General features: G+C 67.6%; 111 protein-coding genes, 1 tRNA gene and 1 riboswitch (2 of these 113 cut by a window edge). Of the genes, 53 read left to right on the forward strand and 59 right to left on the reverse strand.

Annotation, left to right across the window (positions count from 1 at the left end; genetic code table 11):
- The 6 genes from dapD to G369_RS0104800 form a co-directional block, all read left to right on the forward strand.
- On the forward strand, nt 1–353 hold the 3' portion of the coding sequence (dapD, locus tag G369_RS0104775) for a 2,3,4,5-tetrahydropyridine-2,6-dicarboxylate N-succinyltransferase (RefSeq protein ID WP_019652841.1). It extends 481 nt beyond the left edge of the window; only the last 353 of its 834 coding nucleotides appear in the window; its start codon lies off the left edge, out of view; the stop codon is at nt 351–353.
- A gap of 165 nt (nt 354–518) precedes the next feature.
- Nucleotides 519–1,667 (forward strand): PilT/PilU family type 4a pilus ATPase, encoded by a 1,149-nt coding sequence (locus G369_RS0104780; protein WP_019652842.1) that lies wholly within the window; start codon nt 519–521, stop codon nt 1,665–1,667.
- Between the two features lie 122 nt (nt 1,668–1,789).
- Complete coding sequence (gene dapE / locus G369_RS0104785; protein WP_019652843.1) at nt 1,790–2,971, forward strand: succinyl-diaminopimelate desuccinylase; 1,182 nt, start codon at nt 1,790–1,792, stop codon at nt 2,969–2,971.
- Complete coding sequence (prmB, locus tag G369_RS0104790; RefSeq protein WP_019652844.1) at nt 2,968–3,849, forward strand: 50S ribosomal protein L3 N(5)-glutamine methyltransferase; 882 nt, start codon at nt 2,968–2,970, stop codon at nt 3,847–3,849. Before dapE ends, prmB begins: the two co-directional genes overlap by 4 nt.
- A gap of 160 nt (nt 3,850–4,009) precedes the next feature.
- Complete coding sequence (locus G369_RS0104795) at nt 4,010–5,989, forward strand: ABC-F family ATP-binding cassette domain-containing protein (protein ID WP_019652845.1); 1,980 nt, start codon at nt 4,010–4,012, stop codon at nt 5,987–5,989.
- A gap of 40 nt (nt 5,990–6,029) precedes the next feature.
- On the forward strand, nt 6,030–6,533 hold the full coding sequence (locus tag G369_RS0104800) for a hypothetical protein (RefSeq protein ID WP_019652846.1): 504 nt from the start codon (nt 6,030–6,032) through the stop codon (nt 6,531–6,533).
- On the opposite strand, the gene G369_RS0104805 is transcribed toward G369_RS0104800, so the two are convergent.
- Together G369_RS0104805 and G369_RS0104810 are read right to left on the reverse strand one after the other, a co-directional pair.
- On the reverse strand, nt 6,484–6,717 hold the full coding sequence (locus G369_RS0104805; RefSeq protein WP_019652847.1) for a hypothetical protein: 234 nt from the start codon (nt 6,715–6,717) through the stop codon (nt 6,484–6,486). The two genes, G369_RS0104800 and G369_RS0104805, sit on opposite strands and share 50 nt — an antisense overlap.
- Before the next feature lie 7 nt (nt 6,718–6,724).
- A complete protein-coding gene (locus G369_RS0104810; protein WP_019652848.1) occupies nt 6,725–6,958 on the reverse strand; it encodes a helix-turn-helix domain-containing protein in 234 nt (77 codons plus the stop codon).
- 69 nt (nt 6,959–7,027) lie between these two features.
- Between G369_RS0104810 and G369_RS0104815 the strand changes: the two genes are divergently transcribed.
- From G369_RS0104815 to G369_RS0104830, 4 genes are all read left to right on the forward strand, one after another.
- Entirely contained in the window at nt 7,028–7,744 is a 717-nt protein-coding gene (locus G369_RS0104815; RefSeq protein ID WP_019652849.1) for a helix-turn-helix domain-containing protein, read from the forward strand.
- Between the two features lie 568 nt (nt 7,745–8,312).
- Nucleotides 8,313–9,824 carry an efflux transporter outer membrane subunit gene (locus tag G369_RS35435; RefSeq protein WP_019652850.1) on the forward strand — a complete coding sequence of 504 codons (1,512 nt, stop codon included), beginning with the start codon at nt 8,313–8,315 and terminating at the stop codon, nt 9,822–9,824.
- Between the two features lie 40 nt (nt 9,825–9,864).
- The gene (locus G369_RS0104825; RefSeq protein WP_038113798.1) at nt 9,865–11,037 is read left to right on the forward strand and encodes an efflux RND transporter periplasmic adaptor subunit; all 1,173 of its coding nucleotides are present in this window, start codon (nt 9,865–9,867) and stop codon (nt 11,035–11,037) included.
- 10 nt (nt 11,038–11,047) lie between these two features.
- Nucleotides 11,048–14,140, forward strand: a complete 3,093-nt coding sequence (locus G369_RS0104830) for an efflux RND transporter permease subunit (protein WP_019652852.1) — start codon at nt 11,048–11,050, stop codon at nt 14,138–14,140.
- 63 nt (nt 14,141–14,203) lie between these two features.
- Here G369_RS0104830 and G369_RS0104835 read toward each other — a convergent pair whose 3' ends face one another.
- Complete coding sequence (locus tag G369_RS0104835; protein ID WP_020722955.1) at nt 14,204–14,446, reverse strand: hypothetical protein; 243 nt, start codon at nt 14,444–14,446, stop codon at nt 14,204–14,206.
- Nucleotides 14,447–14,694: 248 nt separating this feature from the next.
- On the opposite strand from G369_RS0104835, the gene G369_RS0104840 reads away from it, so the two are divergent.
- A complete protein-coding gene (locus tag G369_RS0104840; protein ID WP_019652854.1) occupies nt 14,695–15,192 on the forward strand; it encodes a pyridoxamine 5'-phosphate oxidase family protein in 498 nt (165 codons plus the stop codon).
- A gap of 109 nt (nt 15,193–15,301) precedes the next feature.
- Here G369_RS0104840 and G369_RS0104845 read toward each other — a convergent pair.
- From G369_RS0104845 to tolB, 5 genes are all read right to left on the reverse strand, one after another.
- Nucleotides 15,302–15,377: transfer RNA gene (locus tag G369_RS0104845), tRNA-Lys, on the reverse strand.
- A 49-nt stretch (nt 15,378–15,426) separates the two neighbouring features.
- Nucleotides 15,427–16,278, reverse strand: coding sequence for a tRNA threonylcarbamoyladenosine dehydratase (locus G369_RS0104850; protein WP_019652855.1), 852 nt, complete (start codon nt 16,276–16,278; stop codon nt 15,427–15,429).
- Between the two features lie 19 nt (nt 16,279–16,297).
- Complete coding sequence (gene ybgF / locus G369_RS0104855; protein WP_019652856.1) at nt 16,298–17,047, reverse strand: tol-pal system protein YbgF; 750 nt, start codon at nt 17,045–17,047, stop codon at nt 16,298–16,300.
- Nucleotides 17,047–17,562, reverse strand: coding sequence for a peptidoglycan-associated lipoprotein Pal (gene pal, locus G369_RS0104860; protein WP_019652857.1), 516 nt, complete (start codon nt 17,560–17,562; stop codon nt 17,047–17,049). The genes ybgF and pal overlap by 1 nt, the downstream gene beginning before the upstream one ends.
- A gap of 28 nt (nt 17,563–17,590) precedes the next feature.
- Nucleotides 17,591–18,907 carry a Tol-Pal system beta propeller repeat protein TolB gene (gene tolB, locus G369_RS0104865; protein WP_080647796.1) on the reverse strand — a complete coding sequence of 439 codons (1,317 nt, stop codon included), beginning with the start codon at nt 18,905–18,907 and terminating at the stop codon, nt 17,591–17,593.
- Between the two features lie 165 nt (nt 18,908–19,072).
- On the opposite strand from tolB, the gene msbA reads away from it, so the two are divergent.
- Nucleotides 19,073–20,857 (forward strand): lipid A export permease/ATP-binding protein MsbA, encoded by a 1,785-nt coding sequence (msbA, locus tag G369_RS0104870; RefSeq protein ID WP_019652859.1) that lies wholly within the window; start codon nt 19,073–19,075, stop codon nt 20,855–20,857.
- 15 nt (nt 20,858–20,872) lie between these two features.
- Here msbA and rng read toward each other — a convergent pair whose 3' ends face one another.
- The 9 genes from rng to G369_RS0104915 all read right to left on the reverse strand — a co-directional run bounded on the left by rng (nt 20,873) and on the right by G369_RS0104915 (nt 28,659).
- Nucleotides 20,873–22,402: a ribonuclease G gene (gene rng, locus G369_RS0104875; RefSeq protein WP_019652860.1), complete on the reverse strand. Its 1,530-nt coding sequence runs from the start codon at nt 22,400–22,402 to the stop codon at nt 20,873–20,875.
- Nucleotides 22,403–22,538: 136 nt separating this feature from the next.
- On the reverse strand, nt 22,539–23,141 hold the full coding sequence (locus G369_RS0104880) for a Maf family protein (protein WP_019652861.1): 603 nt from the start codon (nt 23,139–23,141) through the stop codon (nt 22,539–22,541).
- Nucleotides 23,142–23,144: 3 nt separating this feature from the next.
- A complete protein-coding gene (locus G369_RS35440; protein ID WP_019652862.1) occupies nt 23,145–23,849 on the reverse strand; it encodes a phytanoyl-CoA dioxygenase family protein in 705 nt (234 codons plus the stop codon).
- Entirely contained in the window at nt 23,846–24,313 is a 468-nt protein-coding gene (gene rlmH / locus G369_RS0104890; protein WP_019652863.1) for a 23S rRNA (pseudouridine(1915)-N(3))-methyltransferase RlmH, read from the reverse strand. The genes G369_RS35440 and rlmH overlap by 4 nt, the downstream gene beginning before the upstream one ends.
- The gene (gene rsfS / locus G369_RS0104895; protein ID WP_019652864.1) at nt 24,310–24,966 is read right to left on the reverse strand and encodes a ribosome silencing factor; all 657 of its coding nucleotides are present in this window, start codon (nt 24,964–24,966) and stop codon (nt 24,310–24,312) included. Before rsfS ends, rlmH begins: the two co-directional genes overlap by 4 nt.
- Nucleotides 24,966–25,583, reverse strand: coding sequence for a nicotinate (nicotinamide) nucleotide adenylyltransferase (gene nadD / locus G369_RS0104900; RefSeq protein WP_019652865.1), 618 nt, complete (start codon nt 25,581–25,583; stop codon nt 24,966–24,968). The genes rsfS and nadD overlap by 1 nt, the downstream gene beginning before the upstream one ends.
- 79 nt (nt 25,584–25,662) lie before the next feature.
- The gene (gene hemF / locus G369_RS0104905; RefSeq protein WP_019652866.1) at nt 25,663–26,580 is read right to left on the reverse strand and encodes an oxygen-dependent coproporphyrinogen oxidase; all 918 of its coding nucleotides are present in this window, start codon (nt 26,578–26,580) and stop codon (nt 25,663–25,665) included.
- Nucleotides 26,580–27,878, reverse strand: coding sequence for a phosphoribosylamine--glycine ligase (gene purD / locus G369_RS0104910; protein ID WP_019652867.1), 1,299 nt, complete (start codon nt 27,876–27,878; stop codon nt 26,580–26,582). Before purD ends, hemF begins: the two co-directional genes overlap by 1 nt.
- A 55-nt stretch (nt 27,879–27,933) precedes the next feature.
- Nucleotides 27,934–28,659: a YebC/PmpR family DNA-binding transcriptional regulator gene (locus G369_RS0104915; RefSeq protein WP_019652868.1), complete on the reverse strand. Its 726-nt coding sequence runs from the start codon at nt 28,657–28,659 to the stop codon at nt 27,934–27,936.
- A 225-nt stretch (nt 28,660–28,884) separates the two neighbouring features.
- On the opposite strand from G369_RS0104915, the gene G369_RS0104920 reads away from it, so the two are divergent.
- The 3 genes from G369_RS0104920 to G369_RS0104930 are packed head-to-tail and all read left to right on the forward strand — an operon-like array spanning nt 28,885 to nt 31,451.
- Nucleotides 28,885–29,871, forward strand: coding sequence for a chorismate transformation FkbO/Hyg5 family protein (locus G369_RS0104920; RefSeq protein ID WP_208604384.1), 987 nt, complete (start codon nt 28,885–28,887; stop codon nt 29,869–29,871).
- A 39-nt stretch (nt 29,872–29,910) separates the two neighbouring features.
- Nucleotides 29,911–30,708 (forward strand): lysophospholipid acyltransferase family protein, encoded by a 798-nt coding sequence (locus G369_RS0104925; protein ID WP_019652870.1) that lies wholly within the window; start codon nt 29,911–29,913, stop codon nt 30,706–30,708.
- A complete protein-coding gene (locus G369_RS0104930) occupies nt 30,675–31,451 on the forward strand; it encodes a glycosyltransferase family 2 protein (protein ID WP_019652871.1) in 777 nt (258 codons plus the stop codon). Before G369_RS0104925 ends, G369_RS0104930 begins: the two co-directional genes overlap by 34 nt.
- Nucleotides 31,452–31,497: 46 nt before the next feature.
- Here G369_RS0104930 and G369_RS0104935 read toward each other — a convergent pair whose 3' ends face one another.
- From G369_RS0104935 to macA, 3 genes are read right to left on the reverse strand one after another with little or no spacing between them, the layout of a single operon-like run.
- Nucleotides 31,498–32,892, reverse strand: coding sequence for an efflux transporter outer membrane subunit (locus tag G369_RS0104935; protein ID WP_019652872.1), 1,395 nt, complete (start codon nt 32,890–32,892; stop codon nt 31,498–31,500).
- The gene (gene macB / locus G369_RS0104940; RefSeq protein ID WP_019652873.1) at nt 32,885–34,873 is read right to left on the reverse strand and encodes a macrolide ABC transporter ATP-binding protein/permease MacB; all 1,989 of its coding nucleotides are present in this window, start codon (nt 34,871–34,873) and stop codon (nt 32,885–32,887) included. The genes G369_RS0104935 and macB overlap by 8 nt, the downstream gene beginning before the upstream one ends.
- The gene (gene macA / locus G369_RS0104945; protein ID WP_019652874.1) at nt 34,870–36,042 is read right to left on the reverse strand and encodes a macrolide transporter subunit MacA; all 1,173 of its coding nucleotides are present in this window, start codon (nt 36,040–36,042) and stop codon (nt 34,870–34,872) included. The genes macB and macA overlap by 4 nt, the downstream gene beginning before the upstream one ends.
- Before the next feature lie 364 nt (nt 36,043–36,406).
- Between macA and G369_RS0104950 the strand changes: the two genes are divergently transcribed.
- Nucleotides 36,407–36,757, forward strand: a complete 351-nt coding sequence (locus tag G369_RS0104950; protein ID WP_019652875.1) for a hypothetical protein — start codon at nt 36,407–36,409, stop codon at nt 36,755–36,757.
- Between the two features lie 61 nt (nt 36,758–36,818).
- Here G369_RS0104950 and G369_RS0104955 read toward each other — a convergent pair whose 3' ends face one another.
- The 8 genes from G369_RS0104955 to G369_RS0104990 all read right to left on the reverse strand — a co-directional run bounded on the left by G369_RS0104955 (nt 36,819) and on the right by G369_RS0104990 (nt 43,653).
- On the reverse strand, nt 36,819–37,322 hold the full coding sequence (locus G369_RS0104955; protein ID WP_019652876.1) for a disulfide bond formation protein B: 504 nt from the start codon (nt 37,320–37,322) through the stop codon (nt 36,819–36,821).
- The gene (locus tag G369_RS0104960) at nt 37,319–38,416 is read right to left on the reverse strand and encodes a sulfate/molybdate ABC transporter ATP-binding protein (RefSeq protein WP_019652877.1); all 1,098 of its coding nucleotides are present in this window, start codon (nt 38,414–38,416) and stop codon (nt 37,319–37,321) included. The genes G369_RS0104955 and G369_RS0104960 overlap by 4 nt, the downstream gene beginning before the upstream one ends.
- 20 nt (nt 38,417–38,436) lie before the next feature.
- On the reverse strand, nt 38,437–39,339 hold the full coding sequence (cysW, locus tag G369_RS0104965; protein ID WP_019652878.1) for a sulfate ABC transporter permease subunit CysW: 903 nt from the start codon (nt 39,337–39,339) through the stop codon (nt 38,437–38,439).
- Between the two features lies 1 nt (nt 39,340).
- Nucleotides 39,341–40,228, reverse strand: a complete 888-nt coding sequence (cysT, locus tag G369_RS0104970) for a sulfate ABC transporter permease subunit CysT (protein WP_019652879.1) — start codon at nt 40,226–40,228, stop codon at nt 39,341–39,343.
- 136 nt (nt 40,229–40,364) lie between these two features.
- Entirely contained in the window at nt 40,365–41,381 is a 1,017-nt protein-coding gene (locus G369_RS0104975) for a sulfate ABC transporter substrate-binding protein (RefSeq protein WP_019652880.1), read from the reverse strand.
- Nucleotides 41,378–41,953: an RBBP9/YdeN family alpha/beta hydrolase gene (locus G369_RS0104980; protein WP_019652881.1), complete on the reverse strand. Its 576-nt coding sequence runs from the start codon at nt 41,951–41,953 to the stop codon at nt 41,378–41,380. Before G369_RS0104980 ends, G369_RS0104975 begins: the two co-directional genes overlap by 4 nt.
- 25 nt (nt 41,954–41,978) lie before the next feature.
- A complete protein-coding gene (locus G369_RS0104985; protein ID WP_019652882.1) occupies nt 41,979–42,620 on the reverse strand; it encodes a peroxiredoxin in 642 nt (213 codons plus the stop codon).
- A 118-nt stretch (nt 42,621–42,738) separates the two neighbouring features.
- The gene (locus G369_RS0104990) at nt 42,739–43,653 is read right to left on the reverse strand and encodes a LysR family transcriptional regulator (protein ID WP_026346206.1); all 915 of its coding nucleotides are present in this window, start codon (nt 43,651–43,653) and stop codon (nt 42,739–42,741) included.
- Between the two features lie 135 nt (nt 43,654–43,788).
- Between G369_RS0104990 and G369_RS0104995 the strand changes: the two genes are divergently transcribed.
- Entirely contained in the window at nt 43,789–44,436 is a 648-nt protein-coding gene (locus G369_RS0104995; RefSeq protein ID WP_019652884.1) for an FMN-dependent NADH-azoreductase, read from the forward strand.
- A 76-nt stretch (nt 44,437–44,512) separates the two neighbouring features.
- Here G369_RS0104995 and G369_RS0105000 read toward each other — a convergent pair whose 3' ends face one another.
- Entirely contained in the window at nt 44,513–45,067 is a 555-nt protein-coding gene (locus G369_RS0105000; protein WP_019652885.1) for an NADPH-dependent FMN reductase, read from the reverse strand.
- Between the two features lie 167 nt (nt 45,068–45,234).
- Between G369_RS0105000 and solA the strand changes: the two genes are divergently transcribed.
- The 3 genes from solA to G369_RS0105015 all read left to right on the forward strand — a co-directional run bounded on the left by solA (nt 45,235) and on the right by G369_RS0105015 (nt 48,152).
- A complete protein-coding gene (solA, locus tag G369_RS0105005) occupies nt 45,235–46,452 on the forward strand; it encodes an N-methyl-L-tryptophan oxidase (protein ID WP_019652886.1) in 1,218 nt (405 codons plus the stop codon).
- A 70-nt stretch (nt 46,453–46,522) separates the two neighbouring features.
- Complete coding sequence (gene panE, locus G369_RS0105010) at nt 46,523–47,467, forward strand: 2-dehydropantoate 2-reductase (RefSeq protein WP_019652887.1); 945 nt, start codon at nt 46,523–46,525, stop codon at nt 47,465–47,467.
- 7 nt (nt 47,468–47,474) lie between these two features.
- Nucleotides 47,475–48,152, forward strand: coding sequence for an Asp/Glu/hydantoin racemase (locus tag G369_RS0105015; RefSeq protein ID WP_019652888.1), 678 nt, complete (start codon nt 47,475–47,477; stop codon nt 48,150–48,152).
- On the opposite strand, the gene G369_RS0105020 is transcribed toward G369_RS0105015, so the two are convergent.
- On the reverse strand, nt 48,139–49,497 hold the full coding sequence (locus G369_RS0105020) for an NAD(P)/FAD-dependent oxidoreductase (RefSeq protein WP_019652889.1): 1,359 nt from the start codon (nt 49,495–49,497) through the stop codon (nt 48,139–48,141). The genes G369_RS0105015 and G369_RS0105020 overlap by 14 nt on opposite strands.
- A gap of 105 nt (nt 49,498–49,602) precedes the next feature.
- Between G369_RS0105020 and G369_RS0105025 the strand changes: the two genes are divergently transcribed.
- A complete protein-coding gene (locus G369_RS0105025; RefSeq protein WP_019652890.1) occupies nt 49,603–50,613 on the forward strand; it encodes an alpha/beta hydrolase family protein in 1,011 nt (336 codons plus the stop codon).
- A 7-nt stretch (nt 50,614–50,620) separates the two neighbouring features.
- Here G369_RS0105025 and G369_RS0105030 read toward each other — a convergent pair whose 3' ends face one another.
- The 19 genes from G369_RS0105030 to G369_RS0105120 form a co-directional block, all read right to left on the reverse strand.
- Nucleotides 50,621–52,519 carry a family 2A encapsulin nanocompartment cargo protein cysteine desulfurase gene (locus G369_RS0105030; protein ID WP_244164289.1) on the reverse strand — a complete coding sequence of 633 codons (1,899 nt, stop codon included), beginning with the start codon at nt 52,517–52,519 and terminating at the stop codon, nt 50,621–50,623.
- Between the two features lie 66 nt (nt 52,520–52,585).
- Nucleotides 52,586–53,518, reverse strand: a complete 933-nt coding sequence (locus G369_RS0105035) for a family 2A encapsulin nanocompartment shell protein (protein WP_019652892.1) — start codon at nt 53,516–53,518, stop codon at nt 52,586–52,588.
- Between the two features lie 64 nt (nt 53,519–53,582).
- The gene (locus G369_RS0105040; RefSeq protein ID WP_019652893.1) at nt 53,583–53,852 is read right to left on the reverse strand and encodes a helix-turn-helix domain-containing protein; all 270 of its coding nucleotides are present in this window, start codon (nt 53,850–53,852) and stop codon (nt 53,583–53,585) included.
- Nucleotides 53,849–54,763, reverse strand: coding sequence for a serine O-acetyltransferase EpsC (epsC, locus tag G369_RS0105045; RefSeq protein ID WP_019652894.1), 915 nt, complete (start codon nt 54,761–54,763; stop codon nt 53,849–53,851). The genes G369_RS0105040 and epsC overlap by 4 nt, the downstream gene beginning before the upstream one ends.
- A gap of 40 nt (nt 54,764–54,803) precedes the next feature.
- Nucleotides 54,804–55,289 carry a rhodanese-like domain-containing protein gene (locus G369_RS0105050; protein WP_019652895.1) on the reverse strand — a complete coding sequence of 162 codons (486 nt, stop codon included), beginning with the start codon at nt 55,287–55,289 and terminating at the stop codon, nt 54,804–54,806.
- 159 nt (nt 55,290–55,448) lie between these two features.
- Nucleotides 55,449–56,405 carry a TauD/TfdA dioxygenase family protein gene (locus tag G369_RS0105055; RefSeq protein WP_019652896.1) on the reverse strand — a complete coding sequence of 319 codons (957 nt, stop codon included), beginning with the start codon at nt 56,403–56,405 and terminating at the stop codon, nt 55,449–55,451.
- Between the two features lie 169 nt (nt 56,406–56,574).
- A complete protein-coding gene (locus G369_RS0105060) occupies nt 56,575–57,138 on the reverse strand; it encodes a hypothetical protein (RefSeq protein WP_019652897.1) in 564 nt (187 codons plus the stop codon).
- Nucleotides 57,135–57,800 carry a peptidoglycan recognition protein family protein gene (locus G369_RS0105065; RefSeq protein WP_019652898.1) on the reverse strand — a complete coding sequence of 222 codons (666 nt, stop codon included), beginning with the start codon at nt 57,798–57,800 and terminating at the stop codon, nt 57,135–57,137. Before G369_RS0105065 ends, G369_RS0105060 begins: the two co-directional genes overlap by 4 nt.
- Nucleotides 57,801–58,059: 259 nt before the next feature.
- Nucleotides 58,060–58,275: a TOBE domain-containing protein gene (locus G369_RS0105070; RefSeq protein WP_007829250.1), complete on the reverse strand. Its 216-nt coding sequence runs from the start codon at nt 58,273–58,275 to the stop codon at nt 58,060–58,062.
- 60 nt (nt 58,276–58,335) lie between these two features.
- The gene (locus tag G369_RS0105075; RefSeq protein ID WP_019652899.1) at nt 58,336–58,932 is read right to left on the reverse strand and encodes a malonic semialdehyde reductase; all 597 of its coding nucleotides are present in this window, start codon (nt 58,930–58,932) and stop codon (nt 58,336–58,338) included.
- 22 nt (nt 58,933–58,954) lie between these two features.
- Nucleotides 58,955–60,244, reverse strand: coding sequence for an O-acetylhomoserine aminocarboxypropyltransferase/cysteine synthase family protein (locus G369_RS0105080; RefSeq protein WP_019652900.1), 1,290 nt, complete (start codon nt 60,242–60,244; stop codon nt 58,955–58,957).
- 145 nt (nt 60,245–60,389) lie between these two features.
- Nucleotides 60,390–61,232: an ATP-binding cassette domain-containing protein gene (locus G369_RS0105085; protein ID WP_019652901.1), complete on the reverse strand. Its 843-nt coding sequence runs from the start codon at nt 61,230–61,232 to the stop codon at nt 60,390–60,392.
- A gap of 7 nt (nt 61,233–61,239) precedes the next feature.
- Nucleotides 61,240–62,211, reverse strand: a complete 972-nt coding sequence (locus G369_RS0105090; protein ID WP_019652902.1) for an aliphatic sulfonate ABC transporter substrate-binding protein — start codon at nt 62,209–62,211, stop codon at nt 61,240–61,242.
- Between the two features lie 10 nt (nt 62,212–62,221).
- The gene (ssuC, locus tag G369_RS0105095; RefSeq protein WP_019652903.1) at nt 62,222–63,070 is read right to left on the reverse strand and encodes an aliphatic sulfonate ABC transporter permease SsuC; all 849 of its coding nucleotides are present in this window, start codon (nt 63,068–63,070) and stop codon (nt 62,222–62,224) included.
- A gap of 9 nt (nt 63,071–63,079) precedes the next feature.
- Nucleotides 63,080–64,249, reverse strand: coding sequence for an FMNH2-dependent alkanesulfonate monooxygenase (gene ssuD / locus G369_RS0105100; RefSeq protein WP_026346207.1), 1,170 nt, complete (start codon nt 64,247–64,249; stop codon nt 63,080–63,082).
- Nucleotides 64,249–65,211, reverse strand: a complete 963-nt coding sequence (locus G369_RS0105105; RefSeq protein ID WP_019652905.1) for a sulfonate ABC transporter substrate-binding protein — start codon at nt 65,209–65,211, stop codon at nt 64,249–64,251. The genes ssuD and G369_RS0105105 overlap by 1 nt, the downstream gene beginning before the upstream one ends.
- Nucleotides 65,212–65,244: 33 nt before the next feature.
- Nucleotides 65,245–66,270 (reverse strand): sulfonate ABC transporter substrate-binding protein, encoded by a 1,026-nt coding sequence (locus G369_RS0105110; RefSeq protein WP_080647797.1) that lies wholly within the window; start codon nt 66,268–66,270, stop codon nt 65,245–65,247.
- A 172-nt stretch (nt 66,271–66,442) separates the two neighbouring features.
- Complete coding sequence (gene ssuE, locus G369_RS0105115; RefSeq protein WP_019652906.1) at nt 66,443–67,027, reverse strand: NADPH-dependent FMN reductase; 585 nt, start codon at nt 67,025–67,027, stop codon at nt 66,443–66,445.
- Between the two features lie 135 nt (nt 67,028–67,162).
- A complete protein-coding gene (locus G369_RS0105120) occupies nt 67,163–68,212 on the reverse strand; it encodes a sulfate ABC transporter substrate-binding protein (RefSeq protein ID WP_019652907.1) in 1,050 nt (349 codons plus the stop codon).
- Between the two features lie 174 nt (nt 68,213–68,386).
- On the opposite strand from G369_RS0105120, the gene G369_RS0105125 reads away from it, so the two are divergent.
- The gene (locus G369_RS0105125) at nt 68,387–68,662 is read left to right on the forward strand and encodes an oxidative damage protection protein (protein ID WP_019652908.1); all 276 of its coding nucleotides are present in this window, start codon (nt 68,387–68,389) and stop codon (nt 68,660–68,662) included.
- A gap of 14 nt (nt 68,663–68,676) precedes the next feature.
- Nucleotides 68,677–70,608 carry a bifunctional tRNA (5-methylaminomethyl-2-thiouridine)(34)-methyltransferase MnmC2/FAD-dependent 5-carboxymethylaminomethyl-2-thiouridine(34) oxidoreductase MnmC1 gene (mnmC, locus tag G369_RS0105130; RefSeq protein WP_019652909.1) on the forward strand — a complete coding sequence of 644 codons (1,932 nt, stop codon included), beginning with the start codon at nt 68,677–68,679 and terminating at the stop codon, nt 70,606–70,608.
- Nucleotides 70,609–70,616: 8 nt separating this feature from the next.
- Here mnmC and G369_RS0105135 read toward each other — a convergent pair whose 3' ends face one another.
- Nucleotides 70,617–70,952: an antibiotic biosynthesis monooxygenase family protein gene (locus tag G369_RS0105135; protein WP_019652910.1), complete on the reverse strand. Its 336-nt coding sequence runs from the start codon at nt 70,950–70,952 to the stop codon at nt 70,617–70,619.
- A gap of 123 nt (nt 70,953–71,075) precedes the next feature.
- Here G369_RS0105135 and G369_RS0105140 point away from each other — a divergent pair, with 123 nt between their 5' ends.
- Together G369_RS0105140 and G369_RS0105145 are read left to right on the forward strand one after the other, a co-directional pair.
- Nucleotides 71,076–71,984: a transglutaminase family protein gene (locus tag G369_RS0105140; protein WP_019652911.1), complete on the forward strand. Its 909-nt coding sequence runs from the start codon at nt 71,076–71,078 to the stop codon at nt 71,982–71,984.
- A 190-nt stretch (nt 71,985–72,174) separates the two neighbouring features.
- Nucleotides 72,175–73,716 carry an alpha/beta hydrolase family protein gene (locus G369_RS0105145; protein WP_019652912.1) on the forward strand — a complete coding sequence of 514 codons (1,542 nt, stop codon included), beginning with the start codon at nt 72,175–72,177 and terminating at the stop codon, nt 73,714–73,716.
- Between the two features lie 39 nt (nt 73,717–73,755).
- Here G369_RS0105145 and G369_RS0105150 read toward each other — a convergent pair whose 3' ends face one another.
- The 3 genes from G369_RS0105150 to G369_RS0105160 all read right to left on the reverse strand — a co-directional run bounded on the left by G369_RS0105150 (nt 73,756) and on the right by G369_RS0105160 (nt 77,013).
- Nucleotides 73,756–74,709, reverse strand: coding sequence for a crotonase/enoyl-CoA hydratase family protein (locus G369_RS0105150; RefSeq protein ID WP_019652913.1), 954 nt, complete (start codon nt 74,707–74,709; stop codon nt 73,756–73,758).
- A gap of 85 nt (nt 74,710–74,794) precedes the next feature.
- Nucleotides 74,795–76,291, reverse strand: a complete 1,497-nt coding sequence (locus G369_RS0105155; RefSeq protein ID WP_019652914.1) for a sensor histidine kinase — start codon at nt 76,289–76,291, stop codon at nt 74,795–74,797.
- Nucleotides 76,288–77,013: a response regulator transcription factor gene (locus tag G369_RS0105160; RefSeq protein WP_019652915.1), complete on the reverse strand. Its 726-nt coding sequence runs from the start codon at nt 77,011–77,013 to the stop codon at nt 76,288–76,290. Before G369_RS0105160 ends, G369_RS0105155 begins: the two co-directional genes overlap by 4 nt.
- Nucleotides 77,014–77,112: 99 nt before the next feature.
- Here G369_RS0105160 and G369_RS0105165 point away from each other — a divergent pair, with 99 nt between their 5' ends.
- The 4 genes from G369_RS0105165 to msrA all read left to right on the forward strand — a co-directional run bounded on the left by G369_RS0105165 (nt 77,113) and on the right by msrA (nt 79,710).
- Nucleotides 77,113–77,754 carry a cytochrome b/b6 domain-containing protein gene (locus tag G369_RS0105165; protein WP_019652916.1) on the forward strand — a complete coding sequence of 214 codons (642 nt, stop codon included), beginning with the start codon at nt 77,113–77,115 and terminating at the stop codon, nt 77,752–77,754.
- On the forward strand, nt 77,754–78,545 hold the full coding sequence (locus tag G369_RS0105170; RefSeq protein WP_019652917.1) for a molybdopterin-dependent oxidoreductase: 792 nt from the start codon (nt 77,754–77,756) through the stop codon (nt 78,543–78,545). The genes G369_RS0105165 and G369_RS0105170 overlap by 1 nt, the downstream gene beginning before the upstream one ends.
- 104 nt (nt 78,546–78,649) lie before the next feature.
- Entirely contained in the window at nt 78,650–78,901 is a 252-nt protein-coding gene (locus G369_RS0105175; RefSeq protein WP_019652918.1) for a pentapeptide MXKDX repeat protein, read from the forward strand.
- Between the two features lie 107 nt (nt 78,902–79,008).
- Nucleotides 79,009–79,710: a peptide-methionine (S)-S-oxide reductase MsrA gene (gene msrA / locus G369_RS0105180; RefSeq protein WP_019652919.1), complete on the forward strand. Its 702-nt coding sequence runs from the start codon at nt 79,009–79,011 to the stop codon at nt 79,708–79,710.
- Between the two features lie 12 nt (nt 79,711–79,722).
- On the opposite strand, the gene G369_RS0105185 is transcribed toward msrA, so the two are convergent.
- Nucleotides 79,723–80,730, reverse strand: coding sequence for a class I fructose-bisphosphate aldolase (locus tag G369_RS0105185; RefSeq protein ID WP_026346210.1), 1,008 nt, complete (start codon nt 80,728–80,730; stop codon nt 79,723–79,725).
- A 170-nt stretch (nt 80,731–80,900) separates the two neighbouring features.
- Here G369_RS0105185 and G369_RS37025 point away from each other — a divergent pair, with 170 nt between their 5' ends.
- Both G369_RS37025 and G369_RS0105195 read left to right on the forward strand, forming a co-directional pair.
- Complete coding sequence (locus G369_RS37025) at nt 80,901–81,455, forward strand: DUF2844 domain-containing protein (RefSeq protein ID WP_019652921.1); 555 nt, start codon at nt 80,901–80,903, stop codon at nt 81,453–81,455.
- Nucleotides 81,456–81,528: 73 nt separating this feature from the next.
- On the forward strand, nt 81,529–82,860 hold the full coding sequence (locus G369_RS0105195) for a DUF3443 family protein (protein ID WP_026346211.1): 1,332 nt from the start codon (nt 81,529–81,531) through the stop codon (nt 82,858–82,860).
- Between the two features lie 13 nt (nt 82,861–82,873).
- On the opposite strand, the gene G369_RS0105200 is transcribed toward G369_RS0105195, so the two are convergent.
- Nucleotides 82,874–84,046, reverse strand: a complete 1,173-nt coding sequence (locus G369_RS0105200; protein WP_020722958.1) for an NAD(P)/FAD-dependent oxidoreductase — start codon at nt 84,044–84,046, stop codon at nt 82,874–82,876.
- Between the two features lie 57 nt (nt 84,047–84,103).
- On the opposite strand from G369_RS0105200, the gene G369_RS0105205 reads away from it, so the two are divergent.
- Nucleotides 84,104–85,015: a LysR substrate-binding domain-containing protein gene (locus G369_RS0105205; RefSeq protein WP_019652924.1), complete on the forward strand. Its 912-nt coding sequence runs from the start codon at nt 84,104–84,106 to the stop codon at nt 85,013–85,015.
- Here G369_RS0105205 and G369_RS0105210 read toward each other — a convergent pair.
- Nucleotides 85,012–86,040 carry an aldo/keto reductase gene (locus G369_RS0105210; RefSeq protein WP_019652925.1) on the reverse strand — a complete coding sequence of 343 codons (1,029 nt, stop codon included), beginning with the start codon at nt 86,038–86,040 and terminating at the stop codon, nt 85,012–85,014. The genes G369_RS0105205 and G369_RS0105210 overlap by 4 nt on opposite strands.
- Nucleotides 86,041–86,309: 269 nt before the next feature.
- On the opposite strand from G369_RS0105210, the gene G369_RS0105215 reads away from it, so the two are divergent.
- From G369_RS0105215 to G369_RS0105270, 12 genes are all read left to right on the forward strand, one after another.
- Nucleotides 86,310–86,975 carry a peptidoglycan recognition protein family protein gene (locus G369_RS0105215; RefSeq protein WP_019652926.1) on the forward strand — a complete coding sequence of 222 codons (666 nt, stop codon included), beginning with the start codon at nt 86,310–86,312 and terminating at the stop codon, nt 86,973–86,975.
- Nucleotides 86,972–87,523, forward strand: a complete 552-nt coding sequence (locus tag G369_RS0105220; protein WP_019652927.1) for a hypothetical protein — start codon at nt 86,972–86,974, stop codon at nt 87,521–87,523. The genes G369_RS0105215 and G369_RS0105220 overlap by 4 nt, the downstream gene beginning before the upstream one ends.
- Before the next feature lie 88 nt (nt 87,524–87,611).
- Entirely contained in the window at nt 87,612–88,064 is a 453-nt protein-coding gene (locus tag G369_RS0105225) for a GNAT family N-acetyltransferase (RefSeq protein WP_019652928.1), read from the forward strand.
- Nucleotides 88,061–88,513, forward strand: a complete 453-nt coding sequence (locus tag G369_RS0105230; protein ID WP_019652929.1) for a GNAT family N-acetyltransferase — start codon at nt 88,061–88,063, stop codon at nt 88,511–88,513. Before G369_RS0105225 ends, G369_RS0105230 begins: the two co-directional genes overlap by 4 nt.
- A gap of 272 nt (nt 88,514–88,785) precedes the next feature.
- Nucleotides 88,786–89,775 carry a MurR/RpiR family transcriptional regulator gene (locus G369_RS0105235; RefSeq protein ID WP_019652930.1) on the forward strand — a complete coding sequence of 330 codons (990 nt, stop codon included), beginning with the start codon at nt 88,786–88,788 and terminating at the stop codon, nt 89,773–89,775.
- The gene (locus G369_RS0105240) at nt 89,772–90,737 is read left to right on the forward strand and encodes an isoaspartyl peptidase/L-asparaginase family protein (protein WP_019652931.1); all 966 of its coding nucleotides are present in this window, start codon (nt 89,772–89,774) and stop codon (nt 90,735–90,737) included. Before G369_RS0105235 ends, G369_RS0105240 begins: the two co-directional genes overlap by 4 nt.
- Nucleotides 90,738–90,766: 29 nt before the next feature.
- Nucleotides 90,767–92,644: a dipeptide ABC transporter ATP-binding protein gene (locus tag G369_RS0105245; protein WP_019652932.1), complete on the forward strand. Its 1,878-nt coding sequence runs from the start codon at nt 90,767–90,769 to the stop codon at nt 92,642–92,644.
- 84 nt (nt 92,645–92,728) lie between these two features.
- On the forward strand, nt 92,729–94,285 hold the full coding sequence (gene gsiB / locus G369_RS0105250) for a glutathione ABC transporter substrate-binding protein GsiB (RefSeq protein WP_019652933.1): 1,557 nt from the start codon (nt 92,729–92,731) through the stop codon (nt 94,283–94,285).
- A gap of 125 nt (nt 94,286–94,410) precedes the next feature.
- On the forward strand, nt 94,411–95,331 hold the full coding sequence (gsiC, locus tag G369_RS0105255; RefSeq protein WP_019652934.1) for a glutathione ABC transporter permease GsiC: 921 nt from the start codon (nt 94,411–94,413) through the stop codon (nt 95,329–95,331).
- 121 nt (nt 95,332–95,452) lie between these two features.
- Entirely contained in the window at nt 95,453–96,373 is a 921-nt protein-coding gene (gsiD, locus tag G369_RS0105260) for a glutathione ABC transporter permease GsiD (RefSeq protein ID WP_019652935.1), read from the forward strand.
- A gap of 17 nt (nt 96,374–96,390) precedes the next feature.
- The gene (locus tag G369_RS0105265) at nt 96,391–97,518 is read left to right on the forward strand and encodes a DmpA family aminopeptidase (RefSeq protein WP_019652936.1); all 1,128 of its coding nucleotides are present in this window, start codon (nt 96,391–96,393) and stop codon (nt 97,516–97,518) included.
- Between the two features lie 14 nt (nt 97,519–97,532).
- Nucleotides 97,533–98,351 (forward strand): M55 family metallopeptidase, encoded by an 819-nt coding sequence (locus G369_RS0105270; protein ID WP_019652937.1) that lies wholly within the window; start codon nt 97,533–97,535, stop codon nt 98,349–98,351.
- On the opposite strand, the gene G369_RS35450 is transcribed toward G369_RS0105270, so the two are convergent.
- On the reverse strand, nt 98,348–98,905 hold the full coding sequence (locus G369_RS35450) for a DUF3237 domain-containing protein (RefSeq protein ID WP_019652938.1): 558 nt from the start codon (nt 98,903–98,905) through the stop codon (nt 98,348–98,350). The genes G369_RS0105270 and G369_RS35450 overlap by 4 nt on opposite strands.
- A 303-nt stretch (nt 98,906–99,208) precedes the next feature.
- Between G369_RS35450 and G369_RS0105280 the strand changes: the two genes are divergently transcribed.
- The 7 genes from G369_RS0105280 (at nt 99,209) to G369_RS0105310 (ending at nt 105,901) form a co-directional block, all read left to right on the forward strand.
- Nucleotides 99,209–101,014 carry a nitrite/sulfite reductase gene (locus G369_RS0105280; protein WP_019652939.1) on the forward strand — a complete coding sequence of 602 codons (1,806 nt, stop codon included), beginning with the start codon at nt 99,209–99,211 and terminating at the stop codon, nt 101,012–101,014.
- Nucleotides 101,011–101,415, forward strand: coding sequence for a DUF934 domain-containing protein (locus G369_RS0105285; protein ID WP_019652940.1), 405 nt, complete (start codon nt 101,011–101,013; stop codon nt 101,413–101,415). The genes G369_RS0105280 and G369_RS0105285 overlap by 4 nt, the downstream gene beginning before the upstream one ends.
- A gap of 10 nt (nt 101,416–101,425) precedes the next feature.
- Entirely contained in the window at nt 101,426–102,046 is a 621-nt protein-coding gene (locus G369_RS0105290) for a phosphoadenosine phosphosulfate reductase domain-containing protein (RefSeq protein WP_019652941.1), read from the forward strand.
- Nucleotides 102,047–102,092: 46 nt separating this feature from the next.
- Nucleotides 102,093–103,034 (forward strand): sulfate adenylyltransferase subunit CysD, encoded by a 942-nt coding sequence (gene cysD, locus G369_RS0105295; protein WP_019652942.1) that lies wholly within the window; start codon nt 102,093–102,095, stop codon nt 103,032–103,034.
- Between the two features lie 115 nt (nt 103,035–103,149).
- Nucleotides 103,150–104,490 (forward strand): sulfate adenylyltransferase subunit 1, encoded by a 1,341-nt coding sequence (locus tag G369_RS0105300; RefSeq protein WP_019652943.1) that lies wholly within the window; start codon nt 103,150–103,152, stop codon nt 104,488–104,490.
- Between the two features lie 44 nt (nt 104,491–104,534).
- Complete coding sequence (gene fdxA / locus G369_RS0105305; RefSeq protein WP_019652944.1) at nt 104,535–104,864, forward strand: ferredoxin FdxA; 330 nt, start codon at nt 104,535–104,537, stop codon at nt 104,862–104,864.
- Nucleotides 104,822–105,901 carry an NAD(P)/FAD-dependent oxidoreductase gene (locus G369_RS0105310; protein ID WP_019652945.1) on the forward strand — a complete coding sequence of 360 codons (1,080 nt, stop codon included), beginning with the start codon at nt 104,822–104,824 and terminating at the stop codon, nt 105,899–105,901. The genes fdxA and G369_RS0105310 overlap by 43 nt, the downstream gene beginning before the upstream one ends.
- Here G369_RS0105310 and G369_RS0105315 read toward each other — a convergent pair whose 3' ends face one another.
- Nucleotides 105,902–107,209 carry an aspartate aminotransferase family protein gene (locus G369_RS0105315; protein WP_019652946.1) on the reverse strand — a complete coding sequence of 436 codons (1,308 nt, stop codon included), beginning with the start codon at nt 107,207–107,209 and terminating at the stop codon, nt 105,902–105,904.
- Nucleotides 107,210–107,321: 112 nt separating this feature from the next.
- On the opposite strand from G369_RS0105315, the gene G369_RS0105320 reads away from it, so the two are divergent.
- Nucleotides 107,322–108,065 (forward strand): TetR/AcrR family transcriptional regulator, encoded by a 744-nt coding sequence (locus tag G369_RS0105320; protein WP_038114078.1) that lies wholly within the window; start codon nt 107,322–107,324, stop codon nt 108,063–108,065.
- Here the strand turns inward: G369_RS0105320 and G369_RS0105325 are convergent.
- Complete coding sequence (locus G369_RS0105325; RefSeq protein ID WP_019652948.1) at nt 108,052–109,944, reverse strand: adenylate/guanylate cyclase domain-containing protein; 1,893 nt, start codon at nt 109,942–109,944, stop codon at nt 108,052–108,054. The two genes, G369_RS0105320 and G369_RS0105325, sit on opposite strands and share 14 nt — an antisense overlap.
- Before the next feature lie 203 nt (nt 109,945–110,147).
- Nucleotides 110,148–110,248, forward strand: a riboswitch (TPP riboswitch).
- Nucleotides 110,249–110,324: 76 nt separating this feature from the next.
- Between G369_RS0105325 and G369_RS0105330 the strand changes: the two genes are divergently transcribed.
- Nucleotides 110,325–110,910 carry the start of a purine-cytosine permease family protein gene (locus G369_RS0105330; RefSeq protein ID WP_019652949.1) on the forward strand. Its footprint extends 761 nt past the window's final position, so 586 of the gene's 1,347 nt are visible here — the first part of the coding sequence; its start codon is at nt 110,325–110,327; the stop codon falls past the right edge of the window.

Below are 110,910 nucleotides of genomic sequence, written 5' to 3' on the forward strand. Positions count from 1 at the left end.
CCGGCGGCGTGGGCCTGGGCGGCGTGCTGGAGCCGCTGCAGGCCAACCCGACCATCATCGAGGACAACTGCTTCATCGGCGCGCGCTCCGAAGTCGTCGAAGGCGTGATCGTCGAAGAGAACTCGGTGCTTGGCATGGGCGTGTACATCGGCCAGAGCACCCCGATCTTCAACCGCGACACCGGCCAGATCTCCTACGGCCGCGTGCCGGCCGGCAGCGTGGTCATCAGCGGCAACCTGCCCAAGAAGACCAAGTCGGGCCAGGACTACAGCACCTACGCCGCGATCATCGTGAAGACGGTCGACGCGCAGACGCGCTCCAAGACCAGCCTCAACGACCTGCTGCGCGACTGAACCTGGCACACCCCATGCTGCGCGCACTTCGTGTCGCTTCGAACGCCCCCTTGCAGGGGGCGACGCCAGCGGCCCGGCAAAGCCGGTTTCGCGGCGTTCCCCGCGAAGAACACGTTCTGCACGCAGCTCACGAATGATTCCAAGAGCACCCGAGGAGAGAGACCGATGAACATGATGGAACGGCTTCTTCGTCTGATGGCCGAACGCAAGGCATCCGACATCTATCTCTCGGCCCACTCCCCGGTGCTGATCCGCATCAACGGCAACTGCCTGCCCGTCAATGCGCAGGTGCTGCCGCCCACGGCGCCGCTGGCGCTGCTGTCGGAAGTGGTGCCCGCCGCGCGCATCCAGGAGCTGGAGAGCACGGGCGAGCTCAACATGGCCGTCCACCTCGAGGACGCCGGCAACTACCGCATCAGCGCCATGCGCCAGCGCGGCACCTACGCGGTGGTGGTGCGGCACATCGCCCCACGGATTCCGAGCTTCGAAGAGCTGAACCTGCCCGACATCCTGAAGACGCTCGTCATGGAGCGGCGCGGGCTGATCCTCATGGTCGGCGCCACCGGTGCCGGCAAGACCACCACGCTGGCCTCGATGCTCGACTACCGCAACGAGCACGCCAGCGGCCACATCCTCACGGTCGAGGAACCGATCGAGTTCACCTACACCAACAAGAAGTCGGTGGTGAACCAGCGCGACGTGGGCAGCGACACCACCTCGCTGCAGACGGCGCTGAAGAACGCGCTGCGCCAGGCGCCCGACGTGATCCAGATCGGCGAAATCCGCGACCGCGACACCATGTCGGCCGCCATCGCCTACGCGCAGTCGGGCCACCTGTGCGTGGCCACGCTGCACGCCAACAACAGCTATCGCGCGCTGAACCGCATCCTGAGCTTCTATCCCGTCGAGGTGCGCCCCACGCTGCTGGGCGACCTGGGCGGCGCGCTGCGCGCCATCGTGTCGCAACGCCTGCTGCGCACGCCGACCGGCGGGCGCGTGCCTGCGATGGAGGTCATGCTCAACACCGCGCTGGTGGCCGAGCTGATCGAGAAGGGCGACTTCTCCGGCGTGAAGGAGGCCATGGAGAAGTCGATGGCCGAAGGCTCGCAGACCTTCGAGGAAGACATCGCCCGCCTCGTCATCGAAGAGCGCGTCACCCGCGAAGAGGGCCTGTCGCAGGCCGACTCCCCCACCAACCTCATGTGGCGCCTGCAGAACCGCGCAGCGCCCAAGCAGCATGTCGACGACCGCCACCTGACGGATCAGGTCGACGAACCCACCTTCACCGACATCACGCTAGACGTCAAATTCTGACTCTCCCCCAAGGCTTCGCGCACTTCGTGTCGCTTAGCCGCCCCCTCGCCGGGGCAACACCCGCGGCCCGGCAGCGCCGGTTCCGCGGGGTTCCTGGAAGAGTCACCCTCCTTTCCTGTGCCATGTCCCGAACTCTCCAGCTAGCCGAACAACTCATCTCGCGCCCTTCCGTCACTCCCGACGACGCGGGCTGCCAGCAGATCCTCGGCGAGCGGCTGGCGCGGCTGGGCTTCACGCTGGAGACGATCGAGAGCGGCCCCGCCGACTTCCGGGTGACCAACCTCTGGGCGGTGCGCCGCCCCGAGGACGCGAAGGCCGCCACCCGGACGCTGGTGTTCGCCGGCCACACCGACGTGGTGCCCACCGGCCCCGTCGAGCAGTGGACCAGCCATCCCTTCACGCCCACGCACCGCGACGGCAAGCTCTACGGCCGAGGCGCCTGCGACATGAAGACGTCGGTCGCGGCCTTCGTGACCTCCATCGAAGACTTCCTGCAAGCGATTCCCGAGCCGCAGCTCACGCTCGCCCTGCTGCTCACGAGCGACGAGGAAGGCCCGGGCGTGGACGGCACGGTCGTCGTCTGCAACGCACTGGCCGCGCGCGGCGAGACCATCGACTACTGCATCGTCGGCGAACCCACGGCCGTGGAGCGCTGCGGCGACATGATCAAGAACGGCCGTCGCGGCACCATGAGCGGCAAGCTCACGGTCAAGGGCGTGCAGGGGCACATCGCCTATCCGCACCTGGCGAAGAACCCGGTGCACGCGGTCGCACCCGCGCTGGCCGAGTTGGTGGCCATCAACGCTGCCGGCGGCTGGGACGCGGCGAGCAACCCCTACTTCCAGCCGACCAGCTGGCAGATCAGCAATTTCCACGCAGGTACCGGCGCGAGCAACGTGATCCCGGGCAGCGCGGTGATCGACTTCAACTTCCGCTTCTCGACCGAATCGACGCCCGAGTCGCTGCAGCAGCGCGTGCACGCCGTGCTCGACGCGCACCAGGTCGACTACACGCTGGCCTGGACCATCGGAGGCCTGCCCTTCCTGACCACGCCGGGCGAGCTGGTGGAGGCCGTGCAGGGCGCCATCCGAGATGAAACCGGCATCGAGACCGAGCTGTCGACCAGCGGCGGTACGAGCGACGCGCGCTTCATCGCCAAGATCTGCAGGCAGGTGGTCGAGCTCGGCCCGGTGAACGCCAGCATCCACAAGATCGACGAGCACATCGAAGTGGCCGAGATCGAGACGCTGAAGAACATCTACCTGCGCGTTCTGAAGCGGCTGGACGCCGCGCTCGCCGGATGAGCACCGTCATCGAACTCATCGAGGCGGGCGCGAAGCGGCTGGAAGAAGCCGGCGTGGCCTTCGGCCATGGCACGGCCAACGCCTTCGACGAAGCCGCCTGGCTGGTGCAGTGGCGCCTGAAGCTGCCGCTGGACGACCTCGACGGCGTGGCCGACAGGCCCGTGTCGCCCGCCGATGCCGTCAAGGTGGCGGCGCTCATCGACGAACGCATCTCGACGCGCAAGCCCGCCGCCTATCTCACCAAGGAAGCCTGGCTGCAGGGCGTGCCCTTCTACGTGGACGAGCGCGCCATCGTGCCGCGCAGCTTCATCGCCGAGCTGATCGCCGAGGGAACCATCGACTACTGGCTGGGCGAACACACGCAGCGCGTGCTCGACCTGTGCACCGGCAACGGCAGCCTCGCGGTACTGGCTGCGCTCACGTACCCGGAAGTGACGGTCGACGCTGCGGACATCTCGCTGCAGGCGCTGGAGGTGGCGGCCATCAACGTCACCCGCCACGAGCTGGACGCGCGAGTGAGGCTGGTCGAGTCGGACGGACTGAAGAACCTGCCCGGCCCCTACGACCTCGTCCTGTGCAACCCGCCCTACGTGAACAGCGCCAGCATGGCCGCCCTGCCCGCCGAATACCGCGCCGAGCCCGAGCTGGCACTGGCCGGCGGTGCCGACGGCATGGATTTCGTGCGCCAGCTGTTCGCCGACGCGCCGTCTCGCATGAGCGAGCGCGCGGTGCTGGTGCTGGAGATCGGCAACGAGCGCGAGTACTTCGAGGCCGCCTTTCCGCAGCTCGAAGTCTTCTGGCTCGAAACCTCGGCCGGCGAAGACCAGGTGCTGCTGGTCACGCGCGACGCCCTCGTGGCCGGCGCCGGCGTGCGTTAGCTGCGCCCGCCCGAGCCCTCCCCTTTCTGTCGCTTTCCCGCAGCCACTGGCTGCGCAACCCCATTCACCGGGCGATCGATGCCGATTTCCCCGTGCCTTTGCCCCTTTTTCCGGGGCGTCCGAGGCCGGGCGGGATAATCGCCCCTACGGTTCCTCTTTCATGATCACTCTCAAGAACGTCATTCTTCGCCGCAGCGCCAAGGTCCTGCTCGACGGCGCCACGGTCACCCTCAACCCCGGCGAGAAGGTCGGGCTGGTGGGCCGCAACGGCGCCGGCAAGTCGACCCTGTTCGCCCTGCTCAACGGCACGCTGCACGAAGACGGCGGCGATTTCTCCATTCCGAAGCAGTGGCGCATGGCCCAGGTGGCGCAGAACATGCCCGAGACCGAGGAGTCGGCCACCGACTTCGTGGTGGGCGGCGACACCCGTCTGACCGAGCTGCGCGAGCAGCTGGCCACCATCGAGGCCGCCTACACCGAGAACCCCGACGACGCCGACATCGGCATGCAGCTGGCCCACGCCTACACCGACCTGGCCGACGCCGGCGAGCACGACGCCGTGCCGCGCGCGCAGGCGCTGATCCTGGGCCTGGGCTTCAAGACGCACGAGCTCGACGCGCCGGTCAACAGCTTCTCGGGCGGCTGGCGCATGCGCCTGCAGCTGGCCCGCGCGCTGATGTGCCCGAGCGACCTTCTGCTGCTCGACGAGCCCACCAACCACCTGGACCTGGACGCGCTGGTGTGGCTCGAAGCCTGGCTGCAGAAGTACCAGGGCACCATGATCGTCATCAGCCACGACCGCGAGTTCCTCGACGCCGTGACCGACGTCACCCTGCACATCGCCAACGCCCAGCTCACGCGCTACGGAGGCAACTACAGCAAGTTCGAGGACATGCGCGCGCTGCAGATGGAGCAGCAACAGCAGGCCTTCGCCAAGCAGCAGGAAAAGATCGCCCACCTGCAGAAGTTCATCGACCGCTTCAAGGCCAAGGCCAGCAAGGCCAAGCAGGCCCAGAGCCGCGTCAAGGCGCTGGAGCGCATGGAACGCGTGGCGCCGCTGCTGGCCGAAGCCGAATTCAGCTTCGAGTTCAAGGAGCCGGGCAACATCCCCAACCCGATGCTGTCGATCAGCAACGCGAGCTTCGGCTACGTTGTCGAAGACGCCGAGCCCAAGACCATCCTGCGCGGCGTGAACCGCTCGGTGCTGGCGGGCCAGCGCATCGGCATCCTGGGCGCCAACGGCCAGGGCAAGTCGACGCTGGTGAAGACCATCGCGCGCGAGATGGGCGCCTTGGCGGGCCAGGTCACCGAAGGCAAGGGCCTGAACATCGGCTACTTCGCGCAGCAGGAACTCGACGTGCTGCACCCCGAGAGCAACCCGCTGGAGCACATGGTGCGCCTGGCGCGCGAGCTCGGCGGCAATGCCAAGGAGCCTTCCGGCGAGCAGGCGCTGCGCGGCTACCTGGGCAGCTTCAACTTCAGCGGCGACATGGTGAAGCAGCCCGTGGGCACCATGAGCGGCGGCGAGAAGGCTCGCCTCGTGCTCGCCATGATGGTGTGGCAGCGCCCCAACCTGCTGCTGCTCGACGAGCCGACCAACCACCTCGACCTGGCCACCCGCGAGGCGCTGGCCGTGGCGCTCAACGAGTTCGAAGGCACGCTGATGCTGGTGAGCCACGACCGCGCGCTGCTGCGCTCGGTGTGCGACGAGTTCTGGCTGGTGGGCCGCGGGGTTGTCGGCGACTTCGACGGCGACCTCGACGACTACCAGCGCTACCTGCTCGACGAATCGAAGCGCCTGCGCGAGGAGGCCAAGGTGGCGGTGCGCGAGGCCGAGGCCGCCGCGGCCCCAGCGGCGGCCGCCCCGGCCGCGCCCCAGCAGCGCAAGCAGGACGCCCAGGAGCGCCAGCAGCGCAGCGACCAGGCCAAGCCGATCAAGCGCGAGATTGCCCAGATCGACGAACGCCTGGTCAAGGCCGGCACCGAGCGCGCCGAGCTCGAGGCGCGGCTGGCCCAGCCGCTACCGTCGGCCGAGATCGCCGAGGCCGGCAAGCGGCTGAAGGCGCTCAACGACGAAATCGGCCGCCTCGAGGAGCGCTGGCTGGCCCTGTCGGACCAGCTGGAAGCCCTGGCGGCCTGAACCGCAAAGCCGCTCAGGCAGGAAGAAAGGGAGTCGCCGGATGCCGTCAGCCATCGAACTGGCCCGGGGCGATGAAAAGCTCATCGCCGCCGTCCACCGCAGCCGCCGCCTCATCAGCCGCAAGGCGCTGATGGCGGCAGCAGCCAGCGCGGTTCCCCTGCCCGGCCTCGACTGGATGGCCGATGCCGCGCTGCTCTCGCGGCTGGTGCCGCAGATCAGCGCGGAATTCGGCCTTTCGGTCACGCAGGTCGAGAAGCTCGCGCCGCACCAGCGCGAGCGCATCCAGAAGGCCGCGACCACCGTGGGCGCGCTGCTGGTCGGGCGGCTCGTCACGCGCGACCTGCTGCTGCGCCTCGCAAAGCACGCGGGCGTGCGCCTCACGGCCAAGCAGGCGACCAAGTACGTGCCCATCGCCGGGCAGATGGTGTCGGCCGCGCTCGGCTATGCGGCGCTGCGCGCGCTTGGCGAGCAGCACATCAAGGACTGCGTGCGCGTCAGCACCACCCTCGCTCTCGCGCCTCCCGAACCGCACGCGAGCGCCTGAGCGCCTCGCCGTCGAAGAGCACCTGTGCCGCCCACGCGGCGCACGCCAGCCCGAAGCAGCTGCCGCCCGCGATGGCCGGATGCGCCGCGATCAGGCCGAAGGCCAGTCCCGCCAGGGAAAGCAGCGCCAGCAGCACGCACAGCGCGCGGTCGAGCCACAGGCCCGACGTCCATCGTCGATGCACCGCCTGCTCATCGCTTCTTTGCCGGGGGGCGGAAGGCCTCGGGCCCCGGCTTCAGGGCCTCCTCCTTCGCACGCTGCTCGTAGGCAGCCAGCAGCGCGACGTAGTGGCGCGACATCACGTCGGCCACCCGGCCCAGGCCGATCTTGCTGATCGTCGGCTGCGGAATGCCTGTTCTCTGTTCGATCTGCTTCTGCGTGAGGCCCATGGCCCTCAGGGCCAGAACCAACTCCCTTGGTTTCATTCTTTTCTCCCTTTTTTTACTATTCTAGAGTTCAGGAAGAATATTCGTTTGGGCTTAAATCCCCAACCGATGGACAGCATTGCCAAACGCGCCCTGGCCGCGCGCAAATTCGCCAAGATGACGCAGAAGCAGGCCGAAGCGGCCTCGGGCGTCAAGCAGTCGAGCATTTCCAAGATCGAGCGCGGGGACGTCACCCGCTCCATGAGCGTGCTGGCGCTGGCGCGCGCCTACCGGGCCGATCCCAACTGGCTCGACACCGGAGACGGCCCCGCCCCCTGGGACGAAGACCAGATGCGCCAGGCCCGCGACCGGGCCAACGAACCGCTCGGGCCGTACCGGGTGACCCACATCCCCCCGACGATTCCGAGCTTCAATCCGCGCACGCCCGGCACCGTGCCGCTCATCTCGTGGACGGACGCAGCCAACTGGGACAGCCACGAGATCTCGCAGCAGCCGCGCGCCGAGCGCTGGATTCCCTGCATCGCCCACCACAGCCTCCAGAGCTATGCGCTGCGCGTTCGCGGCGACAGCATGACCTCGCCCAGCGGCCAGCTCAAGAGCTACCCATCAGGCTCCATCGTCTTCGTGGACACCTCGCTGAGGACGCCCGACGACGGCGAGCGCATCATCGCCAAGCTCGAGGACAGCGACGAGGTCACCTTCAAGGTGTTCAAGCAGGAGGACGGCCGCCGCTGGCTGCTGCCGCTCAATCCCAAGCACGAGCCGGTGCGCTCCACCTTCACCGTGCTGGGCACGGTGGTGGGCAAGTGGGAAGACGAGGACTGAGCCCGACGTGGGCGGCGCCTCGGCAAAAAATTAGCCAGGCATTAGCTGGAACACGATTTCGTCGAGGTCAGGTTGCGTGCAGGTTCGGAAGCGATATTCATGGCTCTCCCTGTGGCCTGCATCCTCTGATCCTCCCTCCTCCAGCAGGTCACCTTCAAGCCCGCCTCGTGCGGGCTTTTTTTTGTGGATTTGCTCGCCCCCAGGCTGCGCGGCACTGCGTGCCGCTTCGCCAACCCCCTACCGGGGGCAACACCCGAGGCCCGGCAGAGCCGGTTCCTCGGTGTTCCTGGAATTGGGCCGTGGGTAATTTTTTGCAGTGCCCTTGGGGTGGTGCATTTGGCGCCTTGCCCGTACATTTCGCGCCGTGCAGGTCCCGTTTCGTCGCAACGGCCTCGCGGGGCAAGGGCGCGGCGGTGAGACTTCAGGAAGTCAGGCAGCCCGGGCGTTCCGGGTGTACAACCGCTGCCCCATGCCAAATCAAGACAACAATGCATTGGAGGATCACCCTGGTTCGTCGTTGCGCGCTGCGTTTGCGCGTCGACGCGCGGGGTGGCCCGTTCAGGGCGCCGTGCTCGGCGCCGTCCTGCTGCTGATGAGCGGCTGTGCGGTCGGGCCGGATTTCAGGACGCCCGACCTGCCGGCCGCCGCCGGCGGCGCGGACTACACACCCGCGCCGATGCCGGTGCGCACCGCGAAGTCCGACGTGCCGGCCGGCCAGGCGCAGGAGCTGCTTCCCGGCCGCGACATCCCCGCCCAGTGGTGGGAGGTGTTCCGCTCGGAACCGCTCGATCGGCTGATCCGCGCCTCGCTCGCCCAGAGCCCCACGCTGGCTTCCGCGCAGGCCGCGCTGCGGCAGGCCGAGGCCACCTACGACGCTAAGTCGGGCAACCTGCTGTGGCCGCAGGTCAACGCGCAGCTGGGGGTGCAACGCGAGCGAGCCTCGGAGGTCAGCACGCGGGTGGCGGGCGGCCAGTTGCTCACGCTGTACAACGCCTCGGTCAACGTCAGCTACAACCTCGACGTGTTCGGTGCCTCGCGCCGGCAGATCGAGGGCGCGCAGGCCGCCGTGGAAGCGCAGCGCTACCAGGTGGAGGCGACGTACCTCACGCTGACCTCGAACCTCGTCACCACCGCGATCCGCGAGGCCGCGCTGCGCGGCCAGCTGCAGGCCACGCAAGAGGTGCTGCAGGCGCAGCGCGAGCAGCTGGGCGTGATCGAAAAGCAATTCGACACCGGCGCGATTCCGAAGTCGATCGTGCTGCAGCAGCGCACGCAGGTCGCGCAGACGCAGGCGGCGATACCGCCGCTGGAGAAATCGCTCGCGCAGACGCGCCACCAGCTCGCCGTGTTCGCGGGCCGTCTGCCTTCGGAGCAAGGCCTGCCGGAGTTCGACCTCGCCAGCCTCTCGCTGCCGCAGGAGCTGCCGCTGTCGCTGCCCTCCGAGCTTGCGCGCCAGCGGCCCGACGTGCGCGCCAGCGAGGCGCAGCTGCACCAGGCCAGCGCGGCGGTCGGTGTGGCCACGGCGAATCTCTATCCGCAGATACAGCTCAGCGCGAGCTACGGCAACACCTCGCTGCGCGCCCGCGACCTGTTCACCGGGCCGACCACGCTGTGGAACATCGGCGCCGGGCTCACGCAGCCGATCTTCAACGGCGGTGCGCTGCGCGCGCAGCAGCGCGCGGCCGTCGCGGCCTACGACTCGGCGGCCGCGCAGTACCGCAACACCGTGCTCGGCGCCTTCCAGAACGTGGCCGATGCACTGCGCGCGCTCGAACTCGACGCGGCAGCGCTGCAGACCCAGGCCACCGCCGAGTCGCTCGCCAGGCAGTCGCTCGACCTGTCGACCGCGCAGTTCCGCGCCGGCGCGGTGAGCTACGTGACGCTGCTGACCGCGCAGCAGGCCTGGCTGCAGACGCACACCGCCCTGGCGCAGGCGCAGGCCGCGCGCTATGCGGACACGGCCGCCCTCTTCCAGGCGCTGGGCGGCGGCTGGTGGAACCGCGGTGCGCTGGCCGACGCGGCGATCGCGCCGGGGCAGCCCGCTGCGCCCTCGCCTCAGGCCTCGGCCCCGCTGAACTGAGCAGACCCGAACACTCCATAACTCCAAGAAAAGCCAATTTATGACCCGGAGAATGATCATCATGATCGGCTGCGTGCTGCTGCTGGTCGCCGTGCTCGCCGTGGGCAAGTTCCTTCAGATCCGCGCGCTGATCGCCGCAGTGCCCAAGCCCGGCCCGCAGACGGTGTCGACGGCCGAGGTGCAGAAGCTGCGGTGGCAGTCGCAGCTCACCGCGGTCGGCACGCTGAACCCGGTGCGCGGCGCCGACCTGGGCACCGAGGTGGCCGGGCTGGTGCGCACCGTGCACTTCAAGTCGGGGCAGGACGTGAAGGCCGGCACGCTGCTGGTCGAGCTCAATGCCGATTCCGACATCGCCCAGCTGCACGCGGCCGAGGCAGCCGCCGCGCAGGCCGCCATCGTGCTCAAGCGCGACCAGGCGCAGCTCGCGGTGCAGGCGGTGAGCCAGGCGCAGATCGATGCCGACACCAACGACCTGAAGGCCAAGCGCGCGCAGGTCGAGCAGCAGGCCGCGCTGGTCGCGAAGAAGTCGATCCGCGCGCCCTTCTCCGGTCGCCTGGGCATCACCACGCTGAACCCGGGCCAGTACGTGAACGCGGGCGACAAGCTGGTCACGCTGCAGACGCTGGACCCGATCTACGTCGACTTCGCCCTGCCCCAGCAGCAGCTCGCGGGCCTGGCGGTGGGCCAGGTGGTGAACCTGTCGGTCGACACCTTCCCGGGCCAGAGCTTCAGCGGCAAGATCAATGCGATCAGCCCGAAGGTGGACGCCGCCACGCGCAACGTGCAGGTCGAGGCCACCATCTCCAACCCGAAGCAGCTGCTGCTGCCCGGCATGTTCGCCAACGTGAAGATCGATGTCGGCGGCGAGCAGGAGCAGCTCACGCTGCCGGCCACCGCCGTCACCTACAACCCGTACGGCTCGACCGTGTACGTGGTGAAGGAGGCCGAGCCGCCCAAACCTGGCGCGGCAGGCACCGCGGGTGCGCCCGCGCAGCCGGCCAATCCATCGGGCGCCAAGCAGCTCGTCGCGCAGCAGGTCTTCATCGAGACCGGCCCGACGCGCGGCGACCAGATCGCCATCGTCAAGGGCCTCACGGCCGGCCAGGTGGTGGTGAGCAGCGGCCAGAACAAGCTGAAGAACGGCACGCCGGTGGTGGTGGACAACAGCGTCCAGCCCACCAACAACCCGGCGCCGACGCCGCAGGAAAAGTGAGGTCACCCGAATGAACTTCACAGACATCTTCATCCGCCGGCCGGTGCTGGCGATGGTGGTGAGCCTGCTGATCGTGGTCCTGGGGCTTCGCGCGCTGGCCGGCCTGCCGGTCAACCAGTACCCGAAGACCGAGAACGGCGTGGTCACCATCACCACCGCCTACTACGGCGCGGACGCGGCCACGGTCGCGGGCTTCATCACGCAGCCTCTGGAGGCCGCGGTGTCGCAGGCGCAGGGCATCGACTACCTGTCGTCGTCGAGCAGCCTGGGCGTGTCGACCATCACCGCCACGCTGCGGCTGAACTACGACTCCAACCGCGCGCTGACCGAGATCAACACACAGGTGAACTCGGTGCGCAACCAGCTGCCGCCGCAGGCGCAGCAGCCGGTGCTGACGGTGGCTACCGGCCAGACCACCGACGCGATGTACATCGGCTTCTACAGCGACACGCTGCCCAACAACAACGTCACCGACTTCCTGGTGCGCGTGGTGCAGCCCAAGCTCAACGCCATTCCGGGCGTGCAGACCGCCGAGATCCTCGGCGCGCGCACCTTCGCGCTGCGGGCATGGCTCGATGCGCAGAAGATGGCCGCCTACGGCGTGACCGCCACCGACGTGAGCGCGGCGCTGGCCGCCAACAACTACCTCGCGGCCGTCGGCCAGAGCAAGGGCCAGATGGTCAGCGTGCCGCTCACGGCCGGCACCTCGCTGCACAGCGTGGACGAGTTCAAGCAGCTTTCGGTGAAGAGCGCCAACGGCGCCATCGTGCGGCTGCAGGACGTGGCCAACGTGACGCTGGGCTCCGAGAACTACGACTTCAACGTGGCCTTCAACGGCGTGCGCTCGGTCTTCATCGGCATCAAGGTCGCGCCCGAGGCCAACATCCTCGAGGTGGCCAAGCAGGTGCGTACGGTGTTCCCCGACATCCAGGCACAGCTGCCCACGGGGCTGACCGGCAAGATCGTCTACGACTCGACCGACTTCATCAACACCTCGATCAGCGAAGTGATCAAGACGCTGGTGGAGGCGCTGGTCATCGTGACGGTGGTGATCTATCTCTTCCTGGGAAGCCTGCGCGCGGTGGTGGTGCCGCTGATCGCGATGCCGCTGTCGCTGATCGGCACCTTCTTCATCATGCTGGCGCTGGGCTACTCGATCAACCTGCTCACGCTGCTGGCGCTGGTGCTCGCCATCGGCCTGGTGGTGGACGACGCGATCATCGTGGTGGAGAACGTCGACCGGCACATGCGCGAGGGCAAGTCGCCCATGCAGGCCTCGCTGCTCGCGGCGCGCGAACTGGGCGGCCCCATCCTGGCGATGACGGTGGTGCTGGTGGCGGTGTACGTGCCCATCGGCTTCCAGGGCGGGCTGACCGGCTCGCTCTTCACCGAGTTCGCCTTCACGCTCGCGGGCTCGGTGGTGGTGTCGGGCATCGTGGCGCTGACGCTGTCGCCCATGATGTGTTCGCGCTTCTTCAAGCCCGAGCAGGACACCGGCAAGTTCGCAATGAAGATCGAGCACGTCTTCGAGCGCGTGCATCACCGCTACCAGCTGATATTGCGCGGCGTGCTCAAGACCTGGCCGGTGATGATCGTCATGGGCGCCATCCTGGTGGCGCTGCTGTTCGTGATGTTCAAGATGTCGAAGTCGGAGCTCGCGCCCGAGGAAGACCAGGGCATCGTGCTGTCGCAGGTGGTGGGCGCGCCCACGGCCACCATCAACCAGATGCAGACGTACGCCGACCAGATCTTCAAGGTCGCGCACGACACGCCCGAGTACGCGCAGCTCTTCCAGCTGACCGGCGTGCCCAGCACCAACGCGGGCATCGCGGGCGTGCTGCTCAAGCCCTGGGACGAGCGCACGCGCAGCGCGCACGACATCCAGACCGATCTGCAGAAGCGCTGGAACGGCATTGCCGGCGCGAAGGTGGTGGCCTTCCAGTTCCCTGCGCTACCGGGTGCATCGGGCCTGCCGGTGCAGTTCGTCATCAAGACCACCGAGCCCTTCGAGAATTTGAACGCCCTCGCCCAGCAGATCATGGACAAGGCGCGCGCCGACGGAAAGTTCTACTACATCGACGCCGACCTGAAGATCGACCTGCCGCAGGCCTCCGTGGTGGTCGACCGCGACAAGATCGCCTCGCTGGGCATCACGCAACAGGACGTCGGCAACGCCATGGGCGCTGCGCTGGGCGGCGCGTACGTCAACTACTTCTCGATCTCGGGCCGCTCGTACAAGGTGATCCCGCAGGTGCAGCAGGTCGACCGGCTGAATCCCTCGGACGTGCTGAACTTCTACATCAAGACGCCCAACGGCGTGGTGCCGGCCAGCACGGTGGCGAGCCTGAAGTACAGCGTGCAGCCCGAGACGGTGAACCACTTCCAGCAACTCAATTCCGTGACCATCCAGGGCGTGCCCAGCGGCACGCAGGGCGAGACGCTGGAGTACCTGCGCGGCCTGGTCCAGCAGATGGCGCCCAGCGGCTACACGGTGGACTACTCCGGCCAGTCGCGCCAGTTCGTGCAGGAGTCGGGCAACTTCGCCATCACCTTCGTCTTCGCGCTGATCATCGTGTTCCTGGCGCTGGCGGCGCAGTTCGAGAGCTTCCGCGATCCGGTGGTGATCCTGGTGTCGGTGCCGCTCGCCCTCTTCGGCGCGATGATCTTCATCTTCTGGGGCTTCGCCTCGATGAACATCTACACCCAGGTGGGCCTGGTGACGCTGATGGGCCTCATCAGCAAGCACGGCATCCTGATCGTCGAAGTGGCCAACCGCCTGCAGAAGCAGGGCCTGAGCAAGCTCGACGCCATCGTGGAAGCCGCCGGCACCCGCCTGCGCCCCATCCTGATGACGACCGCCGCCATGGTCTTCGGCGTGCTGCCGCTGGTCATCGCCTCCGGCGCCGGCGCCGCGGGCCGCAAGGCGATGGGCATCGTGATCTTCAGCGGGCTGTCCATCGGCACGCTGTTCACGCTCTTCGTGGTGCCGGCGATGTACCTGTTCATCGCGGCGCGGCATGAGAAAGACGCGGAAGACGAAAAGGAAAGCACCGCCGGCACGAACGCGCCGACGCTGCCGGGCAGCGTGGCACCGGAAGCCTGAGCGCAGCGCCGATCCGATCGGCAGTAAGAGCCCACGGTACTGAGGACCGTGGGCTTTTCTACGTCAATCGCAGCGGTAGAAGACCTCGCCTCCGGAAACCCGCTTGACCGCGTCTTCCGCGCCCGGGTTGGCCAGGAAGCGCATCGGTGCGCCGAAATTGCGACAGTAGTTCTCGGCATCCTGCGCAGTCGGCGACTTGAAGACGCCGTTGCCCAGCGGCGTGTAGCGCGGAGCCTCGCGGGTGACACAGCCGGCTACCAATGCCGCAGAAAGAACGATGGCGGAGAAAGAAATGAAGGTACGCATCGGAAAAGGTCGGAGGCGCCAGCCAGAGCCGCCGGGGTGAGGAAAGACGGGCGACTGTAGCCGCTTCGAGAACGCTCCCCCGCCAGAGGACGGCCGGAACAGCCTGCTCGCTGCGTCACCAACGCGTTGCCCTTCGACAAGCCTTGTCGGTGCGGGACCACACGGCTGTGCGCCGTGTGTCCTCATGGCGCGCTACACGCCCGCGCTTACCTTAAGGACTTCTTTTCACCGATCTGGAGTTCAACGACATGACGACGACGACCGACCTGGGCAAGCTCTGGGACCTCATCAAGGACACCCGCTTCGGCATGCTGACCCACCGCCATGGCGACGGCCAACTGCACAGCCATCCGCTGACCACGCAGAACAGGGACGGCGACGACGTGCGCACGCTTTACTTCTTCGTGCCGAAGAACGGAGACATCGCGCGTCACGTCGCCAGCGACCCGGTGGTGAACATCGCGTATGCCAACACCGACGACGACAGCTACGTGTCGGTGTCGGGCCACGCCACGCTGCTTGAGAACCAAGCAAAGAAGGAAGCACTCTTCAACAAGATGGCGCAGGCCTGGTTCCCCAATGGCCCGACCGATCCCAACCTCGGCCTGCTCGCAGTGGCGGTGGTCGATGCCGAGTACTGGGACGTGGACGACAGCAAGATGGTGCAGCTCTACAAGATGGCGAAGGCCGCCATCACGGGCGAGCCGCCGAAGGACCTTGGCGAGCACAAGAAGGTTGCGATCTGAGCGCAGGGCCGTTGGTGGTCGCGCAGGCGGCAGCATCAGCGATCACAATGGCCGACGCACTCGGCAAAAAAAAGAGCGCTCGACCAGTATGGTGAGCGCTCCAGGGTGTTGGTAGGACGTACTGGATTCGAACCAGTGACCAACGGATTAAAAGTCCGCTGCTCTACCAACTGAGCTAACGTCCCGAACCATTTTTCTGTTCTTCGCCGAAGTGATATCCGGCAAAGCCAAAGATTATAGCGTGTGCTTTGACGCTATTTTGTCCAGAACCCAACCTGCTGCGCACTGGCCGAAAGTCGCGGTCACGCTGACCACCGATCCGTACCCATGGCAGTTGAGCGTGCCGTCACCGCTCTCGATGGCGCACGAGGCATCGGGAGGCGCCACGCTCTCGCGGCTGAACACGCAGGCGACACCGATCTTGCGGCCTTCGCGCGGAGCGCCATGCTCCTTGCGCAGGCGCTGGCGCAGCTGGGCCAGCAGCGGGTCGTGCGTGACGAGCGACAGGTCTTCGATGTCGACCTTGTGCGCCTGCCGCTTGCCGCCAGCAGCGCCCACCATGATGAACGTGGCGCGCGACGCCCGAGCCCATGCGGCCATCGCCACCTTGGCCTTCACCTGGTCGCAGGCATCGATGACGGCCGTTGCCGGCCCGTTCACAGCCTGGGCCGCGTCGAGCAGCGAGAGCCAGTTGCCGGGCTCGACGAAATCGTCGATGGCCTGGACCTTGCACTCGGAGTTGATCTGCGCGATGCGCTCGCGCATGGCCTCGACCTTGGCCTGACCCACCGTTGCATCGAGCGCATGGATCTGGCGGTTGATGTTCGACTCCGACACGTGGTCGAGGTCGATCATGGTCAGCCGCCCCACCCCGCTGCGCGCCAGCGCCTCGACGGCCCAGGAGCCGACACCGCCGATGCCGACCACCAGCACGTGGGCATCGCGGATTTGTGCGGCACCGGCCACGCCGTACAGCCGCTCGAGGCCGCCGAAGCGGCGCGCAAAGTCAGGCGCCGCGGTGTCGGTGACGACATCCGCGGCGGCTGTGGGAGGAGTGAGAGACGCAGTGGCGATGATGGCGCTCAAGCGGAGTGCTCCGCCCTCATCAGCGCAGGCGCGAGAGACGTTCACGACCGGCCTGCGCGGCTTCGGACTGCGGGTAGGCCTTGGTCAGGTCTTCCAGCGTGCGGCGCGCAGCGCGCGTGTCCTTCAGCTCGATCTGGCAGTTCGCGATCGACAGCACGGCCTCGGGGGCCTTGGCGTGGTCGGGCGCGAGCGAGAGCATGGAGCGGAAGTTCGCGATGGCCTCGTTGTAGTTGCGCGTGGCGTACTGCGCATTGCCCAGCCAGAACAGCGCAGAGGCGTTGTAGCCGCTTTGCGGGTAGCGCTTGACGAATTCGGCGAACGCGGTCTGCGCCTGCGCGAACTGGCCCGAGCGGAACACGCCGAGGGCAGCCTCGAAGTCGGCCTTTTCCTTGGGGTCGGCAGTGAACTCGCGGCCGTCCACCGACACCTTCGAAGGCTCGCTCTGGCGGAGCTTGTCGTCGATGGTGGTCTGGCGCGACTGCATTTCGCTCAGCGTGCGCGTGAGCTGCTCGTTCTGCCCCGTCATGCGGGCCAGGTCGCCGCGCATCTGCTCGATCTGGTTCTGCAGGTCGAGCAGGCTGCGACGCAACTGGCCGTTTTCGTCGGTCAGCCGCTGGTCGGTCTGCTGGCGCATGGCCTCGACGCGCTGGCGCAGGTCGAGGATGGCGCGGCGTGCCTCGTCATCCTCGAACAGCGCAGCCTGCGAGGCCGCCGAGACGCAAAGCAAGGCCGCGGCCAGTGCCGAGCCTCGCAGGAGGGCGCGTGGCATCACCGGGTGTAGCGGATTTCGGCGCGGCGGTTCTGCGCCCAGACTTCCTCACCCGAGCCGGTGACCGCAGGCTTTTCCTTGCCGAAGCTCACGGCTTCGATCTGGTTGTCGTTCACGCCCAGCAGGGTCAGCGCGCGACGCACGGCTTCGGAACGCTTCTGGCCCAGCGCCAGGTTGTACTCGCGGCCGCCGCGCTCGTCGGTGTGGCCTTCGATGGAGATGCGGCGCTGCGGGTTGGCCTTCAGGAAGCGGGCATGGCCGTCGATCAGCGACTGGAACTCGGGCTTGACCGTGTAGCTGTCGTAGTCGAAGTAGACGATGCGCTCGACGCCCACCGGACCTTGAGCGGTGCCCGCGGTCGGGTCGATGGTGACAGGTGCCACGGTGCTGGCGCCTTGCTGGCCGCCAGCCGTGCCGGACCGGTCGGTCACCGGCGTTTCGTTGAGCTTGGTGCCCGACGAGCAACCGGCGATGAGAGCCACGATGGCCAGCGAATAGAGCGAACGTTTCAACATTTTTTCAAACTCCTCAAAGAAACCTTGGTCATTGCTTTTGGAACGGACCCCAGTCCGGTTCACGGATGTCTCCCGCCTGCCCCGCCAGTCGTGCCTTTATTTTTCCATCGAGCGTGGTCGTCATGAGGGCCTCGCGGCCCTGCAACTGGGTTGCATAGACGATCAGCTTGCTGTTCGGAGCAAAACTCGGACTTTCGTCCGCGGAGGTGTCGGTGATCGCGCTGACGTTGCCGGTTGCCAACTCCATCACATGGAGTTTGAAGGCGCCGCCCACTCGCGAGATGTAGGCCAACCACCGGCCGTCGCCGCTGACGGACGGAGAGATGTTGTAGGTGCCGCTGAAGGTCACGCGCGTCGGGCTTCCGCCGCCGGCGCTCATCTTGTAGATCTGCGGGGCGCCGCCGCGGTCGCTCACGAAATAGATCGTGCTGCCGTCGGCCGAGTACACCGGCTCGGTGTCGATGCTGGAGCTTTGAGTGAGCCGGCGCGGCTCGCCGCCGTTGGCCGGAATGGAGAAGAGCTGCGAGCCGCCGTCGCGGCTGAGCGTGACCGCCAGCGAGTTGCCGTCGGGCGCCCAGGCCGGGGCGCTGTTCGAGCCCTTGAAGTTGGCGAGCAGGCGGCGCTGGCCGGAGGCCACGTTGTGCACGTACACGACCGGCTTGCGCGACTCGAAGGAAACGTACGCGAGCTGCTGACCATTGGAAGACCAGCAGGGCGAGATGATCGGCTCGGGGCTGGCGAGCGCAGCCTGCGCGTTCTCGCCGTCGGCATCGGCCACCCACAGCGAATAGCGGCTGCCTGCCTTGGTGACGTAGGCGATGCGCGTCGAGAAGATGCCCTTTTCGCCGGTCAGCTTCTCGTAGACGTAGTCGGCAATGCGGTGCGATGCGAGGCGCAGGTCGCCCTGGGGAACGGTGTAGCTCTGCCCGCCCAGGTCCTGTCCCTTGACCACGTCCCAGAGGCGGAAACGCACGTCGAAGCGGCCATCGGCCAGGCGAGTGACGCTGCCGGCGACCAGCGAATCGGCAGTGCGCTGGCGCCAGAGGGAAAGGTCGGGACGCGAGGCTTCGTCGAGGGCCTGGCCCGAGGCATCGACGCCCCGGAACTGGCCGCTTCGTTCCAGGTCGGCCTGGATGATGTCGGAGATCTTCTGTGGGGAGGCCTCTTGCCCCTTGAATGGAACGAGCGCGATCGGCAGCTGCGTGAGCCCCACGCCCGAAACCTCGACCCGGAACTGGGCGAGTGCAGGAATCATGGGGGAGGCCGCGAGAGCCGCAATGAGGGTGCGGCGTGCAAATAGCGATGAAGAAGGAGTTGGAATTTGGGCTGACAACGGCTTGTTCATGCGGTTCGGAGAGGTTTCCGGGTGAAAAAGTTCTCCCCGGCTTCAACAGGCGAGATGTTACACACTGCCCAGAGGCTGCCGTCACAAAACGTTTATCCGTCGATCCGGTCCTACACAGGGGGCGGCTGCGCGCCTGCAAAGGCCCGACCCGTAGAATCCGCCGCCATGCAAGCATCCCCCGGCGCCGAGATCGCGCGCCCTCCCCTGATGCGCCGCCTGGCGCGACTCATGACATGGTTTGGCGGCTCCCGTCAATGGTGGGCACTCGGACTGATCGGGGCGCTGCTGGCTGCAGTCACCGAGCCGCTGATGGCGGCCCTGCTGAAGCCGCTGCTCGACCGCGGCTTCACGCGCGGCCAGATGCCGCTTTGGTTCGTGCCTGCCGCAGTGCTGCTGCTCTTTGCGGTGCGGGGCATCGCCCAGTTCATCTCGCAGTACGCGCTCTCGCGCATCGCCAACGAAGGCATGCAGAAGCTGCGGCGGGTGCTGTTCGAGCGGCTGCTCGGCGCCGAGCTCGCGCTGTTCGCCCGCCAGTCGGCCAGCGCCCTTTCGAACACGGTCGTCTATGAAGTGCAGACCGGCGCGATGCTGCTGGTGCAGGCGCTGCTCGGCCTCACACGCGACGGCTTCACGCTGGTCGCGCTGCTGGGCTACCTGATCTACCTGAACTGGAAGCTCACGCTCATCGTCGCTTTCCTGGTGCCGAGCATCTCGTGGATCATGAAGGTGTTCTCCAAGCGGCTCTACCGCCTGACCCAGCAGGGCCAGCAGGCCACCGACGAGCTGGCCTACGTGGTCGAAGAGAACGTGCTGGCCCACCGCGTGGTGCGCCTGCACGGCGCCGAAGACGCCCAAGGCCGCCGCTTCGAGCAGCTGAGCCAGCGCCTGAACCGCCTGGCCGTGAAATCGACCATCGCGCAGGCCGCCACCACGCCGCTCACGCAGATGATGGCCTCGCTGGCGCTCTCGGTGGTGGTCATGATCGCGCTCTGGCAAAGCGGCAAGCAGGGCTTCACGGTGGGCGGCTTCGTGGCGTACATCACGGCCATGCTGATGCTGATCGCGCCGATCCGCCGCCTGGCCGAAGTGGCCGGGCCCGTCACGCGCGGCCTCGCCGCGCTGGAGCGCGGGCTGATCCTCATCGACGAAGTGGCTCCCGAATCGCAGGGCAGCTTCACCCTCGAACATGCGCAGGGTCGCATCGAGCTGCGCAACGTGAAGGTCAGCTATCGGGGCGACGACGAGCTTCGCGCACTCGACGGTGTGAGCCTGACCATCGAGCCCGGCCAGGTGGTCGCATTCGTCGGGCCCTCGGGCTCGGGCAAGACCACGCTGGTCAACCTGCTGCCGCGCTTCGTTCAGCCCAGCAGCGGCCAGGTGCTGCTCGACGGCCACGACACGAGCGAGTGGCAGCTCAAGAGCCTGCGCGCCCAGTTCGCGATGGTCAGCCAGGACGTGGTGATGCTCAACGACTCGCTGGCCGCCAACGTGGCGCTGGGTTCCGAGATCGATCGCGAGCGCGTGCAGCAATGCGTGGACGCGGCCAACCTGAGCTCGCACGTCGAGAACCTGCCCCAGGGCATCGACACCGTGCTGGGCCACAACGCGACGCAGCTCTCGGGCGGCCAGCGGCAGCGCCTCGCCATTGCCCGCGCGCTCTACAAGAACGCGCCGATCCTGCTGCTGGACGAGGCCACCTCCGCGCTCGACACCGAATCCGAACGGCTGGTGCAGGACGCCCTCCAGCGCCTGATGCAGAACCGCACCACGCTGATCGTGGCCCACCGCCTCTCGACCATCCAGCACGCTGACCGGATCATCGTGATGGAACAGGGCCGCATCGCCGAGCAGGGCAGCCACGAGCAGCTCATGGCGCTCGATGGCCTCTACGCGCGGCTGCAGACGCTGGCCGTACGCACCGCCCCGCCGGGACAGGACCCGACGCTTTGACCGACCGGTGCTGCCTCAGAGCAGCACGATGTCGTACTGCCCCTGCCCGATCGCCGGCTCCGACTGCAGCGATATCGGCTTGCCGATGAAGTCGCTCAGGCCCGCAAGGTGCTGGCTCTCCTCGTCGAGGAAGAGTTCGATCACCTGCGGCGACGAGACGATGCGGAACTCGCGCGGCGTGAACTGGCGCGCCTCACGCAGGATCTCGCGCATCACGTCGTAGGCCACGCTGCGTGCGGTCTTCACGATGCCCTGCCCGCCGCAGGCGATGCAGGGCTCGCACAGCATGTGCGCCAGCGATTCGCGCGTGCGCTTGCGCGTCATCTCCACCAGTCCGAGCTGCGAGAAGCCGCCGGCGGTGGTCTTCACGCGGTCGCGCGCAAGCTGCTTGCGGAACTCGGCCAGCACCTGCTCGCGGTGGTCGTCGCGGCCCATGTCGATGAAGTCGACGATGATGATCCCGCCCAGGTTGCGCAGCCGCAGCTGCCGGGCGATGGCCTGCGCCGCTTCGAGGTTGGTCTTGAAGATGGTGTCGTCGAAGTTGCGCGCGCCGACGAAGCCGCCGGTGTTCACGTCCACCGTGGTCAGCGCCTCGGTCTGGTCGACCACGAGGTAGCCGCCCGACTTCAGGTCGACCCGCCGGCCCAGTGCCTTCGCGATTTCCTCGTCGACCGAATACAGGTCGAAGATCGGCCGCTCGCCCTTGTAGTGCTGGAGCTTTCCCGCGGCCTTGGGCATGTACTCGAGGCCGAACTTCAGCAGCAGCTCGAACTGCTCGCGCGAGTCGATGCGGATGGTCTGCGTTTCCTCGCCGGTCATGTCGCGCAGCACGCGCTGCAGCAGGCTCAGGTCCTGGTGCAGCAGCGACATCGGCGGCATGCGCATCGAGGCGTCGCGGATGCGCGACCAGGTCTTGCGCAGGTAGGCGATGTCTTCCGCGAGCTCCGCGTCGCTGGAGTCTTCGCCGTTGGTGCGCAGGATGAAGCCGCCCGTGTTGGCCGGCACCACGCCGCCGCTGTCAGCCGCCGCGGCGGCCTCGATGAGCGCGAGCATCCGGTTGCGCAGCGATTCGCGCTGGTCAGAGGGGATCTTCTGCGACACGCCGATGTGGTTGTCCTGCGGAAGGAACACCAGCAGCCGACCGGCGATGCTGATCTGCGTGGAAAGCCGCGCACCCTTGGTGCCGATCGGGTCCTTGATGACCTGCACCAGCAGCGACTGTCCCTCGAACACCTGCTTCTCGATGGGCACCATCGGCCCGCCGTTGCGGTGGTCGCGCTCGGGTGCCGGCGCGCTGGGGCGCGAACCCGGCGTGAACGGCGCCACGATGTCGGCCACGTGCAGGAAGGCGGTGCGCTCCAGCCCGATGTCGATGAAGGCCGACTGCATGCCCGGCAGCACGCGCGACACCTTGCCCAGGTAGATGTTGCCGACCAGCCCGCGTTCCAGCGTGCGTTCGACGTGCAGCTCCTGCACCGCGCCGTGCTCGATCAGCGCCACGCGGGTCTCCTGCGGAGACCAGTTGATGAGAATGTCCTGGCTCATAGGCTCGCCCCCCAGGCTGCGCACACTTCGTGTCGCTTCGCCCCTCCCCCTGCCGGGGCGCCCCCCCCGCCGGCCCAAAAAAGCCGTTTCCGCGGCGGCCCTGAAAAAGAATGCGGTCTTGAGTGTCATGGCGTGTTCACTTGAGCATCCCCGCCTGCCGCAGGAGTTGTGCGGTCTCGAACATGGGGAGGCCCATGATGCCCGAATAGGAGCCGCTGATGTGCTCGACGAACGCCGCCGCTGCCCCCTGGATGGCGTACGCGCCGGCCTTGCCCAGCGGCTCGCCGCTTTCCGCATAGCGGGCGATCTGCTGCTTCGTGATCTCGGCGAAGCGCACCCGCGACACGCTGAGTGCGGCGTGGCTCTTCTTGCCGTGGTGCAGCGCCACCGCGGTCAGCACGCGGTGGGTGGTGCCCGAGAGCATCCGCAGCATGCGCGCGGCGTCCTTTTCGTCTTCCGGCTTGCCGAGGATGGTCCGGCCGAGGGCTACCGTGGTGTCGGCGCAGAGCACCGGCGCCTCGGGCAGGCCGCGCCTGCGCATCCGGGCGACGGCGGCGTCGAGCTTCAGGCCGGTGACGCGCTGCACATAGGTGGCCGGAGCCTCGTTGGGCAGCACGGCTTCGAGCGATTCGGCATCCTCGTCGGCATCGGCCAGCAGCAATTCATGGCGAACGCCGAGCTGGCCGAGCAACTGGGCCCGGCGCGGGCTCTGCGAGGCGAGGTAGATGAAATCCGGCAAGGTTCAGGTCTCCCGTGGACTCGGCGGATCGCCGGCCACCATGTGGTTCCAGGCCAGCCCATGCGGCAGGCCCGGAGGTCCGAAAAGAAAGTGAAGGACGCGGCGGCGTGCCGGCGACTTCGCCCGCGACGAGGCATGCAGCAGCAAGGGACGCATCAGCAGCGCGTCACCCCGCGCCGCCGTACAGACGGTATCGCCATGGGCGGCGCGCAGGGCCTGCGCTTCATCGGGGTCGAGCCGGCCCGCACGGTGGCTGCCCGGCACGACGCGCAGCGGGCCGGCGTCGGCACCGCAGTCGTCCAGGTGCACGCGTACGGCGAGAAGCGATTGCAGCACGTCGATCGGCGGCTGCACATAGGGCTCGCCTTCCTTGATGACGGCGGGCATGCCGTCGGCCGAAGCCGCGATGGACGTGTCCTGATGCAGCGCGACCAGCCAGTTCCTTTCGGGCGTCTTGTCGAAGAGCGTGCATTGGACGGCCACCGACGACGCATCGAGCAGGCCCTTGCGGCATAGCCGCGCCTTCAGCTGGATGGCCATTTCGCGGCACGGCGGATGAGCCAGCAGATTGCGACTGCCCGCCGCCTGCCCCAGCCATTGATCGAGCGACTTCGCCGCAGCATCGAGCATCGCGGGCGGCAACGGCGCCGGCACCAGCAGGTGGCCTCGTCCCTCGAGCAATGCGACCTGCCCGTCGGCGTTCGTCATTCGCGGTGGTAAGGATGGCCCGCGTTGACCGACCACGCCCGATACAGCTGCTCGACCAGCAACACGCGCGCCATCGCGTGCGGCAGTGTAAGGTCGGACAGCCGGATGCGCTCGTGGGCCGCAGCCTTGAAGGCCGGGTCCAGCCCGTCGGGCCCGCCGACGACCAGGGCGACGTCGTCACCCTCGCCCTGCCAGGCCTGCAGCCGCGCCGCGAGCGCCTTTGTGGTCAGCGCCGTGCCGCGCTCGTCGAGCACCACGATGCGCATGCCGCGTGCAATGGCGCCCTCGATGCGCTCGCGTTCGGCGGCATAGAGGGTTTCGAGCGTCTTGGAGCCGCGCGGCTCGGTCTTGACCGCGCGCAGCTCGAGCTTGAGTTCGGGCGGAAAGCGCTTGGCGTAGTCGTCCCAGGCAGTCTGAGCCCAATCGGGCATGCGCTGCCCGACGGCGACCACCAGCAGCTTCATGCGCGGCGGGCTGGCGCCTTCCTGGCAGCCGTCGTCTTCTTGGCCGCAGGCTTCTTGGCCGCAGGCTTGCCCACGACCTTGACCGGCACGCGCGCGGTGGTGGTCTTCCTGGCGGGTGCCTTCTTGGCGGCGGTCTTCTTGGCCGGCGCCTTCGCAGCCTTGGCTTCCTGCTCGGCCGCGCGGATCGCGGTCTTGGCGGCACTGGAGCGGCGCAGCGTCGGCTCCTTGGCGGGCTTCTTCTCCTCGGCACCGGCCTTGGCGCCCGTGGCTGCCGCCGGCTTGGTGCCGCCGAGCTTGGCACGCACAGGCTTGTCGCCCCAGATCTCTTCGAGGTGGTAGTACTGGCGGATGGCGGGCTGCATGATGTGCGCGACGGCCGAACCGCAGTCCACGATGATCCACTCGCCGTTGTCCTCACCCTCCACGCGCGGCTTGGCGAAACCGGCTTCGCGCACCGCATCGCGCACGCTCGCGGCCAGCGCCTTGGTCTGGCGGTTGGAAGTGCCCGAGGCGACGATCACACGCTCGAACAGCGGCGAGAGATGCTCGGTGTCGAATACCTGGATGTCCTGCGCCTTGACGTCTTCGAGGCCATCGATGATGGCTCGCTGGAGTTTCTGGATATTTTTCTTTGCGGCGGCTTCAGTGGTCATCAGGCAGAGCGGTAGAGGTGGTGTTGGTCAATATAGCGTGCAACCGTGGGCGGAACCAGCGAGGAAATGTCCACGCCGAGCGCCGAGCGCCGCCGGATCTCGGTGGCGCTGATGTCCATGGGAGGCAATTCGAGCGCTTCGAAACGCGCGCCAGCCGGAAGGCCGGGCAATGTTTTCGGATCAAAACGGGCAGGGTTACCCGTCGATAGTGCGCGATACGCTACAGAAACAGTAGCAATGCCGAGTATATCCTGCCAGCCGTGCCAGGTCGGAAGCGCGGCCGCCTGGTCCGCGCCCATGATCAGCACCAGCTGCGCACCGGGCTGCTCGCTCTGCAGTTCATGCAGGGTGTCGAGCGTGTAGGTGGGGCCGTCGCGCAGCACCTCGCGGCTGTCGACCACAACCGTGCCCCGCAGTTCGCCGAAGGCCAGCCGGGTCATGGCGAGCCGGTCTTCCTTGGGTGTCAGCTCGCGGCTCTTGTGCCAGGCCTGGCCGGTGGGAATCACGTGCAGTTCATCGAGATGGAGCTGCGCCAGCGCGGCCTCTGCCAGCGCCACGTGGGCGTTGTGCGGCGGATCGAATGCGCCGCCGAAGACGCCGATACGCCGTGCCTTCATTGCTCGCACGCGAGAGATCGGCAGCAGCTTCGCGAAACCCGGAGCACCGGTATCGCGCGCTGCAAGGCGGGCCTTGGGGTCATATCCAGTCTCGTCGGACGATGAAGTCGCTGTAGAGCGCGGCTTCGGGACTGCCCGGCGCGGGCTGCTGCTGGTAGGACCAGCTCGCCAGCGGCGGCATCGACAGAAGGATCGATTCCGTGCGCCCGCCCGACTGCAGGCCGAAGTGCGTGCCGCGGTCCCAAACGAGGTTGAATTCCACATACCGCCCGCGCCGGTAGAGCTGGAAGTTGCGCTCGCGCTCGGTGTACGGCGTGCCGCGGCGGCGCTCGACGATCGGCAGGTAGGCCTGCAGGAAGCCGTCGCCCACCGAGCGGATCATCGCGAAGCCGTTCTCGAAGCCGCCTTCGGAGAAATCGTCGAAGAAGATGCCGCCGACGCCGCGCTGCTCGCCGCGGTGCTTGAGGAAGAAATACTCGTCGCACCAGGTCTTGAAGCGTGGGTACTTGTCATCGCCGAATGCGGCGAGCGAATCGCGGCACACGGTGTGGAAGTGCACCGCGTCTTCCTCGAAGCCGTAGCAGGGCGTGAGGTCCATGCCGCCGCCGAACCAGCAGACCGGCTCCCGGCCTTCGGGAAGAGCGGCGAGCATGCGCACGTTCATGTGGACGATCGGCACGTACGGATTGCGCGGATGGAACACCAGCGACACACCCATCGCCTCGAAAGGCGCACCCGCCAGCTCAGGACGGTTCTGCGTGGCCGAAGGCGGCAGTTTCGGGCCGCGCACCTGCGAGAAGCCGCAACCCGCACGCTCGAAGAGCTCGCCGCCTTCGAGGATGCAGGTCAGGCCGCTGCCCTGCAACGGCTCGTCGGGCGCCTTCTGCCAGGCATCGCGCACGCAGGTGCCGCCGTCGGCCCTTTCGACCGCAGCGACGATCGACTGCTGCAGCCCGCGCAGGTACTCGCCGACTGCCGCCGGGTTGGTTTGCTGCATCAGGAGCCGTGGGGGTTGCGCGCATGAACCGCGCGGAACCCGATGTCCTTGCGGTATTGCGCCCCATCGAACTTGACGCGCGCGGCAACCTCGTAGGCCCGCTGCTGCGCCTGCTTCACGCTGTCGGCGAGGACCGTCACGCACAGCACGCGGCCGCCGCTGGTCTTGAGCTCGCCGTTGTCGAGCGTGGTGCCGGCGTGGAACACCACGGCGTCGGGCGCTTCGGCCGGAATGCCGGTGATGCGGTCTCCCTTGCGCGGCGAAAGCGGGTAGCCGTGCGCAGCCATGACCACGCCCAGCGCCACCCGGCGGTCCCACTGCAGCTCGACCTGGTCGAGCGTGCCGTCGGTGGCGTGCCAGAAGACCTCGAACAGGTCGGACTTGAGCCGCATCATGATCGGCTGCGTCTCGGGGTCGCCCATGCGGCAGTTGAACTCGAGCGTCTTCGGATGGCCGGCAGCGTCGATCATGAGGCCGGCGTACAGGAAGCCGGTGTACGGGATGCCGTCCTTCTCCATGCCGCGGATGGTCGGCAGGATGATCTCGCGCATGGCGCGCGCATGCACCTCGGCCGTGACCACCGGCGCGGGCGAATACGCACCCATGCCGCCGGTGTTGGGGCCTTCGTCGTTGTCGAGCAGGCGCTTGTGGTCCTGGCTGGTGGCCAGCGCGGTCACGTTCTTGCCGTCGCACAGCACGATGAAGCTGGCTTCCTCGCCCTGCAGGAACTCCTCGATGACGACGCGCGCACCGCCTTCGTTGTGCGAGACGCCGAACTTGTTGTCGACCAGCATGAAGTCGACCGCCTCGTGCGCTTCCTGCGCCGTCATGGCGACCACCACGCCCTTGCCGGCTGCCAGGCCGTCGGCCTTGACGACGATGGGAGCGCCCTTGGCGTCGATGTAGGCATGCGCGGCTGCGGCGTCGGTGAAGGCCTCGTACTCCGCCGTGGGGATCTTGTGGCGCTTCATGAAGGCCTTCGAGAAGGCCTTCGAGCTTTCGAGCTGCGCGGCAGCCTGCGTGGGGCCGAAGATGCGAAGCCCGTGCGCGCGAAACTCGTCGACGACGCCTGCTGCCAGCGGGGCCTCGGGGCCGACCACGGTCAGCGCGATCTTTTCCTTCAGGGCCCACTCGCGCAGCGCGGCGGGCTCGGTGATGTCGATGCAGTCGTAGCGCTCGTCGCTCGCGGTGCCGCCGTTGCCCGGCGCCACGTACACGCGGCTCACCCGGGAGGCCTGCGCCAGGCGCCATGCGAGAGCGTGTTCGCGGCCCCCTCCCCCAATTACCAGTACCTTCATTCGCGGGCCTTCATTTCTCGCTGTGATTCAACAAACATGCATCGGGCGCTCGTGTTCACTCGGACAGCGAGGCGTTGTGATAGACGTCCTGCACGTCGTCCAGGTCTTCGAGCACGTCGAGCAGCTTCTGCATTCTTGCGGCGTCCTCGCCGGTGACCTCGATCGTGTTCTCGGCGCGCATGGTGACTTCGGCAGCGTCGGGCTTCAGGCCGGCGGCTTCGAGCGCGTTCTTCACGGCCTCGAAGTCGGCCACGGAGGTGATCACCTCGATGGCGCCGTCGTCGTCGGTGACGACGTCTTCCGCGCCTGCCTCGAGCGCCACTTCCATTACCTTGTCCTCGCTCGTGCCCGGCGCGAAGATGATCTGGCCGCAGTGCTTGAACTGGAAGGCCACCGAGCCTTCGGTGCCCATGTTGCCGCCGTGCTTGGAGAACGCGTGGCGAACTTCGGCCACGGTGCGCACCCGGTTGTCGGTCATGGTGTCGACGATGATCGCCGCGCCGCCGATGCCGTACCCTTCGTAACGAATCTCTTCGTAATTGACGCCTTCGAGGTTGCCGGTGGCCTTGTCGATGTTGCGCTTGATGGTGTCGATGGGCAGGTTGACCGCCTTGGCCTTTTCAACCGCCAGCCGCAGCCGGGGATTGCCGCTCAGGTCGGCGCCGCCGGCGCGGGCGGCCACCGTGATTTCTCTGATGGCGCGGGTCCAGAGCTTGCCCCGCTTCTCGTCCTGGCGGCCCTTGCGGTGCTGAATGTTCGCCCATTTGCTGTGTCCGGCCATGGCTTTCTATCTCGCTGTCCTGTGTTTCTGTGTCAATCCGAGCAGCCCCGAGTTTACTGTCCGGCGCACACAACGCCGGCTCCGCCCCCCGGAATTCGGGCCGGGGCTTTTGGTGATAATTGTTTAATGACGCCATCGCCTTCCGTCGGGCCCGGGAATCCCGACAACCCGTCGCAGCACGCCCCCTTGCCGCAGCGCCACGAGCCTCATCTGCGCGTCGAGCGCATGTCGCTGGCAGCCAGCCTGGCGCTCGCGGACGACGGCGAGGCCCCTTTCGCAGCCCTCGGCTACGGCACGCCCCACGGCGTGGCCTGGATGCCCACGGTCAATGCGCGCGTGCTCTCGGACGGCAGCGCGATGGCCGACGTGTGGCACGCCAGCGGCGCGCAGATCGAGTCGGGCACCACCGGCATCGCGCGCTGGCGCACGGACGGGCACTGGCTGCTCGGCGCCATCGATCTCGACGAATCCGCCGAGAAGCAGGGCCTGGCCGAACTCGCGCACCGCGCCTATCGCGACCTGTTCAAGACGCTCGACCAGGCCGGCACGCCGCACCTTCAGCGCATCTGGAACTACCTGCCGCAGATCAACGCCGACGGCGGCGGCCTGGAGCGCTACCGCCAGTTCAACCTGGGCCGGCAGGAAGCCTTCCTCGAAGCCGGACGCGCCGCCTTCGAGGGCGCACCGGCCGCCTGCGCGCTGGGCATCCACCAGGGCGCGCTCTCGATCCGCTTCCTGGCCGGGCAGCGCGCGCCGCTGCCGGTCGAGAATCCGCGGCAGGTCTCGGCCTACCGCTATCCCGAAACCTACGGTCCGCGTTCGCCGACCTTCTCGCGCGCCGCGCTGGCCGACATCGGCGGCGGCAGCATCGCCCTCTTCATTTCGGGCACCGCCAGCATCGTGGGACACGAGACCGTGCACCACGGCGACGTGCAGGAGCAGACGCGAGAAACGCTGCGCAACCTGCAGGCAGTGGTCGAGGCGGCCAACGTGCGCTGCAGCGCGAAGTTCTCTCTCTCAGCGCTCGATTCGGTGGTCTACGTGCGGCATCCGTCGGACACCGCCAGGGTGCGCGCCATCATCGAGGAAACGCTGGGTTCCGACGCGCCGATGGCCCGCCACGCCGTGTACCTCGAGGCGGACATCTGCCGCAGCGACCTGCTGGTCGAGATCGAGGCCCATGCCGTCGCCGCGGGGCAGTTGCGGGCCTGACCGGCTTTCGCCCGGCCGTTCCGCTCGATTGACCGATCAATGACCCGCGTGCTGAGATTTCTCGCATCGATCCCGCTCGCGCTGATGCTCTATGCGCTGCTGCTGTTCCTCGGCGTGATCTCGCTGGTCTGGAACATCTTCGCGATGCTCATCCATCCGGTGATGCCGGCGGCCCCCGCGCGCGCCCTGGGCCGCATGACCATCGCCTTCGCCTACCGCATGTTCTGGTGGCTGGCCTCGGTGACCGGCATGATGCGCATCGACGCCACCTGCCTCGACCCGATGAGCAAGGAGCCCGGCGTGATCTTCGTGGCCAATCACCCGACCATGCTCGACGCCCTGCTGCTGGTGGCGCGGCTGCCGCGCAGCGCCTGCATCATGAAGGCCGACCTGATGGGCAACATCTTCCTGGGCGCCGGCGCCCGGCTGGCGCGCTACATCAGCAACAAGTCGGCGCGCACGATGGTGCGCCTGGCGGTGAACGACCTGCGCAACGGCGGGCAGCTGGTGATCTTCCCCGAGGGCACGCGCACGGTGACGCCGCCGCTCAACCCCTTCCGCCCCGGCACCACGCTGATCGCCAAGCTGGCGCAGGCGCCCATTCAAACGGTCTTCATCGACACCGACTCGCCCTACCTCGCCAAGGGCTGGCCGCTGTGGCGCGTGCCGCCGCTGCCCATCGTCTTCACGCTGCGCCTGGGCAAGCGCTTCGCGCCCACGCAGGACAGTGACGTGCTGCAGGCCGAACTCGAACAATACTTCCGACAAAACATGGAGCAGCGCGCCACCGACGCGTCCCCCGAATGCCAGACGCCTCGCGCACACACCTTGTCCTGATCCCCAGCTACAACACCGGCGAGCGGCTGTTCTCCACGGTCGCCGCCGCACGCGCGCAGTGGAACCCGGTGTGGGTGGTGATCGACGGCAGCGACGACGGCACCGGTGAGCGCCTGCAGCAGATGGCCGAGAGCGACCCGGGCCTGCGCGTGTGGGTTCTGACGCAGAACCAGGGCAAGGGCTCCGCCGTGCTGCACGGCCTGCGCGCCGCCAAGGAGGCGGGCTTCACCCACGCGCTCACGATGGACTCCGACGGCCAGCACCCGGCCGACCTGATTCCCGCCTTCATGCAGGCCTCGCTGCGGCGCCCCGAGACCATGGTGCTCGGCCGCCCGGTGTTCGATGCCAGCGCACCGATGCTGCGTGTGCGCGGGCGGCGCGTGTCGAACGGCTGGACGCAGCTCGAGACCCTGTTCGCGGGCGTCGGCGATTCGCTCTACGGCTTTCGCGTGTACCCGGTGGCCGACCTGATCGCGGTGATGGAGCGCCAGCCCTGGATGCGCCGCTTCGACTTCGATACCGAGGCTGTCGTACGGCTGGCATGGCGCGGCGTGAAGCCCGTCAACATCGACGCGCCCGTGAAGTACCTGACGGCCGAGGAAGGCGGCGTCTCGCATTTCCGCTACGGCCGCGACAACGTGCTGCTGACCTGGATGCACGCGCGGCTGATGGTCGAGTTCGTGCTGCGCCTGCCTTTGCTTCTGTTCCGCAAGCTGGCGAAGAAGCCGCCGTTCCAGGACTGATGGATGTCCTGTTCCCTCGCCCTCAGGGAGGGGGAGTCCGGTCTCGTCACGACGCCGTCGCTGCCCCGCCCAGCGCCTTGTAGAGCGTCATCGTCGCGTTGAGCTGGTTCAGCCGGTTCTGCGCCAGCGATACCTCCGCAGCGCGGCGCCTGTCCTTGGCATCGAGCACCGGCTGCAGCGCGGTCGCGCCGGCGCGATAGCGCACCTCCGACAGTCGCTCGGCGCGTTGCGCCTCCTGCAGCGCCAGCGCCAGGCTTTCGCTTTCTGCGCGAAGTTGGGTGCGTGACGACAGCGCGTTCTCGACCTCGGAAAGCGCCGTGTAGAGCGACTGCCTGAAGCCCGCCACTGCTTCTTCGTACTGCGTCTGCGACACCGCTACCGTCAGCCGAGCCGTGTTCCATTGCAGGAAAGGCAGCGTCAGCCCCGCACCCAGCGTGGCCACCGGGTTCTTCAGCAGTTCGCCGAGCGCGGTGCTCGAGGTGCCCAGTACGCCCGTCAGGCTCAGCGCGGGATAGAAACCGGTGCGCGTGGCATCGACGTTCGCGAGCGCGCCGCGCAGGCGCTGCTCGGCGGCGCGAAGGTCGGGGCGACGGCCCAGCAGGCTCGCGGGCACGCCGGCATCGATGGCGGGCAACGGGATGTCGGGCAGCCGCGCAGGCTCCGGGGCCATCGGCTCGGGCGGCTGGTCGGACAGGATCGCCAGCGCGTTGCGCGCCTCCACCCGCTGCTGCAGCAGCTGGGTGTGGGCCGCTTCCTGGGTCGCGAGGTTCTGGCCGGCCTGCGCAACGTCCAGTCCCGACACCGCGCCGGCCGCGTACTTCACGCGTGCCAGCGCGAGGATGCGGCGGCCGTCTTCCATGCCCGCCTCGCTCAGTTCGATGCGCTGGTTCAGGTAGCCGATCTGCCAATAGAGGCCCGCCGTGGTGCCGACCAGTGACAGCGCCGCGGCCTCGCGGTCGGACTCGGTCGCCTTGAGTTCCCAGTCGGCAGCGCTGCGCAGTGCCGAGAGGCGGCCCCACAGGTCGAGTTCGTAGCTCAGCGTCACCGCTGAACTGGAGGCCGAGCCGGCCACGCCGCCGCGCTTCAGGTCGTAGCTTCGGCTGGTGCTGGCCTGGCCCAGCACGTCGGGCGTGAGGTTCGTGTTCGCCAAGCCCGCCTGAAGCTGCGCGCGCCGGACGCGGATGCCGGCCGCCGCCAGGTTGTTGTTGGTGCGAAGCGCGTCGTCGATGAGCCGGTCGAGCTGACGATCGCCGAAAGCCGTCCACCAGTCGGCCGACTGCGCAACCATGGCACCGGTGGCCGCTGGCGGAATCGGCTGCTGCCAACGCTGCGGAACCTCGAGCGGCCGCTGCGCGCGCGGCTCGGGCTGGAACAGCGTGCAGCCGCCCAGGGCGAGCACCGCGACGGCCAGCAAGGCAGAGGAAAGACGAGCCCTACTCACGAGCCAGCGCCTCGATGGGGTCCAGCCGCGCCGCGTTGCGCGCCGGCAGATAGCCGAACAGCACGCCGATCAGCGACGCGCACAGGAATGCCGAGACCACGGCGCCCATTGAAAAGATCATTTGCCACTGCTTGACGAAGAGCGAGAACAGGAAGCTGATGCCGTAAGAGAGCGTCACGCCGACCAGGCCGCCCACCAGGCACACGAGTACCGCCTCGGTCAGGAACTGCTGCAGCACGTTGCTCTGGCGCGCACCCACCGCCATGCGGATGCCGATCTCGCGCGTGCGCTCGGTCACCGACACCAGCATGATGTTCATCACGCCGATTCCGCCCACCACCAGCGAGATCACCGCGATGAGCGACAGCAGCAGCGTGAGCGACTGGCTGGTGCGCTCCGCCGTCTTGACGATGCTGTCCATGTTGAAGGTGAAGAAGTCCTTGGTGCCGTGGCGCATCGTGAGCAGCTTGACGATGCTGTCTTCCGCCGCCTTGGTCGGCTGGTCGTCGCGGATGCGCACCGTGATGTTGTCGAAGTGCTGCTGCCCGAAGAGCCGGCTCGCGCCCGTGCTGTAGGGCAGCCAGATGTTGAGCGACTTGTTGCCGTCGCCGAACACCGTCTTCTTCTCCTGCGCCACGCCGATCACCGTGCACGGCAGGCTGCCCACCAGGATGATCTTGCCCACCGGCTCGGTGCCGTCGGCAAACAGCTTGCGCCGGGTGTTCTGGTCGATCACCACCACCTGCGACTGGTGCCGCACGTCGGAGGCTGTGAAGGCCGCGCCGCTGGCCATCTGCATGTCGCGCACGCGGAAGAAGCTGTCGCTCACGCCGTTCACCGTGCCGTTGATGTCGACGCTGCGGTAGCGCAGCCGCAGGCCGCGCGAGGTCACGGGCGTGACGCTGTGCACGTAGGGCTGGGCCGCGATGGCGTCGAGGTCGGAAGGTATGAGCGTGCGGATGCTCGTGGCCTTGTCGTCGCCGAAGTCGCGGCCCGGGTACACGTCGAGCGTGTTGGTGCCGATGGCGCGGATGTCCGACAGCACGTAGCGCTTGGCGCCCTCCCCGATGGCCACGATCGACACCACCGAGGTGATGCCGATGACGATGCCCAGCATGGTGAGCGCCGTGCGCATGCGGTGAGCCATCATCGAGCGCCAGGCCATGCGGAAGGCTTCGGCGAAGCGGGCCCAGCCGGTGCTGAAGCGGGCGATGCCCAACCGGGGCTTCGCCATCGCCGTGGGGGCCGCGACGTCTGCTTGCGCAGCCGCTTGAGCTGGCGCCGCCACCGTCGGCACATTGGGCCGATCGCCCACGATCACGCCGTCGGCGATCTCGATGATGCGCTCGGTGCAGCTCGCCACCTGCATGTCGTGCGTCACGATGATGATCGTGTGGCCCTGCGCATGCAGCTCGCGCAGGATGCCGATCACCTCCTGTCCGCTGCGGCTGTCGAGCGCACCAGTCGGCTCGTCCGCCAGGATCACCTGTCCGCCGTTCATGAGCGCGCGCGCGATGCTCACGCGCTGCTGCTGGCCGCCCGAGAGCTGGCTTGGCCGGTGTTCGGTGCGGTCGCCCAGGCCCAGCCGCGCGAGCAACTGGCGCGCGCGCGAGTCGCGCGCCTGGCCGTCGGTGCCGGCGTAGACGGCGGGCACCTCGACGTTGCCGGTGGCCGTCAGGTGCTGCATCAGGTGGTAGCGCTGGAAGATGAAACCGAAGTGCTCTCGGCGCAGTTCGGCCAGCGCGTCGCTGTCGAGCGTGCCCACGTCCTGGCCCGAGACGGTGTAGGTGCCGGTGCTCGGCCGGTCGAGGCAGCCGAGGATGTTCATCAGCGTCGACTTGCCGGAGCCCGAGGCGCCGACGATGGCTAGCATCTCGCCGCTTCCGATGTCGAGGTTCACGTCCTTCAGCACCTGCACCTCCTGCTCGCCCGAGGGAAAGCTGCGGCCGATGCCGCGCAGGCTGAGCAGCGGCTGCGTCATTGAGGCTTGCCCCGGCCGCCGCCGTCACCGCCGCCGCCGCCCTCGCCGCGCTCCAGCACGGCAGAGGCGTCGCCGGTGATGACGTTGTCGCCCTCCTTCAGCCCTTCGAGCACCTGCGCCTGGAAGTTGTTGGAGATGCCGACGCGCACCTTGCGCGTTTCCACGGTCTGGTCGGCCTTGAGCACGCGCACCTCCTGGCGGCCGTCCTTGTCGCGCGCACCCAGCGCCGTGAGCGGCACCGTCAGCGCCTGCTTGGCCTCGCCCAGAAGGATGGCCACCTGCGCCGTCATGTCCACGCGCAGCGTGCGGTCGGGGTTGGGCACGTCGAACAGCGCGTTGAAGAAGACGGCGTTGTTGATCTTCTCGGGCGAAGGCTGCACCGCGCGCAGCGTGCCGTGGTAGCGCTTGTCGGGGTCGCCGAGGATGGTGAAGTACACCGGCTGGCCAGGCTTCACGCGCACCACGTCGGCCTCGGACACCTGCGCCTTCACGGTCATGGTCGAGAGGTCGGCCAGCTTCATCAGCGTGGGCACCTGGAAGGCGGCGACCACGGTCTGGCCTTCGAGCGTGTTGATGGAGACGACGTCGCCGTCGATGGGCGCGACGATGCGCGTGTACGAGAGGTTCTGCTGCGCCGAGGCCACGGCCAGCTTCTGCTGGCGGATCTGCGCCTCGAGCGACACCGCGTCGGCACGCAGTGCGCGCAATTCGGCGTCTGCGCTTTCCATGTCCTGCTTCGCGGCCGCGTCCTGCGCGAGCATTTCCTGCTGGCGCGTCCAGGTGAGCTGGGCCTGCTTGACGCGCACCTCCTTGGCCAGCTTCTGCGCCAGCAGGTTGTCGAGCCTGGCCTGCTCCTGCGCCAGGGTGTTCTGCGAGATGACGGGGTCGATCTCGGCGAGCCAGTCGCCCTTCTTCACCGTTTGCCCGAGCACCACCTTGAGCGACTTGAGCTGGCCGCTCACCTGCGCACCCACCTCGACCTGCTTGAGCGCCTGCAGCACGCCCGTGGCGAGCACCGCGTTCTCGAGGTCGGAGCGCTGCACCGTCGCAGTGAGGTATTCGTTCTTCTTCGCCGGTCGAAGCCATGAAGAGGCAATGACGAGCAGCACGATCAAAACGGCGATGCCGATGAGGTATTTGCGCGATCGCCGGGGCGGATTATTGGGCATGCAAAAGAAAAGGAATGGGAAGGCGCCGGGAGCCGATTGTTTTACTGGAAGAATTCAGCACCGATAAAGAAGTTCCAGGAAAGCTCCGCGGTTTTCGCACGATCCTAGCCGCCTTTGCTGAAGAACTTTTAAAGCCCCGCGCGGTGCATTGACACCATCCTCTTACAAGCGAGCGCACAGCGGTGCGGGCCTCCAGCGCGCTCGTGACTTTATGCACTGTGTGCCCGCGAATTGGACTCCTACATTCGCAATCGGGTGGTGCATTGCACGCCGCCCGACACAGCAGATGCCATGGTCCGCGAATATCCTTTTTTCGCGGCCGGGGCATCTTTTTTCCGACGCATTCAATTAAGGGGAAACGACCATGAAATTCAAACAGTCGAAAACGCTGCTGCGCAATGCAGCCCTGGGTGGTGCAATTGCAACGCTGCTGGCTTTCAGCGGCGCAGCGAGCGCGGCCCACATGCCGCAGGACAGCGACGCGCTGCAGACGGCGGGCGTCATCGCCAGCGTCGGAGCGCCTGCTTCGAAGCTCAAGGCGGAAGAAGTGTCGGCCCGGCAAGACCTGCTGAGCCTTGTCGCCCCCGCCGCCAAGCCCGAGAGGGCTCAGCCCGTGAATACCGCTTTGGTCGAGAGCTGCGCGAGCCGCTGGTACTGGCGCAGCCTGCTGGAAGAAATGGCCTGCGGCTTCTCAGGCCAAGGCTGGTTCAACTGAGCCTCGCGGCGTGAAAAAGCCGCCCTCCAAGGGGCGGCTTCCGGAGGCCTAAAGAAGACGCTCAGCGTGCGCGACGCGAACGCACCAGCAGCGTGATCAGCAGCAGCGACAGAACCACGAACGCGATGAACGACCAGTTCGCCAGCGTCAGTCCGAACAGCGACCAGTCGACCTTCGAACAGTCGCCACCGCCGCGGAAGATCATCGGCAGCGCGCGCTTCAGCGGAAAGGTCTCGATCATCCCGTAGAGGTCGCGGCCGCAGCTCACGACTTCGGGCGGATACCACTGCAGCCAGCTCTGCGAGGCCGCCGTATAGGCACCGCCCAGCGCGGCCAGCAGCGCCAGCACACCGCCCACGACCCGCAGCCCCACGTTGCGGAACACCCCGGCCAGCCCGGTGAACAGCGCCACCAGCACCAGCGCGTAACGCTGCACGATGCACATCGGACAAGGTTCGAGCCCGACCACGTGCTGCAGGTAGAGCCCGAAGGCCAGCATCAGGACACAGGCAAGGCAGATCAAGCCGAACGCGCGGCGCGGCGCGCCGAAGTACCAATCGATCAAGGAGATACCCAATCTTCTTCTACGAACACTCTGGCCTTGCGCGGATTGGCGACGACGGTGTCGCCCTCCTTCAAGCCCAGATCGCGGAACTGTTGCGCAGGGAGTTGCGCTTCGATGATGGTTCCGGAGCCCGGATTATCTGGATTCGAATCCGTGGGCTCAAGTTCCAGCCGCGCGATGGGTCCGACGACGATCGCGCGCGACAGCGTGGCGACGATGCCCGAGGCGCCGCTCGCGTAGGGTGTCACGTCGATGTCATGCGGACGCACGTATGCACGCGCCTTGGCGTCGCGCGCGCCGCTGTGTTCCGGAGATTCGAGGCGCATGCCCTGGAGCTGCACCGCGCCGTTGTCGGCGCGGCCGTGGAACAGGTTCACGTCGCCCAGGAAGCCGTAGACGAACGGGCTCGCGGGCTGGTCCCACACTTCCTGCGGCGAGCCCACCTGTTCGATCTGCCCCTTGTTGATGACCACCACGCGGTCGGCCACCTCGAGCGCCTCTTCCTGGTCGTGCGTGACGAAGATGGAGGTGACGTGCAGCTCGTCGTGCAGCCGGCGCAGCCAGCGTCGCAGCTCCTTGCGCACCTTGGCGTCGAGCGCGCCGAAGGGTTCGTCCAGCAGCAGCACCTTCGGCTCCACCGCCAGCGCACGGGCCAGCGCGATGCGCTGGCGCTGGCCGCCGGAGAGCTGCGAGGGATAGCGGTCGGCCAGCCAGTCGAGCTGAACCAGCTTGAGCAGGTCGGTCACCTTGGCCTTGATCTGCGCGTCGCTCGGGCGCTCCTTGCGCGGCTTCACGCGCAGGCCGAAGGCCACGTTCTCGAACACGGTCATGTGGCGGAACAGCGCGTAGTGCTGGAACACGAAGCCCACCTGCCGCTCGCGCACGTGCACGTCGGTGGTGTCCTCGCCCGAGAACAGGATGCTGCCCGTGTCGGCCGTCTCCAGCCCCGCGATGATGCGCAGCAGCGTGGTCTTGCCGCAGCCCGAGGGGCCGAGCAGAGCGACCAGCTCGCCCGAATCGACGTCGAGGCTCACGTCGCGCAGCGCGCGGAAGTCGCCGAACTGCTTGCTGATGTTGCGGATTTCGATGCTCATGATTTCTTCTCTCTCAGGGCTCAGGCCGCCGTGGCTTCAGGGGGCCGTTCCGGGGGCAGCTCGGCAATGGCCTTCATCTCGCGCTCGTGGCGCCATTCGATCACCGACTTGATCACCAGCGTGACCAGCGCCAGGATCGCCAGCAGCGAAGCCACAGCGAAGGCGGCCACCGACTGGTATTCGTTGTAGAGCACTTCCACGTGCAGCGGCATGGTGTTGGTCTGGCCGCGGATGTGCCCCGACACCACCGACACCGCGCCGAACTCGCCCATGGCGCGCGCGTTGCACAGGATCACGCCGTACAGCAGGCCCCACTTGATGTTGGGCAGCGTCACGCGCCAGAAGGTCTGCCAGCCGGTCGCGCCCAGCACGATGGCGGCCTGCTCCTCGTCGGTACCCTGCGCCTGCATCAGCGGCACGAGTTCGCGCGCGATGAACGGGAAGGTCACGAACACGGTCGCCAGCACGATGCCGGGCACGGCGAAGATGATCTTGATGTCGTGCTCGGCAAGCCAAGGGCCCAGCCAGCCCTGCGCACCGAACACCAGCACGTAGATCAGGCCCGCCACCACCGGCGACACCGCGAACGGCAGGTCGACCAGCGTGGTCAGCAGCGCCTTGCCGCGGAACTCGAACTTGGCGATGGCCCAGGCGCCGGCCACGCCGAACACCAGGTTCATCGGCACCGCGATGGCGGCCGTGATCAGCGTCAGGCGGATGGCGCTCCAGGCGTCGGGCTCCTTCAGCGCATCGATGTACGCGGTGACGCCCTTGCGAAGGGCCTCGGTCGCCACGGCGGCCAGCGGCAGCACCAGGAACAGGAACATGAAGCCGAGCGCGATGCCGATCAGCAGCCAGCGCACCCAGGCGGCTTCGGTGGTGCCGGCCTGCGCGCGGCGAACGACTTTGGAAGGGGCACTCATGTCAGCTCCCCGAACGGCGACGCTGCCAGGCCTGCAGGCCGTTGATGACCAGCAGCAGCAGGAAGGAAATGACCAGCATCACCAGCGCGACGGCGGTGGCACCCGCGTAGTCGTACTGCTCCAGCTTGCCGATGATGATGAGCGGCGTGATCTCCGAGATCATCGGCATGTTGCCGGCGATGAAGATCACCGAGCCGTACTCGCCGATGGCCCGCGCGAAGGCCATGGCAAAGCCCGTCAGCAGCGCCGGCGCGATGGACGGGAAGATCACCTTGGTGAAGGTCTGCAGCCGCGTCGCGCCCAGCGAGGTGGCAGCTTCCTCCAGCTCCTTCTCGGCGTCTTCCAGCACCGGCTGCACCGTGCGAACCACGAAGGGCAGCCCGATGAAGATCAGCGCGATCACCACGCCCGCCGGCGTGAAGGCCAGCTTGATGCCGTGCGGCTCGAGCAGTTGGCCGATCCAGCCGTTGCCGGCCAGCAGCGCCGTCAGCGAGATGCCGGCCACGGCCGTGGGCAGCGCAAACGGCAGGTCGACCAGCGCATCGACGATGCGCTTGCCCGGAAACTTGTAGCGCACCAGCACCCAGGCCACCAGCAGGCCGAACACCGCGTTCACGATGGCGGCGAGCAGCGAGGCGCCGAAGGTCAGCCGGTACGAGGCCATCACGCGCGGCGCGGTCACTGCCGTCCAGAACTGCTCCCAGCTCAGCGTGAAGGTCTTGAAGACCAGCGCCGACAGCGGGATCAGCACGATCAGGCTCAGGTAGAGGATCGAGAAGCCCAGCGTGATTTGGAAACCGGGCAGCACGCGCTTGGCGCCCCCTGCCCGGTTGGCACGCGAAAAAGGCGCTCCCGCGGTCGGGAGCGCCGAAGAAGTCACACCACTCATGATGAGAACGGTCCGTTGTTGAAGCGCTGGTCACTTCGTGGAACACCGCGGAACCGGCTTTGCCGGGCCGCTGGTGCTGCCCCCTGCAGGGGGGCTGGCGAAGCGACACGTAGTGCGCGAAGACTGGGGGTGTGCTTCACTTTCCGCCAGGCGTGTACAGCTTGTCGAACTGGCCGCCGTCGTTGAAGTGCACCTTCTGCGCTTCGCCGAGGCTGCCGAACAGTTCCTGCACCGTGAAGAGCTGCAGCGGCTTGAAGGTCGATGCGTACTTCTTGAGCACCGCCTGCGAGCGCGGACGCAGCGCGTGCTTGGCGGCGATTTCCTGCGCTTCCTCGGAATACAGCCAGTCGAGGTACGCCTTGGCGAGCTCGCCGGTGCCCTTCTTGGCGACGGTGCGCTCGACCACGGCCACCGGGTTCTCGGCCACGATGCTGATCGAGGGGTAGACCGAATCGACCTTGCCGGTGCCGAATTCGCGGTCGATGGAGACCACTTCCGATTCGAAGGTGATCAGCGCGTCGCCGATGTTGCGCTGCAGGAAGGCAGTGGTGGCGTCGCGGCCGCCGCGTGCCAGCACCGGCACGTTCTTGAACAGCTTGCCGACGAACTCGGCGGCCTGGGCGTCGGTGCCGCCCTTCTTCTTGACGTAGCCCCAGGCGGCCAGGTAGGCGTAGCGGCCGTTGCCGCCGGTCTTGGGGTTGACGATCACGACCTGCACGCCGGGCTTGATCAGGTCGTCCCAGTCCTTGATGCCCTTGGGGTTGCCGTTGCGCACGAGGAACAGCATGGTCGACGTGGTCGGCGATGCGTTCTCGGGGAATTTCTTGTTCCAGTCCTTGGCGACCACGCCGGTGTTGGCCAGGAAGTCGATGTCGGTGGAGGTGTTCATCGTCACCACATCGGCGTCGAGGCCATCGGCCACCGCGCGGGCCTGCGCGCTGGAGCCGCCGTGCGACTGGTCGATCTTCACGTCCTTGCCGGTCGCCTTCTTGTAGTGCGCCACGAAGGCCGCGTTGTAGTCCTTGTAGAACTCGCGCGCCACGTCGTAGGAAGCATTCAGCAGCCCCGTGCCCTGGGCGAAGGCGGTGCTGCCGGCGAGTGCGGAGGACGCCAGCGCGAGCACGGCGACGAAGGTCTTGATTCTGGAAGTCATGTAGTTGCCAGGTTTTCTGAAAATTCACGCCCCGCCGACCATGCGGCGGGCTCGTCGGTCAGCGACTGGAGCAAGGCAAGGCCCAGCGGCCACTCCCCGTGCCCCGAATCGATGTTGATGTGGCCCGCATTCTGCATCCGGACGAACTCGCTGCCCCAGGCGCGCGAATATGCGCCCGCCAGGCGGATCGGACAGTACGGATCGTTGCTGCTGGCCACCACGATGCTGCGGTACGGCAGCGCGGCATATGGCACGGGTGCGAAATCGGAGAGCACCGCGCGGCGCTCGGGGTCGGCGGGTGCCACCAGCAGCGCCCCCTGGATGCGGGCCGCGGCCTCTGCCGGCAGGTGGGCCGTGGCGATGCAGCCGAGGCTGTGCGCGGCGATCACCACCGGGCCATCGCTCTCCAGCACCAGCTTGGCCAGCGTGCTCACCCACGCCTCGCGCTTGGGCGAAGCCCAGTCGTCCTGCACCACGCGTGCAGCGCCCGGGATGCGCTCCTCCCACAGGCTCTGCCAGTGGCCGGGCCCGGAGTCGCGCCAACCAGGCACGATCACGACGCGGGTCTGCATGACGGCGTTGCCTTTCTCGCCCGCTTTACTTGTTCGGCTGCGGCGTGATGCGCAGGTACGGGCGCACGGCCTTGAAGCCCTTGGGGAAGCGCTCGGCCAGCTCGGCCGGGTCCTGGATGGCCGGGATGATGACCACGTCGTCGCCGTCCTTCCAGTTCACGGGCGTGGCGACCTTGTGGCTGTCGGTGAGCTGCAGCGAGTCGATGACGCGCAAGATCTCGTCGAAGTTGCGGCCGGTGGACGCCGGGTAGGTGATGGTGGTGCGGATCACCTTCTTCGGGTCGATGATGAACACGCTGCGCACGGTGGCCGTGGCCGAGGCGTTCGGGTGGATCAGGTCGTACAGGTCGGCCACCTTGCGGTCGGCGTCCGCGATGATGGGGAAGTTGACCGTGGTGTTCTGCGTGTCGTTGATGTCGCCGATCCACTCCTTGTGCTTGGTGGCCGGGTCCACGCTCAGCGCGATGGGCTTCACGCCGCGCTTGGCGAATTCGCCCGACAGCGCCGCGGTCTTGCCGAGCTCGGTGGTGCACACGGGGGTGAAGTCGGCGGGGTGCGAGAAGAACACGACCCACGAATCGCCGGCCCACTGGTAGAAGTCGATGGGGCCTTCGCTCGAATCCTGGGTGAAATTGGGGGCGGTGTCGCCTAGACGCAGAGTAGCCATGGTCGCTCCTGGATTGGATGGGAGTCCCGGATTGTGCGAACCCTTGCTTCAATGCCAAACGAATATCTGCTTGTTTGGATATGACGTTTTCCGCATAACGCGCTGATCCCGCCCCGCGCTAGAACATCCGCATGTCAGCGCTCTGCAGGTGCTCCATCAGGAAATCGATCAGCTTCCGTACCGCCGGCACCAGCGCCCGCCGCGCCGGAAACACCATGTGCGCGATCACCGGCGGCGGGCCCCAACCCGGCAGAAGCCTCACCAGCCGGCCGGCCTCCACGTCGGCGCGGCACATGTAGTCAGGAAGCATGGTCGCGCCGACACCGCCCAGCGCGCCGTATTGCAGCGTGGCCAGGTCGTCCGCCACGTACAGCGGCATGTGCGAATGGACGACGCTCTCGCCGTTCGGGCCCTCCAGCCGCCAGTCGGCGCGCCCTTCCCCGTTGACCGACATGGCCGCCGTGGGCAGCTTGGCCAGGTCGGCCACCGTCTGCACCGGCCCATATCGCTTCAGCAGCCCCGGGCTCGCCACCAGCACGCCGCGGCTGTAGCCGAAGGTCTTGGCGACCAGCACGGTGCTGTCTTCGATGACGGGGCGCACACGCAAGGCGATGTCGATGCCCTCCTCGATCAGGTCGACCGGCCGGTTGATCACCTTCATGTCGATGCGTACGGCCGGGTAGCGCTCCATGAACACAGGCATGAGCTGTGCCAGGCCGCTGTGGGCGATCGTGACCGGGCAGCTCAGCCGCACCAGCCCGCTGGGTTCGGTCTGCACCTGGGCCACCGCCTCGGCCGCCGCCTGGGCCGCGTCGCGCATGGCGGAAGCATGCCGCAGGTAGATCTCGCCGGCCGGCGTGAGCGACAGCCGCCGCGTGCTGCGCTGCATCAGCTGCACGCCAAGGCGCTCCTCCAGCTCCGCCACCCGGCGCGAGAGGCGCGACTTGGGGATGCCCAGTGCCCGGCTGGCGGCCGCAAAGCCGCCGCGCTCGGCCACTTCGGCGAAGAAAACCATGTCGTTGAGGTCTTGCATGACAGCCATTGTCCCGCAGATAGAACGATGTAGCCAGATTTTGGCTACTTATCGATTACTCGATCGAAAAATAGAATTCTTCCATCCGCCGGCCATCTTGAGCGCCGACAGCCATACAGAAAGTGATCGATTGAAATGAAGCTGCTCCACATCGACTCCAGCATCCTCGGCACCAACTCGACCTCGCGCCTGCTCTCGGCCGAAATCGTGACCGCATGGCGTGCCTCCCATCCCGACACCGCCGTCGAGTACCTCGACCTGGCCGTGGACACCCCCTCGCACTTCGGCGCCGACGCGCTGGGCATCAAGACGGGCGTGCAGGCCCAGCCCACCCCGGCCCAGCAGCGCGAGAACGACCTGTCCGAAAAGCTGGTGAGCCAGTTCCTCGCGGCGGACGTGGTCGTGATCGGCGCGCCCTTCTACAACTTCTCGATTCCGACCCAGCTCAAGGCCTGGATCGACCGCCTCGCGCAGGCCGGCCGCACCTTCAAGTACACCGAGAAGGGGCCCGTGGGCCTGGCCGGCGGCAAGACCGTCATCGTGGCCCTGAGCCGCGGCGGCGTGTACTCGGCCAGCGAAGGCGGCCAGGCGATGGAACACCAGGAGAGCTACCTGAAGGTGATCTTCGGCTTCTTCGGCATCACCGACGTGCGCTTCGTGCGCGCCGAAGGCCTGGCGATGGGCGACGAGGCCCGCAACAAGGCCCTGGCCGCCGCCCGCGCCGACATCCTGGCGACCACGGCCGAAGCGGCCAACCAGCGCAGCGCAGCGATCGCCGCCTGACCGGCGCCGCCGCCCGCAGCGAAAAAAGCCGCCCTTGCCGGGCGGCTTTTTTGCTTTCGCAGGGTACAGGCGCCGATCAGGCCGAGTGGCTCTTGATCCAGGCCACGTACTTGTCCATCCAGCCCTGCAGGAACTTCTTCGAGCCTTCGTTGCCGATGTGGCCCTTGTCGTCGAACAGGTCGTCCTTGGCCTGCAGGAACACTTCAGGCGCGCCCAGCGTGGGAACGTCGAGGTAGGCAAGGATGTTGCGCAGGTGCTGCTGCGCGAGCGCGGTGCCGATGGCGCCGACCGAGATGCCGACCACGCCGGCCGGCTTGCCCGCCCAGGCGCTCTGGCCGTAGGGGCGCGAGGCATGGTCGATGGCGTTCTTCAGCACGCCGGGAATGGAGCGGTTGTATTCGGGCGTGACGAACAGCAGGCCGTCGGCGGCCGCGATCTCGGTCTTCAGGCGCTTCACCGACGCGGCCTGGTTGCCATCATCGTCCTGGTTGTACAGGGGCAGATCGTCGATGCGCAGGCTCTCGAAGGTGAAGTCCGAGGGCGCGAGGTGCGCCAGGGCGAGGGCCAGCTTGTGGTTGTAGGAATCCTTGCGCAGGCTGCCGACGATGACGGCGATGCGGGTCTGGGCCATGAATGTGCTCCTTGGTTGAGAGGGTCGGAATGACGAGCCCGATTATGCGAAGCGCCCATGACCTTTTCTGGAAAAGTTCATCCGCTTGCGGCCGATCGACGTCAAGATGACACGTTCCGTTTCGCTACGTTTCCATCCGGGCTTCCATCCAGGCGCAGGACGCATCAGTGACCCATTCATCTTCCCACCACGACGTCATCGTCATCGGCCTCGGCGCGCTCGGCGCCGCCACCCTCTGCCAGCTCGCCCAACGCGGCGCGCGCGTGCTGGGCATCGACCAGTTCTCCCCGCCGCACGACCAGGGCTCCTCGCACGGCGACTCGCGCATCACGCGGCTGGCCGTGGGCGAAGGCGACGAATACGTGCCCTTCGTGCAGCGCTCGCATGCCATCTGGCGCGAGCTCGAGGCGCGCACCGGCAAGTCGCTCATGACCACGACCGGCGGCCTGATCCTCGCGCCGCGCGACCGCGTGGCCGAGCACCACGGCAAGTCCGACTTCGTGCGCCGCACCATCGCCTGCGCCGAGCGATTCGGCATCGCGCACGAGGTGCTCGACGCCGCCGGCATCCGCGCGCGCTTTCCGCAGTTCAGGCTGCAGGGCGACGAGATCGGCTACTTCGAGTACGAGGCCGGCTTCGTGCGGCCAGAGGAGGCCATCGGCGCGCAGCTCGACGTTGCGCGCGCATCGGGCGCACGGACGATCACCGGCGAGCGAGTCGACGCCGTCGAGCCGACAGGCAGCGGCGACGTGCTGCGTGTGCGAACCGCCGCCGCGAGCTTCACGGCCGACCGCGTCGTGGTCGCGGCCGGTGCCTGGCTGCCCGCCTTCCTCGGCGCACAGGCGCGCACCGACTGGCAGGCCGACTTCTCCGTGCACCGGCAGGTGATGCACTGGTTCGACACCGGCAGCGCCGCCGCCGACTTCGCGCCGGGGCGCTTCCCCATCTTCATCTGGATGTTCGGCGACGGGCCGGAAGACTACATGTACGGCTTTCCGGCCTCCGACCCGGCGCAGCCCGCGCTCAAGGTCGCGACCGAGCAGTATGTCGACGCAACCACGCCCGCCACCATCGACCGCAGCGTGAGCGCGGAAGAAAGCGCCGCCATGTACCGCGAGCGCGTGGCCGGCCGCTTTCCGCAGATCGGAGGCCGGGCCGTGAAGGCACGCGCCTGCATGTACACCGTGACGCCAGACCGCCGTTTCGTGATCGACGCACTCGACGGCATGCCCAGCCTGCTCGTGGTCTCGGCCTGCTCGGGCCACGGCTTCAAGCACTCGGCCGGGCTGGGCGACGCCATCGCGGATCATGTGCTGGGCCGCGCCAGCGCGCTCGACCTCTCGCCCTTTGCCCGCGGCCGTCTGCTGGAGAAGGCTGCGGCCTGAAGCACGCACGGGCGATCCCGGGCATCATCGCGGCCGATCTTTTCACTGTCGGATACAGGAGCGAAGCGCGATGAGATTTCTCGTGGTGGGTGCCGGCGCACTCGGTGGTTATTTCGGCGGCCGTCTGCTGGAGGCGGGACGCGACGTCACCTTCCTGCTGCGCCCGCGCCGCGCGGCGCAGCTCGCGAAGACCGGGCTGGTGATACAGAGCCCCTTCGGCAACCTGCAGCTGCCCTCGCCGAAGCACGTGCTGGCCGACGGCATCGACGGGCCCTACGACGTGATCGTGGTCGGCAGCAAGGCCTACGACCTCGACTCGACGATGGACTCGTTCGCACCGGCCGTCGGCCCCGACACCGTGATCCTCCCCCTGCTCAACGGCATGAGCCACATCGACCGGCTCGTCGAGCGCTTCGGCAGCGAGCGCGTGCTGGGCGGCCTGTGCATGATCTCCGCCACCCTCGACGATGAAGGTCGCGTGCTGCATCTCAACGACATGCACGGCCTGAGCTTCGGCGAGCGCGCGGGCGGCCGGTCGGCGCGGGTCGATGCCATCGCCGCGCAGTTCGCCGGGGCGAAGTTCGACGCCACGGCCAGCGAGAGCATCGCGCAGGACATGTGGGAGAAGTGGGTCTTCATCGCCTCGGCAGCCGGCCTCACGAGCCTCATGCACGCCTCCATCGGCGACATCGTGGCCGCCGGCGGCCAGGACGTGGCGCTGTCGATCTTCGACGAGTGCTGCGCCATCGCCGCCCACAACGGCTTCGCGCCGCGCGCTCCCGCCGTACAGCGTGGGCGCGCCATCATCACGGCCGCCGGCTCGCCGATGACGGCATCGATGTACAAGGACATGGCTCGCGGCGCTGCCGTGGAAGCCGATCACATCGTCGGCGACCTCCTGAGCCGCGCGGCGCCCGGCAATGCCACGGTGCCCACCGTGCTGCGCACCGCCTACGTGCACCTCAAGGCCTACGAGGCTCGACGCGCCCGCGAGGCTGCCGCGGCTGCAGCCTGAGGAGCCAATGAAGGACGCGCTGGCCTTCCTGCACACGGCACAGGTCCATGTGCCGACCTTCGAACGGCTGGTGCGACGGATCGAGCCTGGCTTGCGCGTGCGCCACGTGGTCCGCGAAGAGTTGCTGGCCGATGCGCGCGTCGTGGGCGTCGACGACGCCGGGCTCGTCTCCCGCGTTCACGAGGCCATGCACGAAGCCGCATCGGAAGGCGCGAAGGTCGTGGTGTGCACCTGCTCGACCATCGGCGCCATCGCCGAACGCACGCCCACCGGCGATGCCTTCAGGGCCCTTCGCATCGACCGTGCCATGGCCGACAGGGCCGTTCGCACAGGGCCGCGCGTGCTGATCGCCGCGGCACTCGAAAGCACGCTGGCTCCGACCAAGGCGCTTGTTCTTTCGGCGGCGCAAGACGCCGGGATCGCGGTCCAGCCGGCCATGCTGTTCGTCGAGGACGCATGGCCGCATTTCGAGGCCGGAGACAGCGCGCGCTACATCGAGACGCTTGCCAGCGCCATCCGCGCGGCATCGGCGGAGGCCGACGTCGTCGTGCTCGCCCAGGCCTCGATGGCGCCGGTGGCCGACGCGCTCGCCGACCTGGGCATCGACGTGCTCAGCAGCCCCGCACCAGGCACTGCGCACGCGGTGGCGCTGGCCGCGGCGGCCCTGGCGCTCAGTCGGCCTTGAGGATCGTCTCGCCCTTCAGCATCCCCATGTCGCGGACGTTGAAGCGGTGGCGCTTCCAGCCTTCCCAGGTGCGCCGCATGTTGCCGATGGAGATGAGGTAGTACAGCACCTTGAACATGCCGACGGGACCGCGCATCGGCGTGCCGCGGTAGATGTCGCCGGCCAGCAGCGTCATCAGGCCCTCCTTCACCCTGAAGGGGTTGCCCGGGTGCATGAACATGTCGCGGATGGTCGGGTTGGTCACGCGGTAGATGAACCACGAGTATTCGCGCGGGCCCTTGCGCATCATCGCCTCGAAGCCCTTGCGCGCCGCGGCCAGGCGCTGCGGCTGGTCGAGCGCGGTCGCCACCAGCTCCGCACCGTCGAAGGCGCTGTGCATCGCGAGGTACACACCCGAGGAGAACATCGGATCGATGAAGGTGAAGGCATCGCCCAGCATCAGGTAGCGGTCGCCCGTGGCGTGCGTGCTGGAGTACGAGAAGTTGCCGGTGGCATGCACCGCGTCGTCGACCAGCGTGGCGTTCTTCAGGCGATCGACCAGCACCGGGCAGGTGGCGATGGTGTCGTAGAAGAACTCCTTGAGCGGCTTGTCGCGCGACTTCAGGTAGTACGGCCAGCAGACCGCTCCCACGCTGGTGGTGCCGTCGGCCAGCGGAATGAACCAGAACCAGCCGTGCGGAAACCAGCAGATGCTGATGTTGCCTTCCTTCTTGCCCTCCAGCCGCTCTGCGTTGGTGAAGTGGCCGAACAGCGCGGTGCTGTTGTGGTCGGGGTTCTTCTGCTTGCAGCGGAATTTGTTGGCCAGCAGCGTGTCGCGGCCGGTGGCATCGACCACGAAGCGGGCGCGCCAGCTGCGGCGCGCACCGTCGTCCATCTCGGCCTGGACCGTGGCGCCGTCGGCATCGAAGGCCACGTCGCGCACCTTGCAGCCTTCGATTGCCTGCGCCCCGCAGGCGGCCGCGTTGCGGAACAGGAGCTCGTCGAGTTCGGAGCGGCGCACCTGCCAGGCCGAGTCGAGCGACTTGTCCAGGCCTTCGCCGAACTCGACGTAGCTGCGGTGCTCATGCTCGGGCGAGACGAACTCGATGCCGAACTTGGGCATGCCGATCTTCTCGACCTGGTCGCGCACGCCCAGCTTGTCGAACAGCTCCACGTTCGCCGGCAGCAGCGATTCGCCGATGTGAAAGCGCGGATGGTGCGCCTTCTCCAGCAGCACCACCTTGCGGCCCTGGCGGGCCAGCAGCGTGGCGATGGTCGACCCTGCGGGACCGCCGCCGACGACCAGCACGTCGCAGGATTCGTCGGCCGCCTGGGACACGGAAGAACTAGCTTGAGGCAAGGACATGCGATGGCAAGCAACAATGTTAACAATCGCAAGCATAGCGCGACGGCCTGCAAGGACCGCAAAGTCTGCTAAGCAGCCCGCGCCGGGGCGCCGCACACTGCCGGCATGCGCCTCCTACAGCTTCTCCGCCCCCTCTGCCTCGCCGCCGCATGCCTGTCTGCGGCGCTCGCCCAGGCCGCCGGCTTCGCGACGATCGAAATCCCGGCCGACCAGGAAGGCCCGGCGATCCGCGGCGGCGTATGGACGCCCTGCGCCGCCCCCGCGGGCGAGATCAGGCTGGGCCCCTCCACGATCCAGGCCGTACGGGACTGCCCGTTCCCGCCGGGCAACGCGCCGCTGCCGCTCATCGTGATCTCGCACGGCTACGGCGGCTCCTTCCTGGGCCACCACGACACGGCGCAGGCCCTGGCCGACGCCGGCTTCATCGTCGCCGCCATCAGTCATTCCGACGACAACTTCCGGATCCGCGGCGGCCCGGACGACAAGATATCGGCACTCGCGACGCGCACCACGGACATCAAGCGCCTGATCGACCACATGCTGCAGCGCTGGCCTTCCCACGACAGGATCGCGGCCGACAGGATCGGCTTCTACGGCTTCTCGCGCGGCGGCTACACCGGGCTGGTGCTCGCGGGCGCGAAGCCGGACTTCGAAAGGCTGCCGCCCCTGCCCTCGTCCCCCTGTGCAAAGGCGCCGGAAAGCGAGGAATGCGGATCGATGAAGCAGAGGTTCCGGCAACTGCTGGCCACGCCGCTGGCACACGACGCGCGCATCAAGGCCGCAGTGATCGCCGACCCGCTCAGCACGCTGTTCGACGCCGAGGGCCTGAGGAACGTGAGGATTCCGATCGCGCTCTGGGCGTCGGCCTACGGCGGCGACGGGGTCACGCCCGAGAGCGTGGATGCCGTCCGCCGCAACCTGCCCGTGGCCCCCGAATGGCATGTGGCCGGGAAAGCCGGGCATTTCGGCTTTCTCGCACCGTGCTCATCCGAGCAGATCCAGGCGAAATCGGAAATCTGCCGCGATGCGTCCGGCTTCGACCGCACCGCCTTCCACGAGGCATTCAACGCCGAGGTGACGGCCTTCTTCGACCGCCACCTCGCTGCGCAGCACTGACCCGGGTTCAGCCCGCGCGCCGCTGCGATGCCAGCCGCCGCACCACCGCCACCAGCCGGTCGATCTCGTCGAAGGTGTTGTAGAAGGCCAGCGAAGGCCGCACCGTCGTCTCCACGCCGAAGCGGCGCAGGATCGGCTGCGCGCAATGGTGGCCCGTGCGCACCGCGATGCCCTCCTCGTTCAGCGCCTGCCCCACCTCCTCGGTGGTGTAGCCGTCGAGCACGAAGGACATCACGCTCGCCTTGTCGGCCGCCGTGCCGATCAGGCGCACACCCGGAATCGCGCCGAGCTGGGCCATGCCGTACACCAGAAGGTCGTGCTCGTAGCGCGCGATGTTCTCGATGCCGATCTTGTTGACGTAGTCGATGGCGGCGCCCAGGCCCACCGCGTCGGCGATGTTGCCGGTGCCGGCCTCGAACTTGTTCGGGATCGGCTGGAACACCGTCTTCTCGAAGGTCACGTCGGCGATCATGTTGCCGCCGCCCTGCCACGGGGGCATGTCTTCGAGCACCTCGCGCTTGCCCCACACCACGCCGATGCCGGTCGGGCCGAACACCTTGTGGCCGGAAAAGACGAAGAAGTCGGCGCCGATGTCCTGCACGTCGACGCGCATGTGCGAGACCGACTGCGCGCCGTCCACCAGCGCCTTCGCGCCCGCACGATGCGCCAGCTCGACGATCTCCTTCACAGGCACCACCGTGCCCAGTGCGTTCGAGACCTGCGTGACGGCGACGATCTTCGTGCGGTCGTTCAGCAGCTTGCGGTATTCGTCGAGCAGCACCTGACCCGAGTCGTCCACCGGAATCACGCGCAGCTTCGCCCCCTTGGCGGCCGCGAGCTGCTGCCACGGCACGATGTTGGCGTGGTGCTCGAGGTTCGACACGACGATCTCGTCGCCCTCGCCCACGTGCTGGCCGCCCCAGCTCTTGGCAACCAGGTTGATGGCCTCGGTGGTGCCGCGCACGAAGATCACCTCCTCCACCTCGGGCGCATTGATGAACCTGCGCACGCGCTCGCGGGCGCCTTCGTAGGCGTCGGTTGCGCGCGCGGCCAGTTCGTGCGCCGCGCGGTGGATGTTGGAGTTCTCGTGCTCGTAGAAGTACGAGATGCGGTCGATGACCGACTGCGGCTTGTGCGTGGTGGCCGCGTTGTCGAACCAGACGAGCTGCTTGCCGTTCACGCGCTCCTGCAGGATCGGGAAGTCGCGCCGCACGGCGTGGATGTCGAAAGGCGGATGCTGCCCGCTGCCGGCCAGCGGCACGGCGTTGGGGCCTCGAGGGTCGGGCTTCGCCGGGGTGACGAAGCCGCTGGGCAGGCGCACCGCGTCGACGAAGTAGAACCGGGGCTCACTCCCTCTCCCTTCTGGGGAGAGGGTTGGGGTGAGGGGCAGCCCCGCACCTTGCGTCGTCCGCTGGCCCTCCCCCCAGCCATCTCCCGCAAGCGGGAGGGGGGGCGAGACCACGGGAGTCGCGCCGGCCGACGGATGCCCGTAGCCGTTTTCCAGGAAGTAGAACGACGAGGCCGCGGCTTGCGGTGCCGCCGCCCCGTTCAGCTGCGGCACACCCTGCACCGTGCCACCCGAGCGCGGCTCGAAGACGGGCGCCACAGAGAGCACGCTGTCGGGCACACCGTTGCCGGCCACCGCGTGCGGCACCAGGGCCGGCGCACGGTTCGCGAGCGAAGGCAGTTGCGTGGGCGATGCCGGCACGAGGTTCGCGCCCGGAACCTGCCCTTGCGGGAAGGGCGTGCCCGGCACGCTGGGCCCGAAACCCGCCGGGCTTGCCAGCGGCGAACCTGCGGGCGCGAGGTTGGCCGGGAACTGCGCGCCCGGCACCAGCCCGCTCGCCACGCCGGGCACCGATTCGGGCGGCGTGCCCGGCAGTGCGGAGAACATGGCGCTGGCCATGCGCGCGAGGATCGCCGGGTCGAACGGCGCCTCGCCCGGGATCGATGGAGTGCTGCTCACAGCGGCTTACTTGTAGGTGTCGGCGTAGTCGTGGTACTTGCCGATCTCGACATCGTCGAGCACCGCCAGCGCGTCGGTGGTCAGCACCGCGAGCGAGCAGTAAAGCGAGATCAGGTACGACGCGATCGCATGGTTGTTGATGCCCATGAAGCGCACCGACAGGCCCGGGCCCTGCTCGCCCGAAAGCCCCGGCTGGAACAGCCCCACCACTCCCTGGCGCTTGTCGCCCACGCGCAGCAGCAGGATCTTGCTCTTGCCGTCGGCCACCGGCACCTTGTTCGACGGGATCAGCGGGATGCCGCGCCATGTGATGAACTGCGAGCCGAAGAGGCTCACCGTCGGCGGCGGCGTGCCGCGGCGCGTGGCCTCGCGGCCGAACGCGGCGATGGCCAGCGGATGCGTGAGGAAGAAGGCCGGCTCCTTCCAGACCTTGGTCAGCAGCTCGTCGAGGTCGTCGGGCGTGGGCGCGCCGGTCAGCGGGAAGATGCGCTGCTCCTCGCTCACCTGCGCCAGCAGGCCGTAGTCGGGGTTGTTGATGAGCTCGCTCTCTTGGTTCTCCTTGATCGTCTCGATCGTCAGGCGCAGCTGCTCCTTGATCTGGTCGTGCGGGCTGCTGTAGAGGTCGGAGATGCGGGTGTGCACGTCGAGCACCGTGCTCACGGCATTGAGGTAGTGCTCGCGCGGGTTCTCCTCGTAGTCGACGAAGGTGCGCGGCAGCTGGTTCTCTTCTTCGCGCGAGGTGCAGGTGACCTTGATCGCTTCCGGGTTCTTGACCTTGTTGACGCGGTAGATGCCCGCTTCCACCGGCACCCACTGCAGCAGGTGCGTCAGCCAGCGCGGGCTGATGGTCTCGAGTTGGGGGACTGTCTTGGTGGCATTGGCCAGCTGTCTTGCGGCGATGTCGCCAAGGGCGGTGGTACCACCAACTGTTGCGCTCATGAATCAGGGCTCCGTGAGTTGAGAAGAAAGTGGCCGCCAGTGTCCGGCGGCCGCGGGTTTTCCCTCAACAGGCTATAGCCGCCAAGTTGATCCTTCGCGCGAGGCGCGATTGTTCGAGCTGCTCGCAGCGCATGAGCAGGCCGACCATGTTGATGCCCAGCGCCGTGGCCAGCTTCTGCGCGGTGACGATCGACGGGATGACGCGGCCGCGCTCGACCTCGCCCACGTAGGAGCGGTTGAGATCGGAGCGCTCGGCCAGCTGCTCCTGCGACCAGCCCTTGTCCTCGCGCAGCTGGCGGATGGTCACGCCGAAGTCTTCGACGAACGCCTTCATACGCCACCTGCCTTCGGCGCGTTCTGCAGGCTGGCCTGCGTGACGCTCGCGCCCGGCGGCACGTCGTCGGTGATCCACACGTTGCCGCCGATGACGGCGCCCTTGCCGAGCGTGACGCGCCCGAGGATGGTCGCGCCGGCGTAGATGACCACGTCGTCCTCCACCACGGGGTGCCGCGGAAGGCCCTTCTGCAGGTTGCCGTCGGTGTCGGTCGGGAAGCGCTTGGCGCCCAGCGTGACGGCCTGGTAGAGCCGCACCCGCTTGCCGATGACGGCCGTCTCGCCGATCACGACGCCCGTGCCGTGGTCGATGAAGAAGCCCGCGTCGATCTTCGCGCCCGGGTGGATGTCGATGCCGGTCTGCGCATGCGCCTGCTCGGCCACGATGCGCGCCAGCAGCGGCAGCCCGAGCCCGTAGAGCTCGTGCGCGAGGCGGTGGTGGATCATCGCCAGCACGCCCGGATAGCACAGCAGCACCTCGTCGACGCTCCGCGCGGCCGGGTCGCCCTGGTAGGCGGCGAGCACGTCGCTGTCGAGCAGGCTGCGCAGGCCCGGCAGCGCATTCGCGAAGCGGCGCACGGCCTCGGTGGCGATATCGTCGATCTCGTTGGCAGGACGCGGCTCGTGGCGCGCGTTGAAGTTCAGCTCCAGCCGCGCCTGCACCAGCAGCGCCTGCAGGGCCGAATCGAGCGTGTGGCCGACATAGAAGTCCTCGCTCTCGTGGCGCAGGTCCGGCGGCCCGAGCCGCATCGGAAAGAGCGCGCCCTTGAGCGACTCGACGATCTGCGCGAGCGCGTCGCGCGAGGGAAACTCGCGCGCCCCCGGCTCGCGCGAGCGCCGCTGCGAATCGCGCCATTCGTTGCGCACGCCATGCAGTGCGCGAACGATGTCGCTCACCTCGAAATGGGCCATCTGTGGTTCCTCCCGGAAAAGTGTCTTGCGGGCCGCAGGATCAGTCCTGCACCCAGGGCAGCCTGTGGAAGCGCCAGCCGTCGGAGCCGCCGCGATGCTGCTGCGCATCGATCTCGCCCTCGAAGCCTTCGAGCACATTGAAGACGTTCGTGAAGCCGGCCTTCGCTGCTGCCTCTGCCGCCAGCGCGGAACGCTTGCCGCTGCGGCACAGCAGCAGCACGACGGCGTCCTTGCCGCCGTCCTTCGCCACCTTGGCCTCGAGTTCGCGCACGAAGCGCGGATTGCGCGTGAGCGCCGTGCCGGTAGCCCAGGCCACGTGCTGGCTGCCGGGCACGTGGCCGACGAACTTGCGCTCTTCGCCGGAACGCACGTCGACCAGCACGGCCTGGCCCTTCTGCACCAGGTCCCAGGCCACCGGCGGCCTGACGCCACCGGCATAGGGCAGATTGCTCTCGGCGGCCGAGGCGCGCGCCTGTTCGAGTGCTTCGGGCAAGGCGATGACTTCTTCTTCAACTTCCACTGACATGCTGTGAGGCTCCTGTTGTGCGTTGGATACGCCTTGGTGGCGATAACCACCACTTTAGGAGCCGGGCGCCGAAGCTCAAACAACTGAAAAGTCGATTTCTAACAACCAGCCGTTGTAAAGGATCGATTCAGGGTCAAGTCAGGATCGGCTCAGGAGCGATCAGGCTGCAGCCCGTGCAGCTTCGGCCGCACGCACGGCCGGCGCCGTCAGGTCCACGCTCTTCCTGCCGTCCACGCCATACGGCACGTCGCCCGCGATCGTCACGCGACGCACCACGCGGTGCTGGTCGCCGTAGTCGTTGATCGCGTAGTGCTGCGTCGCCCGGTTGTCCCAGATGGCGACGTCGCCCTGGGCCCAGCGCCAGCGCACCGTGTTCTCCAGGCGGTGCACGTGACTCTGGAGCACGCTCAGCAGGTGGGCGGAATCATGCGTGGAGTGCCCGGCCAGCCGCTTCACGAAATGGCCAAGCACGAGGCTGCGTTCGCCGGTCTCGGGGTGCACGCGCACCACGGGATGCTCGGCTTCGAGCAGGCGGCGGGTGAACACATCGCGATATCGCTTCGTGCCCTCCTCGTCCAGATCAGCCGGCGAGCGCGCGGCGGCGTAGTCGTAGTCGTTGCCGTGGATGGCGCGCAGCCGATCAGCCAGCGCCTTCAGGTCGTCGGGCAGGCTCTCGTAGGCCGCCACCGTGTTGGCCCAGACCGTATCGCCGCCATAGGCCGGGATCACCACCGCCCTCAGGATCGACACCTGCGGATAGGCGACCTCGAAGGTCACATCGGTATGCCACGAATTGGCGCGGCCGCCGTGGCGGGAATCGAGCTCAAGCAGTTGGGTGCCGTCCTTGGAAGGCACGGTCGGGTGCGGCACCAGCTCGCCCCACAGACGACCGATGGCCTCATGCTGGGCATCGTCGAGATGCTGCTGGCCACGGAAGAAGAGCACCTTGTGCTTCAGCAGCGCTGCCTTGATGGCGCCGAACACCTCGGGCTGCAGCGCGCCCGAGAGACGCACGCCGCGCACCTCGGCGCCGATGTGGCCGGCCTGTCGGACGATGTCGAGTTCGTGCGGATGCGCGGCTTGCGCGGGAGTTGCGGAAGAAAGAATGGCGCTCATCGCAGGTCCTTTTTCGGGGGATCCGGAAGATTCTGCGAGGCGCCTGGCGGGGGTGGAAGGAAGGTGTTTGCAGTTTCTAATGCGTGAGGTGACTAAGGGGCGTCGATGAGGAGTCGGCAAAAGATAACCCGCCGTGGCGGGTTGTCGAGGTAGGCGACTGGTCGGTATGTCAGGGCTTGTCGCGCTGGTCTCGCACCCAATTCAAGCGACGCTCCGCTTCGACTTCGGATATCCGTCCCTCCGCAACCAGCCTCTTGAGCCTTCGCTCGTCTGCACGGTTCAGCGCATCCTTCAGAAGCGCCATCTTGCGTTGCCTGCACGGGTCACACTCGTAGAAACTCGGTGGACTCGTTGTTGGCTTCATCCCGGCATCGAATTCGCCGGCGCTGATTCGGCCTGTCGGCTCGATGCCCATTGCGAGGATTTTTCCGCTCTTGAACGTGACGAGTGCTTTTCCTTCACACCCTGTGGTGTCCGTGTTTTCCGGGTCGTAGGATTTCCACGAAATTCTGCGCATGTACCGCAATGCGTAGAAAACATCCTCTTCTGTAAGAACAACGTCGTCGCAGTCCAGAAAGTCCTTGTTCTCCCATGCGCTTCGATGCGAAGGGTGCGTGATTTCCACTTTTTGCACATAAGTGACTGGATAGCGCCCGTCGGCGGCATATGCGGGCGATGCGGCTGCCGCCGCAGCCAACGCAGAGACGGCTATTGAGTACTTGGTCTTGATCATGGTTTGGCAGTGGGTAGAGACCAATTCGCGCCTTGCGCCTCCGTGAGATTCTTCCTGCTGACCTCAGGATGGCGGAACACTTCATCCTGTGCGACCTGCATAGACCCTTGAAGTGCGTTGACAAGCCACGAGAGGGATTGATTCTGAGCCGCGGTCGGCGTTTCGAATATGCCGTACTTGCCTCGTATCTTGTCGAGCGACCATTTAGCCTCCTCGCCGATGGCTTTGAACCCGGCTGGCAGCTTGGCTCTTCCGACCAGCTCGATTCCTATCGCCTCCATATTGCTCGGATATCGATCGGCAGGCGCCTTGAGCATTTCAATGCGATGCATCTCGGCTGCGCCCACCTTTGCAGGGAAATCTCGCGGCTTGCATCTTTGGATCGCCAGACATCTTGCCTGCAACGGCCCCACATGATTCGTCCTCTGATAAATCGCCGCCGTCTGATAGATCGTCCCATCCTTGTCGATGAGAAAGTGCGCCCCGTTTGCCTTCGGCCGCTTGTAGCTGTTCAACGAAGACGCCGAAGTGTCGGCGTCCGTCTGGTGAACGACGATGCCGGTGATCGCCCCGGTCCTCTTCCCTCGTTCGATCTTCGGACTGCGTGCATGCCTCACCCGCGCGTGACTGATCATTCCATGTTCGTCAATCTCAACGAGCATGCGGTTCCTCCCTGAAGTGTCTGTTTGAATGCGATGACGAAGTCGTGGTCACCGCATCGATGTGCGGATCACGACTTCGCGGCGCATGCTAGGGCGACGACTTCAAGGAAGATTCAGGCCACTGAAAGATCGGGGCGATTCCAGCAATTCAGCACGGTCGATGAACTCGCGGCCTGTAAACCGCTGAAAACTCACCCCCACAAACGAAAAAACCCGGCGCCGTCACAGCGCCGGGTCGTCGCGGATGCCCGAGGGTCCGTCAGAGCTTCGCGATCGAGACCTCGGTCGACTTCACGAGAGCGACCACGTCGGAGCCCACCTTCAGCTGCAGCTCGTCGACCGAGCGCGTAGTGATGACCGAGGTGACGATGCCCCAGGCGGTTTCGACGTCGACTTCGGAGACGACGTCGCCGCGGATGATCTCGCGGACCTTGCCCTTGAACTGGTTGCGGACGTTGATGGCTTGGATGGACATGATGGGTTCTCTTTCAGGTTGATTGGGGAATTCGTTGAGGAAAAGCACGGCGAACGGCGCTCAGACGATCTCGGCCACGTCGTCGAACGCAAGCCGGGGGCCGCGCTCGAAGGTGCCTGCGTGGTCGGCCACGCCCAGGTTGACGAGGAAGTTCGCGCGGTAGCGGCCGTCCGGGAAGAAGGCCTTGTCGACCAGGTCGGCGTTGAAGCCCGACTGGGGGCCCGCGTCGAGCCCGAGCGCACGTGCGGCCAGGATCAGGTAGGCGCCCTGCAGGCTGCTGTTGCGGAACGCCGTGGCCTGCGCAGCCTCGGCGCTCTTCTCGAAGAGCGGCTTGGCGTCATAGGCCGGAAACTGGCTAGGCAGGTGCTCGTAGAAGCGCGTGTCCTGCGCCACGATCACAGTGACGCCTGCGGCCAGCGTCTGCGCGGTGTTGCCCGCCGACACGGCCGGCTTCAGTTTCGCCTTGGCCTCCTCGCTGCGCACGAACACGTAGCGCGCCGGCTGGGCGTTGAAGGCGGTCGGGCCCCACTTGAGCAGGTCGTAGAGCTTGTGGATGATTTCGTCGGTCACCGGCACGGGCTTGAACGCGTGCACGGTGCGGGCCTTGCGGAACAGCTGGTCCAGCGCGGCTTCGGGGATTGATTGCAGTGTGGTCATGGCTTCAAGAGAAGGCTTTGGTTCAATTCGATGCCGCCGCCAGCGCCTGGTCGAGGTCGGCCAGCAGGTCGTCGATGTGCTCGATGCCGACCGACAGGCGCACCGTGTCCTCGGTCACGCCGGCGCGGGCCAGCTCCTCGGGCGAAAGCTGCCTGTGCGTGGTCGATGCCGGATGCGTTGCCAGCGAGCGCACGTCGCCGATGTTCACGAGGCGCGTGAAGAGCTTCAGCGCATCGAGGAACCTGGCGCCGCCCTCGCGGCCGCTGCCGATGCCGAAGGTCAGCACGCCGCTGGCCTTGCCGCCCAGGTATTTCTTCGCGAGCGCGTGGTCGGGGTGGTCTTCGAGTGCTGCGTAGTTGACCCACTTCACCGCCTTGTGCGTCTTCAGGTGCTGCGCGACGCGCAGTGCGTTGTCGCTGATGCGGTCGACGCGCAGCGCGAGCGTCTCGATGCCCTGCAGGATCTGGAAGGCGTTGAACGGCGAGATGGCCGCACCCGTGTTGCGCAGCGGCACCACGCGTGCGCGGCCGATGTAGGCGGCCGGGCCCAGCGCCTCGGTGTAGACCACGCCGTGGTAGCTCACGTCGGGCTCGTTCAGGCGCTTGAAGCGCTGCTTGTGCTCGGCCCACGGGAACTTGCCCGAGTCGACGATCGCGCCGCCGATACTGGTGCCGTGGCCGCCCAGGTACTTGGTGAGCGAGTGCACCACGATGTCGGCGCCGTGCTCGATGGGCCGGCTCAGGTACGGCGAAGGCACCGTGTTGTCGACGATCAGCGGCACGCCGTTGCGGTGCGCGATCTCGGCGATGGCCGCGATGTCGGTCACGTTGCCCGCGGGGTTGCCCAGCGACTCGACGAACACCGCCTTGGTCCGCTCGTCGAACAGCTTTTCGAAGCTGGACGGGTCGCGATGGTCCGCGAAGCGCGTGGTGATGCCGAACTGCGGCAGCGTGTGGGCGAACAGGTTGTAGGTGCCGCCGTAGAGCGCCGTGCTGCTGATGATGTTGTCGCCGGCCTCGGCGATGGTCTGGATTGCGTAGGTCACGGCCGCCTGCCCCGAGGCCAGCGCGAGCGCGGCGATGCCGCCTTCGAGCGCCGCCACGCGCTGCTCCAGCACGTCCTGCGTCGGGTTGTTGATGCGGGTGTAGATGTTGCCCGGCACCTTCAGGTCGAACAGGTCGGCACCGTGCTGGGCGCTGTCGAAGGCGTAGGCCACCGTCTGGTAGATGGGCGGTGCCACGGCGCGGGTGGTCGGGTCGGGCGAATAGCCGGCGTGGACCGACAGGGTTTCGAATTTCCAGTTCTGCGACATGCGGAATACCTTTCAGGGTTGAAGGAAAGAACGGGCCGGCGGATTCATTCAGGAATACCGCGGAACCGGCTCTGCCGGGCCGCTGGTATTGCCCCCGGCGAGGGGGTTGGCGGCCACACGAAGTGGGCAAGCCTGGGGGTGGACATCAAATTGCCCAGCGCAATGCATGCGCCGGGGTTGCGAGCCAGCTGGCGTCGGTGCTCTCGGCTTCGGTCTCTTCGGACTTCTGCAGCACCCTGTCGAGGATTCGTTTTTCGATCGCGGCGAATGCCGGGTCGCCCTGCGAGCGCGGACGGGCCAGCGCGATGTTCTCGTCGAGCGCGATGCGGCCGTCCTCGATCAGGATCACGCGGTCGGCCAGCGCAACGGCTTCCTGCACGTCGTGCGTCACCAGCAGTGCGGTGAAGCGGTGGCGCTGCCAGAGGTTCTCGATGAGGCGGTGCATCTCGATGCGCGTGAGCGCATCGAGCGCGCCCAGCGGCTCGTCGAGCAGCAGCAGGCGCGGGTGGTGCACCAGCGCGCGCGCCAGGGCCACGCGCTGGCGCTGGCCGCCCGACAGGCGAGCCGGCCATTCGTTCTCGCGATCGGCCAGGCCGACCTGCGCCAGCACTTCCTTGCCGCGCGCCTTGGCGTCGTTGGGCAGGCCCAGCGTCACGTTGTCGAGCACGCGCCGCCACGGCAGGAGGCGCGCCTCCTGGAACATGATGCGCGTGTCGTCGTGCAGGCCGTTCACGGCCTTGCCGTCGGTGTAAAGCCCGCCGGAGCTCGGCTCCTCCAGGCCCGCGATGAGCCGCAGCAGCGTGCTCTTGCCGCAGCCGCTGCGCCCGACGATGGCGATGAACTGGCCCGGCTCGATGGTCAGGCGGGTGTTGCGCAGCACCTCGCGCGCGCCGTAGCGCTTGTGCAGGTTGCGCGCCTCCAGGCGCACGCCGCCGGCGATGGCTTGCGGCTGGGGCCGGGTCTGGATGTCTTTCAGGACTGCACTCATGATGTCTTCAGGCTCCTGGCTTGAACAGCGCCACGTTGAGCGCATCGATCTTTCTGGGAAGCAGCTTCTCGGCAAGGAAGGCATCGGCGATGCGCTGCTGCTCGCCCAGCCCCTCGGGCACCACCGGCCGCACCGCGTAGCTGCGGCGCGCGTTGGCCTGCTCGATGGTCGCGGCGTCCAGGCCCCACACGGGAGACAGCAGCGCGGCCGCCTCCTTCGGGTTCTGCTTGACCCACTTGCCGGTCTTCTCGAGCTCGGCGTAGACCACGCGCAGCACGTCCGGCCGCGCCTTCGCGAACTTGCTGCTCGCGAGGTAGTAGCGCTGGTACGAGGCGATGCCCGCGCCGTCGGCAAGCACGCGCACCTTCGACTGGCGCTGGGCAGCGGCGAGGAACGGGTCCCACACCACCCAGGCGTCGATCGCGCCCTTCTCGAAGGCTGCACGGCCGTCGGCGGGCGTGAGGTAGGCGGGCTCGATGTCCCTGAACGAGAGGCCGGCCTTGTCGAGCGCGGCGATCAGCAGGTAGTGCGCGCCGGCCGCCTTCGCGAAGCCGACCTTCTTTCCTTTCAGGTCGGCCACGGTCCTGATTGGCGAATCCTCGCGCACGACGATGGCCTGCGCCGAGGGCGACGGCGCCTCCTGCGCGAGGAAGGTCAGGTCGGCGCCGGCCGCCTGGGCGAACACGGGCACGGTGTCAGCCACGTCGGCGCTGATGTCGAGGTTGTCGAGGTTCAGCGCCTCCAGCAGCGGCAGGCCGCTGGTGAACTCGTGCCAGCTGAGCGTGACGTTCAGCGGTGCGAGCTGCTTCTCGAGCACACCCTGCGCCTTCAGCACGGCGATGAGCGTCGACGACTTCTGGTAGCCCAGGCGCACCGTGGCGGCCCGGCTGGCCACACCCTGGGCGAACACTGCGCCCGAGCCGAGTGCGGCGAGCGTGGCGATGGCCGTGCGGCGGGAGATCGATGGATGCCGTGTCATGTCCCTGCCCTCACTTCGCCTTCTTCTGGTAGCCGGGGTGCCAGCGCAGCCACCATTGCTCCAGGCCGCGCGCGAACAGGTCGGCCAGCTTGCCCAGCAGTGCGTACAGCAGGATGCCCACCAGCACGATGTCGGTCTGCAGGAACTCGCGGGCGTTCATCGTGAGGTAGCCGATGCCGGCCTGCGCCGAGATGGTCTCGGCCACGATCAGGATCACCCACATCAGCCCCAGCGAGAAACGCAGGCCCACCAGGATCGACGACAGCGCGCCCGGCAGGATCACCTCGCGGTAGAGCTGCCAGCGCGAGAGCCCGTAGGTGCGGCCCATCTCGATGAGCTGCGGATCGACGTTGCGGATGCCGTGGAAAGTGTTCAGGTAAATCGGGAAGAACACCGACACCGAGATCAGGAACAGCTTGGCCGACTCGTCTATGCCGAACCACAGGATCACCAACGGGATCAGCGCCAGCGCCGGGATGTTGCGCACCATCTGGATGGTGGAGTCGAGCAGCGTCTCGAAGAACTTCACCGACCCGGTGAGCAGGCCCAGAGCCAGCCCTGCACCGCCGCCGATGGCCAACCCCAGCAGAGCGCGGCCCGCGCTGACCTTCACGTGCGTCCACAGCTCGCCGGACACCGTGAGGTTCCACGCAGCCTTCACCACGTCGATGGGCGCCGGCAGCACGCGCGTGCTGAGCCAGCCCAGCGACGAGGCGATCTGCCAGAAGACGATGAGCCCCACCGGCACCAGCCATGGCACCAGCCGCTTCGCGACGTTGACCGCGAAGGACTTGAACGCGCTGCCGCCCGCCTCCTCGGCCGGCACGACCGCCGGCAGTTCCTGAACCTGTTCAGTCATGGCGATCCTTCAACTTTGCGAGACAAGGCGCGACGGCGCGTCCAGATTGGCGACGACTTCGCCGAAGGGCCCGCTCAGCGAGCCGCCGGCCAGCTGCGTCTTCGCCTTGCGCGACAGCAGCGGGAACACCAGCTCGGCGAAGCGGTAGGCCTCTTCGAGATGCGGGTAGCCCGACAGGATGAACTTGTCGAGGCCCAGGGCCGCGTATTCCTCGATGCGCGCAGCGACCGTCTTCGGGTCGCCCACCAGCGCAGTGCCGGCACCGCCACGCACCAGGCCCACGCCGGCCCACAGGTTCGGCGCGATTTCCAGATCGGCGCGCGTGCGCTTGGCACCGCCCGCATGCAGCGCGGCCATGCGGCGCTGCCCTTCGGAATCCATGCGCGCGAAGGCGGCCTGGGCGCGGATCACGGTCTCGTCGTCCACGCGGCTGATGAGTTCCTCGGCGGCCTTCCAGGCGGCATCTTCCGTCTCGCGCACGATCACGTGCAGCCGGATGCCGAACTCGACCTTCCGCCCGTTGCGCTCGGCGCGCGCCCGGACGTCGGCGATCTTCTTCGCCACCTCGGCGGGCGGCTCGCCCCAGGTCAGGTAGGCGTCGACCTGCTCCGCCGCCAGCTCATGCGCAGGCGCCGAAGAGCCGCCGAACCACACCGGCGGATACGGCTTCTGCACCGGCGGGTAGAGCAGCTTCGCGCCCTTCACGCTCAGGTGCTTGCCGTCGTAGTCAAAAGACTGCCCGTCATGGCTGCGCGCGATGATCTCGCGCCAGATGCGGATGAACTCGGCCGACTGCTCGTAGCGCGATGCGTGGTCCAGATACACGCCGTCGCCTTCGAGCTCCGCCTGGTCGCCGCCCGTCACCAGGTTCACCAGCAGCCGCCCGCCCGAGAGCCGGTCGAAGGTCGCGGCCATGCGCGCCGCGAGGCTGGGCTGGTGCAGCCCGGGGCGCACCGCCACCAGGAACTTGAGCTTCCTGGTCGCGCCGATCAGGCTGGAGGCGATGACCCACGGGTCTTCGCAGGAGCGGCCCGTCGGGATCAGCACGCCCTCGTAGCCGAGGTTGTCGGCCGCGCCGGCAATCTGCTGCAGGTAGGCCAGGTCGATGGGGCGGGCGCCCTCGCTGGTGCCGAGATAGCGGCTGTCGCCGTGCGTGGGGAGGAACCAGAAGATCTGCATCATGCGACTCCCGCGCCGGCCGCTTCGAGCACGTTGATCTTTTTCGGGATCAGCTTCAGGTCGAAGAAGGTGTCGGCGATCTTCTGCTGCTCGCCCAGGATGGCCTTGGTGATCGGCGCGGTGCCGTAGGCCGAGCGGTTCACCGACAGTTCGGCCACCGGCTTCGGAAGGCCCCAGAGCGTGGCCAGCTCGCCGGCCAGTTCGCCCTTGTTTGCGGCACCCCAGACGTCGACCTTGTTGAGCTCCTCGATCGCGATGGCCAGCACGTCGGCGTTCTTCGCCACGTAGTCGAGCGAGGAGAAGTAGTAGGCGCGGTTGCCGACCACGCCGGTGGCGTCGGCCAGCACGCGCGCGTCGAGCGACTTCTCGGCCGCGGCCAGGAACGGGTCCCAGATCACCCACGCGTCGACCGAGCCCTTCTCGAAGGCGGCGCGCGCATCGGCGGGCGGCAGGTAGACCAGGTTCAGGTCGGCGAACGCGAGGCCGTGCTTCTCGAACAGCTTGACGATGAGGTAATGGACGTTCGAGCCCTTGTTGAGCGCGATCTTCCTGCCCTTGAGATCGGCCACGGTCTTGATCGTGGAGCCCTTGGGCACCAGCACCGCCTCCGACTGCGGACGCGGCACGGTCGCCCCCACGTAGGCCAGCGGTGCGCCGGCGGCCTGCGCGAAGATGGGCGGAGCCTCGCCCACGTCGCCGAAGTCGATGGAGCCGACGTTCAGCGCCTCGAGCTGCACGGGGCCGGCGGTGAACTCGGTCCACTTCACGCTCACGCCCAGGGGCGCGAGGCGTTTTTCGAGCGTGCCGCGGCCCTTGAGCAGCGTGAGATAGCCCTTCTGGTTTCCGATGCGGAACTGGCGCGCGGGCGACTGCTGCGCCAGCGCGGCGAAGGAGGAAGGCAGCGCGATGGCCGCGGCCGCGCCCTGGATCAGGCGTCGGCGGGGAATGGAGGTGCGTGTCATGGTTGTGCGGGAACGATCGATGCGTCGAAGGCCTCAGGGCTGCGCCGTGACCACGGCTTCGCTGACCTTGATGGGCTTGGGAATGAGCTTCAGCGCGAAGAAGGTGTCGGCGATCCTTTGCTGGTCGGCCGCGACGGCCGGCGTGATCGGCTTCACGTTGAACTCGTAGCGGCGCAGCGCGAGCTCGACCACGTCGACCGGCAGGCCCTGCAGCGGAGCGATCAGCTCGGCCGCCTGGCGCAGGTTCTTCTTGAGCCAGATGCCCTGCTCCACCGAGTCGGCGAACAGCGCGTCGATGACCTTCGGGTTGTTCTTCACGAAGCCCCGCTCGCCCAGGTAGTACTGGTAGTTGTTGACCACCTCGGGCGTGCCGTCGGCCAGCACGCGCGCGCCGGTGGCTTTCTCGGCGGCGGCCTGGAACGGGTCCCAGATCACCCAGGCATCGACGTTCCTGCTCTCGAAGGCGGCGCGGCCGTCGGCGGGCGCGAGGTAGACGGGCTGGATGTCGGAGAGCTTCAGGCCGTTCTTCTCGAGCTGCTTCACGAGCAGGTAGTGCACGTTGCAGCCCTTGTTGAGCGCGACCTTCCTGCCCTTCAGGTCGGCGACCGACTTGATGGGCGAATCCTTCGTGACCAGGATGGCCTCGGCGCGCGGCGCGGCCGGGTCGTAGCCGAAGTAGACGAACTTGGCGCCCGCGGCCTGCGCGAAGATGGGCGGCGCCTCGCCGACGTAGCCCACGTCGACCGCGCCCACGTTCAGGCCTTCGAGCAACTGGGGGCCGGCCGGGAACTCGACCCACTTCACGCCGAAGCCCAGCGGCGCGAGCTTCTTCTCGAGCGTGCCCTGCGCCTTCTGCAGCACGAACAGGCTGGCCGACTTCTGGTAGCCGATGCGCAGTTCGCCCTTGCCTTGGGCATGCGCCGAGGCGGCGGAGATGAAACTCACGATCAGCGCGATGGCGCTGACCACGATGGCGCTGATCAGCAGATCGCGCAGGCCGCGCCAGAAGGAGCGCGGCGGCACTTCGAGCACGGGGTCTTCGGTTGCGACGGGGTTCATGCGTGGATTCCTTGGTGCAAAACGTCGGGCAAAGGCTGGCCCACGGCACGCGATGTGCCGGAAGCCTTTTCGTGGAACACCGCGGAACCGGCTTTGCCGGGCCGCAGGTGTTGCCCCCGGTAGGGGCTGGCGAAGCGGCACGAAGTGCCGCGCAGCCTGGGGGCGAGCCCCGCTAGACGCTACATCGCACGCGGGAAAACGGCACCGGCTCGAAGCCGTGCGTGGCAGGCAGCTTGAGGCCTTCGGTAGCGAGCACCTCGACGGCCTCGTTGAGTCGCTCGGCCAGGTCGTTGTGGACCTGGTAGGCGTTCTCGGGCGTCAGCGCGATCTGCGATTCGCTGGCGTACACGCCCGGCAGGATGTGGCGCGCCGACAGCGACTGCAGCACGGGCCGCAGTGCGTAGTCGAGCGCGAGCATGTGGTGCGGGCTGCCGCCGGTGGCCAGCGGCAGCACTGTCTTGCCCTTCAGCGCGTTCTGCGAGAGCAGATCGAGGAAGACCTTGAGCAGGCCGCTGTAGGCCGCCTTGTAGACCGGCGTGGCCACCACGATCACGCGGGCGGCCGCCACCTGGGCGATGGCCCGTTCGATGGCCGGGTGGTTCCACTCGGCCAGGAGCAGCGCCTGCGCCGGCAGTTCGCGAACGGCGAGCCGCTCGATCCGCGCGTGACGCTGGGCCAGCCGCTCACCCACCGCGTCGAGCAAGGCGGTTGAGCGGGATGGGGCCGTGGGGCTGCCGGCAATCAGGAGAACGGACACGGAAAACCTTAGTTCGATGAAAACAAGCGCGAATTCGTGGGGGCCGCCGCGCACGGCCGCCCGAAGCGGCCTGCCCACCCCCGGCAGGGGGTTGGCGAAGCGACGCGCGGTGCGCGCAGCCTGCGGGCGAGCCAGTTACTTCTGTTTTGTGGTGTAGATCTGGTCGAAGGAGCCGCCGTCGGCGAAGTGCTCCTTGTCGGCCTTCGCCCAGCCGCCGAAGGCCTGGTCGATGGTCACCAGCGTGAGCTTGGGGAACTGCTTGTCGTACTTGGCCTTGGCCTTCTCGGAGGTCGGGCGGTAAAAGTTGCGCCCGGCGATGTCCTGGCCTTCGTCGGAGTACAGGTACTTCAGGTACTCCTCGGCCACCTCGCGCGTGCCCTTCTTGTCGACGACCTTGTCGACCACCGACACGCTGGGCTCGGCCAGGATGGAGATCGACGGCACCACGATCTCGAACTTCTCGGGGCCGAATTCCTTCAGCGCCAGGAAGGCTTCGTTCTCCCAGGCCAGCAGCACGTCGCCCACGCCGCGCTGCACGAAGGTGATGGTCGCGCCGCGCGCGCCGGTGTCGAGCACGGGCACGTTCTTGAACAGGTTGCCGATGTATTCCTTGGCCTTCGCGTCGCCGCCGTACTTGCGCTTGGCGAATTCCCAGGCGGCCAGGTAGTTCCAGCGGGCGCCGCCCGAGGTCTTGGGGTTGGGGGTGATCACCTGCACGCCGGGCTTGACCAGGTCGTCCCAGTCCTTCAGGCCCTTGGGATTGCCCTTCTTCACCAGGAACACGATGGTCGAGGTGTAGGGAGCGGAGTTGTGCGGCAGGCGCTTCTGCCAGTCGGCCTTGACCAGGCCGCCGTGCGAGACCAGCGCGTCGATGTCGCCGCCCAGTGCCAGCGTGGCCACGTCGGCGTCGATGCCGTCGATGATCGAGCGGGCCTGCTTGCCCGAGCCGCCGTGCGACTGCTTGACCGTCACGTCCTGGCCGGTCTTGGCCTTCCAGTACTTGGCGAAGGCCTGATTGTAGTCCACGTAGAGCTCGCGGGTCGGGTCGTACGACACGTTCAGCAGCGTCACGGGGCCCTTGGCAGCCGCCGCGCCTTGGGCGAGCGCCGGCAATGCCGACAGGGCCATGGCACCGGCCACGCCGGCACCCAGGGAAAGCTTGATAAAGTCGCGGCGAAGGCTCATGGTGTCTTGCTCTTAAAAGGCATATCGATGAAGCTGCGTATTCTCAATACGACATATAGAAACTGGAACGACCAAGTTTTCAGTTCTAAATAGCCAAATCAACTAAGCAGCCCGCCGCCGGCTCCCCCGGTTTTTCCCGTATCCCCACTTTTTCCCGTTCAGAAGGCAACAGAAATGGCACGCATGGTTCAGTGCATCAAGCTCGGCAAAGAGGCCGAAGGTCTCGACTTCCCGCCCTACCCCGGCGAACTGGGCAAGCGGATCTGGGAAAGCGTCAGCAAGGAAGCCTGGGCCGCCTGGCTCAAGCAGCAGACCATGCTGGTCAACGAGAACCGGCTGAACCTGGCCGATCTGCGCGCCCGCCAGTACCTGGCTCGGCAGATGGAAAAGCACTTCTTCGGCGAAGGCGCCGACGTGGCGCAAGGCTACGTCCCCCCCACGGCCCCCTGACAGTCACCCCGCGATTGCCGCCCACCTCTTCCTCGGGAAACACCGCAGAACCGGCTTCGCCGGGCTGCAGGTGTTGCCCCCTCGAAGGGGGTGGGCGAAGCGACACGAAGTGCGCGAAGCCTGGGGGTGAGCCTGTTACCTGGCGCGCAGACGGCGTTCCCCGCAGCGAGCGCTTCGACGACATCTATCACACAGAAACCGGCGCACTGGCTCAGTCGCGCCACGTCTTCCTCGGCGGCTGTGGCCTGCCGCAGGCCTGGGGCGGACAGCCCCAGTGGCGGATTCTCGAAACCGGCTTCGGCCTGGGCCTCAATTTCCTGACGACCTGGCAGGCGTGGCGCGCCGACCCGGCACGCCCGCGGCTGCTGCACTTCGTTTCGGTGGAGGCCCATCCGGTCTCGGCCGCCGACCTGCTGCGCGCGGCGGGCGCCTATCCTGAGCTGGCTCCGCTGGCCGCCGAACTGGCTGCGCAGTGGAACGGCCTGCTGCCGGGCTTCCATCGGCTGGCCTTCGACGATGGCCGCGTGCTGCTCACGCTGTGCGTAGGCGACGTGCAGCCGATGCTGCGTGCCCAGCGCTTCGAGGCCGACAGCATCTTTCTAGACGGCTTCAGTCCCCGGCAGAACCCTGAAATGTGGTCGCCGGACACGCTCAAGGCGGTGTCGCGCTTCGCCCGCCAGGGCACGCGCATCGCCACCTGGACCATCGCGCGGGCGATCCGCGACGCGCTGGCGCAGCAGGGCTTCGTCATCGAGAAGCGTCCCGGCCTGCCGCCCAAGCGCGACTGCCTGTGCGGCACCTTCGCCCCCGCCTGGACCGTGCGCCGACGCGAGCCCGTGCCCGAGCGCGTCGATGCGCCGGGCCGCTGCGCCGTCGTCGGCGCGGGCCTGGCAGGCGCCGCCGTGGCTGCCAGCCTTGCGCGTCGCGGCTGGCAGGTGACGGTGCTCGATGCGGCCGACTGGCCCGCGTCCGGTGCGTCGTCGTTGCCTGTCGGCATGCTGGCACCGCATGTTTCGCCCGACGACGCGCTGCTCTCGCGGCTCACGCGGGCAGGCATCCGCGCGACGTGGATCGAACTCGAGCGCCTGCTCGAAGAAGGCCGCGACTGGTGCGCCACCGGCGTGCTGGAACGCCGGCCCGATGGCGATGTGCGCGTGCCCGCCGGCTGGAGCAGCCATGGGCCGAACGAATCCTGGCCCGCCGATGCCGATCGTCTGGCCGCAGCCGGCCTGTCCACCGAAACGCCCGCGATCTGGCACGCGCGCGCGGCCTGGGTGAAGCCTTGGCGGCTGATCGCAGCCTGGCTACGCCAGCCGGGCGTCGAGTTCCGCGGCGGCTGCCGGGTGGAACGGCTGGAGCGGCATCCGGACGGCTGGCGGCTGTTCGATGCTTCGGGCGGGTTGCTGGCCGAAGCGGACCGCGTCGTCATCTGCGCCGGCTTCGAATCGGGCCGCTTCGCACCCGCCCTGCCATTGCAGCCGGTGCGAGGACAGGTCGCCTTCGGCCCGATGCCCGACGACAGCACGCCGCTGCCCCACACGCCGATCAACGGCGACGGCCATCTGGTCGCCCACGTCCCCGGCGAGCGCGGCGAAGCCCCGATGTGGCTGGCCGGTGCGACCTTCGACCGCGACAGCACCAGCCTCGAACCCACCGCGGCAGACAGCGCCGCGAACCGAGAGCGCCTCGCACGCCTGCACCCGTCCGCCGCCCAGGCGTTGGCCGACGCCGAGAGTCACGCATGGGTCGGCGTCCGATGCGCCTCGGGCGACCGGCGCCCGCTCGCAGGCCCGGTCGACGCCGGCCTCTGGGCGTGCACGGCGCTGGGCTCGCGCGGCCTGAGCTTCGCGGCCCTGTGTGCCGAGCTGCTCGCCGCGCAGTGGCATGCCGAGCCGCTGCCCCTGCCCGCCACGCTGGCCAAGGCGCTCGGCACCCAAAGGCTCTGAATCGCGTCCTAGCTGGCGCCCTTCACCGCCGGCGCCAGCATGTGGTCGATGCGGCTGTCGCCATACGTGCGCAGCACTTCGGAGATCACGACCTTGTAGCCGTCGAGCCAGTTCGCCTGCGCGGCCTTGGCCTGCTGGTGCGCGGGATGCCGGATCAGCGCCTGCAGGCTTTCGAGCGAGTCCCAGTAGTAGACGTTCGACACCAGGCCGTTTCCTGGGTTTTCCCAGGTTTCCTCGCCCAGGTAGCCAGGCAGCGACTTCGCGGCGGCGGCGATGGTCTGGTCGAGGCGGTGGAACTCGTCGTCGAATTGCTTGCTGGCGAAGATGAAGGTGGCGGAGTACATGGCGGCGCGGTATCTCCTCGATGTCTCGATGGAACGGAGTGGGCGGGCGAGAGGGCGTCGATTCTGCGGCATGGCGCGTACGGCGCCGCGCTTTTGCAGGGCGAAGGCACGAGAATGCGGCGCATGGCCATCCAGTACGACATCAGGCACACCACCGTCTACCGCTACAGCAAGCCGGTCAGCTTCGGGCTGCACCGCGTGATGTTCCGTCCGCGCGACAGCCACGACCTGCGCGTGCTGGCCACCGACCTGCAGGTGAGCCCCGAGGCGAACACGCGGCTCATCCAGGACCCCAACTCCAACTCCGTTGCGCTGGTGCAGCCGCTGGGCGAAGCCACCGAGCTGCGCATCGTGTGCTCCTTCACGATCGAGCACGTGCCGCCCTCGCAGCGCGACCTGTTGACGCTCGACCCGTCGGCCGAGTTCCTGCCTTTCGCTTACTCGGTGCAGGAGCGCCTCGACCTCGAGCACTACCTGCGCCCGCACCACGACGACGACGGGCAAGGCACCCTGATCCGCTGGGCCCACCAGTTCCTGCGCAGCGACAAGCCCAACAGCACGCGCGAGGTGCTCACGCGCATGAACGCGCACATCGGCCAGAGCTTCGAGTACAAGGCGCGCGACGAGGAAGGCACCCAGACGCCGCTGGAGACGCTGGCGCTGGGCAGCGGCAGCTGCCGCGACTACGCGCTGCTGATGATGGAAGCCACGCGCCGCCTGGGCATTGCGACGCGCTTCGTCTCCGGCTATCTCTACGACGCGGCACTCGACACCGCCGCGCGCACGCAGGGAGAGCCCGACTCGATGACCGGCGCCGGCACCACGCACGCCTGGCTGCAGGCCTACCTGCCGGGCGTGGGCTGGCTTGCCTTCGACCCCACCAACAACCTCATGGGCAGCGGCCAGCTGATCCGCGTGGGCGTGGCGCGCGACCCTGCGCTGGCGGCGCCCATCTCGGGCAGCTGGTTCGGCGACCCGGAGGCCTACGAGGGCCTGGAAGCCACGGTGCTCGTCACGCGCCGCGAGGGCTGACGGCGACACGACCTCCACGGCTGTCGCGCAAGTGATAGCCGCTGCGGGAAATCCCCCACGGGCGGCTTCGGCATCGCCTCTACGCTGCGCCGCCGGCCAGCGAAATAGCACGGTCGTTCTACGCGATCGCGGGTGCAGCGCCGCGCCGGTCCTATTCCAAGAACCTGAAAAAAACGGAGAGAGACACCCCATGCATTCAGCGCGCCTGACACTCATCGCCCTGGCAGCCAGCCTCGCCGTCGCCTCGTGCGGCGGCGGAGGCGGCGGCTCGAACGGATTCACCTTCCTGCCCTCGGCCCCCGCCCCGGCTCCCGCTCCGGCCCCCAACCCGCCGGCGCCCCCGCCCCCCGCACCGGCCCCCGCGCCGGAAGAGACCCGCCTGCAGGACAGCCGCAACTCCTTCGCGCCGGCAGACCCCTCGGCCACCACATTCTCCGCGCTCGCGGCCGCCCCGAGCGACACCGTCGACAACAGCACCACCAGCCGCTGGGCCGGCATGCTGGGTGGCGCCCAGTACAACGTCGAGGTGCCCGCCAACTGGAACGGCAAGCTCGTGATGTACGCGCACGGCTATGCCGGCGAAGGCAACCTGCTGAAGGCCGGCACGCCGACGATCCGCCGCTACCTGATCCAGAACGGCTACGCCTGGGCGGCCTCCAGCTACAGCAAGAACTACTACGACGTGCGCGCCGGCGTGGAGGACACCAACGCCCTCGCCCTGCAGTTCAACGCCATCGCCAAGGCCAACGGCCGCGAGCTCGCAGCGCCTTCGAAGATCTTCATCACCGGCCACTCGATGGGCGGCCACATCACGGCGGCCGCCATCGAGGACGAGGCCTACGCCACGGCCAACCACAAGGTGAAGTACAACGGCGCGGTTCCGATGTGCGGCGTGGTGGGCGACACCGAGCTGTTCGACTATTTCGCCGCCGCGCAGGTGACTGCGCAGGCACTGGCCGGCAACGCCAGCTATCCGACGCCGAAGTGGGCCGACATCGGCGCGCAGGTCACCGCCACGCTCTTCTCGACCTTCACGAACTCGGACGTCGTGCCCAACGGCGCCACCGGTCTGGCCTACGCCTCGGTGCTGCAGAACCTGACCGGTGGCCCGCGTCCGCTCTTCCAGTTCGCACTTGGGAAAGGCCGCTCCTTCCAGGCGGTCTGGGGCGTGTTCGGCAGCGACGGCACGGTCAACGGCATCCTCAACAAGAGCACGCTGGACACCAACCGCTTCACCTACAAGATCGACGGCGACACCGCCGCCACCGACCAGCTCAATGCCAGCGCGCAGAAGCTCACCGCCGCGCCGGACGCCAATCGCCTGCGCACCGACGGGCTGCGCTGGATTCCCAAGGTCAACGGCGAGTTCAAGATCCCTGTGGTCACGCTGCACACGCTCGGCGACCTGTACGTGCCCTTCAGCATGGAGCAGATCTACAACCAGCGCGTGGCGGCCAAGGGCAACAGCCAGTGGCTGGTGCAGCGCGCCATCCGCGGCATCACGCACTGCGACTTCACGATCAAGGAACAGGAAGAAGCCTTCGCGGCCATGCTCGCCTGGGAGCAGGACAACACCGCCAAGCCCGCGGGCGACGACGTGGTCACGCCCTCCACGGTTGCAAGCTCGCTGTACGGCTGCAAGTTCACCCGCAATGCACAGAGCCCGGACGACAGCACGGACCTGATGGCCGTGCGCTCGCAGTTGGCGGCAGGCGCCCCCTGCGCCCCTTGAGGCTTCGAGGCGAGGACCGGCGGGCTCGTCGGCCTGCAGTCAGCCCGCGGGCGGCACCGCCGCCCGCGCGGCAGCGAGCTTCGCTTCGAGCTCGGCGATGCGCGCCCTCGCCTCGTCGCCTTCCGGAATCGGCCGGCCGCTGTCGCGCCACTGCACAGCGCTCTTGAAGCCCTCGGCCTCCGCCTGCCGCCTGAACCACATGCCCTCGGGGTTGTGGCGGGTGATGCCGTCGAACACGGTGGCGAACATCTGGCTTTGCTCCAGCCCCATCGAATGCCAGACCTGATTGACGACCAGCTTGTGCATCATGAGGTGCGAGCCCGGCACGCCGGCGATGCGCTGTGCGAGCTGCATCGTGGCCTCCTCGAGCTGCTGAGCGGGCACCGAGAAATTGGCCAGCCCCCATTCGGCCGCCTGGACGCCGGTGATGGTGTCGCCGGTGAACATGAGCTGCTTGGCACGCATGGCGCCGAGGCGGTAGGTCCACATCGCGGTGGTCGGGCAGCCCCACACGCGCGTGGGCATGTAGCCGATCCGCGCGTCGTCGGCCATGGTCAGCAGGTCGCAGCACAGCGCGATGTCGCTGCCGCCGGCCACCGCGTGGCCGTGCACCTTGGCGATGGTGGGCTTTCGGCTGCGCCATAGCGCCATGAAGTCGTCGGTGTTGCGCTTCATGGCGGCGTAGTCGAGCATCGGGTCCCACGGCGTCTTCTCCTGTCGGCAAGGGTGGTCGCCGTGCCCTGCGCCGCCTTCGCGGCCGCGGCCCTCGGCGTAGTCGCCGAGGTCGTAGCCGGCGCAGAAGGCGCGGCCCGCACCCTCGACCACGATCACGTGCACCTCGTCGTCGGCCTCGGCCCACTCGACCGCGCGGCGTATCTCGGCGGGCGTGGTCTCGCCGATGGCATTGAGCTTCTCGGGCCGGTTCAGCACGAGGCGCGCGATGCGCGGGTGCTGCGGGTCCTTGTCGATCAGGACGGTGTCGAAGGCTGGCATGGTGGGCTGTCTCCTTGTATCGAGGGTCGGTCGCACCGCTCTTTTAGCATCGACCTCCTCGCGCGCCCAGACCCGGGAAGAGCCTTCAGCCCGCTGCCGCGCCACCGAGCTGGAAGCGGAACACCGCGCCCTTGTCGGGCTGCTCCACCAGCCGTATGTCGCTGCCGTGCAGCTGCAGGATGCGCTTGACGATCACGAGGCCCAGCCCGCCGCTGCTGGCCGTGCCTTCGGATCGCGAGCCGCTCATGAACACCGGGCGCGTGAAGATCGCCTTCTGAAGCTCGCCAGGAATGCCGGGGCCGGTGTCGCTCACCTGCACGGTCACGCCGCCGTTCTCGGCGCGCAGCTGCACCACGATCTCGCCGCCCTCGGGGGTGTGGCGGATGGCGTTGTCCAGCAGGTTGGTCAGCACGCGCTCGATCATGCCGAGATCGGCCGACACCACCGGCAGGCCCGGCGCGATGTCGGGCTTCAGGCGCTGGTGCCTGGCCTCCGCCGCCAGCTCGAACTTCTGGAACACGTCCTGCACCAGGTCGGCGAGCGCGAAGCTTTCCTTCTCGGGCTTGACCACGCCGTATTCGAGCCGCGCCAGCTCGAAGGCCTCCTGCGCCAGCCGGCCCACCTTGCGGCTCTGGCCGAGCGCGATCTCGAGGTAGCGGCGCCGCTCCGCCTCGTCGAGCGTGCCGGCCTTGAGCAGCAGCGTCTCGAGGTAACCGTGCAGCGAGGTCAGCGGCGTGCGCAGGTCGTGCGAGATGTTGGCGAAAAGTTCGCGGCGCTGCTGGTCCTGCAAGGTCAGCTCGCGCCATTGCTCGGCGATGCGGCGCGTCATCTGCGCGAAGGCCTGGCCGAGCTGGGCGATCTCGTCGCTGCCATGCGAAAGCCGCTCCAGCGTGGGCGCCTCGCCTTCGAGCGATGCGATGCCCTCGCTCTCGAAGCGCTTCACCGCCGCGGTGAGCTCGCGCAGCGGCCGCGTGATGAGGCGGAACGCCGCCAGCCCCGCCAGCAGACCGAGCAGAGAAACCAGACCCATCGTCCACAGCGTGGTGCGCAGCACGTTGTCGGCCGCCACATTGGCGACCAGCGCGTCGTGGTCCTCGCCCTGCAGCACCACGTAGACGTAGCCGGCGTCGCGACCGCCCATCTGCAGCGGCGCGGCGCTGAACACCTTCGCGCCGTTCGGGCTGCGAGGATCGTCCCCCGCGATCGGCAGCGGCGCGCCCGACAGCAGCTTGCGGATGGGCCCCAGGTCGACCCTGTCGCGCTTCAGGTGCCCGGGCGGCGCGGCCTGCGCCTCGATGCGGCCGTCCAGTCCGAGCAGGTAGACCTCCACGCTGGGGTTGACGGCCATCAGCTTGTCGAACAGGTCCTTCACCGCCGCCTGGTCGAGCCCGCCGGGCTTCATGAGTTCGGAGTTCTCGGCGATGTGCGCCGCCAGCCCGAGCGACAGGCGCTGGACGACTTCCTGCTCGTGCATGCCGTTGGAGCGCACCTGCAGCCACACCGATGCGCCGCAGCACACCAGCAGCAGCACCGCGAACACGGCCGAGAGCCGCCGCGAGAGCGTGGCCCAGGCCATCGTCATGCGGCCTCCTCCGCGCTGCCGGTGCCCGAGAGCTTGTAGCCGCGCCCCCACACGGTGAGGATGCGCTTCGGCTGCGCCGGATCGGCCTCCACCTTGGTGCGCAGCCGGTTGATGTGGGTGTTGACGGTGTGCTCGTAGCCGTCGTGCTGGTAGCCCCAGACCTGGTTGAGCAGATCGAGCCGAGAGAACACCTTGCCGGGGTTGCGCGCGAAGAAGTACAGCAGGTCGAACTCGCGCGGCGTGAGTTCGACCGGCTTGCCGTCCACCCGAACCTCGCGCGACAGCGGCTCGATGTCGAGGTTGCCCAGCGTGAGGCTGCCCGAGTCCATGCGCGCGTTGCGCGCCATCGCGTCGGTACGCCGCAGCAGCGCCTTCACCCGCGCCACCAGCTCCAGCACCGAGAAAGGCTTGGCAAGGTAGTCGTCGGCCCCCAGCTCCAGCCCGAGGATGCGGTGCACCTCGCTGGATCGGGCGCTGATGATGATGATCGGCGTGTATCGCGTCATCGCGCGGGCTCGGCGGCAGATCTCGAGGCCGTCGATGCCGGGCAGCATCAGGTCGAGCACCAGCGCGTCCCAGTTGCCGCGCTCCAGCTCGCGAAGGCCGGCATGGCCGTCGGCGGCATGCTCGATGGCGTAGCCCTCGTCGCGCAGGTGCATGCGCAGCAGCTCGGCAATGTGGGCGTCGTCCTCGACGATCAGCACGCGCTTGGGAGTGTCCATGGTGGCGCCATTGTCCCGCCAACCGGCCGGCGGAGTTATCACGATTAATTGAACTTTGCGTGATGAATCGGCCATGGGGTGCGCCCAAGAATCCGCTCCATGAACAGCACGACAGCCACCGCCCCCATCTCCGCAACGGCCGAAGCCGGGCCGGTCCACCCGCTGTGGATGCGCATCTCGCACTGGCTCAACGCCCTGGCCGTGGTGATCCTGGTGACCAGCGGCTGGCGCATCTATGACGCGGCGCCCTTCTTCCCCTTCAACATCCCGACCGTGGTGACGCTCGGCGGCTGGCTCGGCGGCGCCCTGCAGTGGCATTTCGCCGCGATGTGGCTGCTGGTGGCCAACGGCCTGTTCTACCTGTTCATGAACATCGCCACCGGGCGGCTGGCCGCGAAGTTCTTTCCGCTGACGCCGGCCGGGGTCTGGCGCGACGCCCTGGCCGCCCTGAAGGGCAAGCTCTCACACGCCGACCCGCGCCAATACAACAACGTGCAGAAGCTGGCCTACCTGTTCGTGATGCTCGACCTGATCGTGATCGTGCTCTCGGGCCTGGTGCTGTGGAAGTCGGTGCAGTTCCCGGTGCTGCGCGAGCTGATGGGCGGCTACGAGTCGGCCCGCCGCGTGCACTTCTTCGGCATGGCAGCGATCGTCGGCTTCGTCGTCGTGCACCTCGTGATGGTGGCCCTGGTGCCCCGCACGCTCCTCACCATGATCCGCGGTCGCGCGGCCAAAGCCTGATGAAAATCTTCAAAGCCCCCACCCTGAGCGGCATCGACGGCGACGCCGTGCTGCGCGAAGCCCGCACGCTGATCTCGAAGAAGCTCGACGAGCCCTCGCGCCGCGTGTTCCTGCGTCGCTCGCTCACCCTCGGCGGCCTGTCGCTTCTCACCGGCTGCAGCATCAGCGACAACGCGCAGGTGGAAGCCGCGCTCACGAAGATCTCGCGTCTCAACGACAAGGTGCAGGGCCTGATCTTCAGCCCGACGCAGCTCGCACCCACGTACACCGAGGCCGAGATCACGCGCCCCTTCCCGTTCAACGCCTACTACGGCGAGGACGAGGTCCGCGAGGTCGACGAGGCCAGCTACAAGCTGGAAGTGACCGGCATGGTCGCCGACCGGCACGCCTGGACGCTGGCCGAGCTGCGCGCCATGCCGCAGCAGGAGCAGATCACGCGGCACATCTGCGTGGAGGGCTGGAGCGCCATCGGCAGGTGGGGCGGCGTGCGCTTTGCCGACTTCCTGCGCCACATCGGCGCCGACCTGACGGCGAAGTACGTCGGCTTCAAGTGCGCGGACGACTACTACACCAGCATTGACATGCCCACCGCGCTGCACCCGCAGACGCTGCTCGCGCTGAGCTACGACGGCCAGCCGCTGCCGCCGAAGTACGGCTTTCCGATGAAGCTGCGCATGCCGACCAAGCTTGGCTACAAGAACCCGAAGCACATCAAGGCGATGTTCGTCACCAACACCTATTCCGGTGGCTACTGGGAAGACCAGGGCTACAACTGGTTCGGAGGGAGCTGAGGGGCCGCCAGCCGCTCGACTGCCGAAGAAAGCGAAAGGCGGAGTTCCACAGGGACCGAGCCGACATTGAAAACCCAACCTCAACTCACTCAGGAAGACGCCAAATGAACAAGCTCACCGCAACCCTGCTCGCCACCTGCATGGCCTTCGCCGGCGCCTCGGCCTTTGCCGCCGACGAAATGGCCAAGGACGGCATGGCCAAGGACTCGATGTCCAAGGACGCAATGAAGAAGGACTCGATGGCCAAGGATTCCATGTCGAAGGACGGCATGAAGAAGGATTCGATGGCGAAGGATTCCATGTCCAAGGACGCCATGAAGAAGGACGCCATGGGCAAGGACGAGATGAAGAAGTAAGCCCGCAAGGCACCTCGCAAGCGCCATTGACGTCCGACGGATTCGGCGTCAATGTCGCGTGGGCCGCTCCACCGGCCGAAGCCAATCCCGTTCCCCAAGGAATTCCCATGAAATCCCTCGCACTCACCGCCGGCACGCTGGCCGCCGCCGCCCTGGTCTGGCATGCGGTGCCGTCGTTCGCCGAAACCGCCCGCCGCGTGCCCGCCCCCACCGCCGACCTGGTCGCGGCGCCAGGCGCGAAGACCGAAACCGCCGTGTTCGCCGGCGGGTGCTTCTGGGGCGTGCAGGGCGTGTTCCAGCGCGTCAAGGGCGTGAGCAACGCCGTCTCGGGCTATGCCGGCGGCGAGGCGAAGACGGCGCGCTACGACGAAGTCGGCTCGGGCCGCACGGGCCATGCCGAGTCGGTGCGCATCACCTACGACCCGCAGCAGATCAGCTACGGCAAGCTGCTGCAGATCTACTTCTCCGTGGCGCACGACCCCACCGAGCTCAACCGCCAGGGCCCGGACACCGGCACCCAGTACCGCTCCACGGTGTTCGCCGAGAACGCCGAACAGGCCCGCGTCGCCAGCGCCTACATCGCGCAGCTCAACCAGGCGAAGACCTTCGGCAAGCCGCTGGCCACCACCGTCGAACTGTCGAAGCCCTTCTACGCGGCCGAGGACTACCACCAGGACTACCTGACACTGCACCCGAGCCAGCCCTACATCGCGATCAACGACATGCCGAAGATCGACGACCTGAAGAAGCTCTTCCCCGAAAGCTACAAGGCCACGCCTTCGCTGGTGAAGGCGGCCAAGGCCGGCTGAGCGGACGCCTGGCTACTCCTTGTATTCGCCACGGCGCGCGGCCCGGTTGGCGCTGGTGCGCTCCACCAGCGCCTGCTGGGCGGCCGCCACATTGGCCGCGTCGCCCTTCCACGCGTCGAGCGCCGGCTGCTGCACCGCGCGAGAGAAAGAGAAGGTCAGCGCCCATGGCAGGCGCGACCTGTAGCGGCGGTTCATTTCGTCGAGCCGCGCCGACGCCAGCTGCGCCGGCTGGCCGCCCGAGAGAAACGCCACGCCGGGCACCACGGCCGGCACGGTCCGCAGCAGGCACTGCACAGTCGCCTCGGCCACGGCCTCGACGGAATCCTGCACGCCGGCCTTCAGGCCCGGCAGCACCATGTTGGGCTTCAGCAGCATGCCTTCGAGCAGCACGCCCTGCGCACGCAGTTCGACGAAAGTTCGGTGCAGCACCTCCTCGGTGACCTCGGCGCAGCGCGCGAGCGAGTGGCCGCCGTCCATCAGCACCTCGGGTTCGACGATGGGCACCAGCCCGGCCTCCTGGCACAGGGCGGCATAGCGCGCCAGTGCATGTGCGTTGACGCGAATGCAGGCTCGGCTCGGCAGGCCGTCGCCGATGGCGATCACGCCGCGCCACTTGGCGAAGCGCGCGCCCATCGCGGCGTATTCGGCAAGGCGCTCGCGCAGGCCGTCGAGTCCTTCCGTGACGGTCTCGCCAGGGTGTCCCGCCAGCGGCTTGGCGCCCATGTCGACCTTGATGCCGGGGATGATGCCGGCGTCGGCCAGCGCCTTAGCGAAGGGCTGGCCTGCGTTGGTCTTCTGCCGGATCGTCTCGTCGAACAGGATCGCGCCCGAGATGCTGTCGGCCAGGCCCGGCGCGGTGACGATCAGCTCGCGCCAGTCGCGCCTCGCAGCTTCGGTCTGCGGTATGCCGAGCGCGGCGAAGCGCTTGTTGCAGGTGGCGTTGCTCTCGTCCATCGCGAGCAGGCCCTTGTCGTGCGCGACGAGCGCGCGGGCGGTGTCGATCAGGGTTCGTTCGGTCATGCTGGGCACCTCTCTGGCGGGCATGGTACGCCCGCTCCGCTCACTCGTTAACACCGCGAACCTGATCGCTGGCCGACTTGGCGGCACAGCCTGTGCGGCCGGCTCGGTCTTTATGGAGGCGCAGCATGCGGGCAGTAACCTCTTCGCGGTCGGGACGGAAAGGAAACTGAATGGAACGCGGATCACGAGAGCGCCATGCGCGCGACGCCAAGATGCCATCGATGGTGGCGGCCCTGGCGCTGGCCGCGTCCGTGTTCGCAACGCCCATCGCGTTCGCGGAACTGGGCGGCGCTCCCACGCTGGCGCCGAGCCAGCGCATCGACGCCGTGTCGCACAAGGCGGCCGCTTCCGAGGCGACCGGTGCTGCGGCCAGGACGGAATCCGCCGCGGGCTGGAGCACACGGGAAACCACGTCCGACGATGGCATGGTCCAGCGCGAGTACCTGACGGCCGACGGCACGGTGTTCGCCGTCGCATGGCGCGGGCCGCGCCGGCCGGAACTCTCGGTGCTGTTGGGCACGCGCTACGCCAGGCAGATGGCCGACAACGCCCGCGCGCAGCGCCAACTGGGCAGGGGCTCTCACGCCACGACCTCGCAGGCGGACCAGACCTTCGCGGTCCACGCCTCGTCGCACCAGCGGTTGTCGACCGGCGTCGCCTGGCTGCCACGGATGCTGCCCGCGGGTGTCGATCCCGACTCGCTGGCCATCGCGCAAGGCTCCTGATCGTTTCAACTCATCTTCGCCCTTCGTGCCCATGGACTCACGACAAGCAGGCAGCCCGCGCACAGCCGGTGCCATGAACCTCCTTCGCGCCGTGGCTTGTGCCGCGAGCCTGCTGGGCCTCGCCGCCTGCGGTGGGGGTGGCGGCGGAGGTGGCGGCGGCGCACTGCCGATCGGGCTCTTGCCCACTTCGGCCCCGGCCGCTGGCGGCACCACGCCGGCGGCAGCCACGGCCCCTGCTCCGACGCCCGGCACGGCCCCTTCCGCCGCGGCGTCGAGTTCGCAGAATTCGATGCCGCTCACCGTGTCCAACGGCACCGATTCGAGCGGCGTCAACCTGCCGCAGGTGAGCATCAAGCTCTGCGCCCCGGGAACCGGCACCTGCCAGACCATCGACAACGTGCTTGTCGACACCGGCTCCACCGGCATCCGCATTGCCGCCGATGCGCTGAACTCGGCGATGAAGTCGGCCCTGCCCCAGGAAGCCGTGAACGGAGCGCCACTGAACGCCTGCGCCCAGTTCCTCGATGGCTACACATGGGGAACGATGCGTGTCGCCGACGTCACGCTCGGGCCGAAGTCCGCCAGCGCGCAGCCGCTGCAGGTCGTGGGAGACCCGAGCTCCGGCACCGTGCCCGCCGCATGCTCGGACAACAACACGCTGCAGCCCGAGAACACGCCCGACAAACTCGGCACGAACGGCATCATCGGCGTCGCCGCAGCGCTTCAAGACTGCGGCCCGGCATGCGCACAGAGGGTCATCCCCGCCACCTACTACACCTGCGCCGCCGGCGCATCGTGCCAGGGCACGACGGTCCCACTCGCGATGCAGGCCCAGAACGTGGTCGCCAGTTTCGCGCAGGACAACAACGGCGTCGTGCTCGGCCTGCCGGCGATCTCGTCGGCCGGACAGGGCGTGACCGTCGGCACGCTCTACTTCGGCGTGGCGACGCAAGGCAACAACGCCATGACCGGCGCCACGGTGCTGAAGACCGACTCGCGCACGCTCAGCGTTTCGGTCAGCTACAAGAACGCCAGCTTTCCCGACAGCTTCCTGGACAGCGGATCGAACTTCTTCTTCCTCAACGATTTCACGATCGCCCAGTGCGAGAGCAGCGGCTCGTTCAAGGGCTTCTACTGCCCTCCAAGCACACTGGCGCTCAACGCCAGCTTCACCACGGCGACAGGCCCGGCCCTGAGCCAGAGCTTCGCGATCGCGAGCGCGCAGTCGCTCTTCACCAGCAACCCGGGCGTCGTGGCGGTCGACAACATCGCCGCCGCAAGCTCCGGAACGAGCGCGATCGACTTCGGCCTTCCCTTCTTTTACGGCAGGCTGGTGGCCGTCCTCAACGAGGGGCAATCGGCGCTCGGCCAGCAGGGGCCGTTCACCGCGCTGGCAACGCCCTGAAGAAAATCCCGGCCTAGATCACGTTCTTCTCGAGCAGCGGCCTGTTCTCGAGGATCCGCGCGAAGGACACCGGGGACAGATCGAGGCTGCAGTACTCGCCGAAGCGGATCAGCTCCGCGATGCCGCGCCCCGCCGCCGGGCACTGCTGCAGCCCGTGGCCGGAGAAGCCGTTGGCGAAGTAGAGGTTGTCGCAGTCGGGGTGCAGGCCGAGGATGGCGTTGTGGTCGAACAGGTTCATCTCGTAGTAGCCGGCCCAGGCGCCTGTCATGCGGATGGCCTCGAAGGCAGGTACGCGCTCGGCCAGCGCGGGCCAGATGAAACCGTCGAAGGCTTCGTATTCGACTTCGAGCGGCGCGTCATCATGGTCCCGGTCTTCGGGAGGCGCGAAGCCGCAGATGAACTGGCGGCCCTCGGGCCGCAGCCAGATGCCGGATGTGTCGATCACCAGCGGACATCCGGGCAGTGCCTGCGGACATGAGAAGCTGAACACGCTGCGGCGGCGGCCGCGCACCGGCAGGTCGATGCCGGCCCATTGCGCGACCTTGGCGGCCCAGGCGCCCGCGGCGTTGACGACGACGTCGGCGTCCAGCGTCTCGCCGTCGTCGAGCTGCACGCCGGTCAGGCTGCGCCCGTCGCGGCGCAGCCCCGTCGCCTGCGCCTGCACGTAGCGCACGCCCTGCGAGACCGCCTTCCTGCGGAAGGCCTGCAGCAGGCTGTAGCCGTCGTACCAGCCCTCGCCCGACAGGCCGAGCGAGGCGAGCGCGATGCCTTCGGTCGATATCCAGGGAAAGCGCGCCTTCAGCTCATCGGGCGTGAGCAGGGCCACGTGCACCGCGTGCGCCTTCTGCATCGCATGGTTCTCGCGCAGCACGTCGGCACCGGCCTGCGAGGCCAGGTAGAGGTAGCCGGGTTCGACGAGGCCGATCTCGGGCACCTCGTCGCCCACGCGCAGGGTCTGGCCGAGATGGCGCAGGAAGTCGATGCCGTAGAGCGACATCCGGATGTTGATGGCGGTGGAGAACTGCTGTCGGATCGAGCTCGCCGACAGCGCCGACGATGCCTGCCCGTACGAGAAGTCGCGCTCGACCACCACGACCTCGAAGCGCTCCCCGTCGGAGTCGCGGGTCAGGAAGTAGGCGATGGCCGAGCCGATGGCCCCGCCTCCGACGATCACCACACGGCGCATGACTTGCCTTTCCTTGTCATCTTTGTTGCTCGACCGCACGCACGCAGAATAGCGCCGATGAGAAAAGACATCCCCAACCTCGGCGCGCTGCAGGCCTTCGAGGCGTCGGCACGGCTGGGCAGCTTCACGCGCGCGGCGAGCGAACTGGCGCTCACGCAGAGCGCAGTCGGCCGGCAGGTGGCCATGCTGGAGCAGCGCCTGGGCGTGCCGCTGTTCTCGCGCGTGCGGCGCCGCCTCACGCTCACCGACACGGGCCGGGAGTACGCGGCGCGCATCCGCCGCCACCTCGACCAGATCCGCCGCGACACGCTGGAGATCAGCGCCGGCCACGAGATGGGCTTCGTGCTGGAACTGGCCGTGGTGCCCACCTTCGCCACGCAGTGGCTCATACCGCGGCTGCCGGAGTTCAGCCGGCTGCATCCGAACATCACGGTGAACCTGTCGGCACGCTCGCAGCCTTTTTCCTTCCAGGAGAACGCCTACGACGCGGCCATCTACTTCGGCGACCAGTTCTGGCCGAACACGCGCGGCGGGCTGATCTTTTCCGAAGGCGAGATGGTGCCCATCTGCAGCCCCGCTTTCCGCGATGCGCATGGGCCGTGGGATGAAGCCGGTCTCGAGCGCTGCCGCCACGTGCACCTGAGCACGCGCGCCCACGCATGGCGCGACTGGTATGCGCAGCAAGGCTGGGAGTACACGGTGCACGCCTCGCGCGGTCCGCGCTACGAGCTCTTCACCATGGTGGTGGCTGCCACCGCGGCCGGCATGGGCGTGGGCCTGGCGCCGCGCATCCTGATCGAGCATGAGTTGCGCACGGGCGAACTCGTGATCCCGGTCGACCGGCACCTGGACGTGCGCCAGGGCTACTACTTCGCGTACCCCGAGGGCCGGCCGGCCTCCGGGGCACTGGAAGACTTCAAGCGCTGGGTGCTCGGGCTGACGCCCGCCTCACCCGGCAAGAAAGCCTAGACCGGGTTCGGGTTGCGCTCCAGGAAGCCCTGCTGGTGCCAGTAGGGATAGGCCCGCGTCGTCGCGCTGGCCGCGTCGAGCTCGGCAACCTGCGCGGGCGTGAGGTTCCAGCCCACCGCGCCGAGGTTCTGCCGCAGCTGCGCCTCGTCGCGAGCGCCGATCACCACGCTGGACACGGTTGGGCGCTGCAGCAGCCAGTTGAGCGCCACCTGCGGCACCGTCTTGCCGACTTCGGCGCCGACCTTCTCCAGCGCATCGACCACGCGGTACAGCAGCTCGTCGGGCACGGGAGGGCCCATGTCGGCCGTCACGTGCAGCCGGCTGTTGGCGGGCAGCGGCTGTCCGCGGCGGATCTTGCCCGTGAGCCGGCCCCAGCCCAGCGGGCTCCACACCACCGCGCCCACGCCCTGGTCGATGCCCAGCGGCATCAGCTCCCACTCGTAGTCGCGGCCGACCAGCGAGTAGTAGGCCTGGTTCGCGACGTAGCGCGCGAGGCCGTACCGGTCCGACACGGCCAGCGACTTCATCAGGTGCCAGCCGGAGAAGTTCGACACGCCGATGTAGCGCAGCTTGCCAGCGCGCACCAGGTCATCGAGCGTGCCCAGCGTCTCCTCCACCGGCGTGCTCGCATCGAAACCGTGGAGCTGGAACAGGTCGATGTAGTCGGTGCCCAGTCGCTTGAGCGAGGCATCGACGGCCTTCACGAGGTGATGGCGCGACGAACCCACGTCGTTCGGCCCCTCACCGCTGCGGAAGGTGGCCTTGGTGGAGATCAGCAGCCCGTCGCGCGGCCTGCCCTTGATCGCCTCGCCGAGTACCGACTCGGCCGCGCCGGCCGAGTAGATGTCGGCGCTGTCGAACATGTTCACGCCCGCTTCGAGGCAGATGTCGATGAGCTTGCGCGCCTCGGCCACGTCGGTGCTGCCCCACGCGCTGAAGAACTCGCCCTTGCCCCCGAAGGTGCCGGTGCCAAAACTCAACACGGGGACCTTGAGGCCGGATTTGCCCAGATGACGGTATTCCAAAGTGCTGCTCCTTGGTGCTTGAGGAATTCGGGATGAAGAAGGTACGGCAGACCGGTCAGTCTGCCGCGCGGCCATTGTTTGATGGCGCGCTCAACCTTGCGCGCGGACGGGGTTTGCGCAACGGGCCACAAATGGTTGACGAAGTCATCACCCAGTTCACTTTTAAGCCTTTAGCATGCGCCGCGAGGCCGTGGCCCCGCGCTCATCCGTTGCGCGAGACACGGCTTCTGCAGAGCAGATAAACAACGAATCTTCAGGGAGGAAAACCCATGCTTGTCGAAATCGACAAACACGGAATGATCAGTCACGCGCGTGTGCGGCATGCGCGCAGTCCGCAGATCGAACGAGGGAAACGCACCGCCGCCATCACCGGCATCGTCGTGCACCAGACCGATGCCGAAACGCTGGAGTCATCGCTGAACAGCTACAGGAACCCCAAGGCCAATGGAGCGCACTTTCTCATCGACAAGGATGGGACGATCTATCAGACGGCGGCGATTTATCAGAGGACGAATCATGTGGGGCCGTTGAAGGCGAGGTGTCTGATAACAGGCAAATGCACCCCGCGGGACTTTCCGGCAAAGGCTGGAGCCACGGCGATTCATCGCATTGAAATGCGCAAGGCGCCGCATGAGCGCTATCCAGGCAACATGGAAGCCATCGGAATCGAGATGGTTGGCAGGGCAAGACTGCCCGCTGGATTCCGGCCCATCCCGGAAGAACGACATTGGTCCCTTGACAAACTGCGAGGCGAGTACGGCATATTCGACACGCCGACCGCCGCGCAAAATCAAGCGCTCTCATGGCTGGTAAGCGTACTTGAGGACTCGATGCAAATGCCTCACACCGAGGTATTCCGCCATCCCTTGGTCAGCAGCAAGAACAAGACCGAAGCCCAGGGCGCAAACTGGAATCTGCCCGTACCAAAGCCATGAACAAGTTCAACTCCCTCATCGTCACGACCTTGATCGTGGCGACAGGAATAGCTGTAGCAGAGGCGGCCGACCGGCGATATCCCCTCGCTTACGTGCAAAAGATCGAGATCACGGAGCCGTCGCGCCGAACGGCCTGGGAAGACAAGGATTTCCTGGATTGCGACGATGTCGTGCTAACGGAAGAGGACGTCCGCTACGCCCTGCTTCATATGCGCAGGGTTTCATGGAGTGCCTATGCCCCTGAAAACACCGACACCACTGGATGCAAGGGCAGTGTGCTGGTGACGTTCAAGAATGGAAAGATTCTGGCCATGGGCATTGAGCCCACCGGGCGAATCACCACCGCAGAGTACGACACCGGAATGAAAGTCACGGCAAGTCCTGCGGGCTTCTACGAATGCGACCCTTGCAGGGAGCGCAAGATGAAGCTTCTGAAAGACGCGCTATATCGAGCCGATGAGCGAAGGCTCAAGAAGTTGGAGGCGGAAGGAAAAATTCCGCCGGGTGAAGCAGAACGTCGCCTGAAGACATTGAGGGCGAGCCGCTGACCCTTGTTCTCCACCCAACCCGCTTCGGCGGGTTTTCTTTCGCCCCACACTCCCAATCAACCGCCCGTCGGCTGGATACCATCGCCCGATGCGAATCTCCCTCGAAAGCCCCGCCCAACCCGACGTCATCCAGCTCATCGACGACCTCGACGCCTACCAGAAGCCGCTCTACCCGCCCGAGTGCCACTACGGCATCGACATCGCGGCGCTGTCGGCGCCGAACGTGCTGTTCGCCGTCGCCCGCGATGGCGAGGGCACGGCCATCGGCTGCGGTGCCATCGTCATGGAGCCGGAGTTCGGCGAGCTAAAGCGCATGTATGTGCGCCCCGAGAACCGGGGGCAAGGTGTCGCGGCGAAAGTGCTGGGCTTCCTTGAAGGCGAAGCGATGGCGCGTGGCTGCGCGATGTTCAGGCTGGAAACGGGCGTGAGCCAGCCGGAGGCACTGTCGTTCTATGCGCGCGCGGGCTATGTGCGGCGCGGACCGTTCGGGAGCTACCCGGATGACCCGCTGAGCGTGTTCATGCAGAAGACGGCAGCGTGAACATCGTCTTTCGCAAGGCAGTGCCAGCAGATACGGCGGGCTGCATCGAGTTGCGAGGCAAGACCAGGGAAAACGCCTTCACGGTCGATCAGCTCGCAGCCCTCGGGATCACGTTCGCGAGTTGGGGCGCGGGCATCGCTGACGGCTCGCTGCCGGGTTACGTCTGCACTGTGGACGGCGAACTCGCCGGCTATTGCTTCGGCGACCGCGACACAGGCGAAATCGTGGTGCTGGCGCTCTTGCCAGCCTTCGAGGGGATGGGCCTTGGCAAGCGTCTGCTGGACCTGATGGTCGACGAGTTCAGGGCATCGGGGTTCAACAGACTCTTTCTGGGCTGTTCGTCCGACCCCGAGGTCCGGTCGTACGGGTTCTACCGGCATCTGGGCTGGAAGCCCACGGGCGCTGTCGACGCTGCGGGCGACGAAGTCCTCGAATATTTCCCCTCATAGCACGACCGCGCAAGGCGCTGGTCATCCGTCGCCCCGCGCGCCGACAGGCGCAATCCCGCTGCATCAGGGGAAACACCTAGAAGCTCTTCCGCGAAGCGCCTGCGCAAGCCTTCCGCGAATGAAACAGCGCGCGCGCAGCCTCCCCAAAGCCCTTTTTTCGCTGGCCCGCTCCTTGCAACCACGATCAAAAATGACAGAAAATTTTCTTCTCTGACTTATATTTGTAAACCGGTTTTCAAAAAACGCACACTTTCGGGCGCATCGCACCCTCCATGAGCACCACTTTCGACTCCCCAGGCACCACCGTGGCTCAGCGCATCGCGCAGGCTTTGCCACGGCTGTCTCGCTCGCACCGGCAGGTGGCCGACTACGTACTGGAGCATCCGCTGCAGGTCGCCACGCTGCCCATCGATGAGCTGGCAGCGGTGGTGGGCGTCTCGGTGGCCACAGCCAACCGCTTTGCGCGGGCGCTGGATTTCGATGGCTACGCCGCCTTCCGGGCCGAGCTCGTGCGCGGCTTCGAGCCGCTGGTGGCGCCGGTCGAGCGTCTGCGCGGCAATCTGGAGCGGCCGACCACGGTGGCCGAGGTGTTCGCCACCGCGCTCGACGAGAGCCGCCGCAACATCGACGCGACCCGCCAGACGCTGGACTACGCCGCATGCGAAGCCGCGGTGGAGCGCATCGGCAAGGCGCGCTCGGTGTACATCGGCGGCTTCGGCGCGAGCGCGTGGCTCGCGGGGCTGCTGCAGCACGGGCTGGACGGCAGCTGCAGCGACGTGCGCATGCTCTCCAGCGTGAGCGGCGTCACGCATGCGGCGCGCACGCTGATGCACGCAGGGCCGCAGGACGTGTTCATCGGCCTGACCTTTCCGCGCTACCTGACGGACACCATTTCGCTCGCGCAGATCGCGCGCAGCCAGGGCTGCGCCGTGATCGCCCTCACCGACCGCCCCAGCTCGCCGCTGGCGCCGCTGGCCGACGTGGCGCTCTTCTGCCAGACCGAGACCAGCTACCGCCCGAACTGCGAGACCAGCGTGCTCGCGCTGATCGAGGCGCTGACCAGCGCGGTGGCGCTGCGCGCGCCCGACCCGGTGCACTCGGCCGGCCGCATCCTGCACGCGGTGCGACCGTGGCTGCATGGGGCCAACGGGCTGCCCCGCATCAACGGCCTCGACACGGGCGCCGCCGGGCAGGACAAGACAACGACAGATGCCTCCGCCGCGACCGGCGCCGGCAAGAGAAAGAAGAAAGCTTCCCGATGATCCAGACTCACGTGCCCGTGATCGCCATCCATGGCGGCGCCGGCACCATCAGCGCCGCGACGACGAGCGCGGAACAGGCGCAGGCCTATCACGATGCATTGAAGAGCATCGTGGCCGCTGCGCAGGCGATGCTGCTCAAGGGCGCATCCGCGCTGGACGCCACCTGCCTCGCGGTGGAGATGCTCGAGGAGTGCCCGCTCTTCAACGCCGGCCACGGTGCAGTGTTCACGCACGACGAGACGCATGAGCTCGATGCCGCCGTGATGGATGGCGCCACGCTCGCCGCCGGCGCCATCGCGGGCGTGTGCCACATCCGCCGCCCGGTGCGGGCCGCGCGCGCCGTGCTCGAAGACGGCGCCCATGTACTGCTGGCCGGCGCGGGTGCCGAGGCCTTCGCTCGCGAACGCGGGCTGGAGATGGTCGAGCCCTCGTTCTTCTCCACCGAGGCACGTCGCCAGCAGCTCTACCGCGTGCGCGGCACGGGCCGCGTGGTGACGGACCATGAAGGCGCCTCGATGACCGCATCCTCGCCGCTCGACGAGGACAAGAAGTTCGGCACCGTCGGCGCGGTCGCGCTCGACATGCACGGCCATCTGGCCGCGGCCACCTCTACCGGGGGCATGACCAACAAGCGCGTGGGCCGCATCGGCGACTCGCCGCTCATCGGCGCCGGCACCTACGCCGACGACCGCACGGCCGCCGTGTCGTGTACCGGCAGCGGCGAGATGTTCATCCGCGTCGCCGCGGCCTACGACGTCTGCGCGCGCATGGCCTACGGCGGCGCGACGCTCGAAGCCGCCACGCACGCCGTGGTGCAGCAGTCGCTGCCGGCCATCGGCGGCTCCGGCGGGCTGATCGCCGTGGACCGCCACGGCAACCTGAGCCTGGCCTTCAACAGCGAAGGCATGTACCGCGGCCACGCGCGCGGCAACGAAGCGCCGAAGACTGCCATCTTCGCCTGACGCAGCAGCCCCTTTTTTCTCGCATTCCCATGTCCACCCCTGCCCTCGCCCTGCCGGACGGCCGCGTTCTCGCCGTCGACGACCTCACCGTTCGCTTCTCGACTTCCGAGCGCACGGTCGATGCCGTGAAGAAGCTGTCATTCCACGTCGACCACGGCGAAACGCTCGCGGTGGTGGGCGAATCGGGTTCGGGCAAGTCGGTGACCTCGTTGGCGCTGATGCGCCTGGTGGAGCACGGCGGCGGCCGCATCCTGAACGGCAGCATGATGTTCCGCCGCCGCAACGGCGAGGTGCTCGACCTCGCGCAGGCGCGCGACAGTGCCATGCGCAACATCCGCGGCGCGGACATCGCGATGATCTTCCAGGAGCCGATGACGTCGCTGAACCCGGTGTTCACGGCCGGCGACCAGATCGCCGAGGCCATCCGCATCCACCAGGGCAAGAGCGACGCGGCCGCGCGCGCCGAAGCCCTGCGCATGCTGGAGCTGGTGCGCATTCCCGAGGCGCGCAACGTGCTCGACCGCTACCCGCATCAGCTCTCGGGCGGCATGCGCCAGCGCGTGATGATCGCGATGGCGCTGTCGTGCAAGCCGCAGCTGCTGATCGCCGACGAGCCCACCACCGCGCTGGACGTGACCATCCAGGCACAGATCCTCCAGCTCATCCGCGAGCTGCAGAAGGAGATGCACATGGGCGTGCTGTTCATCACGCACGACATGGGCGTGGTGGCCGAGATCGCCGACCGCGTGCTGGTGATGTTCCGCGGCGACAAGGTGGAAGAAGGCGTCTCCGACAACGTGTTCGCCGCGCCGCAGCACCCCTACACCCGCGCTCTGCTTTCGGCCGTGCCCAAGCTGGGCGCGATGCAGGGCACCGACCTGCCGGCCAAGTTCGAATTGCTGCGCACCGAGGCCAGCGCCGACGCCGCGGCGCCCCACCAGGCCACCCCGCAGGACACGGTGCGCGCCGACGCCGGCCCGATCCTGCGCGTGCGGGACCTCGTCACCCGCTTCGACGTGCGCAGCGGCCTCTTCGGCCGCGTGAAGCGCCGCGTGCATGCGGTGGAGAAGATCAGCTTCGACCTGTACCCCGGCGAGACGCTGGCGCTGGTCGGCGAGTCGGGCTGCGGCAAGTCGACCACCGGCCGCTCGCTGCTGCGCCTGGTCGAGAGCCAGAGCGGCGCCATCGAGTTCGGCGGCAAGAACATCCGCGAGCTGCCCACGCGCGAGCTGCAGGCGCTGCGCCGCAACATCCAGTTCATCTTCCAGGATCCGTTCGCCTCGCTCGATCCGCGCGTGACGGTGGGCTTCTCGATCATGGAGCCGCTGCTGATCCACAAGATCGCCAGCGGCGCCGAGGCGCAGCAGCGCGTCGACTGGCTGCTGCAGAAGGTGGGCCTGCCGCCCGAGGCGGCACAGCGCTATCCGCACGAGTTCTCAGGCGGCCAGCGCCAGCGCATCGCCATTGCGCGGGCGCTCGCGCTCAACCCCAAGGTGGTGGTGGCCGACGAATCGGTGTCGGCGCTGGACGTGTCCATCCAGGCGCAGATCGTCAACCTGATGCTCGACCTGCAGCGCGAGCTGGGCGTGGCTTTCCTCTTCATCTCGCACGACATGGCGGTGGTGGAGCGCATCAGCCACCGCGTGGCGGTGATGTACCTGGGCCAGATCGTCGAGATCGGCCCGCGCCGCGCAGTGTTCGAGGCGCCGCAGCACCCCTACACCCGCAAGCTGATGTCGGCAGTGCCGGTGGCCGATCCGTCGCGCCGCCACAAGCCGCGCGCCCTGCTCGAAGGCGAGATTCCCAGCCCGATCCGCGCGGTGGGCGACGAGCCCGAGGTGCCGCCGCTGGTGCAGGTCGCGCCGGGTCACTTCGTTGCGCGGCACGCCATCGGCGGCGCGTTCTGACCCGCGCCCCTTTTCTTTCCTCGTTCATTTTTCTCAACCCGCAGGCCCTCCTGCTTTTTTCCTCGAACCGACTGGAGTTCTTCCATGACGCAACAAGCATCTTCCTCCCTGCGATGGGCATCCGCATTGCTGGGCCTGGCCGCGCTGGCCGCCTCGGGCACGGCACTGGCCGCGAAAGACGTGGTGCTGTCCATCGGCTACCAGCCGGAAACGCTGGACCCGTACAACACCAACACCACCATCACCACGGCCGTGACCAAGACCTTCTATGAAGGCCTGTTCCAGTTCGACAAGGACCTGAAGGTGCAGAACGTGCTGGCCGAGGGCTACGAAGTGTCGAAGGACGGCCTGGTCTACACCATCAAGCTGCGCACCGGCGTGAAGTTCCACGACGGCACCGACTTCAACGCCGACGCCGTGAAGTTCACGCTCGACCGCGTGCTGAACCAGGACAACAAGCTGCTGCGCTACAACCAGTTCAACCGCGTGAGCAAGGTCGAGGTGGTGAACCCCAGCACCGTGCGCATCACGCTGAAGGAGCCCTTCGGCCCCTTCATCAACTCGCTGGCCCACGCATCGGCCGCCATGATCTCGCCCACCGCGTTGAAGAAGTGGGGCAACAAGGACATCGCCTTCCACCCCGTGGGCACGGGCCCCTTCGAGTTCGTCGAATGGAAGCAGACCGAAGCCGTCAAGGCCAAGAAGTTCGACGGCTACTGGAAGAAGGGCTATCCGAAGGTCGACAACATCTCGTGGAAGCCGGTGCTCGAGAACAACACGCGCGCCGCGATGCTGCAGACCGGCGAGGCCGACTTCGCCTACCCGATTCCCTATGAGCAGGCCGAGCTGCTGAAGAAGAGCGAGAAGCTCGAAGTGGTGGCATCGCCCTCGATCATCACGCGCTTCCTGGCATTCAACATGCTGCAGAAGCCCTACGACAACCCGAAGGTGCGCGAGGCCATCGGCTACGCCATCAACAAGGAGGCGCTGGCCAAGGTCGCCTTCGGCGGCTATGCCTTCCCCGCGCAGGGCGTGCTGCCCCAGGGCGTGAAGTACGCCGAGAAGATGGCCCCCATTCCCTACGACCTGAAAAAGGCCAAGGAACTGATGAAGGAAGCCGGCTACCCCGACGGCTTCGAGTCGGTGCTGTGGAGCGCCTACAACAACACGACCGCGCAGAAGACGATCCAGTTCGTGCAGCAGCAGCTTGCGCAGATCGGCATCAAGCTGCAGGTGCAGGCGCTCGAAGTGGGCCAGCGTACCGAGCAGGTGGATGCATGGCCCGATCCGAAGACGGCCAAGGTCCGCATGTACTACACCGGCTGGTCGTCGTCGACCGGCGAAGCCGACTGGGGCCTGCGCCCGCTGTTCGCCTCGGAAGCCTGGGCTCCCAAGCTGAACAACATGTCGTTCTACAAGAGCGAGACCGTCGACAACGCGCTGGCCAAGGCGCTGGTGACCACGGACGAGAAGGAACGCGCCGCGCTGTACAAGACCGCGCAGGAAGAGATCCGCAAGGACCTGCCGCGCGTGCCGATGGTCACCGAGCAGAACCTGTCGGCGCATGCCAAGCGTCTGTCGGGCGTGTTCGTGATGCCTGACGGCAACATCAACATCGACACGATCGCAGTGTCGAACTGAGTACTCCCCCAGGCTGCGCGCACTTCGTGTCGCTACGCCAACCCCCTCGCCGGGGGCAACACGCGCGGCCCGGCAGAGCCGGTTCCGCGGTGTTTCCCTGATGAGGGTGACTGTTTTGTGATGCCATGCTGAATTACTTTCTCAAACGACTGTTGGGCCTGATCCCCACGCTGCTCATCGTGGCAGTGCTGGTGTTCCTGTTCGTCCACATGCTGCCCGGCGATCCGGCGCGTCTCGCCGCCGGCCAGGACGCCGACGAGCAGACCGTGGCCATGGTCCGCGCGGAGCTCGGGCTGGACAAGCCGCTGCCGCAGCAGTTCGTGAGCTTCTTCTCCCACATGCTGCAGGGCGACTTCGGCACCTCCATCCGCACGCGGCGGCCGGTGGCGACCGAGATCGGCGAGCGCTTCTTCCCGACGGTGATGCTGACCATCACCAGCATGGTGTGGGCGGTGATCTTCGGCATGGCCATCGGCATCGTCTCGGCCGTGTACCGCAACAAGTGGCCCGACCGGCTGGGCATGACGCTCGCCGTGTCCGGCATCTCGTTTCCGGCCTTCGCGCTCGGCATGCTGCTGATGCAGATCTTCTCGGTCCAGCTCGGATGGCTGCCCACGGTGGGCGCCAGCAGCTGGAAGCACTACATCCTGCCCTCGATCACGCTGGGCGCGGCCGTGGCGGCCGTGATGGCGCGCTTCACGCGGGCCTCCTTCGTCGAGGTGATCCAGGAAGACTTCGTGCGCACTGCGCGCGCCAAGGGCGTGCGCGAGCGCGCCGTGATCATCAAGCACTGCCTGCGCAACGCGCTCATTCCGGTGGTGACGATGATGGGCCTGCAGTTCGGCTTCCTGCTGGGCGGCTCGATCCTGGTGGAGGCGGTGTTCAACTGGCCCGGCCTCGGTCGCCTGCTGGTCGATGCCGTGCAGATGCGCGACTACCCCGTCATCCAGACGCTGGTGCTGCTGTTCTCGCTCGAATTCATCCTGATCAACCTGGTGGTCGACGTGCTCTACGGCTACATCAACCCGACCATCCGGTACAAATGACCACCCCCAGGCTTCGCGCACTTCGTGTCGCTTCGCCCACCCCCTTGCAGGGGGCAACACCAGCGGCCCGGCAAAGCCGGTTCCGCGGTGTTCCCCGAAGGAACTGCAACACATGACTGATATGACTCAAGCTACCGGCGCGCCTGCCGAAACCATCGCGCCACCGGTCGTGGCCGTTCAAACCGCCGGCAAGGTCCGCACGCCCTGGGGCGAATGCTGGCGCCGCTTCAAGAAGCAGCCGGTGGGCATCGTCGCCGCGCTCTTCGTGCTGCTGCTGGTGTTCGTCGCGGTGTTCGCGCCATGGATCGTGCCTTTCGATCCGGAGAACTTCTTCGACTACGACATGCTGAACACCGGACCCTCGGCCGCGCACTGGTTCGGCGTCGATCCGCTGGGCCGCGACATCTTCAGCCGCATCCTGATGGGCGCGCGCATCTCGCTGATGGCGGGCTTCCTGTCGGTGGTACTGGGCGGCATCATCGGCACCGCATTCGGCCTGCTGGCGGGCTACTACGAAGGCTGGTGGGACCGCATCGTGATGCGCGTCTCGGACGTGCTCTTCGCCTTCCCCGGCATCCTGCTGGCGCTGGGCGTGGTCGCCATCCTGGGCAGCAGCATGACCAACGTGGTGGTGGCGGTGTCGGTGTTCAGCGTGCCGGCCTTCGCGCGCCTGGTGCGCGGCAACACACTGGTGCTCAAGCAGCAGACCTACATCGAGGCCGAGCGCAGCATCGGCGCGTCCGACTGGACCATCATCGTGCGGCACATCCTGCCGGGCACCATCTCGTCGATCGTGGTGTATTTCTCGATGCGCGTGGGCACGTCGATCATCACGGCCGCCAGCCTCTCGTTCCTGGGCATGGGCGCGCAGCCGCCGACGCCCGAATGGGGCGCGATGCTCAGCGAGGCCCGCGCCGACATGGTGACCTCGCCGCACGTGGCGCTCTTCCCCAGCCTGGCCATCTTCTTCACCGTGCTCGCCTTCAACCTGCTGGGCGATGCGCTGCGCGACGCGCTCGATCCGAAGATCGACCGCCAGTAAGTCTCTCTTTCTTCGCAATGTCTTCCAGCAAGCAGCAGGTCTCCCTCCCTTTCATCGGCAGCCTGCTCCAGGGCGAACGCAACGCCATCACCGACGTCGCAGGCGTCACCGTCGGCCACCGCACGCTGGCCGACGGGCCCGTGCAGACGGGCGTGACCGTCATCCGTCCGCACGCGGGCGACCTCTTCCGCGACAAGGTGCCCGCCGCCGCGGCGGTGCTCAACGGCTTCGGCAAGAGCGTCGGGCTGCTGCAGGTGGAAGAGCTCGGCGTGCTGGAGACGCCCATCGCGCTGACCAACACCTTCTCGGTCGGCACGGTGGCCGCGGCGCAGATCCGCCGCTGCGTGGCCGACAACCCCGAGTGCGGACGCACCCTGCCCACGGTCAATCCGCTGGTGTTCGAGTGCAACGACGGCTTTCTCAACGACATCCAGCGCATGGCGGTCAGCGAGGCCGACTACCTGCATGCGCTGACCGACACCGGGGTCGACTTCGAACAGGGCTCGGTCGGCGCGGGGCGCGGCATGTCGAGCTTCCAGCTCAAGGGCGGCATCGGCAGCGCGTCCCGGCGGGTGTCGGCGCGCAACGACGGCACCAGCGGCGGCCTGGGCGGCGAGAAGAACGCCGGCACCGGCGGCCTGCACACGGTGGGCGCGCTGGTGCTGGCCAACTACGGGCGCCAGCCGCAGCTGCTGCTGGCAGGACATGCGGTGGGCGAACGGCTCGCCGCGCTGCAGGCCGAGCGCAGCCTGCCGGCGGTGAACGAGGCCGAGAAGGGCTCGATCATCATCGTGGTGGCCACCGATGCCCCTCTCGACGCGCGCCAGCTGCGCCGCCTCGCGCTGCGCGCCGGTGCCGGGCTGGCGCGCACGGGCTCTGTCTTCGGGCACGGCAGCGGCGACATCGTGCTGGCCTTTTCAACCGCCTACACCGTGCCCTGCAGCGTCGAGCGGCCGATGCCGGCCGTGGCGATGCTGCACGACGGGCTGCTCGACGGCCTCTTCCAGGCCGCGGCCGACAGCACGGAACAGGCGATCATCCATGCGTTGTGCCGCGCCTCGCCGGTGACCGGACGCGACGGCAACCACCGCGCGGCGCTGTCCGACGTGCTGCCCGCCTCCGCCCTCTTCTCAACCCACGCCTGAACACGAACCGCCCAATGAAAGTCCTGATCTCCACCGACATCGAAGGCGTCGCCGGCGTCTATCACTCCGAGCAGGTCCGCGCGGGCAACCCGGAGTACGAGCGTGCCCGGCTGCTGATGACGCAAGAGGCCAACGCGGCGATCGCCGGCGCCTTCGACGCGGGCGCCACCGAGGTGCTGGTGAACGATTCGCACGGGGGCTTTCGCAACATGCCGCCCGACCTGCTCGATTCGCGCGCCCGCGTGATCCAGGGCAAGCCGCGCTACCTGAGCATGGTGGCGGGCGTGGAAGAAGGCGTGGACGCCGTCTGCATGGTCGGCTACCACTCGCGCGCCCAGGGGCGCGGCATCCTCGCCCACACGATCAACAGCTTCGCGTTCGCGGGCATCTCGCTCGGCGGCGAGGAACTGGGCGAGGCCGGCCTCTACGGCGCGCTGGCCGGCGAATACGGCGTGCCGGTGGTGATGGCCAGCGGCGACGACGTTTTCATCGCCGAGAACCGCCCGCTCTTCCCGCACGCGACCTTCGTGGAGACGAAGAAGGCCACGGGCTGCACCAGTGGCGTGTCGCTCTCGCCCGAGCAGTCGCGCCGGGCAATCCGTGCGGGCGTGGAAGAAGCATTGGCGGCCCGCGCGAAGGCCAAGCCGCTCGTCTTCGAAGGACCGCAGTCGGTGACGCTGCGCGCCCAGACCTCTGCACTGGCCGATCTCTTCTGCCAGTGGCCGAGCTTCGAGCGCGTGGACGGCGTCACCCTCCGCTTCACCGCCCCGACGGTGGAAGCGGCCGTGCGCATGCTGAACTGCTGCTCGGCGATGTCGTCGATGCTGCGCTAGACCACCTTGTAGACACGGATAACCACGGCCTCGCGCTGCGGCCGCAGCGGATCGAGCGTGCCCACGTAGACGAAGTCGTTGAGCCAGCCGTACTTGCCCTCGGGCGCAATGATCTGCAGCGTCGAGAACGCGTAGCGCGGCCCGTTCCTTGGATTGCGCGACAGCACCGTGTTGCGCACCGAGATCACCACGCCGTCGTCGGTCTTGAGCTCGTAGACGGCATCGAGGTTCTTCGCGCCGTCACGGCGCAGCAACTGGCGGTCGGCCCCGCCGGCCAGCACCGTGCCGCGCAGGCCCGGCCCCTCGAACGAGCCGCCCGTGATCGGCACCATGAAGCGCTCCCCGAAGGGCGAGGCGCCCAGCGTCATCGGCGGCGCGATGTCGACGATGGCCTCATAGACGAATTCGGTGCGGGGCAGCACGACCGGGAAGCGTTCGCTGGTCGGCGTGGCGATGGCAGCCGGCGGCGCATCGGCCGCATTGGCATTGGAGAAAGCGGCCACGGTTGCGAACCCGGCAAGGAGCGCGCCGCGGCGCGAGGTCGAAGCAGTCATTGCGTTTCCAGCCAATCTGGTTATTTAAGATAACCATTTCACTGCGGCCGGTCGGCAGGCGCGTCAGGACTTACCCGGACTGCGTTCATTGCCTCGGAGTGGCGAAGCCAGCATTGCGGCCTTATCCGGAATAAGCATCAAACCGCCCGGAAACCCGCATGGATACTGGCGAATAAGCTTATCCGCATAAAGCGCGAACCAAAAAATAGTTTGGTTCCATAAGGAGCGCTCGGACAATCGCGCCTTCTTGCTGGGGTGCCCCGTTCCATGCGCGGCACCGCACTTCCTCAAGACACACGCACGATGTACCAATACACAGAATTCGACCGCCAGTTCGTCCACCAGCGGGCTGCCCAATTCCGCGACCAGCTCGAGCGCTGGCAGAAAGGCAAGCTCGCCGAAGACGAGTTCCGCCCCCTGCGCCTGCAAAACGGCTGGTATGTGCAGCGCTACGCGCCGATGCTGCGCGTGGCCGTGCCCTACGGCGAACTGTCGAGCCGCCAGCTGCGCGTGCTGGCCCGCATCGCCCGCGAGTACGACGAGCCCGAGGCGGAGGTCTACAAGAAGGCCATCGAGACGCAAGGCCTGCTCGGCAGCCAGAAGCTCCCCACCCACTACGCTCACTTCACGACTCGCCAGAACGTCCAGTACAACTGGATTCCGCTGGCCAAGTCGGCCGACGTGATGGACCTGCTGGCCTCGGTCGACATGCACGGCATCCAGACCAGCGGCAACTGCATCCGCAACATCACCAGCGACGAGCGCGCCGGCATCGCCGTCGACGAGGTCGCAGATCCGCGCCCGTTCGCGGAAATCATGCGCCAGTGGAGCACGCTGCACCCCGAATTCGCGTTCCTGCCGCGCAAGTTCAAGATCGCCATCACCGGCGCCACCGAGGACCGCGCCGCCACCGGCTGGCACGACGTGGGCCTGCACGTGGTGAAACACGAAGCCGGCGACGCATCACAAAACATCGCCCCTGGCGCTGTGGGCTTCCGTGTGCAGGTGGGCGGCGGCATGGGCCGCACGCCCATCGTGGGCACGGTGCTGCGCGAGTTCCTGCCGTGGCAGCAGATCATGAACTACCTCGAGGCCGTGATCCGCGTCTACAACCGCTACGGCCGCCGCGACAACATCTACAAGGCGCGCATCAAGATCCTGGTGAAGGCCGAGGGCCAGCGCTACATCGACGACGTCGAGGCCGAGTACAAGCAGATCCTCGAGCACGACGGCGCGCCGCACACCATCACGCAGGAAGAGTACGACCGCGTGGCCGCATCGTTCGTGCCGCCCGCGCTCGCCACCCGCGTGCTGCAGAGCGCCGAGAAGACCGACGCCGAGCTGCGCCACCACGCCGCCGACGACGTGCAGTTCGCCCGCTGGCTGGCGCGCAACGTGGCGCCGCACAAGAACCCGGCCCTGCGCGCCGTGACGCTGTCGTTCAAGCGCCTGAAGCAGGCCCCTGGCGACGCATCGGCCGATCAGCTCGACACCATCGCCGAACTGGCAGACCGCTTCTCGGCCGGCGAAGCCCGCGTGACGCACGACCAGAACGTGCTGCTGCCCTGGGTGCATGCCGAAGACCTGCACGCGCTGTGGCTCGCCGCCCGCGCGGCCGGCTTCGCCAGCGCCAACGTGCACCTGCTGACGGACATGATCGCCTGCCCCGGCGGCGACTTCTGCGCACTGGCCAACGCACGCTCCATTCCGGTCGCCGAAGCCATCACCGAGCGCTACCAGGACCTCGACGAACTCGACGACCTGGGCGAGATCGACCTGCACATCAGCGGCTGCATCAATTCGTGCGGCCACCACCACAGCGGCCACATCGGCATCCTCGGCGTCGACAAGGACGGCAAGGAGTGGTACCAGGTCACCCTCGGCGGCTCCGACGGCTCTGCGCTCAGCGGCACGCCGCAGGCCGGCAAGGTGGTGGGCCCCTCGTTCTCGGCGGCAGAAGTGCCCGGCGTGATCGAGGCCGTGCTCAACACCTACCGCGATACCCGTGAGAACGGCGAGAACTTCATCGACACGCTGCGCCGCGTCGGCCACGACCCGTTCAAGGCCGCCGCCAACGGTGCACGTTTCAAGGTGGAGGAAGCAGCATGAAAAAAACCCTGAACATCCTCTCGGCGGAAGAACACGTCGACGACGGCGACCCGAAGGTGCTGCAGTTGCCCAACGACGCCGACCCGCTCGCCATCGAGGTGTGCCTGGCCGACATCGAGCGCATCGACCTGCACTTCCCGAAGTTCACCGATGGCCGCGCCTACAGCCAGGCCTTCCTGCTGCGCCGCCGCCTGGGCTTTACCGGCGACATCCGCGCCACGGGCGACGTGCTGATCGACCAGCTCGTGCAGATGGAGCGCACCGGTTTCTCGAGCGCGGTGCTCAAGGAAGGCGTGGACGCCTCCGACGCGCAGCGCCAGTTCGACCGCTTCGCCGCCTTCTACCAGGGCGATGCGGTGCAGACCGTTCCGCACTTCGCGGCGGCTACCGAGAGCGCGTGAAGGCATCGACATGAGCATCGACATCGACCGCATCAACGCCGAGCTGGGCCGCAACGCCCAGGGCCTGGTGGACTGGGCGCTCGGCCTGGGCCAGCCGGCCATCGTCACCACCAACTTCCGCCCCTTCGAGGCGGTGATCCTGCACCTGGTCACGCAGGTGAAGCGCGACGTGCCGGTGGTGTGGATGGACAACGGCTACAACACCGAGGCCACCTACCGCTTTGCCGACGAGGTGACGAAGCAACTGGGCCTGGACCTGCACATCTACCTGCCGCGCCGCTCGCGCGCCCATCGCGAGGCAGTGGAAGGCCCCACGCCCGCGCTGGACGACCCGCGCCACGCCGCCTTCACCGAAGAGGTGAAGCTGGAGCCCTTCGCGCGCGCGCTGCGCGAGACGGCGCCGAAGGTCTGGTTCACCGCGCTGCGAGCCACCGACACGGCCGTGCGTGCGCAGATGGACCCGGTCAGCATCAACCCCGACGGCCTGATCAAGGTCGCGCCGCTGCTGCACTGGTCGTCCAAGGATCTGCACGAGTACTGCGTAAAGCACGGCCTGCCCAACAACTTCGACTACGTCGACCCGACCAAGGGCGAAGACAACCGCGAGTGCGGGCTGCACCTCGCGCACTGAGCGCCCGCCCCGCATCGACCTACCGCATCCAGCACCCCATCCTCCGATGAACGCCCGAACCGAAACCGAACTGCTGCTGCCGGCGGCACACCTGTCCAACACGCACCTCGATGCGCTGGAGGAAGAAACCATCTTCATCCTGCGCGAAGTGGCGGCCGCCTTCGAGCGCCCCACCCTGCTGTTCTCGGGCGGCAAGGATTCGCTGGTGCTGCTGAAGTGCGCGGAGAAGGCTTTCGGCGTCGGCCGCATTCCCTATCCGCTCTTGATGATCGACACCGGCCACAACTTCCCCGAGGTGACGGAGTACCGCGACCGCCGTGCGAAGGAACTGGGCGCGGAGCTGATCGTGCGCAGCGTGGAGGACTCGATGAAGCGCGGCACCGTGCGGCTGGCACATCCGGGCGAGTCGCGCAACGCGCACCAGTCGGTGACGCTGCTGGAGGCGATCGAGGAATTCCGCTTCGACGCGCTGATCGGCGGCGCCCGCCGCGACGAGGAGAAGGCGCGCGCCAAGGAGCGCATCTTTTCGCACCGCGACAGCTTCGGCCAGTGGCAGCCCAAGGACCAGCGCCCGGAGCTCTGGACGCTGTTCAACACCCGCCTCGCGCCGGGCGAGCATTTCCGCGTGTTCCCGATCTCGAACTGGACCGAGCTCGACGTGTGGCAGTACATCGCCCGCGAGGAAGTCGGCCTGCCCTCGATCTACTACACGCACAAGCGCGAAGTGGTGGAGCGCCGCGGCCTGCTGGTGCCCGTGACCGGGCTGACCCCGGCGCGCGACGGCGAGACGGTGCAGGTGCGCGACGTGCGCTTCCGCACCGTGGGCGACATCACCACCACCTGCCCGGTGGAAAGCCTGGCAGCCGATGCGAGCGACGTGGTGCTCGAGACGCTGTCGGTCGACGTGAGCGAGCGCGGTGCCACGCGGATGGACGACATGACGTCCGAAGCTTCGATGGAAAAACGCAAGAAAGACGGGTACTTCTGACCCACCCCCAGGCTTCGCGCACTTCGTGTCGCTACGCCCACCCCCTCGCAGGGGGCAACACCAGCGGCCCGGCAGAGCCGGTTCCGCGGTGTTCCACGAATTGGAGAATCACTCAATGAACGCTGCTGTCATTTCAAACGCCTCGCCCGCCGAAATTCACGGCGACACCGGCACCGCCCTGCGCTTCATCACCTGCGGCTCGGTAGACGACGGCAAGAGCACGCTCATCGGCCGCCTGCTGGTCGACAGCAAGACCGTGCTGCAGGACCAGCTCGCCGGCGTGCAGCGCGGCGGCGAGACCGACCTGGCCCTGCTGACGGACGGCCTCTCGGCCGAGCGCGAACAGGGCATCACCATCGACGTGGCATACCGCTACTTCTCGACCGCAAAGCGCAAGTTCATCATCGGCGACGCGCCGGGCCATGAGCAGTACACGCGCAACATGGTCACGGCCGCCTCCGCCGCCGACGCCGCCGTGGTGCTGGTCGATGCGACCAAGCTGGCCTGGGCCGCCGAGGTGGAGGACGGCACCGTGGTCAAGCGCGAGCTGCTGCCGCAGACGCGCCGCCACACGCTCCTGTGCCACCTGCTGCGCGTGCAGTCGATCGTGTTCGCAGTCAACAAGCTCGACGCCATCGCCGACGCCGGCCTGGCCTTCGAACGCATCTCGACCGCGCTGAACGCCTTCGCCGAAGCGGCGGGCGTGCAGGTGACGGCCATCGTGCCGATCTCCGCGCTCAAGGGCTGGAACGTGGCCACGCGCCATCCCGACTGGGTCGGCTACGAAGGCCCCAGCCTGCTCGAACTGCTGGAAGACCTGCCGGTGACCGCGCAGGACGAGGCCGTGCCCTTCGCCTTCCCGGTGCAGTGGGTCGAGAAGTTCTCGTCGTCGGCCGACACCTCGCAGGGCCGCCGCGTGTTCTGGGGCCGCGTCGCCTCGGGCCACGTGGAGCCGGGCCAGCGCGTGACCGTGCTGCCGAGCAACCAGACCGCCACCGTCGCCCAGGTGCTGAGCCACACGCGCCAGCCGAAGGCGGTGCATGCGGGCCACAGCGCCGGCATCGTGCTCGACCGCGAGGTCGACGTGTCGCGCGGCGACTGGCTGCTGGCGCCCGGCGCCTTCGAGCCGGTGCGCGAGATCACCGCCACCGTGGCCTGGCTCGACGACGAGCCGCTGGTCGCGGGCCGCGTCTACTGGGCGCTGCAGGGCCACCGCTGGGTGAAGGCCAAGGTGGCGCGCATCGTCGACCGCGTGAACATCACCACGCTCGAGTCGGAAGCCGCGACGCAGCTTGAAGCCAACGCCATCGGCGACGTGATGCTCTCGCTGCAGCAGCCGCTGGCCGTGCTGCCCTTCACGCAATCACGTGCGCTGGGCTCCCTCGTGCTGGTCGATACGGCCTCCCACAAGACCGCCGCTGCCGTTCTCGTGCAGCCCTCCGCCGCAAAGGCCTAAAATCACGGGTTTTCCCCGACCTCACCACTGACGCCAGAGAACAAATGACCCACGTCGTCTCCGAAGCCTGCATCCGTTGCAAATACACCGACTGCGTGGACGTTTGCCCCGTCGACTGTTTCCGCGAAGGTCCCAACATGCTGGTGATCGACCCGGACGAATGCATCGACTGCGCGGTCTGCATCCCTGAATGCCCGGTCAACGCGATCTACGCCGAGGAAGACCTGCCGGCCAACCAGATCGCCTTCATCAAGATCAACGCCGAGCTGGCCCAGGCCGACGGCTGGAAGAGCATCACCAAGCGCAAGCCCGCCCTGCCTGAGGCCGAGGAGTGGAAGGACAAGACGGACAAGCTCGGGGAGCTGATCCGCTGAACCAGCCGGCCGCCATCGCCGCTCCCATCGAGACCGACGCGCTGATCGTCGGCGCCGGCCCCGTGGGGCTGTTCCAGGCCTTCCAGCTGGGCCTTCTCGAAATCTCCTGCCATATCGTCGATGCACTGCCCGCCGCCGGCGGCCAGTGCGTGGCGCTGTATGGCGACAAGCCCATCTACGACATTCCCGGCACGCCCGTGACCAGCGGGCGCGACCTGGCGCAGTCGCTGCTGCAGCAGGTGGCGCCTTTCAAGCCGCAATTCCACTTCGGCGAGCAGGTCTCCACCCTGGCGCGCGAGGCCGATGGGCGGCTGCTGCTGACCACCTCGGCGGGCAAGGCATTCCTTGCCAAAACCGTGTTCATCGCGGCCGGTGTCGGCGCCTTCGTGCCCAAGCGCATCGCGGTCGAGGGCATTGCGCAATTCGAGGGTTCCTCGCTCTTCTATCACCCCGATTCGCTGGATCGCTTCGCCGGGCAGACGGTCGTGGTCAACGGCGGAGACGACGTCACGCTCGAAACCGCCATCGCGCTCACGACCATCGCGAAGCAGGTCACGCTGGTGCACCGGCGCGATGGTTTCCAGGCCGAGGAAGCGACCGTCGCGACCATGCGCGCCCTCGTGGCCGCGGGCAAGCTGGCTTTCAAGGTCGGCCAGCCCGCCGCCTTCGACGGCAGGCAGCTCCGGATCACCACGCCTGACGCGACCACGCTGGACCTGCCGCTGGACGCGCTGGTCGCCTGCCTCGGCATCTCGCCGCGCCTCGGCCCCATCGCCGACTGGGGCCTGGAGCTGGAGCGCAAGCAGGTGCCGGTCGACACCGAGAAGTACGAAACCCGCGAGCGCGGCGTGTTCGCGGTGGGCGACATCAACACCTACCCGGGCAAGAAGAAGCTCATCGTCTGCGGCTTCCACGAGGCAACGCTGGCCGCCTGGGGCGCAACCGCCATCGTGTTCCCAGGCAAGGCCGTGCCGCTGCAGTACACGACCACCAGCACCCGCCTGCATGAGCTGCTGGGCGTGGCCGGTTCCCGCTAGCTAGTTCGCAGCATCGGGCAGCAGCGCCCGGTATTCGCCGACGAAGCTGCCGATGGCGGCCACGTAGCGGTCGATGTCCACGTCGCTCAGCGGCAGCGACAGCACCACGAAGCCGCGCGGCGAGGTGTAGATGCCCTCGCTCAGCAGATGGAAGAAAAGCAGCTGGCGCAGACGCGCGTCGACGGGCGCAAGGTCGTCGGTGCTGCGTACCTCGCCGCCCACGAAATGCGCGTTCATCAGCGAGCCGATGCCGGTGAACTGCATCGCCACGCCCTCGCCGGCACACAGCGCATTGAGCCGCTTGCGCATCGCATCGCCCCTGTCTGCCAACGCGCCTGCCGCCTCGGGCGTGAACAGCTTCGTGAGCCCGGCGTGGCCGGCCGCCATCGTCAGCACGTTGTTGTTGAAGGTGCCCGAGTGGGCCAGCGACCCGGTGCGTGGATCGAACAACGCCATCACGTCGGCACGTCCGCCGAAGGCGCCGAAGGACATGCCGCCGCCGATGTACTTGCCCAGCGTGGTCAGGTCGCAGCGGATGCCCAGTTTGTTCGCCAGGCCGTGCGGCGCGAGGCGAGAAGTCATCACCTCGTCGAAGATCAGCAGCGCTCCCACTCGGGTGGCCGATTCGCGCAGCGCCTGCAGGAACTCCAGCCGGCCCGGGATGCAGCCGCTCGCGCCCTGCATCGGCTCCAGCAGGACAGCGGCGATCTCGGGGCCGTGCTTGCCGATCTGCTCGCGCGCGGTCTGCTCGTCGTTGTAGGGCAGCACCAGGAAGTCGAAGGGCACGGTGGTCGGCAGCGGCTTGGCGCCGAAGCCCAGCACCCCGCCGTGGTAGCCGCCCGAGAACACGACGATCTTGCGCCGCCCCGTGAAGTGCAGCGCCGCCGTCACCGCCATCAGGTTCGCCTCGGTGCCGGAGTTGGTGAAGCGCAATTGCTCGATCTGCGGAAAGCGCTCGCAGATGAGCCTGGCAAGCCGGCCTTCGAGCAGGTTGTGGCCGGTGAGGTTGATGCCGCCCTTCATGGCTTCGGCGACGGCCTCGCGGATCTCTGGGGCCGAGTGCCCGTAGACGCCGGCCGTGTACTCGGCGATGAAGTCGGCATAGCGATGGCCATCGGCGTCCCAGAGCGTCGCGCCCTCGCCCCTGGCGATGGTCAGCGGGAAGGGCGCATAGAACAGCACCGAGCGGCTGTTGGCGCCGGGCATGTAGCGCGCCTGCTCCTCGAACTGGCGCAGGCTGGCGGGGTTGGCCTCGTTGAAGCGGCGGTGCGCGGCCGCAAGGGCCTGGTCGATGTCGGCGTGGGCCATGGCGATGTCCTTCAGGAGTGGTGCGCCCGTCGCATGCAGCGCGATTTATTGATCAATGCTCAATTTAATTTGTTTATACAGTCAACCCGGCTGCCGCACAATGGCCGCAACCATGACGAAGAATTCGCCCCCCAAGGCCCGGAAACCCCGTACGGCCGGTCGCCCCGCCGGTGGCGGCGGCCTGACGAAGCAGCGCATCGCCGAGGAAGCGCTGGCGCAGATCGACGAATTCGGCCTTGGCGCCTTCAGCATGCGCGAAGTGGCGGCCCGGCTCGACGTCTACCCGGCCACGGTGCACTGGCATGTGAGCACGCGCGAGGCGCTGCTGGCCGAGGTGGCGGCGCTGGTCATGGCCGAGGTCGCGCCGCCGCCGGGCAGGCTCGGCTGGAAGGACTGGATCGCCGAACTCTTCCGCCGCTGCCGTGCCGCCGTGCGGCGCCATCCGAACGTGGCGCAGCTGCTGGGCGCGCAGCTGGTGTCCAACGGCAGCCTGCCGATGGAGCTGGTCGAAGGCATCCTGGCCACGCTGGCCGATGCCGGCTTCGAGGACGAATCGCTGCTGGAGGCCTACAACTGCGTGGTCGCCGCGATGCTGGGCTTCCTGACGATGGAGTTCTCGCCCCTGCCCGCCGACAACACCCAGGCCTGGGCCGAGGAGCTGCGCGAGCGCGTGCACACGATCCGCCCGCTCGACCACCCGGTGCTCACGCGCAACCTCGCGCAACTGGCCAACAAGGCCTTCATCCTGCGCTGGGACAACGGCACGACAGTGCCGTTGGACAGCAGCTTCGAGCGGCATATCCAGATCACCGTCGACGGGCTGGATGCCTTCGCGCGAAGGCTCAGGTCGGCGTAGGCCCCAGCAGTTCGTAGAGCACCATCCGCGTCTGGCGGCCCCGCAGCTGGGCGAGTTCCTCGATGCGGCGGGTGGCGAGGCGGCCTCGCAGTCCCTGGAAGGTGGCCTCGGAGATCAGCATGCAGGTGCCGAGCTCCTTGTTGGCGCCCTCGATCCGGCTCGCTGCGTTGATCGCGTCGCCGATGGCGGTGTATGACAGGCGGTCGCTCGAGCCGAGCACGCCCGCGATCACGTGGCCCGTATGGATGCCCACGCGCGTGCGGAACTCCTGCAGCCCTTCGGCACGCCACTTCTCGTTGAGCGCATCCATCGCGGCACAAAGCTCGATGGCCGCCACGCAGGCGCGGTACTCCGCGTCCTCGAGTTCGTTGGGAGCTCCCCACAGCACCATGATGCCGTCGCCCATGAACTTGTCGATCACGCCGCCGTGCCGCGCGAAGATGCCCGCGGCAAGGTTGAAGTACTCGGTGAGCTGCCGCACGAGCAGATCGGCCGGCATCGACTCGGAGATGCTGGTGAAGCCCTCGACGTCGGTGAACATCGCGGTGATGCGGCGTGGCGACCCGCTCGGCCCTAGTGCGTGCCCTTCGGCGACCAGCTGCCGGATGATGTCCACCGGCACGAACTTGCTGAAGGCCTTGAGGCTGCGCGCCGACTCGTCCAGCGCCTGGTTGAGATGCTGGATCTCCAGCACCCGGCTGGGTTCGATCGGCAGGTTGTCCAGCTCCAGCCGCCCGATTCGGCGTGCGACACGCGAGAGGTTCTCGATCGGCCCGGTCACCAGCTTCGACAGCCGCAGCGAGATGAAGAGCGAGAGCGCCAGGAAGCCGACCGTCAGAAGCAGCGACCAGAGCACCGAGCGATGCAGGCTCCCGAGCAGCAGGTCCTCGGGTTCCCAGCTCACCAGTTGCCAGCGGGTGTGCGGCAGGTGCGAGGTCTGCACGAGGTAGCGGCGCCCCTCGTGCTCGATGGAGAAAGCCATGTCGTCAGCGCCGCCCGCAGTGCTGGCCGCGAGCATGTGCGCGTGGATGGTTCCAAGCACGCCGCTGTCGGGCGACTCCAGCTTGCGTACCGGCTCGGGGTCGTTGCTGCGCGCGATCACGTGGTGATCGGCACTCAGCAGCGCGCTCTCGCCGCTGCCCAGCGCGCCGGATATGCGCATCAGCCTCGACAGATGGCCCAGCGACACGTTGGCATCGACCACGAGCCCGCGCTTGTGGCCTTCGTCGTCGACGCGCCCCGCTGGCCGCGCATGGCCGATGGCGAGTTCCTTTGCATCGCTCATCAGAAAAGGCTGGGTCCATACTGGGCCCTTCGCCTTCATGGCCTCCAGATACCAGGTGCGTTTCTCGGGATCGAAGTCGCTGCGGTAGGCCGAGATCGAAGTCGTCGCGAAGCGCTGCTTCGCATCGCCGCCTTCCAGATCGGGCGAGCTCTTGTAGTGCCAGGTCTCGGTGCTGAATCCGTCGCCGCGCAGCACCTGGCGGATGGCCGGCACCGGGTAGCGCACCGCCATCAGCACATGGCCGTGATCGGTGGCCACGTTGATGCTGTCGATCTCCGGCGTCTGCTCGAGCAGGGTCCAGAGCATCTCGGCGGTCTGCTCGCCGTCCTCGCCGCAGACATGGACGCTCGGCGAATCGGCGATCGCGCGGATCGCCGCCTCGGTCTTCGCGAGGAAGGCCAGCACGTTGTCCTCGACCCGGTCGTGGTTGATCTTGTGTGCCGCGGTGCCCACCCTCGACACCAGCTTCTCTGCCGCCCAATAGCCGAAGGCCACCAGCAGCAGCGACTGCACCAGCGCCACCGCGCAGATGATGGTGCCCACGTCGACCCTGAAGCGACGCAGGCGGGTGCCCTTGAAGTCGTCATCTGCCATGCAAGTTCCTCTCCTTTTTCTCTTGCTTCACGCTTATCGGCGCGTGTTCCGGTTTCTTTTGTTCTGCGGCTGCTTTTCCTGCCGGCGGCGATTCTCGCGCCGCCCGCCCGCAGCCCAAGGGTTTTCCCGCCGCAAAGGCACGCCCGCCGTCGCGGCTTCCTGGCAGCGGATAAAATCCGGCTCGCGTCGCGGGTTGCCCGGGGCGCACTTGCTAGGGGTGCTGGGCGGCTTGCCGACCGGCTGAGAAAGTCCCTTTGAACCTGATTGAGGTAATCCTCGCGCAGGGAAGCTGGTCCGGTGACCTCTCACGCCTTCTCGCGTGACAGCCGCGTCGCCGGGGCCTCGCCCACCTGCCAAACCTTTTGCACTGGAGCAAACGGATGGCACAAGACAACAACGACAGCGCCGGCGGCGCCGCCGTCTCCAACGAAGCGCTGACTCCCCTGCCCGTCTCGCAGCGCGTGTTCGGCTGGCACGACCATGCATCGCTGTGGTTCAGCCTCGGCGTCGGGCTGCTGGTGACGCAGATCGGCGCGTACCTCGTGCCGGCCGTGGGCACGCGCGACGCGGCGATCGCGATCGTGCTCGGCTCCTGCATCGGAGCGGGCCTGCTGGCCTGGACCGCCCGGCTGGGCTGCCAGAGCGGCCTTGCAAGCGCCGGCCTGATGCACGCGACCTACGGCAGCGCCTTCGCGCGGCTGCCGGTGCTGCTCAACATCGTGCAGCTGGTGGGCTGGACCACCTTCGAACTCGTCGTGATGCGCGAAGGCACGCAGGCCATCGGCCAAACGGTGGTCGGCCCTGCGATCGGCTCCTTCTGGGGCGGCGTGCTGACGACGCTGCTGTGGGGCGCGGTGCTGCTGGCGCTGCTCGCGGGCTCGATGGTGAAGCTGGTGCGGCGCTTCGTGAGCCGCTTCGGGCTGCCGCTGGTGGTGCTGTCGCTGTTGTGGCTCAGCTGGCAGTTCG

The sequence above is a fragment of the Variovorax atrisoli 110B genome (assembly GCF_000382045.1).
GTDB lineage: Bacteria > Pseudomonadota > Gammaproteobacteria > Burkholderiales > Burkholderiaceae_C > Variovorax > Variovorax atrisoli.

Bases quoted from the DNA above. Each gene is read 5' to 3' on its own strand.
- macA (WP_019652874.1), bottom strand. From the start codon at position 36,042: ATGCCCAATAATCCGCCCCGGCGATCGCGCAAATACCTCATCGGCATC.
- gsiC (WP_019652934.1), top strand. From the start codon at position 94,411: ATGCTGAATTACTTTCTCAAACGACTGTTGGGCCTGATCCCCACGCTG.
- purD (WP_019652867.1), bottom strand. From the start codon at position 27,878: ATGAAGGTACTGGTAATTGGGGGAGGGGGCCGCGAACACGCTCTCGCA.
- hemF (WP_019652866.1), bottom strand. From the start codon at position 26,580: ATGCAGCAAACCAACCCGGCGGCAGTCGGCGAGTACCTGCGCGGGCTG.
- G369_RS37025 (WP_019652921.1), top strand. From the start codon at position 80,901: ATGGAACGCGGATCACGAGAGCGCCATGCGCGCGACGCCAAGATGCCA.
- G369_RS0104800 (WP_019652846.1), top strand. From the start codon at position 6,030: ATGCCGTCAGCCATCGAACTGGCCCGGGGCGATGAAAAGCTCATCGCC.
- G369_RS0105320 (WP_038114078.1), top strand. From the start codon at position 107,322: ATGACGAAGAATTCGCCCCCCAAGGCCCGGAAACCCCGTACGGCCGGT.
- G369_RS0105205 (WP_019652924.1), top strand. From the start codon at position 84,104: ATGAGAAAAGACATCCCCAACCTCGGCGCGCTGCAGGCCTTCGAGGCG.
- G369_RS0105055 (WP_019652896.1), bottom strand. From the start codon at position 56,405: ATGAGCGCCATTCTTTCTTCCGCAACTCCCGCGCAAGCCGCGCATCCG.
- prmB (WP_019652844.1), top strand. From the start codon at position 2,968: ATGAGCACCGTCATCGAACTCATCGAGGCGGGCGCGAAGCGGCTGGAA.
- G369_RS0105030 (WP_244164289.1), bottom strand. From the start codon at position 52,519: ATGGCCAGCGCCATGTTCTCCGCACTGCCGGGCACGCCGCCCGAATCG.
- gsiB (WP_019652933.1), top strand. From the start codon at position 92,729: ATGACGCAACAAGCATCTTCCTCCCTGCGATGGGCATCCGCATTGCTG.
- G369_RS0105145 (WP_019652912.1), top strand. From the start codon at position 72,175: ATGCATTCAGCGCGCCTGACACTCATCGCCCTGGCAGCCAGCCTCGCC.
- msrA (WP_019652919.1), top strand. From the start codon at position 79,009: ATGAAATCCCTCGCACTCACCGCCGGCACGCTGGCCGCCGCCGCCCTG.
- G369_RS0105040 (WP_019652893.1), bottom strand. From the start codon at position 53,852: ATGAAGGCGTTCGTCGAAGACTTCGGCGTGACCATCCGCCAGCTGCGC.
- G369_RS0105155 (WP_019652914.1), bottom strand. From the start codon at position 76,291: ATGACGATGGCCTGGGCCACGCTCTCGCGGCGGCTCTCGGCCGTGTTC.
- G369_RS35440 (WP_019652862.1), bottom strand. From the start codon at position 23,849: ATGACGAACGCCGACGGGCAGGTCGCATTGCTCGAGGGACGAGGCCAC.
- G369_RS0105060 (WP_019652897.1), bottom strand. From the start codon at position 57,138: ATGATCAAGACCAAGTACTCAATAGCCGTCTCTGCGTTGGCTGCGGCG.
- G369_RS0105015 (WP_019652888.1), top strand. From the start codon at position 47,475: ATGAAGGACGCGCTGGCCTTCCTGCACACGGCACAGGTCCATGTGCCG.
- pal (WP_019652857.1), bottom strand. From the start codon at position 17,562: ATGTTGAAACGTTCGCTCTATTCGCTGGCCATCGTGGCTCTCATCGCC.
- G369_RS0105035 (WP_019652892.1), bottom strand. From the start codon at position 53,518: ATGAGCGCAACAGTTGGTGGTACCACCGCCCTTGGCGACATCGCCGCA.
- G369_RS0104840 (WP_019652854.1), top strand. From the start codon at position 14,695: ATGACGACGACGACCGACCTGGGCAAGCTCTGGGACCTCATCAAGGAC.
- cysD (WP_019652942.1), top strand. From the start codon at position 102,093: ATGAACGCCCGAACCGAAACCGAACTGCTGCTGCCGGCGGCACACCTG.
- G369_RS0105160 (WP_019652915.1), bottom strand. From the start codon at position 77,013: ATGGACACTCCCAAGCGCGTGCTGATCGTCGAGGACGACGCCCACATT.
- G369_RS0105265 (WP_019652936.1), top strand. From the start codon at position 96,391: ATGTCTTCCAGCAAGCAGCAGGTCTCCCTCCCTTTCATCGGCAGCCTG.
- msbA (WP_019652859.1), top strand. From the start codon at position 19,073: ATGCAAGCATCCCCCGGCGCCGAGATCGCGCGCCCTCCCCTGATGCGC.
- panE (WP_019652887.1), top strand. From the start codon at position 46,523: ATGAGATTTCTCGTGGTGGGTGCCGGCGCACTCGGTGGTTATTTCGGC.
- G369_RS0105105 (WP_019652905.1), bottom strand. From the start codon at position 65,211: ATGACACGCACCTCCATTCCCCGCCGACGCCTGATCCAGGGCGCGGCC.
- G369_RS0105300 (WP_019652943.1), top strand. From the start codon at position 103,150: ATGAACGCTGCTGTCATTTCAAACGCCTCGCCCGCCGAAATTCACGGC.
- G369_RS0105270 (WP_019652937.1), top strand. From the start codon at position 97,533: ATGAAAGTCCTGATCTCCACCGACATCGAAGGCGTCGCCGGCGTCTAT.
- G369_RS0105200 (WP_020722958.1), bottom strand. From the start codon at position 84,046: ATGCGCCGTGTGGTGATCGTCGGAGGCGGGGCCATCGGCTCGGCCATC.
- nadD (WP_019652865.1), bottom strand. From the start codon at position 25,583: ATGAAGGCACGGCGTATCGGCGTCTTCGGCGGCGCATTCGATCCGCCG.
- G369_RS0105120 (WP_019652907.1), bottom strand. From the start codon at position 68,212: ATGAGCCTTCGCCGCGACTTTATCAAGCTTTCCCTGGGTGCCGGCGTG.
- G369_RS0105170 (WP_019652917.1), top strand. From the start codon at position 77,754: ATGAAAATCTTCAAAGCCCCCACCCTGAGCGGCATCGACGGCGACGCC.
- G369_RS0105315 (WP_019652946.1), bottom strand. From the start codon at position 107,209: ATGGCCCACGCCGACATCGACCAGGCCCTTGCGGCCGCGCACCGCCGC.
- G369_RS0104925 (WP_019652870.1), top strand. From the start codon at position 29,911: ATGACCCGCGTGCTGAGATTTCTCGCATCGATCCCGCTCGCGCTGATG.
- rng (WP_019652860.1), bottom strand. From the start codon at position 22,402: ATGAGCCAGGACATTCTCATCAACTGGTCTCCGCAGGAGACCCGCGTG.
- epsC (WP_019652894.1), bottom strand. From the start codon at position 54,763: ATGGCCCATTTCGAGGTGAGCGACATCGTTCGCGCACTGCATGGCGTG.
- G369_RS0105070 (WP_007829250.1), bottom strand. From the start codon at position 58,275: ATGTCCATCCAAGCCATCAACGTCCGCAACCAGTTCAAGGGCAAGGTC.
- G369_RS0104915 (WP_019652868.1), bottom strand. From the start codon at position 28,659: ATGGCCGGACACAGCAAATGGGCGAACATTCAGCACCGCAAGGGCCGC.
- G369_RS0105240 (WP_019652931.1), top strand. From the start codon at position 89,772: ATGATCCAGACTCACGTGCCCGTGATCGCCATCCATGGCGGCGCCGGC.
- G369_RS0104830 (WP_019652852.1), top strand. From the start codon at position 11,048: ATGAACTTCACAGACATCTTCATCCGCCGGCCGGTGCTGGCGATGGTG.
- rsfS (WP_019652864.1), bottom strand. From the start codon at position 24,966: ATGACCACTGAAGCCGCCGCAAAGAAAAATATCCAGAAACTCCAGCGA.
- G369_RS0104960 (WP_019652877.1), bottom strand. From the start codon at position 38,416: ATGAGCATCGAAATCCGCAACATCAGCAAGCAGTTCGGCGACTTCCGC.
- G369_RS0105290 (WP_019652941.1), top strand. From the start codon at position 101,426: ATGAGCATCGACATCGACCGCATCAACGCCGAGCTGGGCCGCAACGCC.
- G369_RS0105065 (WP_019652898.1), bottom strand. From the start codon at position 57,800: ATGCTCGTTGAGATTGACGAACATGGAATGATCAGTCACGCGCGGGTG.
- G369_RS0105280 (WP_019652939.1), top strand. From the start codon at position 99,209: ATGTACCAATACACAGAATTCGACCGCCAGTTCGTCCACCAGCGGGCT.
- G369_RS0105050 (WP_019652895.1), bottom strand. From the start codon at position 55,289: ATGTCAGTGGAAGTTGAAGAAGAAGTCATCGCCTTGCCCGAAGCACTC.
- G369_RS0105215 (WP_019652926.1), top strand. From the start codon at position 86,310: ATGCTTGTCGAAATCGACAAACACGGAATGATCAGTCACGCGCGTGTG.
- G369_RS0105150 (WP_019652913.1), bottom strand. From the start codon at position 74,709: ATGCCAGCCTTCGACACCGTCCTGATCGACAAGGACCCGCAGCACCCG.
- G369_RS0105085 (WP_019652901.1), bottom strand. From the start codon at position 61,232: ATGAGTGCAGTCCTGAAAGACATCCAGACCCGGCCCCAGCCGCAAGCC.
- G369_RS0105110 (WP_080647797.1), bottom strand. From the start codon at position 66,270: ATGAACCCCGTCGCAACCGAAGACCCCGTGCTCGAAGTGCCGCCGCGC.
- fdxA (WP_019652944.1), top strand. From the start codon at position 104,535: ATGACCCACGTCGTCTCCGAAGCCTGCATCCGTTGCAAATACACCGAC.
- gsiD (WP_019652935.1), top strand. From the start codon at position 95,453: ATGACTCAAGCTACCGGCGCGCCTGCCGAAACCATCGCGCCACCGGTC.
- G369_RS0105325 (WP_019652948.1), bottom strand. From the start codon at position 109,944: ATGGCAGATGACGACTTCAAGGGCACCCGCCTGCGTCGCTTCAGGGTC.
- rlmH (WP_019652863.1), bottom strand. From the start codon at position 24,313: ATGAAGCTGCTGGTGGTCGCCGTCGGGCAGCGCATGCCCGATTGGGCT.
- cysW (WP_019652878.1), bottom strand. From the start codon at position 39,339: ATGAGTGCCCCTTCCAAAGTCGTTCGCCGCGCGCAGGCCGGCACCACC.
- G369_RS0104835 (WP_020722955.1), bottom strand. From the start codon at position 14,446: ATGCGTACCTTCATTTCTTTCTCCGCCATCGTTCTTTCTGCGGCATTG.
- macB (WP_019652873.1), bottom strand. From the start codon at position 34,873: ATGACGCAGCCGCTGCTCAGCCTGCGCGGCATCGGCCGCAGCTTTCCC.
- ybgF (WP_019652856.1), bottom strand. From the start codon at position 17,047: ATGCCACGCGCCCTCCTGCGAGGCTCGGCACTGGCCGCGGCCTTGCTT.
- G369_RS0104990 (WP_026346206.1), bottom strand. From the start codon at position 43,653: ATGCAAGACCTCAACGACATGGTTTTCTTCGCCGAAGTGGCCGAGCGC.
- G369_RS0105020 (WP_019652889.1), bottom strand. From the start codon at position 49,497: ATGTCCTTGCCTCAAGCTAGTTCTTCCGTGTCCCAGGCGGCCGACGAA.
- G369_RS0104995 (WP_019652884.1), top strand. From the start codon at position 43,789: ATGAAGCTGCTCCACATCGACTCCAGCATCCTCGGCACCAACTCGACC.
- G369_RS0105285 (WP_019652940.1), top strand. From the start codon at position 101,011: ATGAAAAAAACCCTGAACATCCTCTCGGCGGAAGAACACGTCGACGAC.
- G369_RS0104950 (WP_019652875.1), top strand. From the start codon at position 36,407: ATGAAATTCAAACAGTCGAAAACGCTGCTGCGCAATGCAGCCCTGGGT.
- G369_RS0105195 (WP_026346211.1), top strand. From the start codon at position 81,529: ATGAACCTCCTTCGCGCCGTGGCTTGTGCCGCGAGCCTGCTGGGCCTC.
- G369_RS0104985 (WP_019652882.1), bottom strand. From the start codon at position 42,620: ATGGCTACTCTGCGTCTAGGCGACACCGCCCCCAATTTCACCCAGGAT.
- G369_RS0105135 (WP_019652910.1), bottom strand. From the start codon at position 70,952: ATGTACTCCGCCACCTTCATCTTCGCCAGCAAGCAATTCGACGACGAG.
- G369_RS0105125 (WP_019652908.1), top strand. From the start codon at position 68,387: ATGGCACGCATGGTTCAGTGCATCAAGCTCGGCAAAGAGGCCGAAGGT.
- G369_RS0105235 (WP_019652930.1), top strand. From the start codon at position 88,786: ATGAGCACCACTTTCGACTCCCCAGGCACCACCGTGGCTCAGCGCATC.
- G369_RS0105080 (WP_019652900.1), bottom strand. From the start codon at position 60,244: ATGTCGCAGAACTGGAAATTCGAAACCCTGTCGGTCCACGCCGGCTAT.
- G369_RS0105090 (WP_019652902.1), bottom strand. From the start codon at position 62,211: ATGACACGGCATCCATCGATCTCCCGCCGCACGGCCATCGCCACGCTC.
- G369_RS0105140 (WP_019652911.1), top strand. From the start codon at position 71,076: ATGGCCATCCAGTACGACATCAGGCACACCACCGTCTACCGCTACAGC.
- cysT (WP_019652879.1), bottom strand. From the start codon at position 40,228: ATGAGTGGTGTGACTTCTTCGGCGCTCCCGACCGCGGGAGCGCCTTTT.
- G369_RS0105175 (WP_019652918.1), top strand. From the start codon at position 78,650: ATGAACAAGCTCACCGCAACCCTGCTCGCCACCTGCATGGCCTTCGCC.
- G369_RS0105025 (WP_019652890.1), top strand. From the start codon at position 49,603: ATGCGCCTCCTACAGCTTCTCCGCCCCCTCTGCCTCGCCGCCGCATGC.
- dapE (WP_019652843.1), top strand. From the start codon at position 1,790: ATGTCCCGAACTCTCCAGCTAGCCGAACAACTCATCTCGCGCCCTTCC.
- G369_RS0105225 (WP_019652928.1), top strand. From the start codon at position 87,612: ATGCGAATCTCCCTCGAAAGCCCCGCCCAACCCGACGTCATCCAGCTC.
- G369_RS0104815 (WP_019652849.1), top strand. From the start codon at position 7,028: ATGGACAGCATTGCCAAACGCGCCCTGGCCGCGCGCAAATTCGCCAAG.
- G369_RS0104930 (WP_019652871.1), top strand. From the start codon at position 30,675: ATGCCAGACGCCTCGCGCACACACCTTGTCCTGATCCCCAGCTACAAC.
- G369_RS0104780 (WP_019652842.1), top strand. From the start codon at position 519: ATGAACATGATGGAACGGCTTCTTCGTCTGATGGCCGAACGCAAGGCA.
- ssuC (WP_019652903.1), bottom strand. From the start codon at position 63,070: ATGACTGAACAGGTTCAGGAACTGCCGGCGGTCGTGCCGGCCGAGGAG.
- G369_RS0105220 (WP_019652927.1), top strand. From the start codon at position 86,972: ATGAACAAGTTCAACTCCCTCATCGTCACGACCTTGATCGTGGCGACA.
- tolB (WP_080647796.1), bottom strand. From the start codon at position 18,907: ATGAACAAGCCGTTGTCAGCCCAAATTCCAACTCCTTCTTCATCGCTA.
- G369_RS0104920 (WP_208604384.1), top strand. From the start codon at position 28,885: ATGTCGCTGGCAGCCAGCCTGGCGCTCGCGGACGACGGCGAGGCCCCT.
- G369_RS0104810 (WP_019652848.1), bottom strand. From the start codon at position 6,958: ATGAAACCAAGGGAGTTGGTTCTGGCCCTGAGGGCCATGGGCCTCACG.
- G369_RS0104795 (WP_019652845.1), top strand. From the start codon at position 4,010: ATGATCACTCTCAAGAACGTCATTCTTCGCCGCAGCGCCAAGGTCCTG.
- G369_RS35450 (WP_019652938.1), bottom strand. From the start codon at position 98,905: ATGACTGCTTCGACCTCGCGCCGCGGCGCGCTCCTTGCCGGGTTCGCA.
- G369_RS0105075 (WP_019652899.1), bottom strand. From the start codon at position 58,932: ATGACCACACTGCAATCAATCCCCGAAGCCGCGCTGGACCAGCTGTTC.
- G369_RS0105000 (WP_019652885.1), bottom strand. From the start codon at position 45,067: ATGGCCCAGACCCGCATCGCCGTCATCGTCGGCAGCCTGCGCAAGGAT.
- G369_RS0105245 (WP_019652932.1), top strand. From the start codon at position 90,767: ATGTCCACCCCTGCCCTCGCCCTGCCGGACGGCCGCGTTCTCGCCGTC.
- G369_RS0104980 (WP_019652881.1), bottom strand. From the start codon at position 41,953: ATGCAGACCCGCGTCGTGATCGTGCCTGGTTGGCGCGACTCCGGGCCC.
- G369_RS0105185 (WP_026346210.1), bottom strand. From the start codon at position 80,730: ATGACCGAACGAACCCTGATCGACACCGCCCGCGCGCTCGTCGCGCAC.
- G369_RS0105165 (WP_019652916.1), top strand. From the start codon at position 77,113: ATGAACAGCACGACAGCCACCGCCCCCATCTCCGCAACGGCCGAAGCC.
- G369_RS0104825 (WP_038113798.1), top strand. From the start codon at position 9,865: ATGACCCGGAGAATGATCATCATGATCGGCTGCGTGCTGCTGCTGGTC.
- G369_RS0104975 (WP_019652880.1), bottom strand. From the start codon at position 41,381: ATGACTTCCAGAATCAAGACCTTCGTCGCCGTGCTCGCGCTGGCGTCC.
- ssuD (WP_026346207.1), bottom strand. From the start codon at position 64,249: ATGCAGATCTTCTGGTTCCTCCCCACGCACGGCGACAGCCGCTATCTC.